General features: G+C 56.6%; 90 protein-coding genes (2 of these 90 cut by a window edge). 28 read left to right on the forward strand and 62 right to left on the reverse strand.

Features of this window, described 5'->3' with window-relative positions:
- Together RISK_RS01865 and RISK_RS01870 are read left to right on the forward strand one after the other, a co-directional pair.
- Positions 1 to 861, forward strand: the 3' portion of a protein-coding gene (locus RISK_RS01865) for a prenyltransferase/squalene oxidase repeat-containing protein (protein WP_047812546.1). Its footprint begins 324 nt before the window's first position; 861 of the gene's 1,185 nt are visible here — the last part of the coding sequence; its start codon lies beyond the left edge, outside the window; it ends in the stop codon at positions 859 to 861.
- Between the two features lie 109 nt (positions 862 to 970).
- Positions 971 to 1,627 (forward strand): hypothetical protein, encoded by a 657-nt coding sequence (locus RISK_RS01870; protein ID WP_047812704.1) that lies wholly within the window; start codon positions 971 to 973, stop codon positions 1,625 to 1,627.
- A gap of 2 nt (positions 1,628 to 1,629) precedes the next feature.
- Here the strand turns inward: RISK_RS01870 and RISK_RS01875 are convergent, their stop codons facing one another.
- The 9 genes from RISK_RS01875 to RISK_RS01915 form a co-directional block, all read right to left on the reverse strand.
- Entirely contained in the window at positions 1,630 to 2,346 is a 717-nt protein-coding gene (locus tag RISK_RS01875; RefSeq protein ID WP_047812547.1) for a flavodoxin domain-containing protein, read from the reverse strand.
- Entirely contained in the window at positions 2,343 to 3,149 is an 807-nt protein-coding gene (locus RISK_RS01880; RefSeq protein WP_047812548.1) for a DUF4198 domain-containing protein, read from the reverse strand. Before RISK_RS01880 ends, RISK_RS01875 begins: the two co-directional genes overlap by 4 nt.
- Before the next feature lie 26 nt (positions 3,150 to 3,175).
- Complete coding sequence (locus RISK_RS01885; RefSeq protein WP_047812549.1) at positions 3,176 to 3,703, reverse strand: DUF2271 domain-containing protein; 528 nt, start codon at positions 3,701 to 3,703, stop codon at positions 3,176 to 3,178.
- Positions 3,704 to 3,739: 36 nt separating this feature from the next.
- Positions 3,740 to 4,396 (reverse strand): PepSY-associated TM helix domain-containing protein, encoded by a 657-nt coding sequence (locus tag RISK_RS01890; RefSeq protein WP_047812550.1) that lies wholly within the window; start codon positions 4,394 to 4,396, stop codon positions 3,740 to 3,742.
- Positions 4,397 to 4,421: 25 nt separating this feature from the next.
- Complete coding sequence (locus tag RISK_RS01895; RefSeq protein WP_449314162.1) at positions 4,422 to 5,498, reverse strand: DUF1559 family PulG-like putative transporter; 1,077 nt, start codon at positions 5,496 to 5,498, stop codon at positions 4,422 to 4,424.
- Positions 5,499 to 5,815: 317 nt separating this feature from the next.
- A complete protein-coding gene (locus tag RISK_RS01905; protein ID WP_236695949.1) occupies positions 5,816 to 6,604 on the reverse strand; it encodes an ABC transporter ATP-binding protein in 789 nt (262 codons plus the stop codon).
- Positions 6,605 to 6,700: 96 nt separating this feature from the next.
- Positions 6,701 to 6,865, reverse strand: coding sequence for a hypothetical protein (locus RISK_RS32070; RefSeq protein ID WP_160311388.1), 165 nt, complete (start codon positions 6,863 to 6,865; stop codon positions 6,701 to 6,703).
- A gap of 18 nt (positions 6,866 to 6,883) precedes the next feature.
- Positions 6,884 to 9,679, reverse strand: a complete 2,796-nt coding sequence (locus RISK_RS01910; protein ID WP_047812553.1) for an ABC transporter permease — start codon at positions 9,677 to 9,679, stop codon at positions 6,884 to 6,886.
- Positions 9,676 to 10,434: an ABC transporter ATP-binding protein gene (locus RISK_RS01915; RefSeq protein ID WP_047812554.1), complete on the reverse strand. Its 759-nt coding sequence runs from the start codon at positions 10,432 to 10,434 to the stop codon at positions 9,676 to 9,678. The genes RISK_RS01910 and RISK_RS01915 overlap by 4 nt, the downstream gene beginning before the upstream one ends.
- A 280-nt stretch (positions 10,435 to 10,714) precedes the next feature.
- On the opposite strand from RISK_RS01915, the gene RISK_RS01925 reads away from it, so the two are divergent.
- Complete coding sequence (locus RISK_RS01925; protein ID WP_047812556.1) at positions 10,715 to 13,627, forward strand: ABC transporter permease; 2,913 nt, start codon at positions 10,715 to 10,717, stop codon at positions 13,625 to 13,627.
- Between the two features lie 44 nt (positions 13,628 to 13,671).
- On the opposite strand, the gene RISK_RS01930 is transcribed toward RISK_RS01925, so the two are convergent.
- Together RISK_RS01930 and RISK_RS01935 are read right to left on the reverse strand one after the other, a co-directional pair.
- A complete protein-coding gene (locus RISK_RS01930; protein ID WP_047812557.1) occupies positions 13,672 to 15,084 on the reverse strand; it encodes a sigma-54-dependent transcriptional regulator in 1,413 nt (470 codons plus the stop codon).
- A gap of 5 nt (positions 15,085 to 15,089) precedes the next feature.
- Entirely contained in the window at positions 15,090 to 16,499 is a 1,410-nt protein-coding gene (locus RISK_RS01935) for a sensor histidine kinase (protein ID WP_236695950.1), read from the reverse strand.
- 224 nt (positions 16,500 to 16,723) lie between these two features.
- On the opposite strand from RISK_RS01935, the gene RISK_RS01945 reads away from it, so the two are divergent.
- The 3 genes from RISK_RS01945 (at position 16,724) to RISK_RS32880 (ending at position 18,830) form a co-directional block, all read left to right on the forward strand.
- Complete coding sequence (locus RISK_RS01945; RefSeq protein ID WP_047812559.1) at positions 16,724 to 17,743, forward strand: DUF1559 family PulG-like putative transporter; 1,020 nt, start codon at positions 16,724 to 16,726, stop codon at positions 17,741 to 17,743.
- 494 nt (positions 17,744 to 18,237) lie between these two features.
- Positions 18,238 to 18,600, forward strand: coding sequence for a hypothetical protein (locus RISK_RS32875; RefSeq protein WP_236695951.1), 363 nt, complete (start codon positions 18,238 to 18,240; stop codon positions 18,598 to 18,600).
- Positions 18,591 to 18,830, forward strand: coding sequence for a hypothetical protein (locus RISK_RS32880; protein WP_236695952.1), 240 nt, complete (start codon positions 18,591 to 18,593; stop codon positions 18,828 to 18,830). The genes RISK_RS32875 and RISK_RS32880 overlap by 10 nt, the downstream gene beginning before the upstream one ends.
- Before the next feature lie 156 nt (positions 18,831 to 18,986).
- Here RISK_RS32880 and ppk2 read toward each other — a convergent pair whose 3' ends face one another.
- From ppk2 to RISK_RS02010, 11 genes are all read right to left on the reverse strand, one after another.
- Positions 18,987 to 19,898: a polyphosphate kinase 2 gene (ppk2, locus tag RISK_RS01955; RefSeq protein ID WP_047812561.1), complete on the reverse strand. Its 912-nt coding sequence runs from the start codon at positions 19,896 to 19,898 to the stop codon at positions 18,987 to 18,989.
- 7 nt (positions 19,899 to 19,905) lie between these two features.
- A complete protein-coding gene (locus RISK_RS01960) occupies positions 19,906 to 20,127 on the reverse strand; it encodes a hypothetical protein (RefSeq protein WP_047812562.1) in 222 nt (73 codons plus the stop codon).
- A gap of 10 nt (positions 20,128 to 20,137) precedes the next feature.
- Positions 20,138 to 21,298: a Na/Pi symporter gene (locus RISK_RS01965; RefSeq protein ID WP_047812707.1), complete on the reverse strand. Its 1,161-nt coding sequence runs from the start codon at positions 21,296 to 21,298 to the stop codon at positions 20,138 to 20,140.
- Between the two features lie 509 nt (positions 21,299 to 21,807).
- The gene (locus RISK_RS01970) at positions 21,808 to 22,827 is read right to left on the reverse strand and encodes a nucleoside hydrolase (RefSeq protein ID WP_047812563.1); all 1,020 of its coding nucleotides are present in this window, start codon (positions 22,825 to 22,827) and stop codon (positions 21,808 to 21,810) included.
- Between the two features lie 234 nt (positions 22,828 to 23,061).
- Positions 23,062 to 23,688: a DUF3124 domain-containing protein gene (locus RISK_RS01975; RefSeq protein WP_047812708.1), complete on the reverse strand. Its 627-nt coding sequence runs from the start codon at positions 23,686 to 23,688 to the stop codon at positions 23,062 to 23,064.
- A 96-nt stretch (positions 23,689 to 23,784) separates the two neighbouring features.
- On the reverse strand, positions 23,785 to 26,091 hold the full coding sequence (locus RISK_RS01980) for a SulP family inorganic anion transporter (RefSeq protein ID WP_047812709.1): 2,307 nt from the start codon (positions 26,089 to 26,091) through the stop codon (positions 23,785 to 23,787).
- Positions 26,092 to 26,774: 683 nt separating this feature from the next.
- Positions 26,775 to 28,499 (reverse strand): potassium/proton antiporter, encoded by a 1,725-nt coding sequence (locus tag RISK_RS01990; protein ID WP_047812564.1) that lies wholly within the window; start codon positions 28,497 to 28,499, stop codon positions 26,775 to 26,777.
- Positions 28,500 to 28,712: 213 nt separating this feature from the next.
- The gene (locus tag RISK_RS01995; protein WP_047812565.1) at positions 28,713 to 31,871 is read right to left on the reverse strand and encodes an efflux RND transporter permease subunit; all 3,159 of its coding nucleotides are present in this window, start codon (positions 31,869 to 31,871) and stop codon (positions 28,713 to 28,715) included.
- Complete coding sequence (locus tag RISK_RS02000) at positions 31,868 to 33,268, reverse strand: efflux RND transporter periplasmic adaptor subunit (protein ID WP_047812566.1); 1,401 nt, start codon at positions 33,266 to 33,268, stop codon at positions 31,868 to 31,870. The genes RISK_RS01995 and RISK_RS02000 overlap by 4 nt, the downstream gene beginning before the upstream one ends.
- 102 nt (positions 33,269 to 33,370) lie before the next feature.
- Positions 33,371 to 33,844 (reverse strand): MarR family winged helix-turn-helix transcriptional regulator, encoded by a 474-nt coding sequence (locus RISK_RS02005; RefSeq protein WP_047812567.1) that lies wholly within the window; start codon positions 33,842 to 33,844, stop codon positions 33,371 to 33,373.
- Positions 33,845 to 34,033: 189 nt separating this feature from the next.
- Positions 34,034 to 34,459, reverse strand: coding sequence for an RrF2 family transcriptional regulator (locus RISK_RS02010; RefSeq protein WP_047812568.1), 426 nt, complete (start codon positions 34,457 to 34,459; stop codon positions 34,034 to 34,036).
- Between the two features lie 303 nt (positions 34,460 to 34,762).
- Here RISK_RS02010 and RISK_RS02015 point away from each other — a divergent pair, with 303 nt between their 5' ends.
- Complete coding sequence (locus RISK_RS02015) at positions 34,763 to 35,257, forward strand: hypothetical protein (protein ID WP_047812569.1); 495 nt, start codon at positions 34,763 to 34,765, stop codon at positions 35,255 to 35,257.
- On the opposite strand, the gene RISK_RS02020 is transcribed toward RISK_RS02015, so the two are convergent.
- Positions 35,248 to 35,523: a hypothetical protein gene (locus RISK_RS02020; protein WP_047812570.1), complete on the reverse strand. Its 276-nt coding sequence runs from the start codon at positions 35,521 to 35,523 to the stop codon at positions 35,248 to 35,250. The genes RISK_RS02015 and RISK_RS02020 overlap by 10 nt on opposite strands.
- 24 nt (positions 35,524 to 35,547) lie before the next feature.
- Between RISK_RS02020 and RISK_RS02025 the strand changes: the two genes are divergently transcribed.
- Entirely contained in the window at positions 35,548 to 38,457 is a 2,910-nt protein-coding gene (locus tag RISK_RS02025) for a multiheme c-type cytochrome (RefSeq protein WP_047812571.1), read from the forward strand.
- A complete protein-coding gene (locus RISK_RS02030) occupies positions 38,447 to 40,294 on the forward strand; it encodes a CRTAC1 family protein (protein WP_047812711.1) in 1,848 nt (615 codons plus the stop codon). Before RISK_RS02025 ends, RISK_RS02030 begins: the two co-directional genes overlap by 11 nt.
- 116 nt (positions 40,295 to 40,410) lie before the next feature.
- On the opposite strand, the gene RISK_RS02035 is transcribed toward RISK_RS02030, so the two are convergent.
- From RISK_RS02035 to RISK_RS02045, 3 genes are read right to left on the reverse strand one after another with little or no spacing between them, the layout of a single operon-like run.
- Positions 40,411 to 41,547, reverse strand: a complete 1,137-nt coding sequence (locus RISK_RS02035) for a response regulator (RefSeq protein ID WP_047812712.1) — start codon at positions 41,545 to 41,547, stop codon at positions 40,411 to 40,413.
- Between the two features lie 48 nt (positions 41,548 to 41,595).
- Positions 41,596 to 43,905, reverse strand: coding sequence for a PAS domain-containing sensor histidine kinase (locus RISK_RS02040; RefSeq protein WP_047812572.1), 2,310 nt, complete (start codon positions 43,903 to 43,905; stop codon positions 41,596 to 41,598).
- A gap of 18 nt (positions 43,906 to 43,923) precedes the next feature.
- Positions 43,924 to 44,580, reverse strand: a complete 657-nt coding sequence (locus RISK_RS02045; RefSeq protein WP_053061021.1) for a thioredoxin domain-containing protein — start codon at positions 44,578 to 44,580, stop codon at positions 43,924 to 43,926.
- A gap of 353 nt (positions 44,581 to 44,933) precedes the next feature.
- Between RISK_RS02045 and RISK_RS02050 the strand changes: the two genes are divergently transcribed.
- Positions 44,934 to 46,136 carry a threonine/serine exporter family protein gene (locus tag RISK_RS02050; RefSeq protein ID WP_047812713.1) on the forward strand — a complete coding sequence of 401 codons (1,203 nt, stop codon included), beginning with the start codon at positions 44,934 to 44,936 and terminating at the stop codon, positions 46,134 to 46,136.
- Between the two features lie 148 nt (positions 46,137 to 46,284).
- On the opposite strand, the gene mntR is transcribed toward RISK_RS02050, so the two are convergent.
- Positions 46,285 to 46,698, reverse strand: coding sequence for a manganese-binding transcriptional regulator MntR (gene mntR / locus RISK_RS02055; RefSeq protein ID WP_047812573.1), 414 nt, complete (start codon positions 46,696 to 46,698; stop codon positions 46,285 to 46,287).
- Positions 46,699 to 47,016: 318 nt separating this feature from the next.
- Between mntR and RISK_RS02060 the strand changes: the two genes are divergently transcribed.
- From RISK_RS02060 to RISK_RS02070, 3 genes are all read left to right on the forward strand, one after another.
- Positions 47,017 to 48,099, forward strand: coding sequence for a DUF1559 domain-containing protein (locus tag RISK_RS02060; RefSeq protein ID WP_047812574.1), 1,083 nt, complete (start codon positions 47,017 to 47,019; stop codon positions 48,097 to 48,099).
- Positions 48,099 to 48,449: a hypothetical protein gene (locus tag RISK_RS02065; RefSeq protein WP_047812575.1), complete on the forward strand. Its 351-nt coding sequence runs from the start codon at positions 48,099 to 48,101 to the stop codon at positions 48,447 to 48,449. The genes RISK_RS02060 and RISK_RS02065 overlap by 1 nt, the downstream gene beginning before the upstream one ends.
- A gap of 325 nt (positions 48,450 to 48,774) precedes the next feature.
- Positions 48,775 to 49,452, forward strand: coding sequence for a DUF4142 domain-containing protein (locus RISK_RS02070; RefSeq protein WP_047812714.1), 678 nt, complete (start codon positions 48,775 to 48,777; stop codon positions 49,450 to 49,452).
- A gap of 404 nt (positions 49,453 to 49,856) precedes the next feature.
- On the opposite strand, the gene RISK_RS02075 is transcribed toward RISK_RS02070, so the two are convergent.
- The 3 genes from RISK_RS02075 to RISK_RS02085 form a co-directional block, all read right to left on the reverse strand.
- Positions 49,857 to 50,195 carry a tRNA-binding protein gene (locus RISK_RS02075; RefSeq protein ID WP_047812576.1) on the reverse strand — a complete coding sequence of 113 codons (339 nt, stop codon included), beginning with the start codon at positions 50,193 to 50,195 and terminating at the stop codon, positions 49,857 to 49,859.
- Between the two features lie 809 nt (positions 50,196 to 51,004).
- Complete coding sequence (locus RISK_RS02080; RefSeq protein ID WP_047812577.1) at positions 51,005 to 52,162, reverse strand: dipeptide epimerase; 1,158 nt, start codon at positions 52,160 to 52,162, stop codon at positions 51,005 to 51,007.
- The gene (locus tag RISK_RS02085) at positions 52,159 to 53,358 is read right to left on the reverse strand and encodes a C40 family peptidase (RefSeq protein ID WP_047812578.1); all 1,200 of its coding nucleotides are present in this window, start codon (positions 53,356 to 53,358) and stop codon (positions 52,159 to 52,161) included. Before RISK_RS02085 ends, RISK_RS02080 begins: the two co-directional genes overlap by 4 nt.
- Positions 53,359 to 53,755: 397 nt before the next feature.
- Here RISK_RS02085 and RISK_RS02090 point away from each other — a divergent pair, with 397 nt between their 5' ends.
- A complete protein-coding gene (locus RISK_RS02090; RefSeq protein ID WP_047812579.1) occupies positions 53,756 to 54,217 on the forward strand; it encodes a DUF1569 domain-containing protein in 462 nt (153 codons plus the stop codon).
- A gap of 223 nt (positions 54,218 to 54,440) precedes the next feature.
- Here the strand turns inward: RISK_RS02090 and RISK_RS02095 are convergent, their stop codons facing one another.
- The gene (locus RISK_RS02095; RefSeq protein WP_047812580.1) at positions 54,441 to 55,904 is read right to left on the reverse strand and encodes an arylsulfatase; all 1,464 of its coding nucleotides are present in this window, start codon (positions 55,902 to 55,904) and stop codon (positions 54,441 to 54,443) included.
- Positions 55,905 to 56,069: 165 nt separating this feature from the next.
- A complete protein-coding gene (locus RISK_RS02100) occupies positions 56,070 to 57,581 on the reverse strand; it encodes a sulfatase (protein WP_047812715.1) in 1,512 nt (503 codons plus the stop codon).
- 532 nt (positions 57,582 to 58,113) lie between these two features.
- Between RISK_RS02100 and RISK_RS02105 the strand changes: the two genes are divergently transcribed.
- The 9 genes from RISK_RS02105 to RISK_RS02145 all read left to right on the forward strand — a co-directional run bounded on the left by RISK_RS02105 (position 58,114) and on the right by RISK_RS02145 (position 71,894).
- Positions 58,114 to 60,255, forward strand: coding sequence for a peroxidase family protein (locus RISK_RS02105; RefSeq protein WP_047812716.1), 2,142 nt, complete (start codon positions 58,114 to 58,116; stop codon positions 60,253 to 60,255).
- A 306-nt stretch (positions 60,256 to 60,561) separates the two neighbouring features.
- Positions 60,562 to 62,280 (forward strand): matrixin family metalloprotease, encoded by a 1,719-nt coding sequence (locus RISK_RS02110; protein ID WP_047812581.1) that lies wholly within the window; start codon positions 60,562 to 60,564, stop codon positions 62,278 to 62,280.
- 113 nt (positions 62,281 to 62,393) lie between these two features.
- Entirely contained in the window at positions 62,394 to 63,071 is a 678-nt protein-coding gene (locus RISK_RS02115) for a sigma-70 family RNA polymerase sigma factor (protein ID WP_047812582.1), read from the forward strand.
- Positions 63,071 to 65,740, forward strand: a complete 2,670-nt coding sequence (locus tag RISK_RS02120; RefSeq protein ID WP_047812583.1) for a serine/threonine-protein kinase — start codon at positions 63,071 to 63,073, stop codon at positions 65,738 to 65,740. The genes RISK_RS02115 and RISK_RS02120 overlap by 1 nt, the downstream gene beginning before the upstream one ends.
- Complete coding sequence (locus RISK_RS02125; RefSeq protein ID WP_047812584.1) at positions 65,727 to 67,175, forward strand: hypothetical protein; 1,449 nt, start codon at positions 65,727 to 65,729, stop codon at positions 67,173 to 67,175. The genes RISK_RS02120 and RISK_RS02125 overlap by 14 nt, the downstream gene beginning before the upstream one ends.
- A gap of 147 nt (positions 67,176 to 67,322) precedes the next feature.
- Positions 67,323 to 68,759 carry a PQQ-binding-like beta-propeller repeat protein gene (locus tag RISK_RS02130; protein WP_047812717.1) on the forward strand — a complete coding sequence of 479 codons (1,437 nt, stop codon included), beginning with the start codon at positions 67,323 to 67,325 and terminating at the stop codon, positions 68,757 to 68,759.
- Positions 68,760 to 68,874: 115 nt separating this feature from the next.
- Complete coding sequence (locus tag RISK_RS02135) at positions 68,875 to 69,723, forward strand: dienelactone hydrolase family protein (protein WP_047812585.1); 849 nt, start codon at positions 68,875 to 68,877, stop codon at positions 69,721 to 69,723.
- Positions 69,724 to 69,906: 183 nt separating this feature from the next.
- Positions 69,907 to 70,551 (forward strand): low molecular weight phosphatase family protein, encoded by a 645-nt coding sequence (locus RISK_RS02140; RefSeq protein WP_047812586.1) that lies wholly within the window; start codon positions 69,907 to 69,909, stop codon positions 70,549 to 70,551.
- Between the two features lie 185 nt (positions 70,552 to 70,736).
- Positions 70,737 to 71,894 (forward strand): alkene reductase, encoded by a 1,158-nt coding sequence (locus tag RISK_RS02145; RefSeq protein WP_047812718.1) that lies wholly within the window; start codon positions 70,737 to 70,739, stop codon positions 71,892 to 71,894.
- 162 nt (positions 71,895 to 72,056) lie between these two features.
- On the opposite strand, the gene RISK_RS02150 is transcribed toward RISK_RS02145, so the two are convergent.
- The 9 genes from RISK_RS02150 to RISK_RS02190 form a co-directional block, all read right to left on the reverse strand.
- On the reverse strand, positions 72,057 to 75,164 hold the full coding sequence (locus RISK_RS02150) for an efflux RND transporter permease subunit (protein WP_047812587.1): 3,108 nt from the start codon (positions 75,162 to 75,164) through the stop codon (positions 72,057 to 72,059).
- Positions 75,161 to 76,417: an efflux RND transporter periplasmic adaptor subunit gene (locus RISK_RS02155; RefSeq protein WP_047812588.1), complete on the reverse strand. Its 1,257-nt coding sequence runs from the start codon at positions 76,415 to 76,417 to the stop codon at positions 75,161 to 75,163. The genes RISK_RS02150 and RISK_RS02155 overlap by 4 nt, the downstream gene beginning before the upstream one ends.
- Positions 76,410 to 77,837 (reverse strand): TolC family protein, encoded by a 1,428-nt coding sequence (locus tag RISK_RS02160; RefSeq protein ID WP_047812589.1) that lies wholly within the window; start codon positions 77,835 to 77,837, stop codon positions 76,410 to 76,412. Before RISK_RS02160 ends, RISK_RS02155 begins: the two co-directional genes overlap by 8 nt.
- Before the next feature lie 76 nt (positions 77,838 to 77,913).
- Positions 77,914 to 78,957 (reverse strand): prenyltransferase/squalene oxidase repeat-containing protein, encoded by a 1,044-nt coding sequence (locus RISK_RS02165; protein ID WP_047812590.1) that lies wholly within the window; start codon positions 78,955 to 78,957, stop codon positions 77,914 to 77,916.
- Positions 78,958 to 79,087: 130 nt separating this feature from the next.
- Positions 79,088 to 79,438, reverse strand: a complete 351-nt coding sequence (gene arsC, locus RISK_RS02170) for an arsenate reductase (glutaredoxin) (protein ID WP_047812719.1) — start codon at positions 79,436 to 79,438, stop codon at positions 79,088 to 79,090.
- Between the two features lie 214 nt (positions 79,439 to 79,652).
- Positions 79,653 to 81,479 carry an NPCBM/NEW2 domain-containing protein gene (locus RISK_RS02175; protein ID WP_102017498.1) on the reverse strand — a complete coding sequence of 609 codons (1,827 nt, stop codon included), beginning with the start codon at positions 81,477 to 81,479 and terminating at the stop codon, positions 79,653 to 79,655.
- A 116-nt stretch (positions 81,480 to 81,595) separates the two neighbouring features.
- A complete protein-coding gene (locus RISK_RS02180) occupies positions 81,596 to 83,158 on the reverse strand; it encodes an ammonia-forming cytochrome c nitrite reductase subunit c552 (RefSeq protein ID WP_047812591.1) in 1,563 nt (520 codons plus the stop codon).
- Between the two features lie 82 nt (positions 83,159 to 83,240).
- Positions 83,241 to 83,777, reverse strand: coding sequence for a cytochrome c nitrite reductase small subunit (gene nrfH, locus RISK_RS02185; RefSeq protein ID WP_047812592.1), 537 nt, complete (start codon positions 83,775 to 83,777; stop codon positions 83,241 to 83,243).
- Between the two features lie 164 nt (positions 83,778 to 83,941).
- On the reverse strand, positions 83,942 to 84,424 hold the full coding sequence (locus RISK_RS02190; RefSeq protein ID WP_047812593.1) for a rhodanese-like domain-containing protein: 483 nt from the start codon (positions 84,422 to 84,424) through the stop codon (positions 83,942 to 83,944).
- A gap of 146 nt (positions 84,425 to 84,570) precedes the next feature.
- Between RISK_RS02190 and RISK_RS02195 the strand changes: the two genes are divergently transcribed.
- Positions 84,571 to 85,386 carry a MerR family transcriptional regulator gene (locus RISK_RS02195; protein WP_236695958.1) on the forward strand — a complete coding sequence of 272 codons (816 nt, stop codon included), beginning with the start codon at positions 84,571 to 84,573 and terminating at the stop codon, positions 85,384 to 85,386.
- A 44-nt stretch (positions 85,387 to 85,430) separates the two neighbouring features.
- Entirely contained in the window at positions 85,431 to 85,823 is a 393-nt protein-coding gene (locus RISK_RS02200; RefSeq protein ID WP_047812595.1) for a CoA-binding protein, read from the forward strand.
- A 52-nt stretch (positions 85,824 to 85,875) separates the two neighbouring features.
- On the opposite strand, the gene RISK_RS02205 is transcribed toward RISK_RS02200, so the two are convergent.
- On the reverse strand, positions 85,876 to 87,270 hold the full coding sequence (locus tag RISK_RS02205) for an MBL fold metallo-hydrolase (protein WP_083434742.1): 1,395 nt from the start codon (positions 87,268 to 87,270) through the stop codon (positions 85,876 to 85,878).
- 123 nt (positions 87,271 to 87,393) lie between these two features.
- Complete coding sequence (locus RISK_RS02210; protein ID WP_047812720.1) at positions 87,394 to 87,855, reverse strand: beta-lactamase hydrolase domain-containing protein; 462 nt, start codon at positions 87,853 to 87,855, stop codon at positions 87,394 to 87,396.
- A 305-nt stretch (positions 87,856 to 88,160) separates the two neighbouring features.
- On the opposite strand from RISK_RS02210, the gene RISK_RS02215 reads away from it, so the two are divergent.
- Positions 88,161 to 89,120 (forward strand): universal stress protein, encoded by a 960-nt coding sequence (locus RISK_RS02215; protein WP_236695959.1) that lies wholly within the window; start codon positions 88,161 to 88,163, stop codon positions 89,118 to 89,120.
- 178 nt (positions 89,121 to 89,298) lie between these two features.
- Here the strand turns inward: RISK_RS02215 and RISK_RS02220 are convergent, their stop codons facing one another.
- The 9 genes from RISK_RS02220 to RISK_RS02275 all read right to left on the reverse strand — a co-directional run bounded on the left by RISK_RS02220 (position 89,299) and on the right by RISK_RS02275 (position 98,274).
- The gene (locus RISK_RS02220; RefSeq protein ID WP_047812597.1) at positions 89,299 to 90,246 is read right to left on the reverse strand and encodes a universal stress protein; all 948 of its coding nucleotides are present in this window, start codon (positions 90,244 to 90,246) and stop codon (positions 89,299 to 89,301) included.
- Between the two features lie 985 nt (positions 90,247 to 91,231).
- Positions 91,232 to 91,723 carry a DUF6714 family protein gene (locus tag RISK_RS02235; RefSeq protein WP_236695960.1) on the reverse strand — a complete coding sequence of 164 codons (492 nt, stop codon included), beginning with the start codon at positions 91,721 to 91,723 and terminating at the stop codon, positions 91,232 to 91,234.
- Between the two features lie 405 nt (positions 91,724 to 92,128).
- Positions 92,129 to 93,217 (reverse strand): hypothetical protein, encoded by a 1,089-nt coding sequence (locus RISK_RS02240; protein ID WP_047812601.1) that lies wholly within the window; start codon positions 93,215 to 93,217, stop codon positions 92,129 to 92,131.
- A 99-nt stretch (positions 93,218 to 93,316) separates the two neighbouring features.
- On the reverse strand, positions 93,317 to 93,475 hold the full coding sequence (locus RISK_RS32075) for a hypothetical protein (RefSeq protein ID WP_160311389.1): 159 nt from the start codon (positions 93,473 to 93,475) through the stop codon (positions 93,317 to 93,319).
- 56 nt (positions 93,476 to 93,531) lie between these two features.
- Positions 93,532 to 93,909: a hypothetical protein gene (locus RISK_RS02250; protein WP_047812603.1), complete on the reverse strand. Its 378-nt coding sequence runs from the start codon at positions 93,907 to 93,909 to the stop codon at positions 93,532 to 93,534.
- A gap of 146 nt (positions 93,910 to 94,055) precedes the next feature.
- On the reverse strand, positions 94,056 to 94,601 hold the full coding sequence (locus tag RISK_RS02255; RefSeq protein WP_047812604.1) for a hypothetical protein: 546 nt from the start codon (positions 94,599 to 94,601) through the stop codon (positions 94,056 to 94,058).
- A gap of 136 nt (positions 94,602 to 94,737) precedes the next feature.
- A complete protein-coding gene (locus RISK_RS02260; RefSeq protein ID WP_047812605.1) occupies positions 94,738 to 95,382 on the reverse strand; it encodes a hypothetical protein in 645 nt (214 codons plus the stop codon).
- Positions 95,383 to 95,908: 526 nt separating this feature from the next.
- Positions 95,909 to 96,820 (reverse strand): universal stress protein, encoded by a 912-nt coding sequence (locus RISK_RS02270; protein WP_047812607.1) that lies wholly within the window; start codon positions 96,818 to 96,820, stop codon positions 95,909 to 95,911.
- Positions 96,817 to 98,274: a sigma-54-dependent transcriptional regulator gene (locus tag RISK_RS02275; protein ID WP_047812608.1), complete on the reverse strand. Its 1,458-nt coding sequence runs from the start codon at positions 98,272 to 98,274 to the stop codon at positions 96,817 to 96,819. The genes RISK_RS02270 and RISK_RS02275 overlap by 4 nt, the downstream gene beginning before the upstream one ends.
- A gap of 460 nt (positions 98,275 to 98,734) precedes the next feature.
- Here RISK_RS02275 and RISK_RS02280 point away from each other — a divergent pair, with 460 nt between their 5' ends.
- Positions 98,735 to 100,207, forward strand: coding sequence for an ATP-binding protein (locus tag RISK_RS02280; protein WP_047812722.1), 1,473 nt, complete (start codon positions 98,735 to 98,737; stop codon positions 100,205 to 100,207).
- A 163-nt stretch (positions 100,208 to 100,370) separates the two neighbouring features.
- Here RISK_RS02280 and RISK_RS02285 read toward each other — a convergent pair whose 3' ends face one another.
- The 4 genes from RISK_RS02285 to RISK_RS02300 all read right to left on the reverse strand — a co-directional run bounded on the left by RISK_RS02285 (position 100,371) and on the right by RISK_RS02300 (position 103,682).
- Positions 100,371 to 100,709 (reverse strand): zinc ribbon domain-containing protein YjdM, encoded by a 339-nt coding sequence (locus tag RISK_RS02285; RefSeq protein ID WP_047812609.1) that lies wholly within the window; start codon positions 100,707 to 100,709, stop codon positions 100,371 to 100,373.
- A 166-nt stretch (positions 100,710 to 100,875) separates the two neighbouring features.
- Positions 100,876 to 101,316, reverse strand: a complete 441-nt coding sequence (locus tag RISK_RS02290) for a response regulator (protein ID WP_083434743.1) — start codon at positions 101,314 to 101,316, stop codon at positions 100,876 to 100,878.
- Positions 101,317 to 101,451: 135 nt separating this feature from the next.
- Complete coding sequence (locus RISK_RS02295; RefSeq protein ID WP_236695961.1) at positions 101,452 to 103,110, reverse strand: sensor histidine kinase; 1,659 nt, start codon at positions 103,108 to 103,110, stop codon at positions 101,452 to 101,454.
- A 200-nt stretch (positions 103,111 to 103,310) separates the two neighbouring features.
- Complete coding sequence (locus RISK_RS02300; protein ID WP_047812610.1) at positions 103,311 to 103,682, reverse strand: hypothetical protein; 372 nt, start codon at positions 103,680 to 103,682, stop codon at positions 103,311 to 103,313.
- Between the two features lie 149 nt (positions 103,683 to 103,831).
- On the opposite strand from RISK_RS02300, the gene RISK_RS02305 reads away from it, so the two are divergent.
- Positions 103,832 to 104,311, forward strand: a complete 480-nt coding sequence (locus RISK_RS02305) for a bacterioferritin (protein ID WP_047812725.1) — start codon at positions 103,832 to 103,834, stop codon at positions 104,309 to 104,311.
- Here RISK_RS02305 and RISK_RS02310 read toward each other — a convergent pair.
- The 6 genes from RISK_RS02310 to RISK_RS02335 all read right to left on the reverse strand — a co-directional run.
- A complete protein-coding gene (locus RISK_RS02310; RefSeq protein ID WP_150122466.1) occupies positions 104,272 to 104,535 on the reverse strand; it encodes a hypothetical protein in 264 nt (87 codons plus the stop codon). The genes RISK_RS02305 and RISK_RS02310 overlap by 40 nt on opposite strands.
- Positions 104,536 to 104,627: 92 nt before the next feature.
- Positions 104,628 to 109,178, reverse strand: coding sequence for a patatin-like phospholipase domain-containing protein (locus RISK_RS02315; RefSeq protein WP_047812612.1), 4,551 nt, complete (start codon positions 109,176 to 109,178; stop codon positions 104,628 to 104,630).
- An 82-nt stretch (positions 109,179 to 109,260) separates the two neighbouring features.
- A complete protein-coding gene (locus tag RISK_RS02320) occupies positions 109,261 to 110,376 on the reverse strand; it encodes a hypothetical protein (RefSeq protein ID WP_053061022.1) in 1,116 nt (371 codons plus the stop codon).
- Positions 110,373 to 112,982 carry a hypothetical protein gene (locus RISK_RS02325; protein WP_047812613.1) on the reverse strand — a complete coding sequence of 870 codons (2,610 nt, stop codon included), beginning with the start codon at positions 112,980 to 112,982 and terminating at the stop codon, positions 110,373 to 110,375. Before RISK_RS02325 ends, RISK_RS02320 begins: the two co-directional genes overlap by 4 nt.
- Complete coding sequence (locus RISK_RS02330) at positions 112,979 to 115,198, reverse strand: GMC family oxidoreductase (protein WP_053061023.1); 2,220 nt, start codon at positions 115,196 to 115,198, stop codon at positions 112,979 to 112,981. The genes RISK_RS02325 and RISK_RS02330 overlap by 4 nt, the downstream gene beginning before the upstream one ends.
- A 14-nt stretch (positions 115,199 to 115,212) precedes the next feature.
- Positions 115,213 to 115,343, reverse strand: partial view of a hypothetical protein gene (locus tag RISK_RS02335; RefSeq protein WP_047812614.1) — the final stretch only. The gene runs 2,938 nt beyond the window's last position; 131 of the gene's 3,069 nt are visible here — the last part of the coding sequence; its start codon lies beyond the right edge, outside the window; the stop codon is at positions 115,213 to 115,215.

Genomic DNA, 115,343 nt, shown 5'->3' on the forward strand with positions numbered 1-115,343 from the left:
GCCGAGGGATTGAAGGCACTCGAAGGCTACGTCAAACCAGACGGCGGCATCTATGGCAACGGGCGTCTGAAAAACTACGAGACTTGTGTCGCGATGGTGTGCTTCGCCGAAGCCAACAAGACCGGCAAGTACAACGAGATTCTGAAGCGAGCCAAAGGGTTCGTGACCGGAATCCAATACGGCGCTGGAGCCCGTGACCCATCCGACCCCTGGTACGGCGGCGTCGGCTACAGCGGTGCTGGACGACCTGATTTGTCGAACACCGCGTACATGATCGAAGCCTTGCGCGCCGTGGAAACTCCGGCCAGTGACCCTGCGATTCAAAGTGCGTTGGTGTTCATTTCGCGATGCCAGAACTTGGACAGCGAGTTCAACGACACGCAGTTTGCTAACAAGGTCGATGACGGCGGGTTCTACTACGAAATCCCGACGACCAAGATTGACCCGAGCACGTCGGAAGAACGCTTCACCCCCAACGGCGGACTACGCAGTTATGGCTCGATGGGATACACGGGGCTCAAGAGCATGATTTTCGCCGGTCTGACCAAGGAGGATCCTCGTGTCAAAGCGGCTCAACAGTGGATCCAGGATCACTACAGCGTCGAAAAGAATCCCGGCATGGGAACCGCCGGTCTGTATTACTACTACCACACCTTCGCGGCCGCACTCGATGCAGCAGGACTAAAAACCGTTGCCGATTCCGATGGCGTAGAACATGACTGGAAGGCCGATTTAGTCGCTGAGCTAGCGGAACGTCAAAACGAAGATGGGTCGTGGAGCAATGACAACCAGCGGTGGTTCGAAAACGACAAGAACCTTGCGACCAGCTTCGCGTTGATGGCGTTGGGGCACTGCCGGTGACTTTCCGTTGAAGCAAAGCTTACTGACGAATCGATTGCAATCGAAAGAGACGGTCCCCGTGGGAAAACCATCACAATGGCTGTGGGGGATCCAGGTCGCGGCATTCAGCATGCTTGTGATTTGGGCAGCCGTGGATCCTTCATTTGAGCCCTTGGTCCACGGCAATTGGTTTTCGAGCGGATGGATGTCAGCCAATCCAATTCGCTGTGTGGGGATCGTTCTGATTGCGATCCTGGCCGTGGGAAGCCTGCTGGGGTGGATGGTGCAATTCTTTGCGAGGTCGTCGTCGATGATTCATCGTCGATCCTTGGCGCAGTTGTTGGCGGTGGCAACGTTGGCCGCGTTTTGGTGTGCACTCGCGATCCACCTGGATACGATCGCTTGGCAAGGCAAACGGGCGAGATTTGCCTGGCGTGTTCAGGAACTCGAACGCATCGCGGCGCCTCTACGTGAGCAGTGGCCGCAGCGCGATGGTGAACTGCCTGCGATCGGACCGTTCATGGCGTATCCCTTTGGACGCCCGACCACATTGGTTCTGTTGCAAGCACCTCCCGTGGCCAAACGGTCGGTGTATGTCAGCGCGATCGAGTCTCAGAACGGTGCGATCAAGCTGCAGCTGACTGGAACCGACGGGGGTGATTGGGCGGAGTGGCACCCGCGACAGAGTCGGCCGAGTTCATTTGTGGGGGGATTGTCCGACCCGCACGAATTGGAGGATGCGACTTCGATTGGTCACGGTTGGTACTTGGTTCGCTACCGAAGCTGAACTCACAGACTCGGTTGAGGAGTGCCGGCAAACTCTTCGACGAGAGCTTGCCAGTCTGACAATGCCATGGGATCGGCATCATCGACGTCGATCCGATCGTCGGTGGCCTTTGCGCCGCATTGTTGCAACCAGGCGTCGATTTGCCGGCCAAAGGCGCAGTATTCGTCGTAGCTGCTGTCACCGAGTGCCAGCACCGCGTAGCTCAGAGTGGACAAGTCATGCTGAGTGGACATCACGTCTTCGGCGAACTCGCAGGCGTGAGCGGGCGGTTCACCCTCCCCTGCGGTGCTTGCCAAAAGGAATGCTTGTCGAGTCGTTTGCAAGCGTTCCACCGAAATCGAATCAAGCGGCAGCAGTTCAGCGAACTTGCCTGCCCCACGAAGCAATTCCAAGGTCTGTTGAGCAAGTTCCTCAGCGAACCCGGTTTCACTGGCGTAGATCACCAGCACGGGATCGTCGTCGAAGCTCCTGGACGGAACTTCAGGGAGCACCTGACTGCAAGTCATCGGCGTTGCTTTCACTGGCATGGTCTTGAGGGCTGAGCTCCCTCGAAACGACCAAACGCACAGCAAGCCATAGGCGGCAAGCGAACCTGCCGCCGCCCACCAACGAGAGGCACTCGGTGGTGCGATCCACCAAGTGCCTTCCGTCCAATGTGCCAAACCCCAGGCGGCGAAGACAAGTGCCGCGAGGAAAATGGTGTTGACCTTCGAGATCATTGAGGCAGGACTTCGAATGTGCCCGCGTAGCTCATCCGGCGACCGGAAGCATTTTCGATCTTGGTCTCGTCGTCTTGATGACTGGTTTCGATCCAGTGCATGCCCGGTTCGGCCCAAGTGATTTGAAACTCGCCCTCTTCGTTGGTCGTGACATTGAGTTCCTCTTGCGAATTGCGGTATCGGGTTCCGCCTTGGATCACAACGATTTCCATGTCCTTCTGAGGTTGGCCGTTGACCAAGAAACGGAAGGTTGCCGTTTCGCCCGCATACAAGTCGTTGGGATGCGTGACAGGGATCAGCTCGATGCCTTTTCCAACTGGCTGCAACGCTTCTTGTGACGGTGCACCATTGGTGACGAACGTTTCGACCCGTCCGAAGCTTTCAGTGATGCGAAGGTTGTCTGCGTCGGCGGGAACTTCACTTGCGATGGCATCAGCGCTTCCACGCCAACGACGTCGTTCGCCGTTTTCCTCCCAGCTTGCAAAGGCCCCATCGTTGACGACTGCAACGCGATAGGTGCCACGTTGGGTCAGGGGCAGATCGAACACGCTGCGGTACTTTCCGGTGGATTGGTTCTGGGCTTCCGCTTCGGTTCCATCAGGAGCGGTGATGACCAGATTGTCCAGTCGCAATGGAAAGTGGTTGAAGTAGAACAAGTCATTGGAGACAGCCGCGTCGACGGTCAGCCAGGGCTCGGGGCCCGAGAAAACGGTTTGGGATGGCAGCAACCAAACCTTGTGCGCGTAGGATGCGCTTGGAACGGCAGCGAGCAAAAAGACAAACGAAAGAAGCAAGCGGTTCATGATTGATCTCGTGTAGCGAGGAAGGGTTACTTGGTGGGGGGAATGACAAACGTGATTTCGCCGAGTTCTTCTTTGCCGGCGGCCTTCAGCTTTTGAGTCGTCTTGGAAGGCCATTCAAACGGCAGTTCCAACACTTCGCGGCCGCCGACTTCGCGTGAAGCCTCGACCATCAGGCTGTACTTGCCCGCGGGCAACTTTGAAAAACGTTGGTTGGCATCGTTGAACATCAGCTCGTGCTTGCCGGCTGGGCGTGTCGCGCTCGAGACGCCGTCCACGGGCATTTGCAAGGAACGTCCGGAGCGACGCCACCATTGACGCAGGTCCGGCAGCCACTTGGTGCCTTCGCCTTCGCCCGATTTGGTCAGTTGGTACCAAACGGCCAAGTTTGCGACGCACTTTCGGTTTTCGTCTTGGATCCAGATCGCGACGTAAGGCCGGTGGTATTCCGAAACGTTCAACCGTGGGATTTCGACGGTGGCTTGCCAGTCTTCAGCGGTTGCTTGGCAAACGCCGAGCAATGTGATGCCGAGCATCAACGCAATTCGGTTCAGCATGGAAAGAAGGTCGTGTTTCAAAGGGAAGGAAAGTGTTCAGTGAATCAACAAAACAGCAAGCAGGAAGGGAAGGAACAATCCCAGGCCAACCAGTGGCCAAGTCATTTTTCGACGTCGAGCGTGTTCCACCAACAACAGCAAACCCGTGAGACAGAACACCAAGGTGGCAATTGCGAAAAGATCCAAAAACCATTTCCAGGCTGCCCCGGTGTTGCGCCCTTTGTGCAAATCGTTGAAGTAAGAAATCCAACCTCGCTTGGTTGATTCAAATTCGAACTCACCAATTTCACGATCGATGGCCAGCCACGCGTCGGAACCGGGACCGGGCATCGAAAGGTAGACTTCCTCTTCCGACCAATCCGCTTCTCGGCTTCCGATTGATTTGCCGGTTTGCTTGGTCAACCACTCGGCCAATTCAGGCGGCAAGGCGGCTGACTCTTCCTCTGTCGAATTCGCGAGCAAGGTCACAAGCTCTGGCGGCAAATCATCGATGACCGATTCGCGTTGCGGGTCAGTTTCGATTTGGGAAGCATGGTTCAGCGTGATGCCGGTGATCGCAAACCCCAACATCCCGATCAAGCAAACGGCCGAGCTGGTCCAGTGCCACAACACGACCATCCGCAAAGCGGCGGATGAGAATCCGGGCTTTCGGATGGTGGGCGTCGCAGACGTTTCGGCGGGAGGGGTGCTCATCAAGGTGTTGAATGCGGTCGAGGAATCAGTGGGACGAAATGGTCTCGACCTCGCGTCCCATTCGGGTCCAGCTGGCGTGCCAGACTTGCAAGTCGATCGAGTCGGTCACGGTTTGCACACTGCCGTCGGCCAAAGCGACTTTGACCAATCCCGTGTGGTTGCTGCGAGCGGCGGTGATCTTGGACGAACCGCGAACCAAGTCGGGGATGTTGCTGTTGGGTGACAAGCGGCCGTTGATGATCGGGCCGTTGGGAACGGTGCCTCGCAACCAATAGTGATTGCGGTCGCCATTCCAACTGGTGATGTAAGGCTGAACGTTCGCGATGTCGCCTGTGTCCGCGAGATTGGCGACTGCGGTGGTGACTTCGGATGACCCCGCGCGGGAAAATTGTGGGTCCATGGTGGGAGTCGGGGTGGCTGAATCCAGCCCGCCACCGATCAGAGTTTCTGCAAACACGATGGTGTGACTGGTGCCGTCCAAGATGTCGCGGAACTTGACCTTCGCATCGGTCCAGCACAGCCCGTCGGGTTCGCCGACGCTGGGGTGATAGACCCCGTCCAGTCCACTGCCTTGGTTCATCGCGTAGCTGGTGCCTGCAATCGGAATGCTGGCGCCCGATGGCATTGTCAGCATATGCACTTCCCCATTGATATCGCTGGGGCACTCGTAGGTCGGGACCCGAGTGCCAGCCGCTTCTTGCAAGCCTGCGGGCAAATCTGCGAGAGCGGGGTGACCCATGTAGATGTCGAAATCAATCAGATCTTGCAGTTGAGCTTGCTCAAGAAACGGCAAGATCTTGGCAAACGGTGAGTAGTCACTCGGGTATCCGCCGGTCCAACTGTAGCCGTTGTTGGGGAAGGCGCCGTTGTACGTCGATGCGTAGTTGTGAAGGCCCAGCCCAAGCTGCTTGAGGTTGTTGCTGCACTGCATCGAGCGGGCGGCTTCGCGAGCGGCTTGAACCGCGGGCAACAGCAAGCCAACCAGGACGCCGATGATCGCGATGACCACCAACAACTCCACCAGGGTGAAACCTTTGTGGCGAGCGGCGGGACGCGAGGAGCCAGCTTGATTCGTCTCGATAGAGATCGGTTCAAGGGGCATCGAAGAAGGAACGAAATGCGAACGGGACATTGGAAACTCCTGCCAAAAGGCACACATGGGACGGATCTACTTCAGCGGATCACATCTCACCACGGTGGTGAGATGGATCAAGAAGCGAAACGAACGTGGCTGGCTGGAGGGCATGAACCCGTTGCTGGCTGCGTCGACGAATCTACTATTGCGAGTCAGTCGCAATATGGTGCTGATTGATCCGGGTGGTTACAAGGGGGAAAACGGGAAGCGGGGGTGAGTTTTGAGCTTTTCAAAGCAATGCACGCGTTCCACAGTGGGAACAAGCGATGCCGTGGCAATTTGAATCAGGTCGATAGGGGCACTTCCTGGGCATCGCTTGAGACGATTTGCTGGTACCTGGCGGCGAGCGACTGAGCGTTTGTGCACTCTTTTGTCAGAAATTGGTTCACGATCTGGCCGTCTTTCAGGACGACGACGCTGTCCGCCCAGATCGCAACGCTGGGCTCGTGCGTGACCATCACAATGGTCCGTTGTTGTTGATCGCAGAGGTTTCGCAGCAGCTTGCAGATCGAATCACCGGTCACAGAATCCAGGCTTCCGGTGGGTTCGTCAGCGAAAACGATGGCCGGGTTGGTGATCAGCGAACGTGCGATCGCGACACGTTGCTGCTCGCCACCACTGAGTGCATCGGGACGATGGTGCAGGCGGTCTTCGATTCCCAATTGCAGCGCAAGTTCCTGCAGATCGGAATCGTTGGCCAAGCTCTCTCCTGCAGCGTAGAGCGGGAACAGAATGTTGTCCCTGGCTGAGAGCGATGGCACGAGGTTGAACGCTTGAAACACCAATCCGATCCGCCGCCGACGAAAGCAGGTGAGTTCATAGTCCGACAGCTCAGCGATGTTTTGCCCTTCAATCAGAACGGAGCCCGTTGTGGGGCGAGTCAGCCCGCTCATCAAGTGCAGCAAGGTGCTCTTTCCCGACCCACTGGCTCCCATGACGGCGACGAAGGATCCCGCTTCGACATTGAGGCTGACATCACGCAGCGCATCAACAGAGCGACTTCCCTGGCGATACGTTTTGGAGATGGACTGGACCGTTGCGGTGGTCGGACGAACCGTTTCAGAAAAAGACATCAGTGGCGTGATCGGTGGCATCAGGGACGGCGGCAAGAGGTGCTGAAACGAGAATCACCACTTCGATAAGCACGGGCCGTGCCACACTCATTGCGATCATTGATTGACGACGGGAGGGATCACGTTGAAACCAACGATTGACGGGATGCTTTGCGTTCGGGGGCTCAATCCAATCGGGATCGCGCGCGAGGCGTTGCAGACGCCATCGGCGAAATTGCCGTCGCCAGTGACCGAAATTCCATCGAGCTTGACGATGATCATGGGGCGTCCACAAGCGGCTCAACTGAAGTCGTTTCCGGATTGGAGCAGATCCATCGGTCGCGATTTACCGATCGAGATGGCGGGCCAAGCGGCGATGCCAATCCCGAGTAGCAGCACCAACAAAAAGCCACCCATGATCGGCAGCCACGGGATCACGAGCGGTGGATGCAGTCCGCCAAAAAAGCTCATGGACTGAGCCATCCCACTGCCGCACCATCCGCTCAAGACGCCAAAACCAAGACTGAGCACGCCGGCAACGAACGCAATCAGCAACCCTTCGACCAAGATCGCGCGGGTGAGGTCCGAACTGGTGAAGCCGATTGATCGCAACACGCCAAATTCCCATCGTCGCGATCGAACGGACGCCAGCATCACGTTCAGCACACCCAGGCAAGAGATCAGCAGCGAAACCAATGGGATGTAACTGATGACCCAAATCCATCGCCGCGCCGTGATGTCCAAGTGATCTCGGATACCCTGCACGGGAACCACTTTGGCGAGGTCGAGATCGGTGGGGGCTCTGGGCGGTGCTTCCGAATCAAACGATTCATCGACGATGGATTGCCGGACCAGGTTGCTCGCGAAGGCTTGGATGCTGTCAACATCGGCATTCTCACTCGCGTAGGAGAACCACACGTGTGACGCGGTTGGCAAGTTGAAGTCGGACGCCACGGATTCGTAATCCGCGATGACCAGAGCGGCGGCGCGGTGCGTTCGAGTTCGCAGGCCCGTCAGTTTCGTTTGCCAATGCCATCCGGGAAGTTGGACGACGCCTACGATCATGTATTGGACTTGGTTGTCGGCGTTCCGCGGTGGAGAAACGGAGATGGAATCGCCCATTTGGAGTCCTGTTTCATCGACGAAATGATCGGGGACGATGCAGGCACCGCCTTGCTGCATTTGCTGCACGGCGTCGCGAGGGTTGCCCGCAACCCATTCCAATTGCAGCAGCGGATGCTCTCCAACCAGGGCTCGTTCGGGATCCAGTCCGATCATCACCACGTTGTCCTGGCGAATGACGGAGGGGCGTTCGGCGCTCCCGGTGAGATCTTCGACCAACCGAGGCTGTTCCACCACCATCGGCAGGCAACGCTGGGGATCCACATCGGGATGGTTGGCAAGTTTTCGTGCTTCCTCCGGAGCAAGTCCCGGATTCAACATCACGATGGCGTCGGGCGTCCATTTTCCTGGGATGAAGGATTCCAACATGGTGAATCCCCAAACCTGGATCCCGACAAACAACCCCAGACCAAACGCCATGGCAATCGCGGCGCCGACGGTTCGCCAGAGGTGGCTGGTGATCTGGCTGGCCAGCAGCTTGGGATCGATCCGAAACCATCGGGCGAAGGTCGGGCCGACGTGACGATCGACCCAAACCACAATCGAGGGAGCGATCACGAAGAAGCCAATGCTGGAACAGAGAAAACCGATTCCCATCGCCAAACCCACGCTGCTTTCGCTGGGCGGGAAGACAAACGTCAGCACGGGATTGATTGCAATCAACATGATTCCCGCCACCAATCGCAGCCAACCGGGACGCTGCGAGATCTGTGTTTGATGAAGGGGGGCGACGGCATCCAGCGGTTTGACGCGAGTGCTTCGATAGGCAGGCAGCAGCGACGCGAGGAAGGCCCCGCCCAAGGACGCGAGCACCGCGAGATTCAGGTTGCGGCCGCCGAGCATGATGCCATGGTGCAGCAAATCGCCAAACAAACCTTCCACGATTTGCAGCAGTCCCCACCCGACAACGATGCCAGCGACCAATCCCAGCGCACCGAGCACCAACCCTTCGACCACGATCAGGGAAAGGATTTGCCATTTGGTGAAAGCGATCGCTCGCAGGACGGCGTATTGCCGGGTTCGTTCGGTCACGCCCATGCTGAGCGAGCAAAACGTCACCAGCATCGCAACCAACATGGCCACGCCGGTGGCGGCGTAGGATTGCAGTTTGACGTGCTCGGCCTCGGACGCTTGGTCGAGTGCTTCTTCGATTTCGTAGGCTTCTTGAAACTGAAGGGGCGTTTCATAACGGCTCAACCGCGTCGCCCATCCAAATCGAAACTTCGTGATGTCGGCTTGGTCTTGGACGGAGACACCGAGCAAGCTGATTTGAAACGGCTCGCCGAGAATGTCTTCCGCCGATTCGACGTTGATGAACGCTTCCCCAAAGCTTGGCGTCAGCATGGGGATCGATCCCACGCCCAACTTGGGAGTGGGAGGTGCATCGAGCAGGCCGACGATCTCGAACGCCAGCATGTCTTGCCCGTCGGCTCCGGGACGTGGTCGTTCGACCGTCAGCCAGTCGCCGAGATGCAACTGACGACGTTCCGCCACGTCAGCTCGCAAGACGACTTGTGGCGAACTGGCGTCAGAAGCGATCCAAGTTCCTTCCGACAGATCGAAGGGAGCTTCTGGCGCATCCGTGGCCATGAACATCAGGCTGGGCAGCAATCCGCGTGGACCGTCTCCGGGGCCCGGGGAGGTCGATTGAACCGCGGGCGGCAGGTTTGAGTTTTCAATGGCGATGCGTTTCGCCCACATTGGATCGACTGCGGTGACGGCGGGGTCTTCGCGTAGTGGTTGCAAGACATCGGGCGTCACGAAATCGTTTTCATCTCCGCTGATGGGAGCGATGGCCAGTTCGTAGCGGCCCAGAGCCAGGTTGCTGAACTCGTCGTACGTTTTGTGCAGCGCTTCGTAGCTGCTGGAAACCCAGATCACCATGCAAACGGCCGCGGCGATGGCGACCGTGGTCAGTGCTGTGCGAGTGGTGCGTTCGCGAAGAAACGCCAAGGCGAGCCGAATGACTTTCAATGCACCGCCTCCGCACCGAGTGATTCTTGGTAGCGATTCGCGATGATCTGCGGGTCTCGTGTGCCCAACGTTTCAAACTCGGCCAGGTTGGTGCCGTCCTTCATGACCACCACGCGGTCCGCCCACATCGCGACGTGGGGTTCGTGGGTCACGACCACGACGCTGCGTTGTTCTTCATCGACGAGGCCGCGAAGAAGCTGACAAATCTGAGTGCCGGTGACCGAATCCAAACTGCCGGTGGGCTCGTCGGCCAGCAGGATGGCTGGGTCGCAAATCAGGGCTCTCGCAATCGCGATGCGTTGTTGCTCGCCGCCGGAAAGAGCCATGGGGCGATGCGAACGTCGCTCGCTCATCCCAAGCCGGTCGAGCAGGCGTTCGACGCGATCGTCCAAGTTGCCAGAGTCGGTTGCTGGGAGGCGAACGTTCTCCTCCGCGGTCAAAGCCGGGATCAAGTTGTAGGCTTGGAAGACGATTCCCAAGTTCTTTTGCCGGAACTTGGTGAGCGCGACGTCGCCCAACTGCGAGAGATCTTGCCCGGACACAACCACCTGTCCCGAGTCGACTTGGATCAGGCCCGCCATCGCATGCAGCAGCGTGCTTTTACCCGATCCCGACGCACCCATGATCGCCACGAATTCGCCTGGTTGGACGGTCAGGTTCACCCCATCCAACGCGTGCACCGTGGAAGTGCCTTGGCAATAGGTCTTGCAAACTTGATCGATTTGCAGCGGCGTGGCAGAGGTGATGGAAGGCACGGGAAGGATGACTCCTCAAGGCGTGAATGACGAAGTTCTGCGTCGACAGAATTGGGACCGAGCGCATGGATCGACGACGTCGAATTGACCAGGCGAACGGACGTGGCGTTGGGACTCAAGGCGGCGATGGAGAATGCGTCGCCGTTGGCGAAATTTTCATCAGTCTCAAGAAGCGAATGCCTTCGGAAACTCCTGTTTCGCGAGAGGACCGACATTGGTCCGGTGATTGCAATTGCCGGACCTTCCACCTTGGTCCATTCCCCTTGTTGCTGCCGCGTTCATGAATTCACTTCGCTTTTTGATCCAGTTCGTTGGTGCACAGATGCGACTGAATCCGGGGCGTGCATTCATCACCATGTTGGGGATCATTGCTTCGACCTGTGCCGTGGTTTGGGTGGTCAGCGGTTACGACGCACTTGTGTCTCAGTTTGACGAGAACAGCGAAAAGTACCTGGGTCGCTACGACCTGCTCATCATGCCCAAGCCCGGGCCACCCGGATCCGAGGCCCCACCGATTCAGTCTGCCTTGGTCGATGAGTTGAAGCACGACGCGGGAGTGCTGGAAGTCAATCCGGTCAGCCAATCGAGGGTCACGGTCATTCCCGTCGGCAAATTTGTGGAGGACAAGAAGTCATCGCTCGACTTCGTGGTGGGGGCCCGTCCACCGGTGAACGGTGCGCCACCTCTGGATCCAACCTTGGTCAGCACTCCCGCGATCGAACCACCTTACGAATTGTTGCAAGGACGCTGGCTGAGTGAGGACAGCGAGGCCAACGAAATTGTCATTGGCGAGTTGGTTGCGGAAGAGAAAACCCTGTCGGTCGGCGATGACCTGAAGCTGATTTCGTTGGCCAATGAGGTTTCGTTGAAAGTCGTGGGGATCGTCGAGCAAGCCCCGCAGGCACCCTCGTTGTCGTCGCGAGGGCGTGGGGGACCACCGTCTGGGAAGCGAAACGAGAGGCCGAAACAAGCCAAGCCGGAATCCAACGACTCAAGGAGCGAAACGAATCAAGCGGTGCTTGGAATGCCCAAGAATTTTACGGAAGGCATTGCCGCCAACGCAGTCTATGTGCGTCCGACGTTGGCGGAGAGGATCAACGGCTACGTTTCGAAACCTCAGGTGTTACAAATTGCGATTCGTGACACGGTCACCATCCAGCAGTTTCGCGAAGCCTGGGAAGAGCGTCTGACCAGCGGGCGTCCCGCGATGCAGTTGATCGACTTCGAAGCCGTGCGAGCGGGGATGGAGTCGACTCGATCCGTGTCAGGCCAGCGATCCCAAGCTTGGGCTGCGACCGGGATGGCGACGCTGGCGGCGATCTTCATCATCTTTTCAACACTCAGCATGGGTGTCAGTGAACGCACTCGCGAATTCGCGATGTTGCGAGCGGTCGCGCTCACTCGGGGGCAAATCGCCACGATCATCGCGGTCGAAAGCGTCTTGCTTGCGGTGGTCGGTTGGGTCGGTGGATTGCTAGCGGGATATGCGATGTTGGTCGTTGGCAGTCACTTCGTGCCGGGATGGTTTGGGACGGATGCGGTCTTGGGCTGGGGCTGCATCGTGTTGTCGGGAGTGACGGTGTTGGTCGGTGGACTGGGCGCTGCGATTGTTCCCGCTTGGCGAGCCACCCGCATTGAACCGCTGGAAGCGATGACATCCAAACTTTCGACACCCGGCATTCGGTCTTGGGTGGTCTTGGGATTGATCGGATTGTTGTTTTCCGCACTGACACCGCTGCTGGTTTTCGCGATTCCGATGTCGGATGGATGGCGAGCGTGGTCGTATGGCTTCTTGACTTATCCCACGTTGTTGCTGGGCATGATTGGTTTGGCACCCGCGGTTGTCGTGGGGACTGAATTCGCGATCGGTCCTTGGGTGACTCGTTCGTTGGGGCTGGACAACCGGATGATGAAAACCCAATTGTCGACCAATCTGTGGCGGACGGTGGGAGCCACGTTGGCCTTGTCAATCGGGCTAGGGCTTTTTGCTTCGACACAGATCTGGGGATATTCCATGTTGAAACCGTTCACCCCGGGAAGTTGGCTTCCCGATGCGTTGGTCGCCTTCCATCCGGTCGGATTGGATGATGAGGGCATCGATGATGTTCGAAAGGTCTCCGGGGTCCGCTCTGATCGCGTGATGCCGATGGCGGTTGAGCAAGCCCGGTTTGACTGGGGCGATGCCGACCAACCTTCCCGGGTGCAACGCGACAATGCGGTCTTGTTTGGGATCGATCCGGCGATGGCGTTTGCGGATGAGAATCCGTTCTTAACCTTTGGGTTCGTGGAGGGCGATCGAGTTTCTGCGATCGATGCCTTGCAATCCGGCGGTTCGTGTTTGGTCTCCGAAGACTTTCAGATGAGCACGGGACTCAGCGTCGGTGACGAGTTGAGCTTCACGCCGCCGGCCGCCGAAGGTGAGCGAGTGACGTATCGCATCGCTGGTGTTGTGTCGCTGCCCGGTTGGCACTGGGTGACGAAGTTCTCGGGTGTGAGGCGACACTTTGTCCGGACCGCCACGGTGGTGTTGGCAGGTCGCGATGACGTGCAGCGAGACTTTCATCTTCATCGAACGGAATTCGTTTGGATGGACTTGGAAGACGATGCGGACTTGTCGACGATGGAAGCGGATTTGCAATCGATCGCCGAACAAAAGTCAGGAGAGACCTTTGTGGCAAGCGGTTTGGGAAGCGTGAAGGCGTACCGTCCGTTTGCTCGAATGACCGCCTCGGAGAATGTCCGCAAAGCAATCAAAATTCGAGCCGACGACATGATTTGGGGAATGAGCTATCTGCCGTTGATCACGCTCGCGATCATGTCGCTGGCCATCGCCAACACGGTCATCGCGTCGGTGCGGTCGAGGACGTGGGAGTTTGGCGTCATGCGGTCGATCGGTGTGACTCGTGGGCAGCTTGTGCGGTTGGTCCTTGCCGAAACGATCTTGATTGCGGCCGGTGCCTGTGTGCTGAGTCTGATCTTTGGATTGATTGCGGGCTGGTGCGGTGTCGGGATGGCTCAGTACGTCGGTTGGTTTGCCGGACCGCCAAACTTCATCATCCCGTGGGCACACTTGTCAATTGGATTTGCGATGACGATCGGTCTGTGTTTGCTAGCCGGTTTGTGGCCTGTCGTGCGAATCGGTCGAGCCGAACCGCTCGGGTTGCTACAAGCCGGACGTGGCGGCCAAGGATGAACGGGTTGCTTCGCCCTGTCGTTGTTTCGCATCAATGAGTTCATTCACTGGTCGTCGATGCCGTAGGCCTTCATCCGATCGCGAAGCGTGCCGCGGTGGATGCCCAGCATCTCCGCGGCCTTGGCCCGGTTGCCTCCTGTGTGCTGCATCACCGTTCGAAGCAAAGTGGGTTCCGTTGCCGCCAGGAAATCGCTGTGGAGCGTCACCGAGTCAGGGTTGGCCTCGATCGCGTTCTCGGACCAGACTCGAATGGATTTTTCCATGGCGAGAACGGGGGATGTCGTTTGTGTTTCCCGTCCGGGTTTGGGGGCAGGGAAATCATCAATCGTGAGTTTGCGGCCTCGGCTGACCACAGCGGCGTGTCCCACCGCATTCTTCAGTTCACGGATGTTGCCGTGCCAAGGGCGTGAATGAAGTTGTTCCAGCAGCTCCTCGTCCACCGCGGAATCGATGTCCGCGTACTTCATCGCGGAGAGGAAATGGCGGCAAAGCGGGCCAATGTCTTCCACGCGATCTCGCAGCGGCGGAAGATGAATTTGCACGCCGGTCAGGCGATGAAACAGGTCTTCGCGAAAAGCGTTGGTGGCGACGTCTTCGTGCAGGTCGCTGTTCGTGGCAGCAAGAATGCGAACGTTGGCGGTTCGTGGTTTCACGTCTCCAACGCGGCAGTACTCGCCTTGTTCGAGCACTCGCAGCAATTTGACTTGCGTGCCCAGTGGCAGGTCACCGATTTCGTCGAGCAACACGGTGCCGCCTTCCGCGCGTTCGAACAATCCGGCACGGTCGTCGCTGGCGCCCGTGAACGCTCCTTTGACGTGGCCAAACAGTTCGCTTTCGATCAGATCGGGATTGAGTGCAACCGGGGCAATGGGAATGTAGGGCCCGTCGGCGCGGCGACTGTGACGGTGAATCGCGGCCGCGACGAGTTCCTTTCCTGTGCCGGTTTCGCCCGTGATCAGCACGGACAGATCGCTGTCGGCGACCAAGGCAATCTGCCGAAAGACTTGCTGCATCGCGGGCGACGTGCCGACCAGCACCGACGGATCGATGTCCATCGGCTGAGTCGCGGCCGGGGCCGTCCGGCGCGACGATTTTTGCAGTGCGGTGCGGCAGGTCCGCAGGGCGTCCTCCAGTTTGAATGGTTTGGTCAGGTAGTCCGTGGCTCCATTCTTGACCGCTGCCACGGCGGTTTCTAAGTCACCAAAGGCGGTGATGATGATGACGGGAGCATTGTTGGTCGCTTCCAGGAACTTGGGCAACGCCGTGATGCCGTCTTCCTTGGGGAGACGCACGTCCAAGATCACCATCGAGATATTGTTCTGGCTTGCCAGCCGCAGGCCTTCTTCGGCGCTGGATCCGGTGATGACCTCATGCCCTTCGCTGGTGAGCATCTTTTCCAACGCCCAGCAAATGGACGGTTCGTCATCGACAACGAGGATGGTTTGTGCTGTGGTCATTTCAATCACTGTGGTTCGTCTGGTTGGGCGCGCGTTCGAAGCAATTGCGTGTCCAGCTCGAAAATGGTTCTTTCGTTCTCGCGTCGCCATCGCACCGATCCACCCAAGTACTCGGCGGAACGTTGAACAACGGGAAGCCCCAATCCCATGCCTTCGGGTTTGGAAGTCACGAAGGGCTCGAAGAGAGTGCCAGCCACTTGCTCGGGAACTCCGGCACCATTGTCAGAGACGGTGACTCGAAGGATGTTCTCGCCCAGTTGTTGCAGCGAGACGTCCACTTCGTCACCCGCCTGAATCGCGTTGTGGATCAGGTTGGTCACGGCCGCCACCCAGGTCGGGCCGTCTTGGATTCGCCGTTGCCCAAGGTCATCGTCCAGATCCCACCGCATATTCACTCGCAAATGTTTCGCAATGGGAGAAAGGCTGGTACGGACATCGTCGAAGCAGGTAGTCACATCGGTCGGCCGATCTTTGTCCTGGCGTCCGGAGGCAACCAGGAGCAGCCGACGAACGTAATCTTCGGACAACTCAATTTGATGGATGGCGACTCGGATGCCTTCGTCATCGGTGGCTTGGCATTCTTGAGCGTGCAGTTCGACCGCCATCCGGGCGCCGGTCAAGCTGTTTCTCAATTGATGCGCCATCCCGCCGGCGATTTGGTGCAGCAGCTTTTGGCTTTGCTGGCGGTTGATCTGGTTCCAGAGTTGTTTGAGTTGCTGGGCCATCGAATCAACGGCGCCACCGAGTCGCCCAATCTCGTCAGGGACATCGTCCGAAACCGTCGAGTCAAAGTCGCCGTTGGCCACCGCTTCGACGCGTCGTTGCAGCTTGCTGATGCGGCGGACCAATCGTGACGTCAGCCAAAACGTCAACGAACTGAGGGCCACAATCGTTGACAATCCAGTTGCCAGCGGAAGGATCGCGGCTTGTCGACGATTGGCGTTGAACTGTTCGTCTTCAAACAGAACCGCAACCGCAGCAACTCGGTCTTGGCGGAGCTGGCTGCCAACGGTCTGAAAGGCGAACAATCGAAAGCCGATTCCATCGTCGTTGGGAATGATCGAGGCCGGCAGAGGTCGCTGATTTTGAAGGTGTTCGCGAAAAGACGTTTTGGCGGTTTCGTCCAGTTGCAGCGTGGAGGACGTAACCAGACCACTGGCACTCAATCCAATCAATTGTGTCCGGGTCAGATCCGCGAGAGATTCCAGGACGATCGAGTTGAGCGGGAAGTTGGAATCCGACAACGTCGACTGAATCGCCGAAAAACGCTGCTCCAGATCTTTCATCGCCCGCTGGGTGCCCAGCCAATACGAGGCAATTGCCACCAACACCGCGGCCATCAGCGCGGTGGCGATGATCGGCGTGAGCAGGCGAAGTCGCAGCGAACGGAGAGGAGGAGATGTCACAGGACTCATTCTATCTGGATGTCCGAGATGGAAAATTCGCCGCCAGTGGCGAAAGACCCGCCGCGGCATTGGCTGAAACGAGGCACTCGGATCATCATGGGGAAGCTTTTAGCTCTTTTTGTGATTGGCACAGCGAGTGCATTTGCAAACTCAGTTCTGAACCTGCTTGACCCGCACATATTCGCCATTCGGGGGCCTCTGGGATGAGGCTCTCTCCACGAAGGAATCGCTCGATGATAAATCGTTCCGCAGCTCGCTCCGCTTTTACATTGGTGGAATTGTTGGTGGTCATTGCGATCATCGGGGTGTTGGTTGGGTTGCTGCTACCAGCCGTGCAATCCGCTCGGGAAGCGGCTCGTCGGATGCAGTGCAGCAACAATCTGAAGCAGATCGCGCTGTCCGTCCACAACTACCAGAGTGCCTACAAGCGGTTTCCTCCATCGGCTTTGGTCGATTTGAGCGTGACTTCGACCGGCAACAATGGATCTTGGGGAGTCCATGGGCGGATTTTGCCGTTTCTGGAACAGGGCAATGTTTATGAGAACATCGATCTCTCGTTGGCTTGGGACAACCAAGTTTCCATCGACGGTCTGAAGATTCCAACCTACGCCTGTCCGAGTGATCCGGGAACGGATCAAGAACGCACGTTCAGCGATGGCCGGCCGACCCTGTATCCAACCACCTACGGATTCAATTTTGGCCGATGGTTTGTATTCGACCCCACGACTCAGAAAGCTGGTGACGGGATGTTCGCTCCCAACCAGTTTTACAGTTTTCGAGATTGCTTGGATGGTAGCAGTCACACGTTGCTCACCGGCGAAGTGAAAGCTTGGACGCCCTATCAACGCAACGGTGGTCCCTCGGACACGGCGATTCCGATCAACCAAGAGCAAGCGGAATGGATCGTCGCCAGCGGGGCCCAGTTCAAGGACACTGGTCACACCGAATGGCCTGACGGTCGCTGTCATCACACTGGATTCACGGTGACGTTGCCGCCCAACAGCGACGTGAAATTTGAGACCGGCGGGCAAGTGTACGAACAGATGGATTTCAGTTCGTGGCAAGAGGGCAAGGACGGTCAAAGCGGAAGTCCGACCTACGCCATGATCACGTCTCGCAGTCATCACGTCGGATTGGTGAATGTCGCCAAGGTTGACGGGAGTGTCACTTCCGTCACCGAGTCGGTGGAGCTCTCGATCTGGCACGCATTGGGAACTCGAGCCGGCCGCGAGGTCATCCAGGGCGAGTATTGAGATTGCTTTGGAACGCTCGAGCTCAAATCTTCCGGGGAATGACGGGCAGCCAAACCAGCCAGTCGCGGCGTTTCGTCTCAAAATCAAAGTTTTGTTTGGCGGTTGTTGAGAGGAGTCGCAACTGACTCTTTAGCAGCATGTGATCGAGAGTTTGATCGCAGTCCTGCGACTTAACCCCACACCACTGGAGGCCTCTGCGATGAAGGCATTGACCCAATTTTCGTTTGTTGTTTTGACGTGTGCTGGCATGTGTACCGCGGTCGCCCAGCCTCCTGGTGAGCGGGAGGGCCGTGATGCGGGACGTCCCGGTGCTGAGCGATCGAGACGCTCTCCAATTGATCGCGTGATGCGATTGGACAAAGACGAAGACGGCAAACTGACCATTGAAGAAGTCGGTGATTCGCAGTTGAAACCTCTGTTCACACGAGCGGACAAAGACGAAGACGGCGTTGTGACTCGTGAGGAACTGGAGTCGATGATGAGTCGTCGTCAACGTGGCGATGGTGATCGTGGCCCCCGCGGTGAAGGTGACCGTGGCCCTCGGGGCGAAGGTGACCGTGGACCGCGTGGTGAAGGAGAACGTGGACCGCGTGGTGAAGGTCGTGGCCGGGAAGACGGTCCTCGACGAGGCCCCATGGATGCTGATGGCGATCGCGGACCTCGTGGTGAGGGCGATCGCGGCCCGCGTGGAGGAGGCGATCGTGGACCCCGCGGCGAGGGAGAGCATGGACACGGACCGGGACAAGGTGCCGGAGGACCACCGCGCGACGGCGATACGCAAGGTCATCGTGGACCGGGCGGACCTCCTGAAATCGGCAAAGTGTTGCCGTCGTTCGTACAAGATCACATGGGCCTGAATGACGAACAACGCGAAGCGATCGCCAAATTGCAAGCCAAGGTGGACGCGGAGCTCAAGGGGATTTTGAGCGAAGAGCAATTGCAAGCCATGCGTCGTGGTCCCGAGCAATCGCCCGAAGGGCGTGAGCATCATCGAGGCGATCATTCCGATGGTGCCGAGCGTCCTGCACGCCCAGACCGACCCGAGCGTGCTGACCGCCCAGAACGTGCTGATCGACCAGAACGCTAAGCGTCACTGCAACTGACACGGGGTGGAGTTCATCTCCGATCTGCTCGAATCGATTTCACCAGAAGTCGGTTCGAGCTGGCTTCGTTTGATGCAACGTGATCGAAGAGGCCATTCTGACGGTCGCGGATGGTTCAACTCTCCAGCAGCCATGCCAGATCAATAAACCATCGGCACGATGACTTCTTGAGGGATCTCGTTGCGTTTGTATTCGTCGCTGTGCAATCGATCCGGTAGTTCCACCGAGTCTTGGGCCACTTCGCCGTAGGGAATCTGGGACAGCAGGTGATGGATGCAGTTCAACCTGGCTCGCTTTTTGTCGTTGCCTTCGACGACCCACCATGGCGCTTCGGAGATATGGGATCGTTCCAGCATCACTTCCTTGGCCTTGGTGTACTGTTCCCATCGACGACGAGATTCCAGGTCCATCGGACTGAGCTTCCATTGCTTCAAAGGATCATTGATCCGGCATTGGAAACGGAATTCTTGCTCATCGTCGGTGATCGAGAACCAATATTTCAGCAGGATCGTTCCGGAAGCGACGATCATTCGTTCGAATTCGGGGACGGTTTGGAAGAATTGCTCGTACTCTTGGTCCGTGCAAAAACCCATCACGCGTTCGACTCCCGCACGGTTGTACCAACTGCGATCGAACAGCACGATTTCACCGCCGGCGGGAAGGTGCGGTGTGTAACGCTGAAAGTACCACTGCGTCTTTTCACGTTCGTTGGGAGCTGGCAAGGCAACGACGCGGCACACTCGTGGATTCAAACGCTGGGTGATGCGTTTGATCGCCCCGCCTTTTCCGGCCGCGTCACGGCCTTCGAACAGCACCGCAATTTTGACTTGGTTGGCGACCACCCATTCCTGCAGTTTGACCAGTTCCAGTTGCAATTGAAGCAAGTTGCGAAAGTACTCGTGACGCCCGATTTGCTCGTTGCCATCAGGCCGCGGTTCGGTGGCGCGTTCCATCAACGCATCGCCGATCTCGGCTTCGATTTCTTCGTCAATCGAATCCAGGATGTCGTCGCGAATTCGGTCGTAATCCGTGGGGAGATTTTGTTCGGTCACTGAGCTGTTATTCCTTGCGATATTCTTCAACCAAGAACGCCAAGAATTCGCGAATCGATCGCAGGGAGAACTCGGCACTCTTCATGTGTTTTTCGAGGCCCTCGATTTCGATTTCTTGTTCGGCCTCTTCACGACGCTGCATTTCTGCTTTGAGTTGATCCAGTGTCGATTCGGTGTCCTCAATCAGGTTGCGAACGGTTTGTGTCGAGTAGTGTTTGAATTCAGTCACAGGGTTCCTTTCAAAGAATGCTGGAGATGCCCAGGCAAAGTCCGGGAATGAGGAAGAACACTCCAACGATGTACGCCAGCGCGATCAACTTGTTTTCGGACGCGGTTGCCCCCAACCATTCAGCCGCACGGACCGGCAGGAATCGCAGGAACGGGATGCCATAGATCACCACGACTCCGAGGACGTTGTACGTCAAGTGAATGAACGCGATTTGCAACGCGGCCGCTTGGTTGCCATCGACCGCGGTGGCGGCAAGCAGGGCAGTGATGCAGGTGCCGATGTTGGCACCCAGCGTGAACGGGTAGATCTGTTTCAATCCAAACGCACCCGAGCCAGCCAGCGGTACCATCAACGAGGTGGTCGTCGAAGAAGATTGAACCAAAACGGTGACCAGGGTTCCCGATGCGATCCCTGAAAGTGGGCCTTTGCCAATGGCAGCGTGCATGATGTCCTTGGCTCGACCAACCATCAATTGCTTGAGCAGTTTGCCGACGTAGTGAATGGTTAGAAAAATCAGCACGATGCCCGCGAAGATGAGGGTCAATCCTCCCAGTCCGTCGGAAAGATTTTCAACCAAGTGTTTGGCACTGTTCACGACCGGAGCGGTGGAGGCTTTGACAAAGTTCATTCCCTTCATCGACGCATCTTCGACCACAAAGAACCCTGCCAGCAGGCTGCCAATTTTCTCGAGCAGACCAAACATCATCTCCAGCGGCAAGAAAATCACCACGGAGAGCAGGTTGAAGAAGTCGTGCACGGTCGCCGCAGCGAAGGCCCGGGCAAACTCCTTTTTCTGGCGAACGTGGCCGAGCGACACGATCGTGTTGGTGATGGAGGTGCCTATGTTGGCCCCCATGACCATCGGCACCGCAACGGAGACCGGTAACCCGCCCGCAACCAAACCCACGATGATGGAGGTCACTGTGGAAGAGGATTGGATCAACGCGGTGGCGACCGTTCCAACGACCAGGCCAGCAAAGGGGTTGGTCGCAAACCCGAACATCTCTTCCGCTTCATCTCCAGTCGCGGTCTTGAAACCGGTGCCGATCAATCCCACCGCGCAGATCAAAAAATAGACCAGGACTGCGACGGAGATCCATTGAAGGATAGGTGAGTGGCTGCCCGTCGTGGGCATTTCCTCTGACACCGCTTCTTCCAGAGCGTGTTCCAACACGCTCTCGTTGGATAGACTCATGGGGGAACCGTGTGGTGTGCGGAGCGATCGCTCGAGGGAAAAGAAAGCCCCTTTTTGATTCGGGATCCGCTCTGTCGAATGCGGTTGGTTGAGGGCTGAGTAGGTTATGAGAGGCCCATTCAAATCGATCAAGCGTCCCTGGCAAGTGTGTCCGTATCGACACAATTCGTGAACGATTGCGTATGAGCCTGTTTTGCCGGCCAATCATGAGCCTGCACGCTCTTCCGTCACCAAACTTCAGGCGGAAGTTCACGGAAAATTCATGGGCAAGTTCGTGATTTTGCGCTGTGAAATGCGCCGGCGATGCAGCAAACCCAGGCGTTGTCGGAGCGAGAGTTTTTGACGTTTGCCAGCGGCGTGTGGCCCTTCGCACGGGGCTCACGTCCGCGAAATGCCCCCGCGGTTCTCCGCAATCGGAGCGTTGGTGGGAGCCAAAGACCGGAGAATCAGATCGCGGCAGTTGGAGTTTGGCGAAACTCGGTTGGTCACTTCGGTGCGACCACCATCAGGTCTTCGATGGTGCGAGCCAGTTGCTTGGGCGAGGTTGCGATTTTGACGTAGGAGTGAGTTGCTGATTGAGCGCCCGGTGATTCTTGTGTCCAAGAGGTGATGCCGCGATCGTCAATCTCAACTCGCCCATTTGGGATGATTTGCCAGACCTTGGGTTCCGCACCACGAACGGCAAAGAGTGCGGCCGCTTGATCGTAGCTCGGTTTGCCGGCGTCGATTGACATCTTGTTGCCAGGCATCGGACGCAGTTCATACGCGCGGCGAACAGGGTTGGTTTGGGGAGTGGATTTGAGTCTGGCACCGGTCACCAGCTGTTTGCCCACTTCGAAACCGTGCCAGATGATTTCGCCCGGCCAATGCTCCGCCACCAGTCGGGCTGCTTCGACATGAGTGGCAATGTTGGCTTCGCGCCGGTTGGATTGCGGGAAATGACCTCCCATCACGACCAAGCTTTTGACTTTGGTGCGAATCAGTTCGGGTTCCTCGCGAATCAATACAGCGAGATTGGAAAACGCTCCAACACTGCAAATTGTGATGCTGCGATCCGCTGCCGTTCTCAGGGCCTGTCGATACACGTCGAGCGCGTCAGCAGCCTCCGAATCAGGGAGCATGTCGTGGTCGAAGTCGTCTCGCAGCGCCGTTGTGTAGGGGCTGGTACGTTGAAATGCCGTCGGCCCCGTTTTGTCGGTGCCGATCGGGATATCACCTCGGCCGTAGTACGTGTTGATCGCGTCGACGGCAGCGGCGGAAGCGTTTGTCAGATCGCGACGATTGGTGACCACAGCCAGGAGTTCGCACTCGCCGCGATCAGCCAAGGCATGCAACAGTGCGAGTGCTCCTGCGTCGTCGCAGTCGCCCGACATGTCTGTGTCCAGGATTAGCTTGACGGGGGGCTGATTCGCCGATGGCTCTGTTGCGGAGACGGGGGAAAGGGAGGCGGAAATCGCCAGCATGACGAGGCAGAAGGACAGCAATCTGTGCAAGCGAAGCTTCATGGATGATCTCGACGTTTGGGCCCATCACGAGCAACCAGTTCGGGTGGTGGATGGGGAGGTGGGACGAAACGCGGTGGAATTAAACGTGAGCACGGAGGCGGTGCTTGTCCGAATCACTGGTTTCGTTGAGTGGTGGGAAGGGAGACATCATCTTAGGCGAAGCAACCACTCAGTGAAGAAGCCCAGACGATCGAGACGGCAGGCAGCTTCCATCTTTTCGTCTAGCAAAGGATGTCATTCCTCCGATTCTGTCGCCCCTTGAGTGGCCGGCAAGTTCCCGCTGATTGCGACGGCCGAGGCGGTGAATGAGATGCCTTGTGTGTTGCTCGTATCGACCATCACGGTCTCCACAATCGGTTGGTTGACCTCGGTCCCCGCCTGCCATTCAACCAGGAAGCTGGCGCCGCTGCCTCCCGTTTTGTCATCGCGTTGGATGACAAATTCGGTGGCTGCGAGTGGGGCGAGCTGCAATGGTTTCTGCAGCAACGATCGAATCTCTTTTCCGCTGGTGTCGTAGTACCGGACGGATGTGATCACGATCTCATTGTCAACGTCGGTGTTGCGAACGTTCAGCGTGACCGTCAGCAGATACGGATCACCCTTTTGGTGATAAACGTGCGAGTACGCGGGAACATAGAGCCGCTGGCCCGTGACAGGGTGCCACGGCATCGTGTCCAGTTCGCGTCTGGCTTCGTCGCGAACGCTGGGGGATTGAAGAGGCAGGTTCTCTTCGATCGAGCGAAAGCGAAACTCGATGAAAATCACCAGCAACACAATCGGAACAATCACGAACAGAAACGTGAGCAGCTTGAGGTGCCGCGAGATCTGTTCGGCGCGTTCTTCACTGAAGGGAGTCGGCATGAGTTGGCGCATGGGTGGGATGAATGGGCGTGAACGTGGAGTTCACGCCCAGATTCTTCTCACGAGCAGGTCGCGTGACGACCTTCGCGAGAAACGTTACCCAGCCACTTCTGCCGGAGGACCCGACGCTGACTCGGATGCAAGTTCTGAACCGCCGTCCCCGAGGAACTTGGTGTGGCCGGTCTTCACATCATACAACGCACCGATCACCTTCACACGTCCGTCTTGCACTGCTTCGCGAATGATGCGGCTTCTTTTCAGAATTTCCTCGACGGTGTGAATGACGTTGGCTTCGGCAACCTTGTCGACGTATTGCTCCATCGCTTCCGCGGATAGATTTTCGACCGCTTCGGCGGAGTCACTGGGGACGCAGGGTGCGATCTCATCGACGATTGACTGCAAATGCTGGCAACCCGTCGCTGCTTCGGCGCCTTGGTTGGCGGCGATCAGTTCGACGGAAGAAGTCACTGCTCCACAACGCGTGTGTCCCAGGACAGCGACCAGCTTCACTCCGGCAACGCCGACGGCGTATTCGAGGCTGCCCAGTGATTTGGTGCCAACGATATTCCCGGCCACTCGCACACTGAAAATGTCCCCCACACCGAGGTCGAAGACCAACTCCGTTGGCACCCGCGAATCGATGCAGCTCAGGACGGCCGCCAGTGGGCTTTGTCCCGCCGCGGTCGCATTGACCTGTCGTCCTAAGTCGCGGTTCAATCGCGTGCCGTCGGCAAAGCGACGGTTTCCGTTTCGAAGAATCTTGATGACTTGGTCGGAGGTGACTTTTTCTTGCAGTTCACGCGATGTGAATTCGGCGAATTCTTTGACGTCGCTGAGTTGATACTTCTGCCGGAAGCCAGCCAGGTTGACCGAAATGTCTCGGGGCGGGGCCACGTTGTCTTTGAAGTCTCGAATCAGGCTCAACACATCGGGATCGATGTAATCGGAGCGAGAGGCGTCGATCACAAGTTTGCTGCCGGGACTCGTTTCGTTGAGGACTCGGTCCAAGGCGGCGCGGTTGAGAAAGCTGACTTGGTTGGAGAGCTCAATGTGAGTGACATCGCCATCGACTTGCGTTTCCACAATGCGCCGAATTGGTCGACGCAGGTTGCTGTTGAGAATGAACAAAATGCTGATTCCCAAGCCGATCAGAATTCCGACCAACAAGTCCGTCATGACAATCGCAACGACGGTGACGATGAACGGTATGAATTGATAACGACCTTCCTTCCACATCTGCTTGAAAATGGTGGGGCTGGCCAATTTGAAACCCGTCACCAACAGGATCGCCGCCAATGCGGACAGCGGGATTTTGTTCATCAAAGTCGGCAAGAAAGCAACGCTGATCAAGATCAGCGCTCCGTGGAAGATCGCCGACATTTTCGTTTTGGAACCAGCACCGACGTTGACCGAACCACGAACGACGACCGAGGTGACGGGAAGCCCACCTATCAAACCGCAGACCATGTTGCCGCACCCCTGTGCGATCAATTCGCGGCTTGGTGGTGAGTTGCGTTTCGCTTTGTCGAGCTTGTCGACCGCTTCCAAGTTCAGCAATGTCTCCAGGGACGCGACCACCGCAATCGTGACAGCGGCGATGTAAATTGCCGGGTCAAACGTTCGGCTGAAGTCGGGCATCCGGAGGAAACCGACGAACTCAGAAAAGCTTTGTGCGATCGGGATCTGTACCAAGTGTGATCCGCTGACCAACCAGTCTGGGCCGATGTTGGTGAATCCCAAGTTGATCAGGACTCCCACGGCAACCACGATCAACGGGGCGGGAACCAGGGACTTCTTGAGGGCAGGGATACGTTCCCAGATCAACAGAATGGCAATCGACAAAAGCCCGATCACCATTGCCCCGACGTGAATCTCACCAGCGAAGATGGTCAGCAGCTCAGAGAACGTGTTTTCCTGGTCAGGTTGGATGAACGACATGTCCCCTTCTGGGTCGGTGTCGTGGCCGAAGATGTGAGGGATCTGCTTCAAGATCAGAATCACACCAATTGCGACCAACAGTCCTTTGATGACGCTGGAGGGGAAAAACGCCGAGAGGGCACCGCCTCGAGCGATCCCAAAACCGATCTGGATGAGGCCGGCAATCAGCACGGCCAACAGAAAGGCTTCGAAGGATCCCAGCAAGGTGATTTGCGCAGCAACGATGGCGGTCAATCCCGCCGCGGGACCACTGACGCTGGTGTGCGATCCACTGATGACGGCGACCACCAGGCCCCCGACAATGCCTGACAGCAATCCGGAAAAGAGGTCTGCACCGGAGGCCAGGGCGATTCCCAGGCAGAGTGGGAGGGCGACCAGAAAGACCACCAAACCCGCGACGAGGTCTTGGGCAATGGAACTGGGGGAATACAGACTGGTCGGTTTGGGAACTTCGGATGTCGACATGGAGAATCCTTCGCAAAACGAAACGTCGTGATGCAAGTGAAAGAGCGGGATCAAAACTGTCGAACTCGAGCGCTGCACCTGCGCAGCGTTGGATCACTTCAGTCAGTGCGGAACGCATCCACGGACAAACAGTTTGTGATCAGGCATGCCAAGTGAACCGTCCTGGGAACAATCGTTCCGGTGGAGGGTGCTTCGCAAGAGTTCAAAGACGAAACGGTTGGACGTACCGGTGGCCTAGCACCGCATCGGTGCGAGCAGTCCGTTGGCGATTCGATGACCGTCAATTGCTGAAAGAAGGGGGCGCGTTTGCGGAACCAGGTTCCGGCCCGACAGGAGCTCTCGAGGGAGGACAAATCCGCCCTGAGGCGACCGAAGTTGTTGGACACGTCGGTGCGGAGAGCACGGGACGCGTTCTTCGATTTCTTCCGTTTCGGTTTGTCGACCGTTCCCCAGCAGCGAGCGGGAAACGGTGGTGGAGATCCCCAGCGTCGGGAATGCAAGCAAAAACAGCATGATGAATGACATCATGCGGCTGCCGCGACCCAGATCGAAGTGACGTGGAGAAATATTCAAACTGCAGTTTGGATTGGTTGAGATTGAATGAGAGAGGAGCTTGGAGGCTCTCTCAAGAGGTGGTTTTATTCTAGTGGCAAGGCGGATGCCGACAAGGACGAATCGGTCGTTCACTCCGGTTCTGGAAGGATCGACATTCCTACGTACTGAACCTTTCCATCGGACGATAATTCTCGTAAATGAAGCACAATTTTGTCAATTTGGACCGCGGCGCCAATCTTCATTTTGTCTTTTTTAAGATGCAGTCGGACCAACTCATCCATGGTGAGGTCCCCGTCGTCGGCCAGTTTTAGCTCGTAAAACTGCTCCAATTCACGAACTTTGATCGAGCCTCGCAGCGGAAATTCGAGTTCCGGCGGGAGGTCGGTGGTGTGGGCACGCGTGGGGGCAAAAACACGGTCGACCATCGCACGAATGCTTGGCCGTAGCACGACAACCACGTGATCCCCCGGTTTCAACTGCGATCGACCTTGTGGCAGCACCGTTTGCTCGTCGCGAACAATCAACGCAATGACCACTCCATCGGGCAGCGCCAAGTCTTTGATCAAGCAACCCGATGCCCGTGAATCCTGTTCGATGAAGTAGTCGACAATGTCCCCGTCCACGTTTTGAAGCGAGCTGATCTCAAGCGTCACCGGCGTCTTTTGATGCTTGGGCACTTCCAATTTCAAAACGCGCGCGACCGCGGGGAGGGTCCAGCCCTGCACAAGTGCCGAAACCAAAACGACGAAGAAAACGGTGTCGAAGATGATCGAGGCGGCAGGAAGTCCCGCCATCATTGGGAACGTGGCCAGAGTGATGGGCACCGCGCCTTTGAGTCCGACCCAAGACAGAAACGTCAACTCGCGAGTCGAGAATCGAAATGGCATCCCGCACAAAAACACGGCGATGGGCCGGGCCACAAAAATCAACACCGAGGCGATCAAAATCGCCGGGACGGTGACGTTCCACAGGCGACTGGGAAAGGACAAAATGCCAAGAGCCGTGAACATCAGGATCTGGCACATCCACGCCAATGCGTCGTGGAACAAGACGATGCCTCGAAGGAAAACAGGCCTTCGATTGCCAATCACAACGCCGGTGAGGTAAACGGCCAAGAACCCGCTGCCACCCAGTTCGGAGGCCATGCCGAATGAGAACAGGCCCAATGCAGTGGCCATCACGGGATACAAACCCGCCGCTTCCAATCGGATGTTCTGCAGCAACCAGGCACCGACCCAGCCCACCGCGAGACCCATGCCGGTGCCGACGACGGCTTGATTCAGGAACAACGTGACCAGGCCAAACCCAAGCGGCGTCTGTCCGGTCAGGACCTCAATCAAACCGACGGTCAAGAAGATCGCCATGGGGTCGTTGGAGCCGCTTTCGACTTCCAAGGTGTTCGCCAACCTGGGGCGGATATGAACGCCACCTCCGCGAAGCACCGAAAACACGACCGAAGCGTCGGTCGAGCCCACAATGCTGCCGAGCAGCAACCCCTGCGTCCAACTCAGGCCCAGGATCCAAGATGCAGCCAATCCGGTGATCCCGGCCGTTACCACCACCCCCACCGTGGCCAACAAAGAGGCGGGCTTCCAGGCTGATTGAAAGGCCGCGTAGGGCGTTCCGATCCCGCCATTGAACAGAATCAAGCACAGCGCGGCGGTGGCAAAACCATGGGCCAGCGTGTAGTTCTCAAATTCGATTCCCCCGATGCCTTCGGATCCCGCCAGCATTCCGATGGCTAAGAAAACCACCAGCACGGGGACACCCATTCTCGCCGAAAATTTGTTCGACGCGATTCCTAGTAACAGCAAACTCCCGGCGAGCAGGATGAGAGTTTCAATGCTGAACATGATTGGATCAGAAAGAGGAAGGAAGGATGATCGGAAGTCGTCGGTTGGGTTCCTACCGGACGTTCAGTCTAGGGAACCAAACGAAAACCCGGAAAGCCCGCGGAGCACTGCCAAGGAACTTAGCAGTGTCGACGCGAGCTGTCCGGATTCTTTTTCACTTCCGATGCAAACCAGACACTTGGAGAAGAAATCTGGCTCCTTCATGCCAACGGATCAAGTGCCTTCCGGTGTTGTTTCTGGCTCGGTGCGTTTCGCGAAACGTCGCAGCAAAACATAGAACACAGGCGTCAAAAACAAACCAAAGATCGTGACTCCCAACATGCCTGCGAACACAGCGGTTCCCAGCACGCGTCGCATTTCGAATCCTGCACCCGTGGCAACCAACAACGGCACCACACCCAGGATGAACGAAAATGCCGTCATCAGAATCGGACGCAACCGCAACCGGCAAGCCGCGATGGCAGCATCAAATCGGTTCTTGCCAGCGTCCTCTTCCGCTTTGGCAAATTCGACGATCAAAATCGCGTTCTTACACGCCAGACCGATCAACACGATGAAACCGATCTGTGTCAGAACGTTGTTGTCCATCCCACGGAACCAAACGCCGGTCAGGGCGAACAGCAGACACAGCGGCACAATCAAGATGATGGCCAGCGGCAGCAACCAACTTTCGTATTGTGCGGCGAGAGCCAAGAACACGAACAAGACCGCCAGCGGGAACAGGAAGACAATCGTGTTGCCTGCTTGTTTCTCCTGGAAGGCGATCTCGGTCCATTCATAGCCAAAACCGGGTGGCAGATTCAGATCGGCCAATTGTTCCATCGTCGCCAGAGATTGCCCGGTGCTGAAACCAGGAACGGTGGTTCCGTTGAGGTCGGCAGCAGGAAACAGGTTGAATCGGACCAATCGGTCCGGGCCAGCGGTCTTGGTGATGTTGACGACCGAGCCCAGTGCCACGGAGGCTCCTCGATCGCTACGAGTCCGAATCCGGGAAATGTCGGCCGCCTCATCGCGAAACTTGGGTTCCGCTTGCGCGGTGACCCGGTAGGTACGGCCGAGGAAGTTGAAATCGTTGATGTACACCGATCCCAAGTAGACCTGCAACGCTTCGAAGACTCGGTTGACGGGGATATCCAGCATCTGTGCTTTGGTCCGGTCCACGTCCGCGTAGACTTGTGGGACATCCATTCGCAGGTTCGAGAACACTTGCGTGACGCCAGGTTGTTGGTTGGCTTCGGCAAGCATTGTCTGGGCGACTTGGTTGAGTGAATCCAGTCCCGCACCGCTGCGGTCTTGGACATACATCTTGAAACCTCCCCCACGCCCAATCCCACGAATCGGGGGTGGCGGAATGATCAAGATCTGAGCTTCGTTGATGGCCGCCACTTCACGCCGCATGTCCGCCACGATTGCATTGACCCCACGCCCTCGTTTGGCTCGTTCCTTGGCGTCTTCCAACGGCAAGAATGTCACCGCCGCGTTGGGTTTGATCGAGAACGTGGCCCCGGAAAGACCGGCGATTCCGACGGCATGCTTCACCCCGTCGATCTGCTTTCCAATCTCCGCCACTCGCCGAGTCACCCGGTCGGTTCGGGCCAGCGACGCACCGTCGGGCAAGTTGATCGCAACGATCACGTAGCCCTGGTCCTGGTCCGGAATGAAACCAGTCGGTACCAGGCTGAAACTGAACCCGGTGAGAACCAACAGGCCCGCGTACAGCACCAGTGCGAAACCGGTCCTCTTGATCAAACTGCCAACGATCGATGCGTAGATGTTGCTGGTCGCATCAAACGTTCGATTGAACAACCGAAAGAACCAGCCGAACAGGAAGTCAATCATTTTTCCCATTCGATTCTTCGGCGCGTCTTTCGGACGCAGCAACAACGCACACAACGCTGGGCTGAGCGTCAACGAAACGAAGGTGGAAATCGCGGTGGAGATCGAGATCGTCAACGCGAATTGTTGGTAGAACTTGCCACTGATCCCGGGCACAAACACCGTGGGCACAAACACCGCGATCAACACCAATGTCGTGGCAATCAGGGCGGACCCGACCTCGTCCATTGCCTTGTGAGTGGCCTGCCGTGCGGTCATGCCCTCGGCAATCAATCGCTCGACATTCTCGACCACCACAATCGCGTCATCGACCACAATCCCAATCGCCAGGACCAATCCAAACAGGGACAAGGTATTCAGCGTCACCCCCAGGAACTGCATCACGGCGAAGGTGCCGATCAAAGAAATCGGAATCGCGATCACGGGGATGATGGTTGGACGCCAGCCATGCAAGAATAGAAACACGGTCAAGACGACGAAAATCGTTGTGATGAAGAGCGTTTCAAACACTTCGGAAATCGAATCCTCGACATAGTCGGTCGGGTTGTAGGCGACCTCGAACCCGATCCCCTGAGGGAATTCCTCGCTCATTTCGTTCATGATGCGTTTGACTTCCGCCGCGGTTTCAACCGCGTTGGTGCCGGGACGCTGATAGACCAGCACTGCGACGGCGGGTTTGCCATCGAGATAGCTCAATCGCGAATAGTCTTGAGCTCCCAGTTCAATGCGGGCCACATCGCGAAGTCGCGTGATGCGTCCGTCGTCGCCTCGTTTGACAATGATGTCGCCAAACTCATCTTCGCGAATCAGGCGTCCTTGCGTGGTGACGTTGAGCTGAAAATCACCGGTGTCATCGGTCGGTGGTTGGCCGATCACACCGGCCGCGACTTGAATGTTCTGGGCTTGGATGGCATTGACGATTTCACCCGCGGTCAAATCGACGTGGGTCATCTTTTCGATGTCCAGCCAAATGCGCATGGCGTATTCGTTGCCGCCGGCGATTCGGATTTCGCCGACTCCATTCAATCGCATCAATGCATCGCGAACTCGTAGAAACGCGTAGTTGCTGATGTACAGCTGATCGCGACTGCCGTCGGGCGAGTTCAGGTGAACCACCATCAGCATGTCTGGGATTTGTTTGGTCGTCGTCACGCCGATTTGGCGGACTTGATCAGGCAAACGAGACTCTGCAATCGCGACTCGGTTCTGCACCAACACCTGGGCATCATCGAGGTCCGTGCCCAATTTGAACGTCACTGTCAACTGCATGGTTCCGTCCGAGCTGGACGACGATTCCATGTACAGCATGTCATCGACGCCGTTCATCTCTTGTTCGATCGGCGTCGCCACGGTGTCAGCGATGACTTCCGGGGTTGCCCCGGGATAACTGGCTCGAACCAAAATGGTCGGCGGCGCGACGCTGGGATACTGCGACACCGGGAGCGTGAAATACACGATCCCACCGACCAGCACGATCAGGAATGACAGCACCGAGGCAAAAATCGGGCGTTCAATGAAGAAGTGTGGGAACTTCATCGTGTCACCTCCGTCTTGCGATCCGCGATGGGGACGGCGGTGGGGGCGGGCGAAATCCATTCTTCTTTGGGAACGGGGAGATACTCGTCAGGCAATCCGTCTTCGACGACCTCGATCGTCCCGTCGATGGTGTTCACCTCGGCATCGGGACGCGACTGCATCAGGCCTTGGATCACCAGCAATTCGGTGCCGTCCAAGCCCTCTCGAATGACTCGCAGACCATCGATGATGGGGCCGCTCGTGATTGTTCGTCGCTGAATCACACCATCGACGACCACGTACACGTACTGAGACGATTGATCGGTGCCAATCGCCGAATCAGGGATCAACACCGCATCGTGCGGAGCACTGCCGGGGATCCGAATGCGAGCGAACATGCCGGGCAGCAACAGTTCATCTTCGTTGGCAAACACGCTTCGGGCACGCATGCTGGCTGTGTCGACATCAAACCGGTTGTCAACGAAGTCCATGTGTCCTTGGTGCAGGAAACCCTCTTCATCCATCAAACCGAGGTACACGGGGTTCTTGGCCACACGCGAGCTTTCGCGTTCACCCGATTTGGCCAGGCGGGAATACTTCAGCACGTCTTGTTCGGTGGCGTCAAACACACAGTAGATCGGCTGCACCGAAGCGATGGTTGTCAGCAACGAAGAGGTCGCCGTTCCACCCGCGATCAAGTTGCCTTCGGTCACGTACTTGCGACTGATGCGTCCAGTGATCGGCGCACGGATACGAGTGTATTGAAGATTCAGTTCAGCCGTGTCAACGCCAGCCTTGGCGACTTCGATTTCCGCTTGCGCGGTGGCGATCGCGGCTTCGCTTGAGTTGAGGCTGGCGCGGACGCCTTCGATGTCTGCCTTGGCTTTGAGGAACTCTGCTTCACGGTCATCGAGTTCGTCTTGGGAAGAGGCGTTGCGTTCCACCAAACGCTGCGTTCGTTTGTAACGAACATCAGCGAGGTTCAGCTGAGCTTCGGATTGCAACAGGTTCGCGCGGGCGACTTCCGTCATCGCCTTGGCTTGTTTCAGTAGCGATTCCGATTGTTGAAGTTTGGCTTGTGCCGCCGCCAATTCTGCTTCGTAGGGGCGTGGGTCGACGATGAACAGGAGATCGTTTTTCTCAACGATTTGTCCCTCGTCAAAGTGGACCGATTGCAAGTATCCGTCCACTCGTGCGCGGACCTCCACCAAATCAACCGCTTCCATCCGGCCGGTGTAGGCGTCCCATTCAACGATCTTCTTCGAGATCGGTTGGGCCACGGTCACGGTCGGCTTGGGCATTGCGGGAGGACCGCTCGGGGCATTGCCACACCCAGTGACAGCGAGCAACATCCCACCGATGCCAGCTCCCAGAGCAAGCTTCCCAAGGAAGTTGAGGTTGTGATGAGGAGGAGTCATGATTCAGAGGGGTCCAGAAACGGGAGGGTGATTCGGGGGGGGCGTGGCGTCTCCACGCAGGCGGGGCGGAGCGACCAAGGTGAATGGGGGGGGCGACCGAAGTCAGTCGTCAACGTGTGAGATCGATTCGCGAGTTTGATTGAGCAATTGCAAAAGCTGGCTTTTGTCCGCCTTGCTGAGCTGCTTCAGCATTCGATCTTCCATCTCTTTCAAGGGCTGCATGGTGTCGTCCACCAGTTGTTTGCCTTTCGGGGTGATCGTCACATGCACCACCCGGCGATCTTCTGTGCAGCGGTTCCGCTCAACCAGCTTTTGTGAGCAAAGGTGGTCCACCAGCGATGTGACCGCGGGCACAACCTGGATCATTTGTTCGCCAATCTCGCCGCAGGTCAGCGGGCGTTCTGCCAATGCGAGACTGCGTAGGATGTTGAAGCGTGAGAGCGTCAATCCATGCTCGCGGAACAGTCGCGAAAATCGGTTCTCAAGTTGGTCACCGATACGGAGGAAATTCAGCAAAACCTCTTGGTCCAAGCAGCGAAACGGTTGAGGGCGATTCAGTTCGTGCTGCAGGCTCATCGCGACTTCCTCAAACGGACTTCGTTTCACTGCTGAATAGGTTATTAGTGAAATATCTTTTGTCGAGTATTTTCCGCCGAGAAAATCGAGGGGGGCGGAAGTTCGCGAAAGGTCCGGTTTGCGGGCGGTGGACGTCCGCAGCAGGGGGCGCGTGTTCCGATGGGTCTGGGTTTGCTCAACCAACCCGGCTCATTCGGTCTTGAGTTGATCCAATTGGCCACGCGTGGGGACGACGTCCGCGAGTGTGACGCTGTTCAGATAGTCCATTTGGATGCGTTCGGCGTTGGCCAGCACGCCACTGAGTTTGCAGAACGAATGGATCACGCAACTGTGGTCGGATCCAACACAGGGCAGGAGATGCGTGTCGTTTTCAATCGTTTCGATGATCTGGCCCACGGTAACGTCTTCCGGTCGAACGGCCAGTTCAATCCCACCGCCGACTCCGCGGATGCTTCGGACGTAGCCTTCTCGCGCGAGCAAGTTGACCACTTTGGCGACATGGTTGACTGAGATATTAAAAAGCGAGGCCACCCCCGCGACGTTGGCCCGAGTGTCTCTCGTGGCCAAGTACATCAGCGTTCGCAACGCGTAGTCAGTTTGGGTCGTCAGTTTCATGTCAATCCAGAGTAAGTCTCGCAGGTGCAATCATCGTAGCAAACTTCGGGATTTTGCGTCCTTCAGAAGCAAGCTTGGACGGGCTTGGGAGGAGCGACGCCGAGACGGCAATCGCTCTTCCTGCTCGCGGGTTTCGGAGGGGGAGAGGTGCCCCCGAGACCGCTGCGGGGAAAGTAGCTCCCCTTGTTTGATTGACTTGGGGGGTGAGTCCGCCTAGGCTCGTAGGGGTGCCAGCCTCTGCTCTTGGTCGAGCGTTGCTTTTCTTGAGGTGGCAGACTCTCCGTTGGACCGACTGAAGAATCGATGTCGCGTGTTCTCTTTCCATTCGTAGTCGCCGTTTTACTGGCGGGCGTTTCGACGCCACGTTCAGTCGAGGCGAGTTGCGGGGATTGGTTGCAGCACTCCGGCAGCACTTCCATCGTCGCTGCTCAGCCGTCATCGATGCGAATCAGCGAAGGTGGAAACAGCGAATCGGGAACGCAGCAGAATCGCCATCTTGAGATGGCCCAACAAGGTTTGCCCAGTCAGAGACTGCCCAGTCGAGGGCTGCCCAGCCAATCGGTGCCAGCCAAACCGTGTGATGGCCCGTTGTGTGGCCAACTACCAGTGCTTCCGATTCCTGCGCCGATGATTCCTGTTGCTGAACGTCCGCATCACGATGCGGTTTGGAAGGCGGGGGCGGAGAGCGTTCGCTTGGGCGAGTTCCTTTGCCGATCGCAGGAAGACTCGATGGATGTCCAACCGGGATTCTCGCTCGGGATCGATCGCCCGCCGCAGATGACATTGTCTCAGGCTTGAGCAAGTCGTTTCCACACCCTGGTCTGCACGCCTCGATTGTCATTCATCGTCTTGGTCGATGATCCACATGCGGGCGCAGCACCAATCACACAGTTCGCCTCTGGCGTTGTGTCAACGTTGCGGAAGAGGTCTTGCTCGAAGTCATCGCCTGCGCCAATTCGTTTGCGCTGGCGAACGAAGGGTCCCGATTGAAAGTGCTCCGCTTTCATTCGATTGATGCACCCCATCCGATGTTCTCGGTGGCGGGTGCGCACCTCGTCTGTCATCTGACCGTTTCTTGGAATCGACTCATGTCATCTGTTGCACAACCCGGTGCGGCCGTGCCGAAGCCGCGAAAAAAGTATGTTCGCGCGGTTGGTCCGCGGCTCAAAAAACTGCTCTACGCCATCTTCGTTCTGTTCGCATTGCTGTTGGCCAACTCGGGATATCTGGCGACGTTCACGTTCCTCGAGTGGTTTCGGGATCAGACGTACCAGGACTACTTTTATCAATACATGTTCCTGGCTCACTTGGTGATGGGACTGCTGTTGGTTCTGCCGGTCGTCATCTTTGGGTTCATCCACATGTGGAACACCAAGGATCGTCGCAACCGGCGGGCGGTCCGGATTGGGTACGCTCTGTTCGCGGTCAGCTTGGGGATCCTCGCGACGGGAATTTTGTTGGTTCGGATCGGTGGGTTTGATTTGAAACAACCATTGGCACGCAACACCGTGTATTGGTTGCACGTCGCGTTTCCGCTCGCTTCGATTTGGCTGTATTGGCTGCACCGCTTAGCCGGACCGCGCATCAAGTGGCGAATCGGAATGAGCTTTGGCGGGGTCGCGGTGGCGTCCATCGCCGCCATGGTGATCTTGCAGATGCAGGATCCTCGGCAGTGGAATGCGGTGGGACCCGACTCAGGCACGCAGTACTTCGAACCTTCCTTGGCGCGGACGTCGAGCGGTAACTTCATTCCCTCCGATGCATTGATGAACGATGAATACTGTTTGAAGTGTCATGCCGACATTCACAAAGATTGGCAGGACAGCGTTCACCGGTTCAGTTCTTTCAACAATGCACCCTACTTTGCCAGTGTCAGCGAAACACGAGCGAAGTCGCTCGAGCGGGACGGATCGGTTCAGGCCTCACGATGGTGTGCGGGTTGCCACGATCCCGTGCCCTTCTTTTCGGGGGCATTTGACGATCCCAACTTTGACATGACCAATCACTCAACTGCCAAAGCGGGGATCACGTGCACGGTTTGTCATGCGATCACAAACGTGAACAGCGTGCGAGGCAACGCCGACTACACGATTGAAGAACCACTGCACTATCCGTTTGCCAACAGCGACAACGCGGCGCTGCAGTGGATCAACAATCAATTGGTGAAGGCGAAACCTTCGTTTCACAAGAAAACGTTCTTGAAACCGTTTCACAAAACGGCGGAGTTCTGTTCGACGTGCCACAAGGTGCACTTGCCAGAAGCGTTGACCGGTTACAAAGAATTTTTGCGTGGCCAAAACCACTACGACCCGTATTTGTTCAGTGGCGTGTCCGGGCACGGTGCAAGGAGTTTTTACTACCCGCCCAAGGCGGTCGACAACTGCAACAAGTGTCACATGCCCTTGGTGGCATCCAATGACTTTGGCGCGAAAAAGTTTGACGGCGCCGAGGAGCTGAGTGTGCACGATCACATGTTCCCCTCGGCGAACACCGGGATCGCCTGGCTGCGTGATCGAGAGGACGTTATTGAGGCGCATCAAGAGTATTTGCAGGACGTGATGCGTGTCGACATCTTTGGTGTTCGGGAAGGTGGTGAGATCGATGGCGAATTGATCGCGCCCCTGCGTCCAGAGGTGCCCGCACTGAAACGGGGTGAAAAGTATCTGCTGGAAACGGTGGTTCGGACGATGAAAATGGGGCACCTGTTTTCGCAGGGGACCGTGGACAGCAACGAAATTTGGTTGGAAGTCAAAGTCACCAGCGGCGATCGATTGATCGGTCACAGCGGTTGGGTCAATGAAAACAGACACAATGAAGTCGATCCGTGGTCGCACTTCATCAACGTGTTCATGCTGGACAAGGATGGCAACCGAATCAATCGGCGAAATGCCGAAGACATCTTCACGCCGCTTTACAATCACCAAATCCCACCGGGGGCTGGGCAGACAGTTCACTACGAACTGAATGTGCCCGACGATGTGAGCGAACCGATTCAGGTGGAGTTGAAGTTGCTGTATCGAAAGTTCGACACGGAGTACATGGACTTCGTGGCCAGGGTCAATGAAGAACATGGGATTCAAATTCGCGGGCACATTCCCGGTCAGCACTACACCAATGAGTTGCCGATCACGACGATGGCGGTCGACACGATGGTGTTCCCTGTCGAAGGGTTGGACGATGCCGTTGAAAATTCACCGCGGGACATTCCAACCTGGCAGCGTTGGAACGACTACGGCATCGGTTTGCTACTGAAGGGCAAGGCGGAACTTCGTCAGGCCGAAGGCGCTTTCCGTGAAGTGGAGGCGTTGGATCGATACGACGGCCCGCTGAACTTGGCTCGCGTCCTGAACACGGAAGGTCGGCTGGATGAAGCGGTCGAGGCCTTGCAGCGCGCCGATGGGTATCGCGAGACCGAAGGTTTTCCACGCTGGACGTGGGCGTGGTTGTCAGGCGTCATCAACTCGCAACAGGGACGCTTGGAAGAGGCCGAACAAAACCTTCGAAGCGTGCTGGAAGACAGCACGGAAGACATGCAGCGTCGCGGCTTTGATTTCAGTTTGGATATTGAAGTGATCAACCAACTGGGTCGCACTTTGTTCGATCTGGGCAACACTCGCGAACGTCAACGTCGGACTGACGAGAGTCAGGCCTATTTCGAAGAGTCGGTCAGGCAGTATCAAAAGACGCTGCAGATCGATCCTGAAAACGTTTCCGCTCATCACAATTTGCAATTGCTCTATGAGCGTCTCGGCGATCAAGAGTCGGCAGAGAAACATCGGAAACTGCACCAAATCTACAAGCCGGATGACAACGCCCAAGGGCGTGCGATTCGTCTGGCCCGAGAAAAGTATCCCGCTGCCAACCACGCGGCCGAAGCGGTCGTGAAGTATTCCTTGCATCGGGAATTGCCAACGGAAACCCCACCGCCCGAAACCCCAACGGACCATTCCGCTGCGGTCACCAGCCCTGCCCCCGAAGGAGATGATGATGTCGAGTGATCCGCAGTCAAACGAAGTGGATGAAAGTGAATTGCGTGATGAAGCCGATATCGGTCGCGCGATGCGGGGGTCGTTGATCGCGTTGGTGGCAATCGTGCTGGTCGGCGGCATCGCCGCCTATCTTCTGACGCGTCCCAAGCCGGCGCCGCCGGTGCGCGAATCTCAGTTGGCGAGCGTTGCCATTCGAGAACAACCCAAGGTGGTGCTTCCAAAAACCCCGTTCAAAGACATCACTGAAGAGGCGGGGATTTCGTTTGTGCACAACAACGGCGCGACCGGAGACAAGTTGCTGCCTGAAACGATGGGGGGAGGGAGCGCGTTCCTCGATTTTGACAACGACGGGGATCAGGATCTGTTGTTGATCAACTCCATGGATTGGCCCTGGGATGAACCCAGTGGTCGGGGGAACACATCGGGACTGTACCGAAATGAGGGTGGCACCTTTGTGGATGTGACGCAGGGATCCGGATTGGATGTCGAGATGTATGGCATGGGGTGTGCCGTTGGCGACTTCGATCAAGACGGGTTGGTGGATGTGTTCATTTCGGCGGTCGGGAAGAATCGCTTGTTTCGGAACCTTGGTGAGGGGAAATTCGAAGACCTCACCGAGTCCGCGGGTGTGAGCGGCGCGGAAGATCGCTGGAGCACCAGTTCGGGCTGGTTTGACTATGACAACGACGGCGATCTGGATCTGTTTGTGTGCAACTACGTCGTTTGGAGTCGCGAATACGATGAGTCGCAGGGGTTTCAACTCGTCGGTGGCGGACGGGCCTATGGGCGACCGCAAAATTTCGAAGGCACGTTCTCATACCTGTATCGCAACGAAGGGGACGGGAAGTTCACGGACGTTTCCGAAGCGGCTGGCATTCAGGTTCGAAATGTTTCCACCGACGTGCCACAGTCGAAGTCGCTGGGTTTGGCACTTTGTGATTTCGACCAGGACGGCTACATGGATGTGGTGGTCGCCAACGACACGGTCCAAAACTGTTTGCTTCGAAACAGTGGTGACGGGAAATTTTCGGAGATGGGCGCGATTTGTGGGATCGCATTTGATTCCACCGGCAACGCTCGCGGGGCGATGGGGATCGATGTGACATCCTTTCGTGAGCGATCCAGCATGGCGGTTGCGATCGGGAACTTTTCCAATGAAATGACGGCGTTGTATGTGACCAAAGCCGGGCGAATGCAGTTCTACGACGAAGCGGTCTCGACCGGACTCGGTCCCAGCACGCGGTTGTTGCTGACGTTTGGTTTGGCCTATGTCGACTATGACCTGGACGGTCGCTTGGATCTGTTTTGTGCCAACGGCCACTTGGAAGAAGACATCAATCGGGTGCAGCCGAGCCAGCACTACGAGCAGCCACCGCAGATGTTTTGGAACGCGGGACCCGAGTATGAGACGGAGTTTCTTCCTGTCGGTGCGGAGCAGTTGGGCAACGATTTTGTTGTGCCGATGGTTGGTCGCGGCGCATCGTATGCCGACATTGATTTGGATGGCGACTTGGACTTGCTGATCACGTCGGTGGGGCGTTCACCACGGTTGTTGCGCAACGATCAAGCAACCGGTCACCATTGGCTGCGACTGAAATTGGTGGGCGACGGGGTGAAGTGCAATCGCGATGCGATTGGGGCTTGGGTGGAGGTCACGGTCGGCGACGAGGTGCTGGCCAAACAGGTGATGCCGACGCGAAGCTATCTCACTCAGGTGGAGTTGCCGTTGACGTTTGGGCTGGGGCAGCACGAGGCTGTTCAGAACGTGACGGTGCGGTGGCCAGATGGCGAGAAGATTGAGTTGGGGCCGATGAAGGTCGACCAGGTGCACGAGATCACTCGGTGAAGGTTGCAAGCCAATGTTGAGCGTGGTGCTGGTCCAGTGAAGCGGTCAAACACACTTGAATTGCGACGGGACAGACGTCGAAAGAATCGGGCGTGAGAGAATTGGATCCTCGTGATCTAGGTCCCCGCCATTTCGGGCGATCGTTTGGCTGGGATTTCGACCGCGACTGTTTCCAGACCGATCAGATTGCGGAGACGTGTGACCATCGGCGGCGATAGCTTGCGTCCGGATGCAATGAGCAGCAGGCCGTTCGGCATTCGAACGTCTTCTGCGACCATCATGCCTGTCAACAGTTCAGATGTTGAAATGCTTTCGATCGTCGGTTTAGGCTGTGCATCGGTAGCATGACGAACATGTTCACTGAAGTTTTGGTCAAGGTCTGGGAATCGATCTTCAATTTCAGTTAAGGCGACATCACCGGTTTCGCCTCGACGTTTCAGCATGCTTTGGTAGTAGCTGAGTAAGATCGATTGAGCAATTTTGTCGTCATCATTGGTGCACTGCTTGGTCGTGATCTCGGTGCTTCCCATTCGATCCAGCAAATCAGAGATCGGTTCCAGTCGTGGGATTTGTTTGATCAATTGGCTGGAAATGGAGAAGACTTCTTTCACGATCTTGCGATGTTCGTCCGACGTGATGGACGCTTTGGCCAAGGTTTCTCGTTGGTCGAGGTTCAGCAGTGGAATGCCTGCGACCATCAAGCGAGAGGTCAACGGCACACGCCAATCGGTGTCCGCGTTGCATTCGGTGAGCATCTCTTTCGCTGATTTCAGGATGTCGTCGGTGTCGACCAACGGATCGTCAACGTATTCAATGATTTCCACCAGGACACTGATCGCACCTGAAAAAGTCTTCTTGAGCAATTCTTCTTTGCTCGTGATCAAGTCGTGTTGTTTGATTCCGGCATTGATGGCCGCTTTGATGTCGCTCATTTGGCAAGGTTTGTTCAGGAACCGAAAGACTTGCCCGTCGTTGACCGCGTCCATCGCGGTGGTGAGGTCCTGGTTTCCTGTGAGCATCAGGTACACGCTGTTGGGCGAGATCTCACGCGCCTTTTGGATGACTTCGATGCCTTCCATTCCTGGCATCCGCATGTCGACCATGACAACGGAGAAGGTTTCGGAATTCTTGATGCAGGCCAAAGCCTCTTGACCGGATTCGCAGGTGGTGACCTCGAAGTCAAAGGACAGGTTTCGCTTGAGTGTGTTCAGCAAGCTGTAGTCGTCGTCGACGAGTAGGATTCGTTCATTCATCGGGTTGTTCGCCGGTTGAATCAAGTGTTTAGGTGGTTGTCAGGGAGATCAAGTCAGAACCGGAACACGACAGGTGTCCGGGCGTTCTTTGTCGGAGTCGTCTGCAATGGACTGGCTGGCGTCCATTGGGAGCGTCACGATGAAGGAGCTTCCGACGTTGGGTTCGGATTCCACATGAACCGTGCCATTGTGTTTCGAGGAGACAATGTTGTATGTCAGCGAGAGTCCCATCCCGGTGCCCTTGCCGACCTCTTTGGTGGTGAAGAACTGGTTGAAAACTTTGGAACGGACATCCGCTGACATTCCGGTTCCGTTGTCGCTCACGCGAATTTCAACTTGGTTGTCGTTTTGCACTGAGTTGACTCGGATCTTGCCTTCGAGTTCAGGCTCACTTGCCTTGCGTTCTGCGATGGCGTCCGCCGCGTTGACGATCAAGTTGATGAAGACTTGGCTGAGTTCTGCCCCGAAGGCAGGGATTGGCGGTAGGTCGTGTGACAAATCCAGTTCCAATTCAGCAACATATTTGTATCGGTTGCGGCTGATGATTGCCGCTTGCTGAATCAGAGTGTTCACATCGGTGTCGTTCATCTCTTGCCGGCCTGGATGCGACATGGCTTTCATCGCTCGGACAATCTCGATCACACGAATCACCGCTTGTGATGCTTCTTCGATGGCATCCGGCGTCTGTTCTCGCAACACGTCGTAGCGATGCTGCTTGGTCAACGATTCGAGTTGTGATTGAGCATCGACCGCATTCAACGAAGGGCTTTTGAGCAATTCGAACAATCCGTCGGTGAACTGGAAGAGACGCTCATAGCTCATGGTCAGGAATTCCACGTTCCCGCTGACACATTGCATGGGGGTGTTGATTTCGTGAGCGATCCCAGCGGCGAGTTGGCCCATGGATTCCAGTTTCTGGGCTTGCGCCAATTGGCGTTCCATGGCTTGCGTGTCACTCAGGTCTGTCGCGAAAGCAACGAACACGGGCCGAGTTTCAAACGTCGACCGGTGAATGTCCACGTGTACTGGAAATGCGGTGCCGTCCTTCCTCACGTGAGCCGAGTTGAACGCGCATCGTTCGCTTGGGTCTGCCATGGCCACGGTGATCCGTTGACGCAGTTCATGGTTTGAGATGCCTTGGAGGAAGTCCTGCGGGGAGCAGTTGCCCAGTTGGTCGCGTTCCAGGCCGATGCTCCGCAGGAATCCGCGGTTGGCTTCCACCAGGCGCAATGTCTCCGCATCGAAAATGTAGAGCTCATTGGGCGATTCTTGAATCAAATTGGCAAGCGATTTGCCACGCGACTCGGCATGTTTCAGGTCGGTGATGTCGAGGAAACTTCCTAATGTTCCAAAGCAGTTGTTTTGATGGTCGTGAAGCGAGGTGGCGCCCGCTAGAACCGTTCTGGATTCCCCGGCAAAGTTCTGCAAGATCTCTTCGATGTTGACAAGTTCCACATTCTCATCCGGTGAATCGCAGAAGCTGGACAATCGGTTGTGCGCTTGGTCGTTCGAAGGGATGATGTCATTCATTCGTTTGCCAACGATGTCTTGGGGCGACTTCAGTCCAACGAACTCGCTGAATATTTCGTTGCAACCCAAGAAGGTTCCGTTGATGTCACGCCAGAAGACGGCGGCGGGAATGCGCTGCAGAATGGTGTCCTGAATGTGGCGTTGTTGCTCGATCTCTGACGTCCGACTGCGAACACGTTCTTCCAGCAAGTCACGTTGTTGAGTGAGCGAGGACTGAAGTTTGGCCAGTTCCCAGAGAGAGAGCCTGTTTTGACGAACTCCCAGGATCAAGAAAATCGTCTCAAAGACAATCCAACCGGCGTGTTCCAAAGCACGAAGGGGCGATGGCGAGAGAACGCCAAACACGGACTCAGGCCAGAACAGGCTGCGGACCAGATGGTCCAGGCTGATCACGGAGACTGCCGGCAGGAACACCCAGGGATCTTTGTAAAACGCCAGGAAGGCGAGTGAGCCAAAGATATGGAAATGGGACTCGATCCGGCCGCCCATCAAGTGGATCAGCAAGGCAGAGAATTGCATTTGCGCGACGGCCATGATCATCCGCGTCATGCGCTGGCCAGGGAAATTGATGGCGAGAAACACCGGGAAGATGGTGAGCAGTCCGCCGCCAACGATGGAACTCCAGACATGCACGTGGACGAGTTGTTGGGACCCAATCCAGGTGTACGGCGAAATCCAAACGGCGCAGCCTATTGCAAACGCCCATTGCAGAGCGAGAACCACAGCCAATGCGCGGTCCGCACTGATTTGCCGTGATTGCAAATGCTCCGCAAAGAGGATCTGCGCACTCTTTGGAAGAGGTGCCGTTTCGAGTTCGTTTTCTGACATGACTATCCGGCTCGAGGACTACAGCCGACAACCGAAAACCGGTGTCGAAGTGAGAGGCGGTGTTTGGCCTCGAAGCAACATGGAAATGGAGCGCACGCCAAGGTTGTCACCTTCGTGATTCCGAGAAGCGGTGATCCCGCCATGAAAACGGGGTTTGCCATGAGGGTCGAAAACGACCACCGCGCCCGACGTCTTCATGCCCAACTCCATCGCCGCCTTCCCTGCCTCATCCGCTTGAATGGAAGCGTGAGGGATGCGCGAGAGACGGGAGGTGATTTTTCCGTCCATCCAATCGCTGTTGGTGTCGGCGGGATGGTAGACCAGGAATCGGCAGGTCAGTTGGTTGTCAACCTGACGGAGCAGGCGTTGCAGTTCATTGACCGATGCCACCGTGCAGGGGCATTTCGGATGAACGGCCATCACCAATTCCCAGTCGGAAGAGTTGGTTGATCGCGAGACGCTGGTCGGATGTTCGACGGGTCCGGTGGCAGGCGGCGGTTCGGAGGGACCCGCCGTGTTGCCGTAAGCAATCAACGCGAAGAAGAGACCCGCCAGAAGGCAGCCCCAAAGAACTGCGACTCGAATCAGGAACGGCGGGATCTTTCTGGTCGTTGGATGGACCGCTTGCAGGTCCACGCTCTGGACGGAACCAGAGCGGGTTTTTCGATGTAACATGTCACGTGCCCCGCGAGCAATGTTGGATTAGTAGTGTTGTTGCCTTGATTCCTCAAGGCTGTCAAACGCTACATCGGAATCGTGATGCAGACCTGGAGAATGAGAATTCGGGGATGAGAAAGACGCTGCCTCGCCTGGGGGAGCAATGACCTTGGCGGTTGAATCGAATGTGCGGCCGGTGCGGGATTGGAGGGGCTGGGGAGACTGGTTCGCAAGCTCGATCCTATTCAGACCGCCGATGGCCTGTTTTAATGCCGTGCTTGCAAGGCCCCCTTCCTGTTTGGGGTGCTCCGTTGCCAATCACCTCTTTCAGGCCTGAAGCGTTGTCACGAGTTTCTTCCGTCGAGCTCATCATGGAACTTGCGAGGAGCTTGCACGCCTGCGGTTCACCGGCGTACGAGTTGGACTTGGAAATGGAGCAGGTGGCAGCCTCGTTGGGGCATGAGGCGAGCTTCTTTTCGACGCCAACGGCCCTGTTTGTGACCTTCGGTGGCAGCGAGACTCGGTTGTTGCGTGTCTATCCAAGCGACACCAATCTGGGGCGGTACGCCGCACTGTTTGAGTTGCAACGTGCGATTCAGGAAGACCAGTTGGAGGTCACGGAAGCTTGGGATCAATTGGCCCTCATCAACGAAATGCAGGATGGGTACGGACCAGCGGTTCAGATTGCCTCGCAAGGCGGAGTCGCTGCGTGTATCAGCGTTCTGGTGGGAGGCGACGAGACAGTCGTGCTTGCTGCGGGCGTCATTGGGTTGATCGTCGGGTGCGTGGTGGTGTGGATGAATCACGTGCGACATCAGGCGCACTTGATCAACGTGGTCGCGGGGTTTGTGGCCAGTTCGATTGCCTGTGGCATTCAGGCCTTCACCGGCGCGGGCAACTTTGAGATCACGTCTTTGGCCGCTTTGATTCTGCTCGTTCCTGGATTGCATCTGACGATCAGCATCAATGAATTGGCAACGCAGAACTTGGCTTCGGGGTCGGCTCGGTTTGCCGGTGCGATGACCACGCTGCTGACGATCGTGTTTGGCGTCTCGATGGGCTACGGTCTGGTCAAAGCATTTCGGCCGGTGCCTTCTTCGTTGCCTTTGCATTCACCCGATTTGTTGGCGTCGGCGCTGGTTCTGGTGCCGATCGGGTTGTGCGTTGCTGTGACGTTTCGGGCGCGTTATCGCGACATCCCTTGGTTGCTCGCATCGACCTTGGTGGGTTATGGCGCATTGCGTTTGGCGGGAACCACCTTTGGGCCCTTTGCTTCGGTTGGGATTGCCTCCTTTGTGGCCAGTGTGACCAGCCACTTTGCATCCAATCGATTGGGGATCCCCACGGCGGTGATGTTGCTACCAGCGCTGCTGCTTTTGGTTCCCGGTAGTCTGGGATTCTCGGGTTTCTCGCAGATCATGGTCCAAGAGGACCTGCCCAGTGGCATTCGACTGACCGCGACGATGATGTTGACCGCCGTCTCGATCGTGGCCGGGTTGCTGCTCACCGACGTTGTGGTTTCGCGTTCGGAAAAGCCATCGCCCGAGTCGGCAGAGCAGAGTTCGGAGAACTGAGAGCAGGGGTGCAGCACGTGCCTAAGCAGGTCGGCAGGAATGATCGGGCATCATCATGTGAGCCGTTTGGGCGTTCGCCCCGGTTGTACGTGGGAGCAACGACGCTTACCGAAACAGTCCAAATGCCGAAAGACTCCTGCCGACCTGCTTAGTTCGCCTCCGGAAGCCCTTCTTTCAGGATTCGTTTCATTGCCCGGAGCGTTTCGTCGCTGACGTGGTGCTCCATTCCTTCGCTGTCCACCGTCGCGGTCGCTTCACTGACGCCGAGTCGCAGTAGAAACGATCGAACGACTTCATGCCGGTTGCGAGCCTTGGTTGCCATCCGCTTGCCCTGCGGGGTCAGCGTGATGGGTTGATAGGGTTCGGTCATGACCAACCCATCGCGTTGCAGACGACTGATCGTGTTGTTCACCGTCGCGTGCGTGACGTCGAAGTGACGCACCAAATCGACGGCGCGGCAGATTCCGTTTTCCGAAATGGCTTCCGCGATGGCTTCGACATAGTCCTCCGCCACTTCGCTGGCGTGATCGGATCGAGTGCGGTGATGCGATTGAGAAGGCAAATTGGGCCTCTTGAGACCGTGCAGCTGCAATGGGGGGAGTTCGTCCGCATTCTAGCATCGGAATCTGGGGCAGAAACCCACTTGCTTTCGCAATCGCCCGTTGATAGCCTCTGCTAAGAATGTTAGCACGAGCTAACAAGAGAAGGGAGGCTGGAAGAGCATCCGGCCGGAAACGGCGGTGCTCTCTGCCGGGGCTTTTTCGTTTTTTTTTTGGCTTAAAACTTAGTGTTGGCTAAGTTTGTGTTTGGGAGAGATTGGATGAGACGGGTTTCGTTGAGATGGAATGCAGTGAATCGTCGTGACGCTCGCGAGCGGGGGATGTTTCGGGCGCCGCGATGGAGGTCGGGGTTCACGCTGGTGGAACTGTTGGTCGTGATCGCCATCATTGGTGTTTTGGTGGGGCTGTTGCTGCCGGCAGTTCAAGCCGCTCGGGAAGCAGCGCGGCAGATGTCGTGCAGCAACAACCTTCGTCAGGTTGGCTTGGCGGCCCAGAACTACCATTCCGCGTATCAGCGATTCCCGGCCGGTTACGTTTCGTTTTCAACCAGTTCTGGTGTGGCTCCCACGTCGGTCGCGATGGATCCGGTGACTTGGGACGCGGGGCCCGGTTGGGGATGGGGAACGGGGTTGCTGCCATTCTTAGAAGCCACGGCTTTGTCAGATCAGTTGCGAATGGACGAACCGATCTGGTCGTTGGCAAATGAGGCCGCCATCGGATCGCGGGTTCCCACCTTTTTGTGTCCCAGTGCCGCAGGGGGTGACGCGGCGTTTGATGTGCAGGACGGCGCTGGCAATCCGTTGCAAATTGGCGGTCGGGGCATCCAGCTCGGCCGCAGTCACTACGTTGCCAGTCACGGGCAAGAGAGTTGCTGGGGCGAGTGTGGGTCTGCCGCGACGGGAATTGTCTTCACCAACATTTACACTTCGGAAACGAAGACGATCGTGATTGATGGAGACGCAGGGCGTGTCGCCGATGGTCCGTTCTATCGCAACTCGAGAACTCGATTCCGAGACGTCTTGGATGGGACCAGCAACACGATCTTCTTTGGCGAGCACACTTCCTCGCTGAGCGACAAGACTTGGGTGGGCGTTGTGCCGGGGGCGTTCACGCATCCTCGTTATGAATCACCCGAAAACGGTCCCGATGCCGCGGCGACACTCACGTTGGTCCATGCCGGGCCTTCCGGCGGCGAACTGGACATCACGGGGTATCCGATCATTCACCCCGTGAATTTCCCGACGTACCACGTGGGGCAAATGGTGTCGGATCACCCGGGCGGAGGCATGGTCGCTTTCGGGGACGGATCGGTTCGCTTCATCAGTGATTTTGTGGATCTGTTTCTCTGGGCTGAAATGTCCAGCATGAACGAGAGCGAAGTCATCGATTGGGAGAAACTCTAATGGCGAGTGCGAAAGCGGTTCCCAGTGAAAAGCGAACTGCATGGATCAAGTGGGCGTGTTCGGCGGTCGTTGTTCTCGGACTGTTGTTGTTCTTCTATCCTCGCGAGAAAGTCGAACTGAACGACCAGGGGTACGACGCCTCGGTGGCGCTCTATCGAATTTGCAATCAGAAAGATGGGACATCTCTTCAGAAGGTCGCCGATCAAATCGTTCAGTGGCGAAGTGATGGAACGCTTTCCGAGCAATCCCACTCGTCGCTTCAGCGGGTCATCGAGTTGGCCAGCGCGGGCGACTGGAGGCAAGCCAGTCGAGAGTGCCGGCAAATGATGGAGGATCAGGTGCAAAGGTGATGCAAGCCAGGTTTTGAGATCCTGGCACGAGCTTGCCAAGGCGAGATGGCATCTTCGTGAAGTGGTCGCCAAGCGTTCGGGCGATGTGTTCCGGGGTGGCTGGTTTTCGACCGACGGTGTCGACACGTCGAGGAGAGAACGTTGGATCACGGGTGTGTTTTGTTGCTGATTCGAAGGGAATTGATTGGCTCGATGAAGGAGGAGCGAAATTTGGGCGAAACGGTGGAACAGAGACCACGCACTGGAACACAAGATGCAGACATCTTCGACAGCCTGAGTTCCCTTTGTGCTCAGGACATTCCCCGAAACTTGTATGGAGATCCAGATGATGAAATTGCGATTCACTGTTGCTGCCGCTGCACTCACCGTGTTGACCGGACTGCCCGTTGCCAACGCCCAGCAAGGAGCCAATGGGGGTTCGATTCTGGATGGTCAACTTCAAACCCCGCAGAACCAAGCCGACTCGGGCCGCTATGAAGCACGGCGAACGACCACCGACAGTCGCCAACAGCAGCCCACCGTCACGCAAGCGATTGTGCAGAAGCTGCAAAAAGCCAATGAGAATGAGATCGAGTTGGCGAAGATGGCGATGCAGAAAACGGATCACGACGAACTGAAACAGTTGACTCAAACAATCGTCCGCGATCACGAAGCACTCAATCAAAAGCTGCAGCAATTCAGCAGCCAGCATCAAGGCAATTCACAGGGCCAGCGGGTGCCCGCCCAGCTTTGCCAAATCGCGGACCAAGCCTGTGACAACGCGATGAAGATGACCAAGGACATGCTGACCAACTACGAAGGTCAGGACTTTCAGATGGCGTTCCTCGGGCAGCAATGCGTGGCTCACACAATGATGTTGGCGGAACTGAAGGCGATTGAAAGCACCGGTCCGCAGGAATTGCAACCAATCGCTCAAGAGGCCATTTCGAAGATCGAAAAGCATCTTGAGAAAGCCAAGCAATTGGCAAAGAAACTGGAGGACGACGAAAAACAACGGTCATAGTTGTTGGGCTGCCAAGCTTGTGTTGTGGCGATGCATTCTCATCAGCGCCGGGACATGGTCGCGGCGCTGGTTTGGACGTTAGCCTGGGCTGCGAAATGTTCGGTCTTGATAGCGTTTTGGGCTGCCCAGGTTTTGTTCCTCGACTTTGCCCCAACGGGGCAGCCCTACGCCAGCCCAGGGCAACGCCCTGGGTTGCGGCTTCCGTGTCAACGCCAAGCATTCAGCAGGCCAGCGTTAGGACCACGTGAACAACAAGTGACGTAGCGGAAGGGCGCAAGCCCTCCGGTTCCTCACCGGGCGACTTGCGCCACACCGCTAATATCGTCACTTGTTGTTCACGCGTTGCTTAGCCCCGGTTGTATGTGAGAGTCGTGGCTCCTGCTGACCTGCGAAGGGTTGAACGCTCAGCCGAGTTTGACGCCGTTTGGCATTGGTTTGTCTGGGACCGCGAGAATCACGGATCCATCATCGCGGTACAGACCCGTGAGCAGAAACTCAGACATGATCGGCCCGATCTGCTTGGGCGGGAAATTGACCACGCCGAGGATCTGGCGACCGATCAGTTCTTCTTTGGTGTAGTGCACCGTGATCTGGGCACTGGTTCGCTTTAGCCCCAAGTCCTCGCCGAAGTCGACCGTGATCTTGTATGCGGGCTTGCGAGCCTCTGGAAAGTCCTCGACCAGCGTGATCGTGCCAACTCGGACGTCAACGTTTTCGAATTCTTGCCAAGTGATGAGAGACATGGTGTGTTTGTTGGAATGGTGTGGTCGGACGACGTCCTTTCTTCATCCCGGGAGGGATGTCAGATGGTAGCCGGGGGTTGCTGTGTAGCAGCATACCCCCGGAAAACGAGCCCCAGAAAAACTCTCCATCCCGCCGTGGCCATAGGCCACGGCGGGATGGAGAGGGGCGACGCGGATGACATGTCCGTCGGTGACGCTATCACTTACCGACGGCTACTCTCTGATATCCCTGCCGGGATGAAAACTTGCGCAACAACCCAAACATCGAGCAGTCCAGGCGAACGCCCTGCTGGCAATGCTCTCCGCTCTGGTTCGGTGATCATCGAGCCTTGGTGAAATATGTTATCTGAATGACGTGGGATCTCAAGGTTCCTTGATTCCCACCCGTTAGCGAACGATGGTGCCCGGCACCATCCGACGATCCCAACCTGTAGCTCGGTGGTCCCCCACCGAGACGATCTCCTAAAAGATCCCCGTCCCCTTTAGGCGGCCGTCGGAGAACCGACCCAGTTGGGTCTCCTGAACGTGGGAAACCCTCGTCCATTCAAGATCTGTCATCAGTCTTTCGTTGGGAACGGAAACGAAAAAGGAGGTGCCTGATTTGGCTTTGTGACCAGGCGATCAATGATCCGAGGAGGATCGCATTCCATTGAAGGAAACAGATTGCAACGCTTGGCCAATTGAGCGAGTGATAGGTCTCAAAATCCGATAATGGAAGGTACCTCCAGAACTTCTGCCTGAGGATTTGTTTGTCAATTGTCACCATCTGTTCCATTGTCAATGCAGCCCATTATCAATGCAGCCCAGTGTCATGCCGTTCTCTTTCGGATGCCAATTCCAGGCAAGTCGTTCAACGTCAACTTGCCATTGATGACTTGGACTCCTTCGTAGAGATCGTTGCTGATCAGAAGGTTGCCATCCAGATCGGCCCAGTCGACCAGCGGCGATAGCTGGGCGGCGGCGGAGACGGCGCACGAGGTTTCGGTCATGCATCCCATCATCACCTTCATGTCCAGCGCTCGGGCCACGGTGATCATCTTTTGAGCCTCCCGCAAACCGGTGCTCTTCATCAGTTTGATGTTGATTCCGGAGTACACGCCTTGAAAGTCGGCCACATCACCGAGGCGTTGAAAGGCTTCGTCGGCGATGATCGGAAGGGGGCTTTTGGCGGTCAACCAAGCCAAGTCGTCGACCGCCGTTTTCGGAAGCGGTTGCTCCACAAACTCCACACCCTGTTCGGCCAACCAGTGCGTCATGTCCAGTGCCTGGTGCTTGTCGGTCCAGCCTTGGTTCACGTCGACATAGATCGGCACATCGGTCACCGACCGAACGGTCTCGATCATTTCGCGATCGTTGCCTCCGCCCAGTTTGACTTTCAAGACTTTGAAGCGAGCGGCCTCTTCCGTCTTCATCTTCACCACCTCGGGTGTGTCGATGCCAATCGTGAACGAGGTGACGGGCGTGTTCGCGGGATTGATGCCCCACAGCTTGTGAAGTGGTTGGTCGACCAGTTTCCCAATCAGGTCGTGCAGCGCGATGTCGACGCAGGCTTTCGCGGCGCGGTTGTCTTCGTCGATGGAGTCCACGTAGGGGAGGATTTCGTCGAGCAGAAATGGGTCGTTGAACTGATCCAGTTTGACCTTGCTCAGAAACTGCATCACCGATTTCTGTGACTCACCCAGGTAAGGCGGCAGGGAGGCTTCTCCGTAAGCGGTGTGCCCTTCGTATTGGATTTCAGTCAGGACGACGGGGGTGGTGTCGCGTGAGTTTCCGGCGACGGTGAAGGTGTGTTTGAGCTGCAGTTCATAGGGGCGGAAGCTCAGCTTCATTTTCCCGTTTCGAATTAAATCGGTCGCCGAGCTGGGGGCTGTGGAGGCTTCCTGTGCTGTGCCAACGGTTGTTGGCAATGCGGTCGCCAGGGCACTGGCTCCCAAGCCTTTGAGAAGGGCTCTTCTTCCTCGATTCATTCCGTGCTCCTGATGATTTCGTTGTAAAAGTCGTTCTTGGGGATGGGAAGGAAGCCCTTGGGATCTTCGCCGATGATCCTGACCGCTCGGACGAAGATCGCGGGATAGCTTTCGATGAAGTTGGGTTGGGCGCTGTCCATGCTGTTGATGCTCACCCGTTCTCGGTAGCCCGCTGAATGGATGAATTCCCCTTCGCCGATGTACATGGCAACATGGGTGACACGCTCTTCCGTTTCGGGCGTTGCTTTTCTGCCAAAGAACAGAAGGTCCCCCGGTTCCAAGTCGTCCGAGACAAAGTCGGTTGTCACTTCCCTGCCAATGTTGGCTTGCATGTTGGAATCTCTGGGCAATTGGATTCCGTTCATGAAGTACACGTTGCAGATCAGTCCGCTGCAGTCGATGTTCTTCGCTGACATGCCTCCCCATAGGTAGGGAATGCCATGGAATTTGAGAGCTGTTTGGACCAGGTTTTCTTGCAGGGTTGCTTGAAAGAAGATCGCATCAGCCGGACGCAGATGGCGACTGTCCACCCAACCGAGGCGTCCATCGGGATAGCGGATCTGGGTGAACCCCGATTGCTCCGAGACTTTCCGCACGATGTTTCCGACCACCAGATCAGTCATCGGCATCGAGGTCACATCTGGGGTGCTGTAGGCCAGTCCGGACTGAGCGGTGTAGATGACCTTTTCTGCGTCCCGGTAGGTCTTCAGTTCTTTCGGAGCGATGCGATGCACTTCGGCTGAATTGACCCAGCCAAGGTATCCATCGGGAACTTGGATCAGACACTTTCCTCGCTCTGTCTTGAGAACTCGAATCGGAGTTCCCAGCAGGGCCTGCGTGACCAGTTCGGTTTTGCTGCTGGGGTCGCGTCGCAAGTGGATCACGGAATTGTTCACCAAGGCGTTGACCAGCGTTCCGGTTCCATCTTTGGGGAGCAGCACCAATTGGTTGTCCACCGAGGGAAACTGTGTCTCAAGGGCTTGCTGCACCGCGGCATGAGTTTTTTGGCTGGACAGGTTCCCTTGGACCTGCCAATGGCCTTCAGCTTTTTGAACCTGGACCTCCCACAGTTGGATTCGCGAATCAGGTGCATGCGTCTGACGCAGGGAATCCAGGAGCTCATTCAGTTCCGAATGAGTGGGCGTCGTCGGGACGGCGAACGTGCAAGCAAGCAAAAGCGGCAGGAGCAGGGTCATCGAAGTTCTTCCGCGAGCTGAGTGGCAGAGCAATTCACATCACGTCGAAGTCTTGGTCCACTTCTTGGGACGGCAAGGCAGATGGAACACGGCGATTGTACGTCAAAGCGGTGTTTGTTTTTCGGGGAGCGGTTCTTCAGTCGGCAAAACGAGAGGCCGCGTTCATCGAAAGGATCCGTAATGGGGGAGTGGGCGTTCTAAATGCACGAGGTTGGGAGGATCCTGTTCCGTCATGGTTGTTTGGTGAATTTCGCTGCGGCCCAGTGTTTCGCTGCGGCCCAGTGTCGCGTGGAGCCATTTTGACGTCGCGGGTCACCGGCGAGGTTCGTCGCATGGATAGATTGGAAGGCGAGCCATTCTCGTCTGCCTTCCTCCCTGCTCTTCTCTCGGCGAAACGATGTCAAAGATCTCCAAGCGTTCTCTGGACTTCCAAACGGGTGACGAAGTCATCGCTGAAATCAATCGATTGCAAGCGGAGGGTTACACGCAGAGCAAGAACTGGAACCTCACCCAGATTTGTGAGCACCTGAACGTCATCATGACCGGTGGCATGGAAGGGTTTGGCTTTCGTCTGCCAAAGGTTCTTCGTGCCACGGTGCTCAAATGGATTTTCGGCCGAATCCTGCGGCAGCGAAGAATGGCCAGTGCCCCAACGCTGGATCGATTGAAACCCAAGTCGCCGGATGGTCCGGACGACTCAAAGGTGATCGAGGAATGCATCGCCACCATTCGGCGGGCGAGTGCGTTTGAAGGGTCGATGGAAGAGTACCCGTTTCTGGATGGCCTGACGCCCGAGCAGTGGCGTCAGTTCATGTGGATTCACGCGGCGCATCACCTTGGGTTTCTGGAACCCAAGTGAAGCTTCGTCGATGGCTCAAGTACAACCCAGGGCGTTGCCCTGGGCTGGCATAGGGCTGCCCCGTTGGGGCGAAGTTGAGGAACAAAACCTGCGCAGCCCAAAGCGGTGTCAAAACCAAAGATTTCGCAGCCCAGGCTAACGCTCAAGCGGTTCACATGAAAAATCGAAGACCGACTGGATCAATCGCCCGTTCGCGTCGCTCCGCTAAGAAGCGAGAAGTTGCTTAGCGTTTAGGAGCTTTCCCGCTGACTTGCCAGTTGGGGTGCGGCACGTGAGCTTCGTCCATCAACGTTTCCAATTGCTTGACGATCTCGGGATGGTCGCTCGCCAAATTGGTTGATTCGCCGATGTCCGCTTTCAAATCAAATAGCTGGGTCGGGCCGGTCATCCAGGGTTGGCGAATCGCTTTCCAGTTCCCGCGTCGAACCGCTTGTCGGCCACCCTGTTCGTAGAATTCCCAGTACAGGTACTCGTGTGGTTGTTGGGCTTCCGGTTGGCCAACGATGGTTGGTGCGAAGCTGATGGAATCCGTGTCTTCGGGGAAATCCGTCCCCGCGAGCTCCGCAGTGGTCGCCATCAAGTCACCGAAGTAGCCGACGTGATCGGAGACCGTTCCCGGTGGAGTGGTGCCAGGCCAGCGAACGATCAGCGGGACACGAATGCCGCCTTCGGTCAGGGCTCGCTTCATACCCCGGAGAGGGCCACTTGGACCGAATCGTTTGGGATCGTGGCCGCCTTCATTGTGCGGGCCGTTGTCGCTGGAGAACATGACGACGGTCTGCTCGTCGATTTGCAGTTCTTGGAGCAGATCGAGGATGCGACCAACGTCCGAGTCCATGCGAGTGATCATCGCGGCTTGGCCCTTGTCTTGGTCGCTCCAGTCTCTGTCGGCGTAGATGCCGAGGTCAGGGACTTCTTGTCCGTTGCCGGTCATCCCCGTTGCTTCGTTGTTCGCATGCGGGATCGTGAGCGACAGGTACAGGAAGAACGGTTCTTGTGCTTTTTCACGAATGAAACCCATCGCTTCATTCGCGATCAGGTCGTGGGAGTAATCGACTCGTTTGGTCGCCCGTCCGCCGGTGAATCCACCGTAGGATCGGTCACGTCGCTGGACCTCGTTTCGCAAAGCGACTTTGGATTCATTTCGCCAGAGGAACTCGGGGTAGTAGTTGTGTGCGTGGACTTGGTTCAAGTAGCCGTAGAAGTGATCGAAACCTTGTTTGCGTGGCAAGCCTTGGCGACCACCCAGGGCTTCATCGCCAAGTCCCCATTTTCCGCACAGGGCGGTGGAGTAGCCGGCGGACTGGAGCACTTCCGCCACGGTCACGTCCTCGTCGCGGAGCGATTGCTTGGACATGTCCGATCCGCCCGCGTTGCCGCGAACGTGGGTGTGTCCCATGTGCATTCCGGTCATCAGGACGCTGCGTGAAGGTGCACAGACGGTGTTGCCGGCATAGAAGTCCGTGAACCGCATGCCTTCGGCTGCCATCTGATCCAGGCGAGGCGTTTGGATCAGTTCTTGGCCGTAGCAACCCAGGTCACCGTAGCCGAGATCATCGGCCAGAATGAAAACAATGTTGGGCCGTTTGGCGTCCGCCGAGGAACTGGACGGCGATGTCGCCAAACCAAGCAGGAAGAGCGACGTTAGAACAGCGAAGGAAGGTCGAAGGACAGAAGCCAGTCGCATGAAGGTTTCTCGGGCGAGGTGGGGATGTTGGGGGCAGCGATCCTGAAGATCAGCCGCTCGCATTCTAGTCGCCCACGCAGAGCCAGTGAGAGCGATCTGCGCCGACGACTTTTGAAAACACACCGATTTTGGCGGCAGGGACCGCCCGAATTCAGCGGTTCCGATTCAGCGATCTCTTGCCGCGGGGGCCGGGTATTTCTCCAAGACGATCGACAATTGCTTGACCACTTCAGGGAGATCCACGGCCAGATTCTTGGTCTCGAGTGGATCGGTTTGGTAGTCATAGAGTTCGAGGGCGGGGACGTCGTCTCCACCGATCGTTTTCCACTGCACCAAGCGATGGCGTTCGGTCCGAATCGCTCGGCCCAGTTTGCGTTTGGGGAAAACGTGGTAGGCGTGTTCACGAACTCGTGCGGAAGGGTTCTGGAGGACCGGGACCAAGCTGACTCCGTCGATCGGTTGGGGGCCCGTTGGTGCAGGCAGGCCCGCGAGTTCGCTCAACGTTGGAAAGAGATCCACGCTTTCGGTCAATTGCTTGGTGGAGGTGCCCGGCTGAGTGACACCCGGCGCGGTGATCAAGATCGGAATCCGGTTGGCTTGTTCGTAGTTGGTGTGTTTGGTCCAAATGCCGAGGTCACCGAGATGAAAGCCATGATCGCCCCAAAGCACCACGATCGTGTTCTCGGAAAGTTCCAAGCGATCGAGTTCGGAGACCACTTTGCCGATTTGGGCGTCGACGTAACTGACGCTCGCGTAGTAGCCGTGAATCAAATTGCGTTTGAGATCGTCGCTGAATTCTGCTTTGGGTTGTGTGGGGACAGGTTTGTAGTTGGAGATTTCGCCGCCGCGTTTGCCGGCGACCTGCGGTGCATCGACGGGCAACGCTTCGTGTTCAGGCATCGGCAGCGAAGCTGGGTCGTAGAGATCCCAGTACTTCTGAGGGGCACTGAATGGCAGGTGGGGACGAGCGAAGCCGGCGGCGATGAAGAATGGCGTGCCTTCGGTTTGTCGGCGTTGCTTTGCCGCTTGCAGCCGTTGAATCGTTTCCGCTGCGACGCGACCGTCGGCGTAGTCTTCGTCCTTTGCTTCGGGCGATTCATACGCGGCTCCGCGAGGAAGTGATTTGATTTGGTCCAGCATCTGATTGGTGAAGTAGGCCTCTTCGCGGGTCAGTTGCCCACCATCGGTGCTGTCCGGTTCCAGGTACTCGATGACTTTTTCTTTGAAGTGGGGAACCGAGAACGACTCTGGGTCGCCATGGTTGCCGTGTCCAATGTGAAAGATCTTGCCCAGAGACTCGGTCCGGTAGCCACCGTGTTTGGCAAAGTGCTGTGGCATCGTGACCGCCTCGGGGATGATCTGACGCAGTTGGCTGCCCAGGCCGTACAGGCCAGTTGAGGTGGAGTGTGAACCCAGCATCAAGGTGAAACGCGATGGCGCGCAGACGGCTTGGTTGCAGTACGCCATGTCGAATCGCATCCCGCGACCTGCCAGCGAATCGATGTGTGGTGTTTTCGCGATCGTGTCGCCGTAGCATCCCAGGGCAGGCTTCAGGTCATCGACCAAGATCAGCAATACGTTGGGCCGTTCTTTCGCCTGGGCAACGGAATTGGGTGCGAGCAAACAACAGGCGGTGAGCGTCAGCAACGTGACGATCGTTTGGATTTTTGACGGCATTGGGATGAGGGGATTCGCGTGGGGAGGGGGAGGGGCGAAACGCTTGATTGAACGGTTCAGACGATCGGATTGTCGATCGATGGTTTGGGGGGTCTTTCGATTGGTTGTCATCGCGGCGAAAGCGACATCGTATCTCAGTTGTGAACCAAAGTTTCACAGGAGATCGATAGGTCGTTGACGCCATTCGTGGAGCCATTTTGCACCAGATCTTCGCGAATGGCAACTTTGGAGTTGGTTTCGGTCTTCGGGCAACTTCTTTCCAAAGATCAATCGGAGGTTGCTACAGCGTCAAGAAGTTCTCAGCAACCAATTGACGAGATGGATGGGGAATTGATGTCGATTAGAAATTTTGTCGAGAGAACGCGGTGGCTTGTCGTTCAAATAGGTGGGGGCGTCTCGCTTGGACTACGATTGGGACGTTTCGCCTCCCACCATCGCTTCGAGTTTTCTCACAGCAACCTTCATTGTCGGCTTTCGTTTGGCCGATGGAAGCGTTGTCTCGATTGTCATCGCCAACGTTGTCGCACATCTCATGTTGTTCCGGTTGAAACGCACGATGAAGCATCCTGGCCGCAAGCGGCGTCGATTGCGAGGCGAACCGTTGGAAGCTCGACAGCTGATGGCAGCTGATTTCGGTGGGTACCGTCACAACATCTATGACGCGGAAGACGTCAACGATGACGGTCGTGTTTCAGCCATCGACGCGTTGTTGATCATCAATGCGATGACCAACGAGATCTCGCGTGATGAAAACATGTTCACCGATGTCAACGGTGATGATCGACGCAGTGCTTTGGACGCGCTGCGGGTGATCAATCGAATTGAACGCGGCGATGGATTTCCAGTTGATACCGATGCCGACGAGGAACTGAACCCGCCGCTTCCGGAGACGCCGTCTGAGGTTCGTTCGATCGATGGTACCGGAAACAATCCTAACGATCACTTTTGGGGCAGCGTTGGGCAACGTTTGATACGCATGGCGCCGGCTGCTTATAGCGATGGGATTTCAAAGCTGGCGGGAGCGGACCGACCCAGCGCACGCGAAGTCAGCAATGTGTTGTCGGCAATGAACACCAGTCAGGTGCTCAATGATCGTGGGCTCTCTGCTTTTGTTTACGTGTGGGGGCAATTCATCGATCATGATTTAGGGTTGAGCGAAAGCGACGAGCACGGAGAGGCCATCGACATCGCTGTGCCAGAAGGAGATCTCTGGTTCGATCCGACGGGTTCTGGTGAAGCGGTGATTCCGATGAGGCGAACGCCGATTGCGGAAGGAACGGGAACATCGATCGACAATCCAGCTCAACAGTTCAATCAAATCACGGCCTTCATCGATGGCTCGATGGTTTACGGGAGTGATGCGGCAACCGCAGAAGGTCTGAGGACGTTTGTGGGTGGTCGAATGGCGATCTCCGACGACGGACTGCTTCCTTTGGACGAGAGCGGAATGGTGATCGCCGGCGATGTTCGGGCCAGTGAAAATGTCGGCTTGACGGCGATCCAGACGCTGTTTGTCCGGGAACACAATCGCTTGGCCGACGAAATCTTCGCCACGGACCCCGAAGCAGCCGATGAAGAAATTTACCAGCGAGCCCGGTTGGTCGTGACCAGCTTGATTCAATCGATCACTTACAACGAGTTCCTGCCGGCACTTTTGGGCGAGCACGCGATTGCGGCTTATCAGGGCTACGATGCGTCGGTGAATCCTGGGATCGCGAATGAGTTTTCGACCGCCGCGTTTCGGCTCGGTCACAGCACGCTCCGTGATCAAGTGGGATTCATGTCCAATGACGGACGTGAGAGCCAAGACGAGATGGATTTGAAAGACGCGTTCTTTCACGCGTCGATGTTGGAAGAGACCGGAATCGATTCCCTGTTGAAGTTCGACGCGTCCGTGCAGGCTCAGGAAGTGGATTTGGTCGTGGTCGATTCGTTGCGGAACTTCTTGTTCGGGCCTCCGGGTGCGGGCGGGTTGGATCTCATTGCCATGAACATCCAGCGTGGCCGCGACCATGGCTTGAGCGATTACAACGCGACCCGGGAAGCATACGGTTTGAGTCGAGTGGAATCGTTTGGGCAAATCACCAGCGATGTGGAACTGCAGCAAAAGTTGGCTTCGCTGTACGGCAATGTTGACAACATCGATCTTTGGGTTGGCTTGATGGCCGAAGATCACCAACGCGATGCCTCGGTTGGCGAGCTGACTGGCAAGGTCATTGCCGATCAATTCCAGCGGGCTCGCGACGGCGATCGATTCTTCTATCAAAGCGTGTTGACTGACTCAGAGATTGAGTCGATTGAGCGTTCCACTTTGGCAGACCTGATCGAACGCAACACGAGTGTGGAGGGGCTGCAAGAAAACGTCTTCTTCATGCAAGTGGAACTTCGCGGGCGAGTCATTTTGGCCAGCTCCATTCCGCCGACGACCATGCCGGGCGATTTGCGTGAGGACGAGATTCGAGGTGTGCCGGGAGTGGCGATCGAGTTGATTGGCGCGAGCGGCGAACTCGTTGATTCCACGGTGTCAGATCGATACGGGAATTATCGCTTTCGAGCGTTGGACGAGACAGGTGATTACCAGGTTCGTTTGTCGGATTCCAGCGACGCGATCGATGTTCTCGTCGCTCACGGTGCCGAAAGAATTCGCGGTCTGGATTTTATCGTCCTCGCCTGAGAGTTCGGCACTGGAAATGCCGCTGAGCGGCGACGGGTGAGCAAAGCGACGCACCACTTGCCGTCGCTCTGCGACTTTTGTCACGCTGATTTGGGACATGTCGGAGTGGTGGGATTGGCCGCGGAAAACGGGTGTTTCCATAAAAATGGCGTGGGGATGTGACGTGGCGGGCAGGATGGTGCCCTTTCTTTGTGGCCCATCAGATGAACGCGTGGTCGGAGCCCGGTTCGTGATGGGTTGGGCTGGCGATTGGAACGATCGCAGGTGCCTCCCCTGTCCCTTTTCTATTTGCAGTGCTTGTCCGATATGATTCAGCGGAAGAAACAAACACGTCGTCTCGCGATCCAGTCTCTGGAAACACGCCGAGTGCTTGCCGCCAGTTTGGGCTGGGATGGTCCGGGACTGGGCAGTGCCGCCCTGACCTACACGATTTCGGGATCGCCGAGTTCCCTGACGCAGGAAGAAACCGACGCAGCGATCGAAACGGCATTCGATGCTTGGGCCAGCGTGGCGGACATCGAGTTCACGGAAGTCGACCAACTGGGACTGAGTGATTCGATTGATATCTCGTTCGAGAACTTGGACGGAGGAGCCGGCACGCTCGCCCAGGCGTATTTTCCCGACGACGTGAACCCGGCTCGGTTGGCAGGTGACATCCAATTTGATCTGTCGGAAAACTGGGAAGTTGGCAATTCACTTGGAAACGCCGCGTTTGATTTGGTTTGGGTGGCGGTGCACGAAATTGGTCATTCGTTGGGGCTGGATCACACCGATGCCTCTGGAAGTGTTTTGGCACCGTTCGTTTCCGCCAATCAATCGTTCACCCAACTGGATGAGGATGACGCGATTGCGATCACGCAGTTGTACGCGGCGGCGGATACCGCGGCGGACGAGACCGAAGAGGAATCGGAAACGGCGGACGATGTTGAAGTGCCCGCTGACACCGAAACGATGGATGCCGACGACGATCCGGTCTCGGAGGATCCCACGACGGAGGATCCTGGAAGCAATGACAACGGCGAAACGGAGACGGAGGCCGATGAGCATCGGAGCCGGTGGTTTGCTTGGAATCGTTGGTACCGAAACAGTTTTCGGCAACGGTTCAGTGGACGTTTGGAGGTGGAGCTGAATTCTTACAACTACGTCAATCCGACGGACGTCAACGAGGACAACAGCACCACTGCGTTGGATGCTTTGATGGTGATCAACCAGCTCAATCAAACTTCCGATGGCGAATCCAGCGAGGTGGCGACCGACGGGTTGTGTGATGTCAACGGCGACGGAACGGTGACTTCCTTGGACGCTTTGTTGGTCATCAATGCGATGAACGACGCCGACGTTGAAAGTTTGGTCTCCGAAACAGAGGCGGGGGAAGCGGAAGAATCAGAGAGCGACGTGGAATCGGATACCTCGGATGACACGGAAGTCATCGTGGATGAAGAAGATGATTCGACCATTGATGAGGGTGGTTTGGTCGACGAGCCGACATCCATGGAGGAGGAAGATTGCAATCATGGTTCGCATGAATTTCAGCATGGACCGCACGGTTCGTTCCCAGTCGGTTTGGTTGACGGAGACGTGGAGGCGTTGATGGAGCGATGGGACACGGACGGTGACCAGTTGTTGTCGGAAGCAGAGGTTCCTGAGCGACTGTGGGAAAAGTGGGCCGAGTTGGACACCGATGCGGATGCGGATGGTTTGCTCACGACGGAAGAGCTCGCCGCAACATTCTTGACTGTTCGAGAAGAAAGATTTCTGTCCAAAGACGCCGATGGCGATGGCTTGATCACCGAGACCGAGGTTCGCGATCAACTCTGGGCGAAACTGTCCGTGGCCGACGGGGACGCGGATGGGGGTGTTTCGTTCGCTGAGTGGGAAGCCTATCGAGAGGAATCCGCGATCGCAGAGGAATCCGCGATCGCAGAGGACGAATCCGGGCTGTCGCAGTTCGCTCGTGTCGACGCCGCATTCAGGGAGGTGGGGAGGTCTACCCCTCGTGCCCGTTTTACTGGTTTTCGTCGCTGAATCAGTGATTCTCAAAGAAATTGCAAAACGGACTGGCGGTTTTCTGTTTGCCCCGCAACTAGTTCCTTGCGAACGATGATGCGAAGTCAGACTACTCTTCAGAAGGCAATGCGATGGTCGCCACAGACTCCTCTTGGACGGCACGCGAAAATGAATCCAGTGACCGAGAAGGCTGGGGCAATGACCTCGGGTTCATTGAGTTGCTGGATCATGCGCGGGCTGGTGACCGGGATGCTCTCGGGCGATTGCTTCAGTGGTACGCGAATTACCTGACGATTCTAGCCAGCACCCAGTTGGATCGCCGGTTGCGCAAACGCGTCAATCCGTCGGATATCGTTCAAGAGGCGATGTTGGAAGCGCACCAAGACTTCGGCGATTTTCGTGGGACCAGCCAAGGCGAGTTGCTGTGTTGGTTGCGAACGATCTTGATTCACACGTTGCATCGCAGTTTCAAGCGTCACGTTCAAGTTCAGAAGCGAGACATTCGTCGCGAAGTCTCTTTGGAAGCGGTCAGCAATCGATTGGAGGAATCCGCCTGCAATTGGGCGGGGATTTTAGCAGGCAATGAACCCTCGCCGAGTGCACCCATGCGTGCTCGAGAAGGAGCCGTGGAATTGTCCAATCAGCTCAGCAAGCTCAAACCGCATTACCGCGAAGTGATCGTTCTGCGCGTGCTGCAAGGGCTTTCGTTTGATGAGATTGCGGAGCGGATGGATCGCAAGTGCGGGGCTGTTCGGATGCTTTGGCTGCGTGCATTGGAAAGTTTCAAGGCGTCCGAGGGGCAGCTTTGATGGTCGCTTTCCAGCATTCGGAGGCGGATTCACTTTCGGCGGATCCTTCGCTGCTGCGCGGGTTGAACGAAGAGCAACAATCACGGCTGACCAAGTTGCTGGATGAGTATTTGGTTGCGTTGGAAAACGGCGAGAGTTTGGATGCGGATGAAATTGTCCAGCAAAATCCCGACTTAGGATCGGTCTTTCACGCGTACCTTGAAAAACTGCGTGCGCTCTACGGTGTCGCGGCGGGCATGCAGGCCACGCTCGATGCGCCGTCTGTTCCTCTTCCCACGAACAAGCAACTTGGCGACTTCCTTTTGCACCAAGAAATTGGTCGCGGTGGGATGGGAGTTGTCTACGAGGCCAGCCAGCAGTCGCTTGATCGACGCGTCGCGATCAAGTTGCTGCCGCTGGCTTCCATGTTGGACTCTCACCAGATCGCAAGGTTCAAGAACGAAGCTCATGCGGCTGGTCTGTTGCAGCACCCGCACATTGTTCCGATTCACAGTGTCGGTAGTCATCAAGGCGTCCATTACTACGCGATGCAGTTCATTGACGGAATTGCTTTGGATGCATGGGTGCGAGAACGCCGTGAAGAGAAGATGGCTGAAGAGATCGGCAATGGATCGGTAGCGTCGTCCGGTGAAACTCGCACTGAGTCGGCGGAGCAGAAGCGAGACGCTTGGAAACAAGTGATCCAGTGGGGGATCGACATCGCCGATGCGTTGCATGTTGCACATGAGAACGGCGTGGTGCATCGCGACGTGAAGCCTTCCAATTTGATGCTCGATCGATCTGGCAAAATTTGGGTCACCGATTTTGGATTGGCCCGTTGCCAGACGGAGATGTCGCTAACCCGATCCGGTGATGTGATTGGGACGATGCGGTACATGAGTCCCGAACAGGCTCGTGGGCAATCGGCTTTGATTGATGGACGAGCCGATGAGTATTCCTTGGCTGCGACGTTGTACGAATGTCTGACGCTGCGGTACGCTCATGAAGGAGACGACGCGGCAACGATTCTGAAGCGAATCGACAATGAGGAGGTGATCCCCTTGCATCTGTTGCGGCCCGATTTGCCTCGTGATTTGGGGACGGTCATCGCGAAAGCCATGTCGAAGAATCGCGAAGATCGATATGAAACTGCGAATGAGTTTGCCGATGACATGAAGCGGGTGCTGCGAGGCGAACCCACGATCGCCCGACCACCGTCCATCGCGGATCGGTTGGTTCGGCTGGCCTCCAAACATCGTCGTGTTGCGTTGGCAGCCGCTTTGATTGTGACGCTGGGTTTGGTCGGTTCCGCCATTGCCAATGCCAAGTTGGCGACTGCAAAGCAGGCGTCGGACGAAAATGCATTGCGGGCCACTCGGGGCGAGTTGCTGGCGCGAGGGGCCTTGGATCGGATGGGGACGCGCATCGCCGAGTTGCTGGTTGATATTCCCGCAGCGGACTCGGTACGCCGTTTGTTGTTGTTGGAAATGTTGGACTACTACGAACGGTTCGCCGCGGAAGTCAAAGACGATCCAACGCTTCGAGAGGATTTTGCGATGACACTCGCGAAAGCGGGGGCGTTGCAGTCGGAACTTGGCGACAGCGAGCAGGCGATCAAAGAGCTCAAACGCAGTGAATCGATTTACGCGGCGTTGGCGGAGGACGCTAGGCTCAATGATCCCGTGCGGTTGCACTGGTCGACTTGTCAGAACAACTTGGCACAGGCCTTGGTTCGGGCAGGAAAACTCGAAGACGCTGCTCGCTACTTCGTGCGAGCGATGACGACCCAGCAGACGCTGACTGATCGAGGCGATTCGTTTCCTTCGCAACGAGAGGCGGAGGTGTCGCTCGCGACCACTTTGAACAACATGGGTTTGTTGTTGATGCGAACGGACGCGACGTCCGAGGCCGAAAAGCATTTTGTCAGAGCGATCGAGCGACTTCAGCCTTTGTTGAATGAGTCGGTCTCGGAAGCTGAACGTTTGCCGGGATCGAAGGCTGATCCCGTTCCACAGAAGCTTGCGGCGGTGCAGTCCAACTTGGCCGGCTTGTTAACCGAATCGGATCCTGAAAGAGCAATTCAGCATGCGGGCCAGGCACTCGATTCGCAATTGAAATTTTTGCAGTCAGACCCCGGTGATGCGAAGGTTGCTGGGCAGACGATCGTGACACTGAACACGCTCGGTGCCGCACAGTCAGCAACGGGACGCCACACCCAGGCAATCAAGACGTTTGAACAAGCGATTGAGATTGGCAGCCAAGTGGTTGTTCGTTGGCCGAATCATCCCAATTATCGACGGGATCTCGCCTTGAGTTTCAATCACCTGGGTTTGACTCAGTCGAAGAGGGGGGCTCTGCAAGAGGCTCGCAAGGCGTTTGAAAAGGCATTGGAAACAGGCCAGTCGCTGGCGGTCCAATTCCCGGAGGATGCTGAGACTCAGAGCATGCTCGGCGGGGTTTGGAATAACTACGGTTTCTTGCAGCAGCAACTGGGGGAGACGGAATCCGCCGCCCGAGCGTATTCTCAAGCAATCAAGCTTCAATCCGTCGCCGTTTCGGTTGCTCCCGAAGTTGCGCGTTACAATGACTACCTGCGAAAGCATCAGGCCAATCATCAAAAAGTGATGGCATCCAATGGAAATTCGCGGCGTCAAGAAGAGCCACAAGGATTGACCCATGAAGCCAACTGAAGACTCACGAATTTTACTGCTTGAACAACTGGAATCACGTTCTTTGTTGGCGGGTGGGATTCTTGCTCATTCAGATGCAGGGGGTGGCTCGCAGGAACTCGATCGCTCGCAAATCGATCGAGCCATTCCGGCATTGCAACGAACGGTTGCATCGATCCAGGCCAGCGGCTCACGTGACGGTTCGGGGATTCAGACACTCGATGCACGTGGACAAGGTTCGGGTTCCGTCCGACCGATCGAAGGCTTTTCGTCCAACTCTCATCCCGGGTCATCGTCGGATCAACGTGGCGGTTTGGGCCAGCGTGATGCTCGACAAAGCAATTCAGGACTGCAAAGTCTTGGGAATGAATCGCGAAACAACCAATCACGGAGTGATTTGAACCGGAGCGGTTCGTTGCAGTCGAGTTCCCTGACCTCCGCGGATCGTTCGCTGGCCAGTGATAGTGTTCAGCCGATTCAGTCCAGCACCGTTGTGGTGGTGGTTCAGTTCGTGACCACTTCGCCACGACCTGACAACAGTGTGAGTGTTGACAGTGTGCTGAGTGGAGGAAGCGGGCGGTCATCGGTCGGTCAAGGGACCGTGTTGGTGCGCGCGAACTCCAGTGCAGCACCTTCCGAGCAAAGCGTTGCCGGTGGAAGCGATGGGTTGAAGGCGGCTGCATCGGATGCTGTCACGGCAGACAGTGGGCCAGTGCAACAAGATCAATCGACCGTGGAAGGCGCCGTCGACGCGACCGCAGTCGCTGCCGCAACGACGACGTATGAACGGACGAACTCAACCACAGAAGGTTCGCGAATCGATCTTGCCGACTCCTCTGCCTCAAGTGCTGCGAGCGATGTGGATGGCGGCACGATCGATTGGTTGCCGCGAGTGTCCAGCGACGATGTGTCGTTGGATTCGTCTCAAGCAGATGATTCGTGGGAATTGGACGAAGAAACACTCGAGCATCTGCGTGAGGTGGCTCGGGCTGCATCGGATAAGGATGCAGACGACGTTGAAGCGACTGCGGCTCGTGATGCCGGTGAATCGTCGCTGCTCGAAGGTCACTCCGTCGATGATGCTCTGGCAACTTGGTTTGGTTCACCGACCGGGTTGGTCGATGGAATTCGATTCCAAGGCACGTTGCCAACCGTCGTTCCGACGCTGTCGCCGGGAATGGTGGACATTGCGTTGGACGCAACGGTCGGAGTCCATCGAACCGTGGGGTTGATGGCGTCGTCCGAAACGGTGTCCAGGCCAGTCGCGGTGGACGAAGTTCGGGACGCGGTCTTGGCGGCAATCGCGTTTGAAACCGACGTCTTGGCTCAGCCTGCACTCGATTCTCGGCCGCTTCGTTTGTCTGGGTTGGCGTATCCAGGAGCGGCGATCGTCGCGGGGGCTCTGGCGTTGAATGCTCGTCGTCGCCGAGATGAAATGTTGCTGACCAGCCGTTAAGGAATGGTGACGTGGCGACCGGGAGTGGTGGTCGTCGTGTATCTTGGGGGAGCACGGAACCCAGGCAGACTTTCTGGGTTGAATGCTTGATTGGGCGCGTTCTGGACGTTCCCTGCGATTCCCCACCGGCATTTTGGAGCTGGAATTTTGCGACACTCGACCTTTTTTTGTGGTTTGGCACTGTTGGCATGCTGTACTCCAAACGCCATTTCGTCCGCGACGGGCAATGATGTGAACCGCGATTGGCCTCAGTGGCGAGGTCCTGATTCGTCGGGCGCCGCTCTGGAATCCAATCCGCCGACGACTTGGAGTGAGTCGGAAAACATTCTCTGGAAAATTGACGTTCCTGGCGTCGGAAGCAGCACGCCAATCGTTCTCGGTGATCGGGTGTACGTCAGCACGGCCGTGAAAACCGAGCGGATGGTGGAAGGTGCTGGTTCCAGCGAAGCACCCGCCGAGGCGTCGCAGGAAGCCGCTCCGCCACGCGGGAACCGACGCGCTGGAGGCGGACGTCCGGAAGGTGGACGCGGGGGACCGGAACGCGGCGGGCGAGGTCGCGGCGGCCGAGGTGGTGAGGCGAAGCCGACGAACTATCACGATTTCATGGTGATTGCTTACGACCGCACCGACGGCAAAGAAATCTGGCGGACATCGTTGACGCAAGAGGTGCCTCACGAAGCCGGTCACAACACCAACACGCTGGCATCGGCTTCGCCCATCACGGATGGCGAAAAATTGTACATGTCGTTTGGGTCGCGAGGTGTTTTCTGTTTGGACCTCGATGGCAAGCAGTTGTGGAGTGTCGACTTGGGCCAGATGCAAACTCGCAATCAATTTGGCGAAGGCAGTTCGCCTGCCGTCCACAACAGCACCTTGGTTGTGCCCTGGGATCATGAAGGCGAATCCTTCATCGTCGCCTTGGACGCCGCGACCGGAGACGAAAAATGGCGTCAAAGTCGCGATGAACAAACGACTTGGTCGACGCCACTGATCACCGAGTACGAAGGCCGCACACAGGTCATCACCAATGGTTCCAAGCGAGTCCGCAGCTATGACTTGGCGACCGGAGAACTGATTTGGGAATGTGGCGGGCAGGCTGGTAACCCGATCCCCTCCCCCGTTCGTTTTGAAGACAATGTCATCGTGATGACCGGCTTTCGTGGTTACGCGATTTATTCGATTCCACTGAGTGCCAAGGGCGACATCACCGACAGCGACGTGATCACTTGGATCGAAGAAGATGCGGCTCCCTATGTGCCTTCGCCGGTGCTTTACAAAGGTCAGCTGTACTTCGTGAAGGCCAACAACGGTGTTTTGGTTTCTCGCCAGGCGAAGACGGGAGAATTGGTGATCGACCAAACTCGTCTGCCAGACATCGCATCGGTTTATGCCTCGCCGGTTGCCGCGGCGGATCGCGTGTACTTCACCGGTCGTGATGGAACCACTCTGGTATTGCGCCATGGCAATGAGTTGGAAGCCATTGCCACCAACAAGTTGGATGACGAAATCGATGCGTCGGCAGCGATCGTCGGCGACCAGATCTTTCTGCGTGGCAAGTCACATTTGTACTGCATTGGCGAGTAGCAGTTGACGTGTCACAGTTCGTGAGTCGTCTGGATGTGGCTGGCGAACGATAGTGTCACTCCGGATTTGTTTCTCAAGCCCCTTCCACGTACCCCCTCAAAAGGTTGAGTTCAGAATGTGTGACCAGGATCATTTCGAAGAAGATCTGAAGAAGTATTCGCGTCGTGATATCGGAACCTTGGCCGCGGCTGGAATTGGTGCTGCCATGATGCTTCCCAAAGTCGCCGACGCGGCGGAAGTCAGCGGACGCGACGTTGAGATCGAAACGCCGGACGGCAAGTGTGACGCTTACTTCGTGGCTCCTTCCTCGGGATCGCATGCGGCTGTTTTGATCTGGCCGGACATCTTTGGTTTGCGTCCTGCCTTTCGTCAAATGGGAAAACGCTTGGCCGAATCGGGGTACAGCGTGTTGGTGGTCAATCCGTTTTATCGCCAACAAAAAGCTCCGACGGCCGCCAATGGGGCCAACACGTCGATCGCAGAGGTGCGGCCTTTGGCTCGCTCTCTGACCCCGGAAACGCACACCACCGATGCGCAAGCGTTTGTGGCTTGGTTGGACAAGCAAGCCCAGGTCGACACGGGCAAACCGATTGGCACAACGGGCTATTGCATGGGTGGGCCAATCGTCTTTCGAACCGCCGCTGCGGTTCCCGATCGCATCGGTGCGGCAGCGACGTTCCATGGTGGCGGATTGGTGTCCGACGGGGACGACAGCCCGCATCGGTTGATTCCAAAGATGAAAGCGGACTTTCTGATCGCGGTTGCGGAGAACGATGACCAACGCGATCCGGAAGCGAAAACCGTGCTGAAGGAATCGTTTGAAGAGGCCAATCTCGCAGCTGAGATCGAAGTCTACCCTGCGGGGCACGGTTGGTGCCCTCCCGACACGCGAGTTCACAATCCAGAGCAAGCTGAGAAAGCTTGGAGCCGGATGCTCGCGTTGTTCGAGAAGGCCTTGGCCTGAGGCAGCATTCGCAGGCAATGGCTGGGCTTGATAACTGGGCCTGATAACTGGGAGGCGACGGTCTGGTTGACGTCAGGATTGGGACGCAATATCGTTGATCGTCGTTGGACGATTGCCATCTGTCACGATTTGGTTGTGGCGACCGTCCTTTGAATGTGTACCGGTTTTCGCCTGCCCTTGAGAGTGTCCATGAGTGAGCTGCGCACCATTGGTTTGTTCCCATCCTTGGATGCCTTTGTTCAACAACGTCGCACTGAGACGGACCAGATCCCCGAGGATCGCAAGGGCGATCTGAAGCAATTGGCTGGGTACATTCGCGACGAAGTTCAGAAGTTGGAACGGGTGCAATTGACCTTCATTTGCACCCACAATTCACGCCGCAGTCATTTGACCCAAATTTGGGCCAAGGTGGCCGCTGATCTGTTCGGGCTGGAGAACGTTCAAACGTTCTCTGGCGGCACCGAAGCGACGGCGATGAATCCTCGTGTGGTGGAGTCTTTAAAACGGACGGGGTTTCAGGTGGACGTCCAAACCGAGGATGAGAGCAATCCGACTTACGCCGTTCGCTATGCAGACCACAGCGAACCGTTGCTGTGCTTTTCGAAGGTTTACAACGAGTCGCCCAATCCGACCGCTCAATTTGCGGCGGTGATGACGTGTTCGAGCGCGGATCAGGCTTGCCCGTACGTCCCGGGATGCGACCTGAGGTTGCCGATCCGCTACGAGGATCCCAAGGTCTCCGATGACACGCCGGAAGAAGCTGAAATTTACGACGGACGCTCTCAGCAGATCGCCCGGGAAATGCTTTACGCCATGTCGTTGATTTGAGTCGTTGCACCGTCCGATCTTGGTGTCGGTCGTTCTTTGGGATGCTGGCGTGGCGTCGGTGGAGGCATGTGGTTTGCGGGGCATCACCGTAGCCGGACATCTACAGTGCGACGCCCCGAGAGGTGGCGACCCATTCAGATGGACCGAACCGCTCGATTGAAACCAACCCCAACGGCTCGCAGAAGATGAACACCCCCAGTTCCAACGCATCCCAGTCCGCCTTGTTTCAGCCCCTTGAAATGGGCGGGCTGACTCTACCCAATCGCATCGTGATGGCACCCCTGACGCGAGCTCGCGCCGGGGTGGAACGGATGGCCAACGAGATGATGGCTGAGTACTACACCCAGCGAGCGTCGGCTGGTTTGATCATCAGCGAAGCCACCGTGGTTTCGGAGCAAGGCATTGGATGGCCTCAGTCACCGGGCATCTACACCGATGAAATGGCGGAACGATGGAAGCTCGTGGTCGATTCGGTTCATCGTGCGGGTGGCCGAATCTTCTTGCAGTTGTGGCACACTGGACGCGCTTCGCACAGTGATTTCCATGACGGTGAGTTGCCGGTGGCACCCTCGGCGATCGCGATCGAAGGCGACGGCGTGCACACTCCCTCAGGGAAGAAACCGTACGAGGTCCCGCGTGCTCTCGAAACCAGCGAATTGCCGGGCATTGTGGAGGACTATCGCCAAGCGGCCGAACGTGCGAAGTCAGCTGGGTTCGATGGCGTCGAAGTCCACTCTGCCAATGGGTACCTGTTGGACGAGTTTTTGCAGTCAAAATCCAATCGACGCGACGACCAGTACGGCGGAAGCATTGAGAATCGATATCGGTTGCTTGGCGAAGTGGTTGATGCCGTCACCAGTGTATGGCCCAGCGATCGAGTGGGTGTTCGCTTGGCACCCAATGGGTCATTCAACGACATGGGATCGCCAGAGTACGTCGAGCAGTTCACCTATGTGGCTCGTCAACTCGACGGGTATGGGCTGGCCTACTTGCACGTGATGGATGGCACCGGATTTGGTTTCCATGAACTTGGTCCCGCGATGACGCTGGCTGATTTTCGAAAGGTCTTCAGCGGTACGTTGATGGGCAACGTGGGCTACACCCGAGAGTCCGCGGAAGAGGCCATCGTGGACGGAGCAGCGGATCTGATTGCGTTCGGCCGGCCGTTCATCAGCAATCCTGACCTCGTCGAACGTTTCGCCAACGGTTGGCCTTTGGCTGAAACAGCCGACATGTCGGTTTGGTATTCGCACGACGCGCATGGCTACACGGACTTCCCAACCTATGAAGCTGCCGCGCCTGAGGACGCTGTCAAAGTACCGACAGCCTGCAACGCGGAATGAGCCGGAAATTTGGGTGGAACCCCGGGCGGCATTTGGCATTCGCCGAGTGAAGGTGGCTTTGTGGCGCGCTCTGGCAATGACTTTTCCTCGAAAGTCCAGCTTGATCTGCCGGAGCAGCGCCGAAGCGGCTTGATCCGGCCTACCTGCTGGACATCACGGCGGTCATTCCGTTTCCGACACGAACATCTCCTGGATGTCTTCCAGGATCAAATACAGGCACGGTACCAGCACGAGAATGATCCCGGTGGCGAAGAGGATTCCGAAGCCCAGAGAGATTGCCATGGGAATGATGTACTGGGCCTGCAGGGAGTCCTCGAAGATCAACGGCATCAGTCCGCCGAAGGTCGTCAACGTGGTCAGCATGATTGGGCGGAAACGACGCAGTCCGGCTTGTGAGATCGCGTCGAAGGCGGACTGGCCTTTTCGGTGTCGATTGGCGTAGTCGATCATGATCAGTGAGTCATTGATCACCACACCCGACAGGGCAATCACGCCCATCAAACTGACCAGTGACAAGTCATATCCCAGCATGATGTGACCGATGATCGCCCCCACCACACCAAACGGGATCGCGACCAAGACGATGAGCGGTTGCACATAACCTCGGAAAGCAATCGCAAGCAACGAATAGATCACGGCGAGAGCCAATCCGAACGATCCCCACAGTGACGCCGTGGCTTGCCGCATTTCGGCGTCGCTGCCTTCGAAGCTCCACGTGATGCCAGGGAAGTCTTCACGGAGCCGGGGGAGTTCTGAGGCTCGCAGGGCTTCGATGACTTGGGTGGCAGCACGCTTGGGTTCGACATCCATCGAGACATTGATGGCGCGTCGCCCATCGCGACGATTGATGGATCGAAAGGCGAGTGTCTCTTCGACATCAGCCACATCGAGCAAGGGAACTTCAGCGCCGCTTGGAGTGCGGATGATCAGATCTTCAAGGTTGTGAACGTCCTCGCGTTGTTCTTCGGGAAGTTTGACGCGAACTTCGGTTTCGTTGGTCCCTCGGATCAGGCGCAGTGCCAATGATCCGAAGAAGGCACCTCGCAATTGTTCGCCAAGTTCTTCGTCGGTCAGACCGAGTGAACGCCCCTCAGGGCGCAAGTGGAAATCGTATTGGGTTTTGCCCTTGTTGTAGTTGTCGCTGACATCCTTGGCGTTGGCGTACAGTTGGACTCGATCGACGAACGCCGTGGCCGCTTTTTCCAGCACTTCGATGTCGCTGTGACTGAGGTCAATGCTGATGTCACGGCGGTGACCACCTGGGCCACTCTCCGCTTCGAACGTGACTTGGTTCACACCGGGCAAATCACCGATGTGTTCTCGCCACAGTTCGATGACTTGGTTGGCGGTCATGTCACGCTGGTCTGGTGGCTTCAACACGATTTCCACGTCGATGAAACTTTGCCCGCGGACATTGGTTTTGATGCCTTCGGCGACCTCATACAGGTTGTGTTCATCAAACATTCGGATGCTGGCCTGGGTCACCGTGTCAGCGATTTTCGCGGCCTGGGCCTGAGTCGTGCCAACCGGCATTCGCACGCCGGCTTCGATTTCATCGGCCGACACCTCGGGCATCAGAATCAACCCCATGTGTGCGCTGGTCGCATAGCCACCGATGACCACAAACAATGCCAAGGCAAGCGAAGCGGTGACGTATCGATGCCGAAGGCTGACGACCAGGATGGGACGATAAAAGAATTCAACCAACCGGTTGAACGCTTGGCTGAATCGCTGTTGGGCATGATGCAATCGGCCGCCAATTCCGTTGCGTTTGCGATCTGCGTCGCGAGCGTGGGCCAAGTGAGCAGGAAGAATGAACAGGGATTCAACCAACGACAGCGACAGCACGATGATCACGACGACCGGCAGTGGGCCCCAGAACTTGCCCGTCTCGCCGGGGATGAATAGCAGCGGGACAAATGCGACGATGTTCGTCAGGATGCTGAAAGTGACCGGGCCGGCGACCTCTTGGGTGCCTTGAACGGCGGCCGCCTCGTGATCCTGGAGTGTCTGTCGTTTTTCGTAAACGTTTTCTCCCACCACCACGGCATCATCGACGACGATGCCCAAGACGACCAGGAAACCGAACAGCGAAATCATGTTGATGCTGACACCGGCGGCCGGCAGTAGCAGCACGCCGCCGATGAATGAGATGGCCATGCCTGTCATCACCCAGAATGCCAAGCGGAATTCTAGGAACAGCGACAGAATCACCAGCACAATCACAACCGCCATCGCAGCGTTCTCTGCGACCAGCATCAATCGCCGACGGAACTCTTCGGCGTTGTTGCTGTCGATTCGCCACTTCACACCAGGTGGAAGCGCGGATTCAAATTCTGCCATCGTCTCGTGGACCGCTTCCGCCACATCGATGGGAGACTGCGAACCGACACGAAAGATATCGAGTTCAACCGACGGCGTTTGGCTGAACTGAGAGTGGAATCCAACGTCTTCGAATCCGTCGCGAATTGTGGCAATGTCGCCCAGAGTCACCATCGGGCCATCGCGTCCGGAGACGATTTCAATGCCAGCGAACTCTTCCGCCCATTGCTTGCGAGCTTTGACGCGGAGCAGGATTTCACCCGCGGTGGTCTGCACTGATCCCGCCGCCACGTCTTGGCTGGATTCGCGAATGACCTGAGCCACGTCAGGCAGCGTCAGTCCGTATTCGCGCAGGCGTTGCCGCGGGATTTCGACATGGGTCACATACGCCGGAACGCGGCGCAGTTCGACTTGCGTGATTTGTTCTTTGGATTGCAGTTGATCGCGAAGTTGTTCGGCCAGCTTTCGAAGGGCCCAAATATCGATGGGGCCATAGATCGCCACCTGCATCACTTCTTGTTGGCGTGATTGCAGGCGGACCTCGGGTTGTTCGATTTGATCCGGGAAGGTGCGGATTCGACTGACCGCTTGGTCGACATCCTGCAGAACCTTCATGCGGTTCTCGCCGGCGACCAATTCGATCAGGACTTCCCCCCGTCCCTCCCGAGCTTCGCTGGTGAGTTCACGAATCCCTTCGACGCCGCGAACGGCTTCTTCGATTGGACGCAGAATCCCCTGCTCGACTTCCTCGGGAGCGGCCCCTGGGTAGCCGACGGTCACTTCGACGATGTCGAGTTGGAACTGCGGGAAGACCTCCTTCTGGATCGCGAAGGCAGACCAGATCCCACCACCGAGCAACAGCAGCATCAGCAGGTTGGCTGCAATCGCATTGCGAGCCATCCAGGCGATCGGGCCACCCTCCGGAACCATTTTCGACAACGAGGTCACTCGGTTGCCCTCTCAGTTTCGTCAGAGTCCACGTTCGGGTCGGCTTCCTCAGTCGTGATCTTCCGCAGTCCAACTCCATTGGCCACGGTTGCCAGGGTCGTGATCACGATGTCTTCGCCCGCTTCGATCCCGTCGCGAATGTAGGCGTACTCTGCATCCCGAAAGACAACCTGCGTTTCCCGAATCTCGAGTTGTTCGTCTTTCATGACCCAGACGGTGTCTTGATTGCGAACGTAGTCGCGTGGCAATCGCACGACGTCTTGGATTTCGCGGCCTTCGATTTGGGTTTCGATCAACGTGTCGAGAATCAATGGCGGCGCCTTGGATTCACGACCGAGTGGATCCGGCACGGTGATCAGAACGCGGGCCAGGCGTGTTTGTTGATCGAGAGTGCCAATCAGCCGGGCGACCCGCCCTTCTCGCTCGACGCCTGGACCCCAGGCATCTGGGTGTCGAAGGATGACTTTGGAACCTTCGATCGAAACGTCATCCTCCGCTGTCTCGGGGAATTGAACCCAACGCAGAGTCCGCACCGGAACAGCGGCCATGATCCAGTATTCGTCCAGACCAATCAGGCGGCCGAGTTCGTCCCCGGGACCAACTTGTGAACCGATGTTGACCGAACGGGAAAGAACATGAGCGTCGAAGGGAGCGGTGACCTCCGTCCGATCAAGATCCAATTGGGCGCGTTCCATCGCGGCCTTGGCTGCGGCCATCTCCGCTTTGATGGAAGCGATTTGTGGCTCACGCAACACCAAGCCTCGGTTGGTGTCGTCAATGGTGCCCTCGAGCATTTCCAGCTCTTTCACGGCCAACCGCTGGCGAGCCTGTTCGATTTCCCACAAGGCATCTTTCTGCAGCAATTCACTGTTGCTGATCGAGATTGCATTTTCGAAATCGGCTGGATCGATCCGCAGCAGGCGCTCGCCTTGACGAACCATGCCGCCGGGAATGAATTCCGGGGAAAGTTCGATGACTTGTCCGCTGACGCGCGGGCTGACGGTGATGTCCTGGGCGGGTTCGACCGTTCCAAGCACCACCACTTGAGGTGAATAATTGCCTCGTTCCGCTGGGATGGTTTCCACCAAAGCCGCCGATTTTCGGGTGGCATTGATCTGCTGGGCGGTGGGTTCGGTTCGGTTGATCACGAACACCGCAGCGGCGGACGCTCCCAAAATGGCCAAGCAGGTGATGATGGTTCCTAGGATGCGAAGCCAGCGCCACTGAGGTCGCTGTTTCGACGCATCATTCATCGACAACGGTCTCCGGAATGATTTCCACGGTGGATTCCAATAATTCAAAGTCTTGCGAACGGGTGTCAAAATCGCCGGCCAACGCCAAGTACAGCGAGACGCGAATGAGCACCAAGTCTAGTTGAGCGGAAAGCAGTTCGCGCTGCAATCTTTGCTGGGCGGTGATCGCACTGAGCACATCCAGGTAAGTCGCGTCGCTGATCAAGTACTGCTCACGCAATTGCTCGGATGATTGGCGAGCCAGTTCGACCTGATTTACCAGGTGTTCAATGCGTTCGAGTTGGTACCGTTCCTGGGCCAGTGCGTCTTCCACCTCGCTGAAAGCGTTCAGCATGGTTTGCCCATAAATATTGAATAGTTCGCGTTTCACCGCCGCATTTCGGTCGACTTCGGCTCGACGTTGCCCACCGTCGAACAGAGGGGCGATCATTTGTGCACCAATCGAAACAAACCAATCGCGGAACACAGTCTCGGGGGATTCCGACACATTCAGCAGAGAGCCGGTGAGGTTGATCCGCGGGTACTGGGCACTGATCGCGGATGCGAGGTCTCGATCGGCGGCACGGAAAGCCAGGTAATCGCGTCGAACATCCGGACGGCGTTTCAGCAATTCCGACGGCAGGCCCGTGGACGGTAGTGGTGGCAGGGCCGGCAGATCGGACCCGGGGTCGTATTCCGCGGCTTGAGGCATTTCGCCGAGCAGGACAGCGAGTTGATGTTCCAGGACTTCGATCCGGACCTTTTCCACTACCGTTTGTTCCAGCGTGGCTTCGACCAGTTGGCGTTGCCGCAGCACATCGGGGCTGCGAATCAGTCCCGAGGCGAAACGAGCTTCCTGCAGTGCCAGTCCCATTTCGTTGTTGTCGAGTTGTTCGTTGAGCAATTCGATCTGAGCGTGGCCTTCGATCAGCGAGAACCACGTCCGAGCGATCTCAGCCGACAGTGTCAGCGCGATTGCCTGGTAGTCTTCTCGCGTGGCAGACGTCCGCAAGCGTTCCGCGTCGACACGAGATTCGATTTCGCCCCACAAGTCGACTTGGTACCCCGCGTCCAATCCCCAGATGAAACTGGAGCGATCACTGCCCGGACCCATGGTGCTGCCATAGTCCGCAATGCCATTCAAGTCGGGCCACAGATCCGAGGCTTCGCGTCGTGTCACAGCCCGTGCCGCATGCAATCGTTGCAGTGCCGCCGCGAGAGTGAAGTTGCCTTGCAACGCGACTTCGATTTCGGCGTTGAGTGTCGGGTCGTTGAAACTGGTCCACCAGCGGTCTGGTTGAACCACTTCACCTTCTGCGGAAAACGGAGGCGGCGTTTGAGATTGAAACGTCCAGGTGTTGTCTGGGTTGGCGCAGCCCGCACCGACCAGCAGCAACGCAATCAGCCACCGGGCGGGTAGGAACCTCGCTAATCGAACCATAGACATGAAAGTGGAACTACCGGATTCGGTGCTCCGAAATCCAGGCCAATCCAGGTCTTGTTACAGGCCTCCAGCCTCATTTGTCCTGTTTCACGACGGTCGACAAGGCGATCACCGCCCAGGCACTTCCCCAGTCGTCTGCCGTTGGGGTGGTCGCACCCTTCGCGGAAGCCTTGGTGCCCGGCACTTTCCAGCGTCCGTTGGCTTCCTGTGTCGTGACCAGGTACTTGGCGGCGTGCTCCAGAGCGTTTGAGTCCGCGCCCGAGATTGCCAGGGCATGCAGGGCGTATCCGGTGCCCAGAGCATCACTGCCCTCGTTTAACTTCCAGCCCCAGCCACCATCGTCGTTTTGGTGCTTCAGCAATTTCGCTTGCCATCGCTGCGTCGCGGTTTGAGTCGGGGGCTGATCGGTCAAATGAGGTTCCATCTGATGAGCGAGCAACAGTCGAGTGGCCAAGTACTCCGCTGACTTCGGCTGTTCGATGGAATCGATGAAATGAACCGCCGTGGCAGGATCAAACTCGACCGGTTCACGCATCAAGGCGAGAGCGGTCCAAGCGGTCGTTGTCGCGGTGGTCTCATCGGTCGGTCGCCGCTGGGCGGGGAGTTGCCCGCAGGCTCGCCACGATCCGTCTTCCGATTGTTCCTTGAGTAACTTTTGGGCAAAGCGTGCTCGCCAGTCTTTCTCACCGAGGGCTGATTGGCCTGGGGGGGCAGATGCCCGGGGCATCGCCAACAAGAGCTGCGTCATCGTGTCGATGTTGGACGCCATGGTCGCGGAGTGATCCACGTCGGCTTTCTGTGCCGGTTTGACGAAGTTGACCACATCGGTCGACCATCGTCCCCAATGGGCAAGGTTGCTGAGACGAACGGGGACGCCTGATTGTCGGGCAGCTTGGTGACTCCAGATCAGCGTGGGGACTTGGTGGCAGGAAACACAGCCACGTCTTTCGATCCAGCGTTCACCGGCCTGTTCGACATGCTGCAATCCCTTTTGGATCGTTCGCGTGGTGTCCGGAAAGGGGGGCGTGTCTTGCGAGTATGCAGACTGGCCGTTCTGGATCGCACCACCAGCCCCAAGCAACACACCCAACGCAGCAACGCGGAAAAGAGGATTCATCGGAGCGACTCGCAGATGGGAATGGACGCGGGGGCCAACCATCCTATCGCGACCGAGTGAGGCACGCTGAAGAAGTTCATCGGATCACGGTGGAGATTGACCGGACAACTCGTTTGCAATCGGACCCCGATCAGGCGTCGAGAATCTCAACAATGTTTTCAGTGGGACGACCGATCGCTGCTTGGCCGTTGTGGATCACGATCGGACGCTCGATCAATTTGGGATGCTCCACCATGGTCGCGATCCATTGTTGGTCGGTCAGCGTTTGTTCACCCAGGTTCAATTCTTTGAAGAGGGGTTCCTTTTTGCGAACCAAGGCTTCCGCTGGGATGCCCAGCAGCTTCACGATCTCGATGAGTTTCTTCTTGCTCGGCGGTGTGTCCAAGTATTGGATGACTTCCGGTTCGATGCCGTGTTCTTCGAGTAGCTGCAGAGCTTGACGAGACTTGGTGCAACGTGGGTTGTGGTAGATCGTGGTCATGCGGTGGACGAGAGAGGAGTGGAAAGCGATGCCAGTGAAATCGAAACGAGCTGGAGGAATATCAGAAACGCTGAGTTGAGATCGTTCAATCCCGGTTGGCGAGCACTGGCTTTCTTCTGCCTGGCCACAAGTCCCACCGGCAACCACTGCTTTTGAGATCACAAGCTCTTGTGGGAACTGTCAGACATACAGAATTCACAATCGCGAATGGGAATCATCGAGTGAGCAGCGGTTCGATCCAGACGCCCCAATCGCCACCGGTGCCGTTGCCTCCATCGGTCACTTTCAGCGTGAGAGTTTGGATTTGGCTTACATCCAGGTCAAACGTCTTGCCTTCGCCCGCGGTCACGCGAGTGGCTTTCCAAAGTGATTTTCCATCACCAAGGATCTCAAAGTCGACTTGCCCAAACAGGTTGCCTTGAATACCACAGCGACCGCGAAAGCGTTTCCACTTCTTTTCGATCGGATAGGCATGTTTCGCGGGTGCATGGGCGTAGATTCCATGCGCAAAGTAGTCGCCACCCAGCGACAGCAAACGCTGTTTGTCTGGGACGGAATTGTAAGTTGGCCGCAGCCAACCCACCTCGGCGGTTTGTGGGCGAATCGTTGAGAGCCAAACGGAGTTTGTGTCCGAAGGAACCTGATTTGCATCGATTGAAATCGCTGGTTCAAGCGTCTGAAAACGATCCAGCACACGTTGGCCAATTTCCATGAGGTCAGGATCCGAGCTAGCGATCTCACTGAGTCTCGCCTTGGCGTTGTCGACCGTTCCGGTTTGCAACTCATCCATCACTGGTTTCAGTTCCAACTCCAGTCTTGCGACGGACAGATCGGGGCTGCCATCGGCGTTGACGCTGTACCGAAGGGAACGTGTGCTTGTCGTCCCGTTGATGTGGCACGACACAAGCCGCAGTTCGCCGGACGTTTTGGGACGAAGGGGGCCGCTGTGCAGTGCGAATTTTCCGTTCGGATCGGGAACCGCGGACGCGGTGGTGGCGTCGTAGTCACCGCCTCCATCGGGATCGAAGTAAGCAACCACTGCATGGGCTGGGAGGGTGCCGCTGACCTGTCCGGCGACTTGAACCGAACGTCGAGGTCCAGCCGAAACGAGCAAGTGTTTGAAGTCAGTCGCTGGGCGGTCGTGGATGGACCGGGGGACCTGTCGGTTGAAGACTGGATGAGCAGCCAATCGCAGCGCATGAGTTTGCGTTAGAAACGTCCCCTTGCCTTCGCCACGCAATTGTTGGGCATAGGTTCGATTGCCCGCTCCCATCAGTGCCGTCCCGCGTTCGGCTTCATCGGGACGTTGGCGACAATGCGGCAGCGAAAGAGCGTGACCCAGTTCATGGATCACGCCTCCAATGAAGATGGAGTTGTGGCGACCGATGGTGATGCGTCCGTACTCACCATCTCGGATCGGGGTTGGGTCACGAAAACGACGAGGATCGAGAATCTCAGAATCGCATTGCCAGGCAGTTCCCGACAAGTGATTTCCACCGCCGTAGTAAGGGCTGTGATGTGAGATCTTGCTGGCGACCGGATCGTAATCCATCAAGTTGCAAAACAGCAGCAACACCGAGGCGTCGGCATCGATCCCGCGTTGGCGCAACACCGGGATCACTTCCTCTCGAATTCGTCGACCATCGGGTTTGTCGTAGTCGGTCTCTTCGCCCACCACATCAATGATGTCGACTTGTCCACGTTGGTTCCGCAGCACATGCATCGACCGATTGGCAAAGCCATGCCGTTTCAGTTCACGCTCGTAGAACCCGGCGGTTTCCTCCACGATTCGGCGGATGCGAGAGCTGTGATTGGCCGCGGGAGGACGGTCGCGAGGGGTGAAGTACACGACGACAACGCGGCCGGGCGAATCAATTGGATCCGCTTTGACCGCCTGACCGATCCGTTTGCGAGCCATGGTGATTGACGGTGCCGAGGCCTGCATCCGAACGATGGCAGGCGACTGGCCTGCACATTCATGGATGTCCCCTGTGATCGCAGCCACGATCCCAATCAAAACGAACAGCGTGGAGGGCTTCATGGGCGAGGATTACGCTCTGCTTCCGGAGGGAGATCAATGGTCGGCGGGCATCAAGAAAGACCATGATCTACCACGCAGGGCAGGCTCATCAAGGGGCGAAAGCCTCGCCAAGAGCATCAATCGCCATCAGGGGTTTCTGAATCTTCCGGTTCTGGATCGGAGGACTCGGAAGCTGGCAAACCGAGCCGATACGCTTTCACAATCGCTTGCCGGCTGTAGTCGATCGATTCGCCCAGGATTCGTGCGGACTCTTGGCTGGCGTGGAATCCCTTGCTGTTTTCGCTGGCGATGTAGTCCAGACGCCACATCGCTTTGCGTTGCAAATCGCGAATGGGTTTGAGTTGTTCTTCGGTCGCGCCGGCTTCTTGGATTTCGATGATCGCGTCCAGCATTTCTGTCATCGCACTGGCCGCGCGGTCGATGAGGGCTCGTGTTCGGTCTTGGATCACATCGACACGAGCTTTGATCTCAGCCTCGGGAACCTTGTGGCAGGTTTGGCAAGCCTTGTTGATGTTCATCATGGGGCTGCGAACCCAGTGGCTGCTGACCTTGGTGGCGCCGACCTTTTCGTAGGGCATGTGGCAATCACTGCAGCTGACACCGGCTCGGGCGTGAATGCCTTGGCTCCAGAGTTCGAACTCCGGGTGTTGGGCTTTGTAGACTTTTGTGCCGGTCGTTTTGTGGACGTAGTCGTAGAACTCGCCGCCATCAGGGAACGTGGTGGCGTCCCATTCCGCCTCGAGGTTCTCCATCTTCAGGCCGTTGCTCCAGGGGTAGGTCAACGTCATCTTGTTCGCACAGTAGTACTCCACGTGGCACTGGCCGCAGACGAATGATCGCATCTCTTGGCGAGTCGCCATGGTGTTCGGATCGTAGACGCCTTGCTTGCCGCCATCTCGCCAGGCCTGGACGCTGGGGAGGTGTGGGACCTCGGCGTCGCTTTTGGCGAGTTTGTCGATGCCCAAGATGAATCCGGGGCGAGTGACTCGTATCGCCATGGTTTCAGGTTCGTGGCAGTCCACGCAAGAAACAGGATGGGCACCGCCGATGTGAGGATCGCCGCTGGCGTCAAATCCATCAGGTGTTTGGTCAATTTCAGCGTGCACTTCTTCGTACTTCTTGGTGCTGACCGCACGGAAACCGGCCAAGACCGCTTCCTGTTGAAAACCATCGGCCAGGGATTTCGCGTCCGTCGGTTTGCCCTGTTCTTCCAGTCCAATGCGTCGGTACGTGGCGGCGATGGACGCGTGGCAATGCAAGCAAGCACCGGATTGCTGAACGTCGGTCACTCGCTTGGTGACTTCTTGGTCGGCCAACATGTGAGCGTGACCGCGTGCTTCGCGATAATCGATGCTGAAGGCATAGCCGGCGAACAATCGTTTCAGCCAGGGGGACTCTTCCAGTTTGCTGGGTGGGAGAGCGTGGTTGCCGCCGAAGTCGGTGTAGTCGTCGTCAACGGTTTTCAGGTAGTCCTCGTATTGCTGCGGGAAGTTCAGACCCCAAGGTTCTGGGTCCGTGCTGATTTCTGTGACCTCCACCACTCGGGTGAAGGGCACCCGGGCTTCCTGTTTGCGTTCGAAAATGTTGACCAGCAACGCGACAACGCCAAACGTTGCGAAAGCGGTCAGTGCGGTCAATAGAATCAGCCATCCGAAGCTGCGTGGTTGCTGATCGGACATGACAAACCTTTGCGAACGAAGATTGAAAGAAGAGGTCGAATAGAAAGAACGTCAAAGAACGAGGTTGATACCGAAAGCGGTGTCAACGCGGATGCATCCAGTCCACTTTGCCGTGGGCGGCGTGGCCGACGTCGGCATGACAGTGGACGCAGTTCTGCATGTCACCCTGCGGGGTCGCTGGCAGCAACGCATGCACAAAATCACGGTGACAGTCCACACAGGTGCTCTGAGTGACTCGGCGGTTGCGTGGTTTGATTTCAATCGGATCGGAGTAGCCACCCATGGTGAATGCCAACGAGTGGAAAAATCCGTTGTCACCTTTGACGATCCATTTGCCGATTTTGTCATGCGGCAGGTGGCAGTCATTGCAAACGGCAACATGGTGGTGAGAACTCTGCTGCCAGGAATCAAAGTGCGATTGCATCACGTGACAATTGACGCAGGTTTCAGGATTGTTGCTCAGGTAACTGGCGCCTTTGCCGTAACCGAAAGTGAACGTGCCGATACCGGCGAGCAGTCCCAGGGCGACGCAGAAGAGCATCGCGATTCTGGGGAACCGTTTCTTTCCAACATTCGTGCTTGGCGTCGGTTCCGATGGATCGCCGGTGGCAGATCGCATGATGATCCATTCCTTTTGCGTGATCCAAGCAGGGCGGATGCTGACTCGCTTGGTGAGCCGAAATGTAGCAGTTTCGCGGGAGCGGGAAACAGCTCATGAGTCAATATTTGCGTGCAAACGCGCAACTTGAACCAAGCCTCTCGAGCGATGTTCACCTGGTGTGCTCATTCGCTCGCTTTGGATGCTGGGGTGTGCTGACTCGTCGCACTTTCATAACCAGACGGTGCACTGAGGAACCGATTGTGTGTGTGAACACGTTGCGTCGGCGTGCCATCGGCTGCGACGAGTTCGCCGCCGGATTCGCACCATCCCAAGATCCCCGAGCGGTAGTTGCGTGCCTTCATCCCGCGTCGCAAACAACGCTGAGCGAAGATCCAGCTGCGGCCGCCGATGGTGCACGAGGCAACCACGGTTCGATTTTCGAACTCTTTCTCCCGTGACCGGAATTCGTCGTCGGAGATGGAGCCAGGAATATGAGACACACTCCTCTCGGGTTCCGATCGAACGTCGACGAGCACGATCGTTGGATCGTTCTGTTCCAATCGTCTCGCTAGCTCCTCTGTTGAAATGTCTTCCACGCGATTCCAACCGAGGACGGGTGCGATCCGGTTGAGCCAGAGGACAAACTGTTGCGACAACCAAATCATGCATGATTCCTAACGAGGCGAATCGCCAACCAAACGGGAGTGGGCAAGGGGATACATTGTCGGTTGATCGAGGATCTGGAAAAACCAGAAAATCTCTGAGTTTGGCGTTTGACTCTCCCTTTGGAGGAGGCCGTAGGATGGCGGGAATGTTCAGCATAGGCGAATTTTCGAAGATGACCGGACTGACGATCAAGTCCCTCCGGTTTTATCACGAGCAAGGCGTTTTGACGCCATGTCGCGTCGAAGTGGGAAGCGGGTACCGCTACTACTCGGAAACGCAGGTCGACACGGCACGGGTGATTGCGCAGCTTCGTGAACTGGGATTCTCTGTCGCTGACGTTCGTGAAATACTGAGCAACCACAGTGACGATGCCGACATGGTCGAACGTTTGAGATTGCAGCGAAATGCAATCAAAGAGCGGATCAAGAAGGATCGCGACATTGCAGGGTTGCTCGATCAAATCATTGTCCATGAAACCGAGGCAACCCGAACGATGAACCAGACCAGCTACGCCGTCGAGGAGAAGAACGTCGACCCGTGTTTGATCGCGAGCATTCGCATGCAGGGGGCCTACCGCGAATGCGGCAAAGGATTCGCGAAAATTGGACGTCGAATGGGACGTTTCATCCATGGCAAACCCATGTTGTTGCACCACGACACCGAATACAAAGAAGATGACGCCGACTTCGAGGCTTGCATGCCGGTGAAGAAAGGTGAATCAAGCGACGAGATCATCGTCCGAGAACTGCCTGGCGGACGAGCCCTGTCGTTGATGCATCTAGGACCGTATGAGGAGATCGGTCGGTCCTACGAAAAGATCATGAAGCACGCGAAAACGCAGTCGTTGGACTATCACGTTCCCACGCGAGAGATCTATCACAAAGGGCCCGGCATGATTTTCAAAGGGAATCCGAAGAAGTACCTCACCGAGATTGTGTTCCTGATCTCGAGCGGCGCTTGATGGATGTCCGATCAGCTCACTGACCTATCACCCGAAGACCAACCATGAACGATGCCATCGCTGCGTTTCTCTCCGTACCAACCTTTGCTGTTGCGGGAGCTTCCGCTCGCCAGCACAAGTACGGAAACAAGGTCTTCCGAGCTCTGATTGGATCGGGGCGGATCGCGTACCCTCTCAATCCGATCACGGAGGAAATCGAGGGGCATCAGGCGTACCCGCGGATCCAGGATTTGCCGACGGTGCCGGAGGCCGTTTCGATCATCACTCCGCCGGAGGTGACTCGCAAAGTGGTCGCTGACGCGATCGAAGCGGGGGTGCGTCACCTGTGGATGCAGCCCGGTGCGGAGGACGACGAAGCCAGCCATGCGGCTCGCGAAGCCGGGCTCACCGTGATCGACGACGGCAGTTGCATCTTGGTGCTGCTCGCTCGCGAATGACGTGCGCGTCGCAGGGGTTTGGGGGGGCAGCATGGACGGTCGACGTTGCAGGCTAGTTCTCGATCGAGTAGCCCGCGTTTTTCCAGGCACTCATGCTGCCGGGAACGTTGTGGACACGCTGAAATCCGTTCCGTTCCAAAACACTCGCGGCAATGCTCGCCCGATACCCACTGCCGCAGTAGACCGCGACTGGATCATCGCGGTTCAAATCCAACTCGCCGTTGACACCGTCTCTCATCTCGGCGACGTAGTGGTGCTTCGCTCCTGGGATTCGGTTGGATTGGAATTCAGAAGGCGAACGAACGTCCAGGATCTGAAATTCGCTCGGACGTTTCTTCAGATCGTGAACGGTGAGCTGGGGAGTCATCGAAAGTGGGAGGCCAGCATTGTCCCAGGCCTTCATGCCGCCGACGAGATAGCCTGCGAAACGACGCAACCCAACGATTGCGAAGTGCCAAGAGACCCAGTCCAATCGAGTGTCATCCTCAACAACCAGCAAGATCGGCCGATCGTAGTCGAGCATGTCGCCGGCCCAGACCGACAATTCAGGTCGATCACCTAAGTTCATCGCACCGTCAATGTGGCCTCCTCCGAACGCAAGCATTTGACGTGTGTCGACCAGTTGTGCTTCACCGGACTGGATCGCCTGTTGAAATTGTTTGGGAGGCAGGCCTGGAACAACGGGGGCACTGCCAATCAATTGGGGCCCCTTCGCATTGATCTTTTTGAGGATCGGATAGTGATGAGGAACCGGAGGGGCGCCCTCGCTGACAAACTCTGCGAATTCATCGAAGTCCTGATGCTGCAAGAACGCATTGTGTTTGCGTTCCTGGCCGATGGTCGTCATCGGCCGCTCACCGATGTTGGCTCCACACGCGGAGCCCGCACCATGGCACGGGTAAACGATGACGTGATCGGCGAGACTCAGGTAGTAGTCGCGGAGCGTCGAGAACAGTTGCTGGGTGAGTTTGTCGGTTTCCTCGGATCCCAACAAATCGGGGCGACCGGCGGATCCGACAAACAACGAGTCACCGCTGAGCACGCCCCATGGATCACTCGGTGAATCCGAATCAGCCAGCTCATAGGAGAGGTGTTCTGGAGTGTGCCCCGGGGTATGCCGAGCCGTGAGCGTGGTGGATTCAAAGCCAAACGAATCTCCGTCATGAACTTTCTGAACATCGAATTCATAGCTGGCATCGCCTTCACCGCTCGCGAAAATTTTCGCGTTGCCGAGTCTGGACTGAAGCTCACGCGATCCACTCATGAAGTCCGCGTGAATGTGAGTCTCGTAGATATGCGTGATCGCGACGCCGTGCTGGCGGCTGAGACGGATGTAGGATTCCACGTTGGGTTGAGGGTCGATGACCGCGGCGATTCCCGTGCTGTCGTCACCGACCAGGTAGGACAGTTGTGCAATTCCCTCGGTTTGAATCGTCTCAAAGATCATGGTCATCAGACACACCTGAATGTCAGGGAAAGGTTGTCGGAGGAGGCGGCCCAGCGAGGTTCGTCTCTGAACGTCGCTGGACTCGGCAGTAGCGAATGAACCACCGCTGGAGTTCCGAGAGGGTCAGTTCGCGGTTGCTTGGGTTCGGGAGTCGACGTATTGCTTCACGAACTGCTCCAGTTCGGGCTTGTCACACTCGAACCCCATTTCCTTCGCTTGCTCGAGTGCTTGGTCGCCCGAGATACCCTGCTCCACCGCGGTGTGCATCATCATCATCGCCCCGGCCCGCTTGCCGCTTTTGCAGTGGGCCAAGACCGGCTTGGGAAGCGACTGGTACTGCTCTCGGAATTGGTCCACCGTCTGTTCGTCCATTCCATCCATCGAGACTGGGACGTGCAGGTACTTCAATCCGGCCGATCGTACGACTTCACCTTCCGCGTCCGGGGCCAAAGGCTGTTCCTCTTCTCCGGCGGTGCGGAAGTTGATGACGGATTGAAAGCCCTCCTCCGGCAATTGCTTCAATTCGTTTTCGCTGGGCTGGGCTCCAACGGTGAGTTGATCGTTGAATTTCATTCGATTCGACATGGTTGATTCCTTGTGCGGGGATTGGGTGGGGTGCAAGCTCGAAAAACGAGCCGCGGATTCTGCCTGGAGTCGACGCAACTGGCATTCCAGATCCGGCCGTGAAAAGGCCCTCGGATGCGTGGTGAATGAGCTTTGGCCGCGGGAAACGGGGCCAGAGCGTGATGGAGAGACTGTGCTTTTTGCTGTCTCACTTGTGTGACCATCAGCGCACATCGGGGCGATTGTTTCGCGAAATTCCAGTTTGAACGCTTTGGCACCAAGATTGCGATTTTGGTGGCTGGGTCACCGCTACCAGCGATCGGGCGATGCCATTGGTCAATTGGGATCGCATTTCATTTCTAGGAGTCGAAGTCATGCGCAATGTTTTGCTAGCCATTGATGGGTCGAAGCCATCGGAAGAAACGGCGAAATTTGTTGCTCGCCTTCCCCATTTTGATCCTGTTGATCTGACCGTGGTTTCGGTGGTGCACCGGCGGTTTGTTCACGCCAGCTATTCAACCAACGAGTTGATTGAAAAGGCCTACGAACAGGACCGTGCGAACGCCATGAAGAGCCTGGAGCGAGTGGCGCTCCTGTTTGAGGGTGCCAACGTGCAGGTGAAGACGGAACTGCTCGAAGGGGTGGTCGGTGAGTCAATTGTTGAAAAGGCCAAGGAGATCAAAGCCGATTTGGTGGTGGTGGGAGCGACGGGGCACTCCCAGATCAGCCGCATGTTGCTGGGAAGTATCAGCGACTTCGTGGCAACCCACGCACCTTGCAGTGTGTTGGTGGTTCGTCCAGAAGGGTTGCCAGCGAATGGGGAGCCGCTGAAGGTTTGCCTGGGATACGAGGGCACCGGTCCCTGCCAAGCTGCGCTCGAAGAGCTGATGGAAAGCCCTTGGCGAGGTCAGACCGAATTGAACGTGGTTCTGGTGGCGGCTTGTCTGAATGAAGTGTACGCCGACTCGAACTGCGTTGAGCACTACAAAAAGGAATTGGCCGGCGCGAAAGAGCAGCTGGAAGAGGTGTCGGATCATGTGACCACCCACTTCCTGGAAGACGTTCACTACGGCGAAGCCATCACTCGATTCGTGGAAACACACGGGATCAATCTGGTTGTCTTAGGTGAAACGCCTCGTTCGCAGTTCAGCCGATTCTTGTTAGGAAGCACTTCGCAGTACGTGCTGCGTCATGTGCCCTGCAGTGTGTGGATCACTCGGAATCGAATGATCGAAGGTCTGAAGCACAAACGTGTGGAATCCAGTTCCAAAACAGCACTCAGCTGAATGGCGGAGGATGGACGAAGCGTTCCTACGAAAGTGCCTGTCGTTCACTCGACGGGCACTTTTTGTTTGAACTTTGTGGACTGAAAATGGGCCTTTGCAGGCTCGGTGAACGAGCCTGCTCAGCGGCCAGGCATGGCACACCGAACAGGCGATGGTTGGATCTCGCTGAGTGACGGGCTCAGGTGCCGGTCATGGATTGCTCAGCAATCTGACGGTGAGCTTGGACGCGATCTTCTTTGTCGCGAACGATCAGCACGCTGCAGTCTGCATGGCGAAGCACGTAACGTGAGGTGCTGCCCAAAAACACGCGGGTGAGCAACCCACTGTCGCTGTCGCCCGTCACGGCCAAGTCGCAACCATGCCGCCGCGAATATTCAACCAAGGCTTCGCCAACGTGGTCGGCTTCGACCAAGTGTGTCTCCGTGTTCAGGCTCAGGGCCTGCAGTTTGGTTTCAAAATTCAAGATCTGAGTTTGAGCTTGTTCGTACTGCGACTCCCAAATTTCCGAAGCGTGCCGACGCAGGTCCTGTCGATAAAACGTGAACCGATCCAAGATGCGAACCAGGTGGATCTCAACGTTGGGACGGACTTTGAGTTCTTTCAGCCACAACAGCATGCGTTCGTCTTCCGGGTGTCCCGAAAGCGCCAGCATGATTTTCTGCAATCCTGGTTCCACGCTGGCTTCTTTGGGGGAACGCACGACCAGGGCACTGGTGTCGGCGTGAGTTGCCACGTAATCCGAAACACTGCCCAGCAAGACTCGTTCGATGGCCGAGTGACCAATGGCACCCAGCACGATCAGGTCGGCGTTGGACTGTTCGGCGACGTCCAGCAAGGAAGAGGTCGGGGGCCCAATTGGCACGTGGGTGTGCACCGAATGGACGTGATCTTGGGACTCCAAGTCCTTTGCCAGAATTGAAATCGCTTCTCGGTTGCGGTCGGTTTCAATGTCCAAGAACGCGCCGAAGTCCAAGGGCATCGCCATCGATCCAGTGTCAACCATCATGGGCGGAGCGACGACCGAAACCAAATCGAAATCAACGGGTTTTCGAAACGGCAGGTGAGATGCAAATTCGACAGCCCGCTGTGCGTAAGTCGAAGAATCAACAGCCAGTAGAATTCGCATCGTTCAGTTCCCAGAAAGAGAGTGTCCAGTTGGTATGACATCGCGAGGGTTCAGGACGATCCGGCTCGCAATGTTCGGGTCAGAGTTGCAACCTTCAGGCCATCGGGAAAATCAAGGAAACGGAACGAAATGTGTGACAGGATGGCACGCTTGCCAGGCGATCGCTGTGTCCCCGGGCTGTCCAAACGCACACAACCTCGAGAGCTCGTGCTCCGCCACGGACGGCTGCCTCAACCATCGTGATCGGATGCAGAAACGATTGCGAGTGAACGAGGTCAGTTGCACCTCGGAGGTCTTTCCCAAGAGCCGATCGATGACGTCGTCTTGAATATTGGAAGATGCCAGTCGGATGACGAATTGTGATCTATCCGCTGGTCAGACGTGAAAAAGGCTCCACGTTTGGATTCACGGGGTCGGGCCGTAAAAAGTTTGATCTGTCAAAACGCGTGATGCCCGACTTCCGAGCAATCCATCGGCTATTCGACCGTAGTGTCGTGCCAGGAGTGGCCGCAATGAACGCACATCCGGGCCAACGGCGTACGGCATAGTCGTTGGCAATTCCTACAGTAGTTCAGGAAGATTTGATCCAGCTCACGCTTCAATGCATTTTCACGCACCTCCTGCCTGCCCCTGACGAAACCTAAGTCAAAAATTCTTTCCGCCTCAGGATCCGCCGGCAATCCTCTGCGTTCAATCAATTGAAGTCGAAGACCTGGACTCGAACTATGATCGGATTTGAATTTCAGGTTCAGCGCAGAGACAGCGTTCTGCTCGACCTCCGTTAGCAGTCCGTGATAGTGCTCGATGACGTAATTTGAGAGGGGATCTCGGGTCAAATCCTCCAGAGTGATGTCCATGCCTGTGCCTGGCGATCGTTGCCTGAGTCTTGGTTTTTGGATCGAACGATATGGATCACGTCGTCGCCGCGAACGACTGACCACTTCAATAAACTCAGCTCGGCGACTCACGTGCATCCGCTGGTTCATCAGTATTGTGTGCTTAGTCTTCGAGCGACCGACCGAATTGCCTCTGCAACACTTCGTCGATGCCACCGGTCCGTTTTCTGCTCCCAGTGTAGCAGGATGTCGCGAATCAACACCGTTTGCCGTTGGTTCAGTAGTGCAAACTGCTCGTCTGCTCCCGACAGATGGAAAAGCACGGCACGAGAGATCTCGGGACAGTCGTCAGGATTATCCAATGGCAAGATTGTGACAAAGCACGGAGGCAAATAGAACCGCATTCCCAATGCATCCACAAAGCACAGTGCGCCAGCATCGACGTGACGCTTCAGATGGTCCGTACCGACAAGACGACGCCAATCGGTGAGTTCGTCCTGGGTTCGCGCTTCCTTGCGTTCGGTCATGGTGCCATAGTTGTCCATGACGATGGCCTCACGAAGAGATATCCCGCCTTCAAGAAGAGAGGTGCGGTCAAACATCTCTTCGGTGCGGCGTATTAGGTCAGTCGAAGAATTCATCCGTCTGCCTGACGGATAACGAATTGCGATCGATGGAGGCACAGGAGGTGCATGGATAGATCGTGCGTTGAACTTTGTCGCCGCACTGGGTTGGTCGGGGACGCGAATCAGGACGTCTGGTTCGCTAGAAAGAGTCTACCAGATACGATTCTTGGAATGCCCGGGACGCGGCAAGGCCGGGCAGGGACAGTTGAGCCAACTGCGAGCCAACTGGGGACAGAGCACTTTTCCGGGGTGCCTCGAAGAGATCGTGTTTCAAGTTGGCTTGTGGTTGCCTGCATGGAGAGCGGTTCCGGAGCGTCGCCAGCTGTTGAGCCCGTTCGCTCTGATCCGTTTCGGCTGCAGCGCCACTAGACCATCAGGCCAATCGGTGGCCGAACGGCAAAAGTCGAGCGTGAGGGGCGGCTAAGCGGTCGTCATCAACTCGCGTGCGCGACGTCGCAAGTGATACCGTCGCTGCGTCCGGTGACTGCGTATCGAATCAACGCTCTCGGGACGCCCGGCAACATTGCCGAACAGCTGGCCAAAGTTGCCCGCCAGTTCACACCAAACCGTCCCGTCCAGACCCAAACGCTTCAACACCGCCGCAACGGAAGCCGGCGTCGTGCCCCCTTTGCCTGGGATCGACTGACGGGCCGTCCAGTCCAGCAGTTCCAGGTAATCCACCAACGACATTGCCAGGAACCCCTTTTCGCTACAGCGATCACGAAGCGGCGACGGGTCAGGGCCGATTGGATCGGACGCTTCGTCGATGGTGAGCGGAGACAGGAACGCATCGGGACGGTTGGTTTGCCGATCCGGCCCTTCCTTCAGTGCTTGGGTGGCGTCCTGCGCCTGGGCAACGTCCTGCTGAGCTGCTTCGATCCGACGCTGCACCGACGTGTGATCGCTGGTTTCGAGCGTCTGGGCCATGGCTGCCCGAATCAAGTTCAAATCCACGTAGGCTGAGCACGCCAGCAAACTGGCTTCATCCACCAACCGTGTCGCTTTGTAGCGATCTTGAAAGAACCGGCCGCTCTCGTCTTCCTCGGCGTTGGCCCGCATCGAGACCCGCTGGCACAGCAACCGCATCCACCAACTCAGGCTGGACAGCCGTTGGCGAATCTCGGCCAGCTTCACTGGGCAGCCAGCAATGGCACGAATTTCTGGCTTGGTCGGCTCAGCCGGGCTGCCGTCGGGCTTGCGGTTGTGGGGACAGATTCGGCACCAGCGAGCGGCCACTTCCTCGTCACTCCAGGACGCCACGACATCGGGACGCGTACGAAGAATCAGGTGAAAGTGATTTGAGAGGATCGCGAAGCCCAGCAAGTCGATCCCAAACTCAGCCGCGAATTGGTGCAGCAAGTCTTCGATCCAAACCTTTCGATGATCGAAGTTCTTGCCGGAGACGGAATCATCGCCCAACAGGAAACAGCGGCGACAGGTGCGGTTCCAAACATGGGCCACCGCCACCTCATCGGGATCAAACACTTCACAGCGGGCAAGACGAACCATCGACGCAACCTCACAAAGAAGAAACCAGCGTCAAACTCCATCCAATCGTTATTTGTGTGTCCATCCCGAAAGTCAACCCGCGAAAAGGTGCTCTGTCCCTCAGCGTTGCATGTACCAAAGCAGCGTATCTCCGGCGTCCCATGCAGCGTAAGCCTCTGGGATGTGCCACCAGACGTAGACGACACGCCCAACGAACGAGGAAGCGACCAGAAGGACCGCCATCCCAACGATCAACCATGGCCGTTTGAGAATGGTCATGCAACGGAATCTTCGTCCGACGAACATCACCGGTCGCCGCGGGAGATCTTCCATTGTTAAAACGCTTGGCTCGGCGACTCGGGTGGTTCATTGGCGATTGCATCAGGGACGGGACGTTGAATCGGTGACACATTTGCAGCGTAGACTCGAACGTTGCTGAGCCTCTGAACCCACTGTTCCTCAAACAATCCATCGTGGTCGCGGTCAAACGAGACGATTGCATACTCGCGTTTCTGTTCGAATCGTGTGTCAATTCTACCGTCTGCGTTGCGATCTGAATACTGAATCGGACCTTGATCGAGCGTCGTCCAGTCTCGTCGCCATGTGGCCACGCCATCAATCTGTTCGCTTGCCCAACCGCTGACGTTGTCGTGGTACTGAATCCGTAGATTCGGGCCTCGCATCAGGTACATCGCGATCGAGCTCAAAAGCACGAGAGCAAGCCACGCGATTATGGAAAATCGTGCATTCATTTCTGAGGTCTAGCAAAATCTTCCGTCCAACGAACGTCGGACATCACGGGGCACGGAGAGTTGATGTTCCATTCTAGCAAGCGCCGCACGCCGTCCTCCCTCGCATCTCATGGTTCGTCGCGGTTTTCTGAGGCTCTTGATCGGCTCACTGAATTGAATAGCATAGAATCGATCTTGCTGCGAATCTCCTCTTCTTTGTCCAGTACGATCACGGCGTTCTCCAAATCTTGCTCTGCGACAAGGTCTTCCTTCTGAATCTGCAATTCATCTATCGCGTCAAATAGCTTGGCCAGTTCGATAGAACCTGGGATGTATCGGGCGGCGATTTCGCGATCATCGTCAGCTAGATAGCCACGTTGACGCATTGCTTCCGCTATGTCGTCAAAGCACGGGCAATCCATCGATATCTTTAATACGTCGTACTCTAGGTCGACGTTGCGAACGAATTTCTCGGGGGAATAAAAGATCGTGATTTTCAGTGGGCTGGGGCGAAACAGCTTCCAAACCAGGTTGCCGACGAATGAACGCGGTTGCGTTAGGGGCAATGTGATCCGCACAGTGTCGTCGACAGTACCGGCATCAAGGTCGCGGTGGCGGAGCAATTCCGCAATCGACTGCGCGTCCCATCTGTCGTCGGTCGGAACGTGAAACATCGGGACACTTTCCTCGTCGACGAACGGTTACATTAACCGGGTGGCGACGGTTGACGTTGATTTCAAAAACCGGCATGTTCGCCACTCCGGTTCAATGTTTTGTTATCCGTCGAGTATCAAGTTTGGAGGTTGGACGTCATGTATTGTGATTGATATGGTAAATGCGTCCGGCGTGAAGGTCTACAATGAACAAATCAATATTGCCCGGATAATCTCCCGGATCATATTTGAAGCATGAGTAAAATGTTCCGTTCCGAGTTATCGAAGAACGAATATTGTCGAAGTGTTCCGTAAGACCTGTTGCCTTGCTTTCGTCGTAGGACGAGAGCGCGAAAGAGAGATCCTCAGAGAATGCCGGGTCCAGCGGAGCCTCACGCCAATGTTTGGTTTCCCAATGATCGCGGTATGTTGGCCTTTTGGGAAAATCGGCAAACAGGCGACCGTCGGGAGCCTGAAGTCGCGAACGTACGGAATCCGGAAGTTTATACACTTCAAATGAGTAGCCATCGCCATTGAACGAACGTTCGGAATTGTACTCGAAGACTGGAGGCCCGAGAACGACCGAGGCATCGTAAACGTTGTTCAGGTACGAGCGGTATCCTGCGTGGTCGATCAATCGTGTGACCAACAGGAGCGCCGCGAAAAGCAAGACCGGAGCGGCAATCTGAATGCCCAGACTACGCCAGCGTTTTTTTGCAGCAGAGACGATCAACCAGGGGATACACCCGAGGACGCCCACGGCGACTGCAATCAACCAGATGAAAATCGACGTGTCACTCATGGTTTAGTCGGGTAACTTGTTTCTCAGCCGTCGGACCGACTGAGAATAGGTGTTTCAGGAGTGTTTTCGCAGGTTCTTCGGTGAGAACAAGTCGGGTGCTTTGACTCCGCGGAGACTTGTTCTCAGCGGGGGCTCCCCCCGTTGGGATGCGTCCAGTTTGTCGGATTCGCCGGGGGGATGCAATCCAATTCAGCGGATTCGCTTGGGGAGAACAAGCCAGTGAGCCAGGCTGGCTTCGCGGTTGGTCGGACGGACTCGGCAGTGGTGTGGATCGGAACGAAGATCAGCGTGGGGCCATCCGCAGGGGAAGCCCCCTCACCCTTGCCCTCTCCCCCGAAACGCGTTTCGGGGGAGAGGGGGCGTCGGCTTGCTGGCGCGGCGCCGTTGGGTTGGGAAGTGGAGCAATCGATTCCCGACGCCGACTCTCTTGAACCCCTTCCGGGATCAAAACGGCATGACAAAGGAAGGATGCCGCGGGCGTGGCAAGGAGCTTCTCGCAAGTGAACCGTTGTTTTCCGACCGTTCCTTAGCGAGCAACGAGGACTGATTGAGAGGCGTGTCGGAGGACGAAGCGACTGACGCTTCCCAGCATGACACGCTCGATCAGGGATTCGTCTTGGTCGCCGACGATGATCAAATCGCATTGGTGTGAGTCGGCGTAGTCGACGATGGTTTGCCCCACGTGAGCGGACTCCACCAGCATCGGTTGAACTTTCATGCCCAAGGATTCCAAATGAGGTCGTGTGGATTCCATCAGCTTCCACGCGGCCGAGCGAACCTCTTCCATGTAGGCAGAGACCTTCTTCAGCAAATGAAGTTCGTATTCCGGGTGCGTTTCCATCACGTGCAACAGGTGAACCTCGCATCCAGGCTGCAATTGCAGCGACTCGATCCAGCCAGGCAAACTGGAGTCGGGGGCGGCATTGCTGATGGCGACCACCACGCGCGAAAACATGCCTTCGGTTGTGTCCAGCGGCGGATCAACGGGGCGATGAATCAGGCACGTGCACGGGGCGCGGTTGGCCACATAGTCGGAAGTGCTTCCCAGCATGATTCTTGCAATCGCGGAGTGCCCAACCGACCCCAGCACGATCCAGTCCGCCGAAATCTGTTCCGCCAATTCCAGCAATCCGCGGCCGGCGTTTCCTTGCGTGACCAGTGACTGGCAAGAGGCGAAGTGGGAGCCAAATTCTTGAATCAGTTTGTTCAGGTGCGCCTGCTCGGCTTTGATTTGAGAATCGATGACTTCTTGGGGGATCCAAGACAGGTCGGCTTCATCGACTTGGTACAGCGAGGGTTCTGGGAGAACGGTGGCCAGCGAAACCTCGCATGCTTTCGAAACTCGCGACAGTGCCAAAGCTTCCAATGCGTTGCGGGCCGGCGGCGAAGAATCCATTCCGACCAGCGTATTCAAGGGAGCCTGTTTGGGTTCGCTCATATGATTTCTTCCGAGGGCAAGTTTTGTTCGAAGCGTTCGAGCAAACGATACAGTTTACGGCGATGAATTCCTAAGTGCCGAGCCGCTTTCGCTTTGTTTCCACCGAGTTGTTCGAGAACCTTGAGCACGTGGGCTTTGACAAGGTCGTCCACTTTGAGGTTGCTGTCGCCGAGCGCGAGATGGGGGGCCGTTTTGGTTGGCAAGCCATTGGCGAAAGCCTCGTTGGCAGTCGCGCCCGATTGGTTCGTTTCTCGAACGATCCGGTTGGGTGAGGTGTGTGCGGCAGTCGATCGGGCGATTGGGTGAAGGAGTTCCCGCGGCAAGTCCTCCATCGTGATCCTTTGATCGTTGCCCAAAATCGTCGCACGTTCAATGACATTGATCAGCTGGCGAACGTTTCCAGGCCAGTGGTACTGAATCAGCGTTTTGTGAGCTTCTGGGTCCACGGACCATTCCGGCGGTAGGAAGTGCTGGAGGAGTTGATCGATGTCACCTTCACGCTCCCGCAGCGGAGGCAATCTCAGCGTCAAAACATTGATTCGGTAGAAGAGGTCTTCTCGAAAATGTCCGTCTTTGACTTCTTCGGTCAGGTCTCGATTGGTCGCGGCGATCAAGCGAACCTTCACCTTGCGTTCGCGGTGGCAGCCGATCCGGCGGAGGGACCCGTCTTCCAGCACCCGCAGCAATTTGGGTTGCAATTCGGGCGGCAATTCGCCGACCTCGTCGATGAACAGCGTCCCGCCATCGGCGATTTCGAACAGCCCCGGTTTGTCGGCGGTTGCTCCGGTAAAGGATCCCTTTTGATGACCAAACAGTTCACTTTCGACCAGCTGCTGTGGCAAGGCGGCGCAGTTGACGGTCACAAAAGGTTGGTCCGATAGATCGCTTTGTTGTTGGACGGCGCGAGCCACCACTTCTTTGCCTGTTCCACTTTCTCCCTCGATCAGCACCGGTTTGCGAGTCGGTGCAACTTTCGAAATCATCCGTGTGAGTTCCTTCATCGCCGCAGACTTGCCAATCAACCTGGGGGATGGACGACTTCGCGTCACGATGGCTTTGAGTTGTTGGTTCTCTTTTCGGAGTTGCCCTCTTTGGCGGGCAAGTTGCACGCGATGTTCCAAATCAGCCAGTGAGCATGGCTTGGTCAAAAAGTCGCAGGCGCCCATCTGCATCGCTTGCACACAGGCTTCGATGGTTCCTTTGCCCGTCAAGAAAAGGACTTCGACATCCAAGGCTTCCTCTTGGACGCGCTGCATCAATTCCAATCCGCTCATCCCCGGCATGTCGATGTCAAACACAGCCACGTCAAAATCTTCGCGGTCGAGCAAGGCCATCGCTTCGGCACCGCTCGCCGCCAATCGGACCCTGTGCCCCATCCGCTCCATGAACTTGCCACAACTGCGCCGATAGTCATCTTCGTCATCGACGAGTAGCAATTGAATGGTTTGGCTCATGGCGTGGTTCAGGCAATCAAGTTTTGGTCGGGAATCTGGGCTGGACCACCTCCTTCTGCGATCTTTGTTCCAGTGTCAGAATCACGGTGAATCAGCCCTCCAGGGGTTGCGAGTGTGCGGCTGGGGGCACTTGGTGTGCGGTATGGCACGAGCGACGTGTTCAGGGAGGGACGCCAGCGAATACGGTGATGGAAAATGGGGCGATGCGATCACTGCAGGCGTGGCTTTTTTCGGTCGCTCAGATCGCTGCTTCGCCATGGCACATCGTTCGCGTTTGGTCATTCGCGTTTTGCTGGGCGTTGGCTTTCGCCTTGGCCAAATGCCGCTCGTGCCCAAGCAGGCAACCCTCGCTGCTTGCTTCAGTCTCCCACTCGTCACTTCCGCTTTTCACTTCCGATCAGCGAACAGCAGCCACTTCGCCTCCTGGGCGAACCGTTGCCATTCGTGGTCCAGGATTCACATGCGTGTTCTCAATCACATTCTTGTTATCGAAGACGATGCAGACTCAGCAGAGTCGCTGTCCGACGTGTTGTCCGTTGGCGGATTTGACGTCACCACCACGGGATCCGTCCACGAGGCCTTGGAGGCTCTTGGCAAACAGCGGTTCGGATTGATCTTGACGGACCGACGACTGCCCGACGGGCTGATTGAAGATCGTTTGCAGGAGTTGTTGGTGGCGAGTGCGAAGACACCTGTCATTGTGGTGACCGGGTACAGTGATCTGCAGGCAGCAATCGATGCTTTTCGGCAGGGGATTTCGGACTACGTGATCAAACCGATCATTCCGGAGGACCTCATTGCAACAGCCCGGCGGATTCTTGACCGACGAATTTTGGAGCAACAATTTCAAAAGGAGCATGCCTTTGCGGAGCGGCTTCAGGCGACCGCCGAAGCTGTCATTTTGGTGCTGGATTTTGATGGTCAGGTGATTCACTTCAACCGTTTTTTGACCGAATTGACGGGCTGGTCTCAGGAGGAATTGATTGGCGAGAACTGGTTGGAGAAATGTGTTTTTCCCGAGGACATTCAGCGGGTCGGACAACTCTTTGAAACGACGGTGAGACTGGGGGCGTCTCGCGGGTTCACCAATCGAATTCACTGCAAGAACGGCGAGGCTCGTGAAATTCGTTGGTCGAATTCCAAGCTGCAGGATGACGATGGAAGGGCTCAGTTCATTTTGTCGATCGGCATCGATGTTTCCGATCTGAGCGAAGCGAATCAGCGAGTCGTTCGTGCGGAGCGTTTGGCAGCGATTGGAGAAACCGTCGCGGCTTTGGCTCACGAAAGTCGCAATGCGATTCAGCGGATCAAAGCGGCCTCCGAAGTCTTGGCCATGAATGTCCACGGCAACGCAGACTCGGAAGAAGAAGTGACCGCGATCCAACGAGCCGCATCAGATCTCGCAACACTGCTGGAAAGTGTACGAGCCTATGCGGCACCCATTCAGACTGAATTGGAGAGTGTTGATCTGAGAGATGTTTGGCGTCGGGCTTGGCGCGATCTGGAATCCAAGCGAGAGCACCGGGACGCAGAGTTGATGGAGGAGATGTCGAATTGCGAGCACCTCGCGGTCGTGGATGTCTGTCGGATGGAGCAGGTTTTTCGCAATCTGTTTCTCAACGCATTGGAGGCGACGGAAGACCCCGTCCGGGTTGAAATTCATTGTGAGTGCACCAGCGATCAAGTCTGCCTGAGTGTCTCGGACAATGGTCCGGGCCTCAATCAAGAGCAGGCCACGCACCTGTTCGAACCTTTCTACACAACGAAACCCACCGGGACTGGATTGGGGATGCCGATCTGCCAACGCATCATCGAAGCTCACGGGGGCACGGTCACCGCGCTCACTCAGGCGTCAGGAACCAGGATTCAAATTTGCATGCCGCGAGAAACGGCAGAGACCCCATCGGCGATCCGGGAAGTCACGCTCACGTGAACGGTGACTTCCGTTCCAGCGAACGTGTTTTTGGGGGCACGGTGATCGGCGCTGCGAGCTGACCTTGGATCCAAACTGGTTTTCGCGGGCGACTTGCCCACGTTCGCTGAAGGAGGGAACGCTGCCACCGAGTTTCAAACGGTGCAGATGCCGAGCGGCGCGCTCAGGCCTTGCGGACAAATTCCGACTTCAGTCCCATGGCACCGATCCCATCGATTTTGCAGTCGATGTCGTGATCGCCATCGACCAGGCGAATGTTTTTGACCTTGGTGCCCACTTTGACGGTCTGACCAGCGCCTTTGACTTTCAAGTCTTTGATCACAACCACGGTGTCGCCGTTTTCGAGTGCGTTCCCGTTGGCATCGCGAACGATGTCTGCTTCCGCAGCGGCCTCGGCATCCGCTTGCGACCATTCATGGCCGCAGCTTGGGCAGACCAGCAAAATGCCGTCTTCGTAGGTGAAAGTGCCCTCGCATTCAGGGCAGTTCGGCAGGTCACTCATCTTTGTGAATTGGGTTTGTAGGATCGGACAACGGCGAAGACCCATTGTTGCAAAATGAGCGGTGGCGCGTAGTGGGCCCCCTTTTTAGGTGACCTTGGCCATTCAAATCCTCTTCGATGCGTCATCCGTTGACCTGCACTTCCGACACTGAGTAACCCCGCCTGTTCTACTTCGACGGCAGTTTGACCACGTTCGCCCAGAAGTGCTGGACGCTCTGAATGACGTCAAAGAACTGAACCAGATCGACCGGTTTGACGATGTAATTGTTGGCGGCCAAGCCGTACGATTCGTCGATGTCACAATCATGGCTGGATGTTGTCAGGACCACGACCGGGATGGATTTGAGTTTGTCGTCGGAACGGATTTCTTTCAGTGCGGCTCTCCCGTCCATGCGGGGCATATTGAGATCCAGCAGAATGAGATCAGGGCGCACTGCCTCTTTGTATTTGCCTTCCTTTCGAAGGAACTGGAGGACTTCTTCTCCATCCCAAACGTGGTGAATGTTGCTGCGGAGTTCGCCTTGCTGCAGAGCATCGATGGTCAGTTCCGCATCGGTTTCGCTGTCTTCGGCCAAGAGGATGTCGATGGGCTTTCCTTGATTCAACATGTGGAGGTTTTGCATTGGAAGTGGAGTGCTAGCAGGTACGCAGGTGTCATCGGGTCGGTGAGCCGCCTGGCGTTCGCCACGGTTCCCACGCACAACCGGGGCGAACGCCCAAACGGCTCACGGGATTCAACCCAATCATTCCTGCCCACCTGCTTGGATGTTGTTGGGTTGGATGTTGTTGGGAAGAGAAATTCGGAAGGAAGTTCCTACGCCCTCTTCGGAGACCAGCGAGATGGTGCCGTGGTGGCGTTCGACGATTCGTTTGCACAGGGCCAAGCCAATGCCTGTGCCCGGAATTTGTTCTCGGCGGTGAAGGCGTTTGAAAAGTTCAAAAACCTGGTCGTGGTGCTTTTCTGCAATCCCGATCCCTTGGTCAGTGACTGTGATCAGGTGCTGCGATTGATCGGTCTGGCAGTCGATCGCGATCTTTGCTGTTTCGCCTGGTTTGCGGAATTTGATCGCATTGCCAATCAAGTTTTGAAACAGTTCTGCCAAGAAACCTGCGTGGCCGTGAACGGTTCCCAGTTCCGCGACCAGGATTTCGGGAGAGGTGTCTTGGATCAATTGAGAAAGGTTTTGAAGGGCGGTGTCGACGCAGGGTTTGAGTTCGATTTCCGCGAATTCCAGTTCCGATTGCCCGACTCGAGACAGACTCAAAATATCGTCGATCAGTGCTTTCATGCGACCCACACCGGCGATGATGTGCTTGAGGTAGCCCTGGCCTTTTTCATCGAGCGAAGCGGCGTGCCGCTGTTGCAACAGTTGGCTGAATCCGGTGATCGCCCGCAGGGGTTCCTGCAAATCATGCGACGCGGCAGACGCAAACCGCTGAAGTTCGCGATTGCTCTCTTGCAGTTCCTGCTCGTACTTTTTTCTGTCTTCCACATTGAAGATGGTACCCGCGGTCCGGATTGGGCTTCCTGATCGGTCAAACAGCGTGTGAGCATGCACGCGATACCACTGACAATGCCCGTCTCGATGACGAATCCGCACATCGATGCTGAAGGGAACGCGGGAATCGAGTTGCGTGGTGAGATTCTCTAAGAACAAGGCGAGGTCGTCTGGATGAAGACGGTCGCGGATTGCATGGAAATTCTCAGCGAAGGATTGCCGGTCAGTGCCCTCGTAACCGAGCATTTGACGGAATTTGGGTCCGTACTGGACCTCGTCGGTTTGTCGATTCCAATTCCAAATGCCCCCACTTTCACCCAACAGCTGAATGTAGACCACCTGATTCTGCAGGTCTTTCAAATGTTGGCGGATACTCACCGCCGACAAGGTGATCGCGGTGCCGATTCCGAGAAGGATGTTGAGAAGCATCAGCGTTTGCGTGTGCTTTTCAAGTCGTTCGGCTTCGACGCGACAGGATTGATGAAGGGAATGCATGGTCGCCTCCAACTCGTTGAGAGTCGAAGTGTCGTTGAAACGAACAGCAGCATCGATTTCACGGGCCGTGGCATTGTTGTCCGCCATGGTGCGGACGACGATCAACTGCCCCGCGTATTGCGCGATCATGCGTGTGGTTTGTGGAAGCGGAGCACCTTGAATCGGGCCTTGATCAATCCGTTCCAATTCGCGAATCAGCCGGTTTGCATTCCTCGCGTTTTGGAGGGCTTTCTCGTAGTGCTCTGGCTCATCTGGGCGCAGCACGTAGTTCTTGAAGTTGTGGATCAGCCCTCCGTAACCGATCTCATGTTCAAGACGTTCGGTGGTGTCAGTCACTTTCGCCGCCAGCTCGTTGACGGCATGACGCTGTTGTTCAACCGAGATCATGTAAAAGCTGATGATCGACACGGTAGCAATGCAGAGGCCAATGCATAGAACGAGCGTGGATGTACGCATTGGATGGATTGCCGCGGGTTGTTTGTACCGAAACTTCTGCATTTTGTTGCGTGCCGCAAGCAAACGCAAGTGATGGCGTTGGCCGTGCATCTTGTTCGTTCATTGATCGGCGCCCCGAAGGGTTCCCGCGATGCTCATTCCCTCCACCTTTCTCAATGGATGGTGCGGCGTGTCAATTCGACGCAGCCGTGTTTGTCCTTGGTCACGACATGCGATGATGGCAACGGTTGTGCCACCACGCCGCCAAAGCGAGCTTCCGTGACAAGCACGGGCCGTCGGTGAATCAGGCAAATGACCGAGTAACAAATTTGAGCAGCCAGTTCTGGTTCTTCGGGGTAGTTGTAACAGAGGCCTCCAGAAGCACTTGTGTTTCCAAATGCCAAGCGACGCCCATCGCCATCTTCTGCGAGGCTCAGGCATTCGTTGCAAATGTGCCACGGGTAGCGAAGGAAGACGCGCTGTTTTTTTCCGCACACCGGGCAGTGATGATCGGGCAGTTCGTTCTTGGATGTCGGTGGTTCCATACGGGGATCTTGCTGGAAAAACGAATCTCGGTGGACCGAGACGTTTGGGTTGGTTGATGAGACGCTCGTTTGGTCATATTACATGGGTGGGGATCGAGTCTCCGACGACGCTTGATTTTGTTTTTTCGTAACACAATTTGAGAAGAATGATGAGTAAAACACAAACGATCGAGAACCTGCAAAAAGCGTTGGGCATGGAACTGACCGCGACCCACCAATACCAGTTGCATGCTTGTGTGCTGGACGATTGGGGAATGGGCCTGTTGGCGTCCAAGATGCGGGAAGAATTGCAAGAGGAGTTGGGGCACTCGGAAGACTTCCTGAACCGGATTTTGTTTCTGAACGGAAGCCCCAACGTGGCGATGCAGAAAACGCCTGTGCAGGCAAAGTCATTGAAAGAGATGTTTGAATCCGACTTGGCCGACGAAAAGGAAGCGATCGAGTTCTACACCACGGCGTCGATTCAAGCGAGCGAAGACCGTGACATCGGGACTCGCCAATTGTTCGAACGAATTGCGGTGGATGAAGAAGGTCACGCCGGTTGGTTGGAACTGCAGTTGGATTTGCTGGAGCGGATGGGGGAACCATCCTACATCGCCAAGCACATGCCAGCGAACTCGGACGAATAGAGTTGGTTGCATGCATCGATCAGGGAGTCGGCCGCCGGCAATGTTGCGACGCTCTCGTCGATGACCGAGGCGTTGTCCTGCCAATTTTCGACGCGAGCCAACTTGGACCGTCGATCTGCTGCGAGTGATTGGATCGTTGCTGTGGGAAGTTCACCCTCGACGGTCGCGTTGACGAACGTCATCTCGTCGTGGTAGCGAACGATGACATCGTCGTCGTAGGTCATGGCTGCTCCAATCACGAGTTGAGGAAGCGGAAGCGACAAATGTCGCTCCGCCAAAGTTCGCTGCGATCGCTGGAAAGCCTTCGTCGTCGCGGCTATTTCTTGGTTTGGGAGGGAGACTTGGCAGTGCTTGTCTCGGGGGCTTTGTCATCCGAAGAATCGCCCCACGATGTCTTGAACGATTCCAATTGTTTGGCGTTGAAGAATCCTGTGTACCACGATTTGGCCAGACCATTGCGGATGGCCTTCAAGCGGATTTCCTTCATGCCGATGTCAAGTTGGTGACGGATTTCAGCCGTGATCAGATCAAAGGTCTCAATGGATTGTGGGGTTTCATTTCCACGTTGCTCGAACATTCCGAGCAGGCCATCGGTTTGAAAGAGTCGTTGTGCAAAGGTGAAATCGCTGATCGTCTCGGCTTGCTTGGACTGCATTTCAAACTCTCGAGCCATTCGCCCCCACGCGGAACTCATGCACTGAGCAAAGGAGATGGTCGCGACGTGTTCGCCGCCTTGAAAGATGGACCGCTCCATTTCGATCAGTTCCGCGATCGTGCCATCCAGGTCCTTGAAGATCTGGTCAATGCTGGTGTGTCGGAATTGGACAGGGGCGACTTTGGCGATTTGATTTGCGATGCGATCACACAGGTCGATCAGCTTGTCTCGTCCACCGACTTGGAATGCTGCATTGGGTCTTCCGCGGTGGATTTCCTGGCAGGCAACCGCGATGCATGTCAGGTGGGCTGCCAAGTGAGCCTCGAGAGCGGTTCCTTTTCCTTGTCGCTCCCGAAGGGCTGTCCAAAGTGCCCCGCAGTAGGAATCCGCTTCCACACCGAGAGAATTGATGTCTTCGATGACGGCGGCCCGGTAGGCGCTTCGCAGATCCGGGTTGAGTTCGTAACGCTTCAACCAGTGATTCGATAGATCGTATTCCAATTCTTGTTCGGCAGAAAACTGCTGGATTTCCCACGGCAACGAGGGAAAAGCAATTTCTCCACCCGTCCAAACGGCTTCCCCGAAGATGTCGTCCTTGTTGTAAGTGATCTCCTGGTAACAGGCCAAGCGATAAGCGGTCAGCAGACGTTCGCCAACGATGCGAAAGAGTGGCTGCTGGGATGGAAGTTGCGTTCCCAATTGCGTGTCGGGGAACCCGTTCTTCAAAGTCTTGACAAAGCTCTCATACTTGGAGGCTTTGTCTTTTTTGCGATGCGACGTGGCCTGTTTCGGTGGGCTGGATTTTCTGGCAGTTGCTCCCTGTGGGGGAAGCTTGGAACGTTCATCGAACCACGGGTACAGTTCGCTGCAAAAACGTTTGCCGATGTGATAACCCAGTGCACGATAGGCGGCGACTTGTTTGTCGTTGTAGAACTGGTTCACCGTTGGTTCGTCGGGGAACGAGGGGAACAAGTTGCGGATGTTCTTGATCTCAATGGGGTCCGATGCGGTGATCGACATTTGGCAATAGACCAACATCCCTTCTTCTCGATTCGGCTCAGGGTACCGAACTCGCATGCAGATGAATGGTTGATGGACCAAGCGACTTTGGTCATCAATTTCGAGGCGGCCAAAGTCGATGGGTGCTTCGTGATCCAGGTCCAGGAACCGGATGCCCTGCTCGCTCTCAGCACGTTGGCACATCCGCGCCAGAGTCCCCAGGGAATCTCCACCAACATTGGCTCCGGCATCGCTGACGACGATCAATTCGCAACGCCGTCTCAGCAGTTCGCTCACCCCGAGATAGTCGACGTACCCTCCATCTGCGATGTAAAACGATTGGTTCTGGTTGAATTGGACTTCGTGATAGGTTTCAGGAAGAAAGGTGAGTGCTCGAATCCATCCCGGTGATCCGATGAAGAAACTCCAGCACTGACAGAACAGGGCGGTCGTGGCGAACACCAACGCGAGCGACCAACCAAATCCGATGTATTGCCAGTAAACCAAGCCAATCAGCAAGCACGCCAACAGTGTCTGCAGAGGCCAGCGATCCGAGGAGGGTTTGGTGTTCGCCTTCGTCCGATCGGTGCGGCAAACTCGTTGCCCAATCCCGGTGTTGAAAAAATCCAGAATGATGGTCAACCATCGGTTTTGAGACATCAGCGGAGTGATGGCAGCGCCCGAGAGGGTCACTGCGTCGGCGAGAGTGAGTGGTGGGGTTTTGGGATTGCGGCCAAAACTCAGTTGCTCACTGTCAAAGGGCTCCTCACCGTCTTCAAAGGAACCCGAGTAAAGGGGGCTGAAGACGAAGGGGCGTGCCGCAACCCGGTAGCTGCCGTTGCGTGACGAAGGCTTGAGTGCACCAGCCAGGATCAGTGGGTAGGGCAGCCCGTCTTCGTAGGGCTGCACTGATTTGAGGGGGTTCTCACCGTACTGAAGATCGGGGTTGTCGGTGGGGACGAGAAAGTTTGCTGTCAATTGCCGACGGTAGAAATGGAACACCGTGGCAACGCGGTGAGGGCCGAGTCCGCCGATCAAACCGACAAACAAAAGCAACGTCCATCCGATCAACCAACGTTGACGTGTGCGTTGATCGTGGGGAGGAACAACGAGGGTGCTTGCGACATCATGACGCTGAATCACCGCTGGATAGAGTCCTTCCAGCAAAAGCCGATTGACCACGGCGGGCTCAAGGAAGGCATCGTTCGGAGAGCCTTCCTCGGATGGTGCGGCGGGAGCGTCAAGGTTCAAACTGTGGAAATGTGTTGTCAGGCTTTTCCTTTGGCTGTCTGTGAGTTGGAGTGCGCTCGAAGTCAGGAACTGGTTGAGGTTGATGGACGAATTTTCCGCTGCTGCAGCCTCGCCGGTTGGGGGTGCGGTTTGGGGGGCTAGGCGAAGATTGATTCGGCTCAGTAGGAACTGAGTGAATTCGGGCTGGTCCAAAAATTGATTGAAGCCAATCAAGTACTTTTCTTGCCGGGCGCGTTTAAGCCTGTACGCCGCAATGATGTCATCGACCGTTTCGTAGACGCTCATGTTTGGCGTCGCTTCGTTTTTTACTTCCGACGTTGACTCAGACGATTTCGGTTTCGTGTCCGTGTCACTAGCGTCTTGCGATTCAGTGGAGGGAACCGAATTGGGAGGGGGACCTGCCGGTTGAGTACCCTCCTTCGAAATAGCCCGATCCGTGTTAGGATTTTCTGTGCCTTTGATCTTGTGCCCCATCACAACACACTGCCAATAGCCATAAGCGGCGGCGAGCAAACGTTTGGGAAGCAGCCAAGTTTCTGTTCCCGCCTGATAGACCGCAACCTTGTTCTCATCGCTGTCATCTTGACTCAGCTCCAAGAGACCTTGGACAGCGGGCGGAGAAGGTTCCGATAGATCGGATTCCTTGATCTTGTCGTTGCCGAAAAGGTTGAGTCGGGACTTGGCGACGGCGAGATGCCATCGACCTTTGGGCGCAATTTGGTCGGATCGAAAATCGACTTCGCGTTGAACTTTTGTCAGGTTGACTTTTTCGGAATCGAAGGTCTGCAGATTGATGTTTGATTCATTCGGATAGGTCGCACCAATGGCCTGCAGTCGTTTCCAGTCCTGGACGTCACCGACAACAAGATGCGGGTCACGGTACTCGGTGTAGTTGCTGATGTTTTCTCGGCCCATCCAGTGCACCATGGAGAACACCATGGTGATGATCACGAGCGTGGTCACGGCGTACTGGACATGCCGTTGCCAACCTTTGGCTTCGCCTCGTTCGGACCGAAACAGACGGTCTCTGCCCAAGAAGACGAGCACCTGGATCACGCCAGCGGTGATGGCAAAGTACTGGACGTATCGATTGAGATAGAGTGTGTTGGTGCCAGATTCGACAAACGACTTTCCATTGCCAAGGAAAATCGCGATGGATGTCAAAGCGGCGAATACTGCGGCGAGTAGCGTGGTGGCACGAAACCAACGATGGATCTTGATCAATCGTTGCCCATTGAGCTTTGAAGAGAAGCGGCAGACCGTCAGGATGAGTTCGCTCGTCACCAATAACAGGAGCACAAAGAGAGTGGGGAGAAAAGCAATCGTCAGTTCATCACCAAACTGGTTCAGCCCGAGTGAACTGGAGTAGATTTCACGGAACTGAATGTTGTCGAATGATCTCCAAAAGAGTGCGGCGACCGTCGAAATGACGCCGACAATCCCCAGGTAGAAAGCGAGCGAAAAGAAGAATGACCAGAGGTAGGCGGGGATGAATTCCAGGGGACGACTCAGGTACCCGCCGATGCCGGGAAGTCGATCGTTCGCGATTTTACCGGTGACGGGATCGCGTCCGAGGGCAGCTCGATCAGGGTCGTCGTGAAAACACTTCTCAGAGGTCTTGTCACTTTGAGCCATCAGGTGGCCAGCGATGTAGCCACCGCCTGACACACTGGCGAGATAGTCGACGTATCTCAGCAATCCACGATGAGACAACGCTTGCAAAAATCCATCGTTGAACAATGCCGAACGAATCCCACCGCCCGAAAGAGCCAATCCGGTGAGGTTCTTCGGTTCTTCTTTGAGGGATGCCTCTTGCCTGCTGGAGAAGGACGCATAAGCCTTTTGCCGGCGAGTTGCGATGCATTCCCATTCCTCTAATTGCCATTGTTTCGGCTTGGCGACTTCTTCGTTGAACGACGCAACGGCGTCTGTTGGATCTTTGTGCGCGTTTGAGCGATTCATTGGAAACTCCTAACCCAGAACGGAAGCATTTCATGTCCGCGGGAAATCAGTCGGCGAGAATGGATGGGGAGAGAACAGGTTGTCAGAGGAGGGGTGGCTTTGATCCACGGCGATGGCTTTTCCAAAGCAGGATCCATGGCAGCACAAACAGCACAGCGACGCTGGCACCGATCGAGGCCAGCAGAACGATGGTTCGAGTCCGCAGGTGTGGTTCTTCCGGTGGCATCGATTGGTCATTGGCGGATGCCAAGTAAGGGAAGTCCGGTTGGAATCCTTGTGGGTTGGTTGTTGGCCGGGGGAGATGGTCGGCATGGGCATCCGCCAACGAGACCTCGTACAGCAGGCAGTCGCCCTGTTCACAGCAGAGTTTGGCCACGTCATCCGTGAGCAGGCGACCGTTGGGATAGCCCGCCGGTCGCGTTCGGCTGTAGATCACGACATCGGGTGCGAAGTCGTAGTGTCGAATGGCGAAAAACGGCGACGCGAATGTCGACAAGACATCTTGAAGCACACCGGGGGCCTCATGCTGTTGACGAATCGCCGCGACATGTTGGCTGGGGTGCAGCGTGTTGAGGAAATTGAATCGGGGCAACATCGTTCGCAATGCCCTGCCAGCATGATCCACTTGTTTGCCGAATCGTTCGGTGGTCGCCCAGACGAGAAAATGCTTCGGATCACCGGGGAGTTGATCGAAGGGGATCTGTTGGACGATCGCCACCACGTTGGTGGATCGAAATCGATGGAAAACGAAGGGGTCGTCGTGAATGCCAACCTCGGCAGATGGCAGTTCAATGGAAGCGTGCTGGCCAACCAATCTGCGATTTTGCAGTTCGATGTCATCGGAGAGTTGATATCGGATTTCGAGGTCGGCCTCGATTTCGGTCGGGCTCAGGACGGTCCCGCCATATCGGTTGAGAGCGTCTTGCTCTGTGAACGTCAGAGCGGGATCCAGATCGAGATGCAGGATGTATCGAAGCGGTTCCAGAGGAAGAGTCTGGGGTGATTCCAGGCTGGGATGAGTGCACAGCACAATCACCAAATGGGCATTGGCCTCATCAGGGAATACGAACAACCCCGTGATGCCGGCCTCTGTGTGAGCGAGCCGAATGGGATCGGCGTGATCGCTCGCAGTTACCGTCTGGGGAAACAGGACCCAGAACAAAGCGAGAAACATGAACCGGTTGAAGTGCTGGCTCATGATCGATCATCCATCGAATGGAAAAGTTTGTCACCAATGTGTTCGCCCAGCTTGCGATAGCTTTCCCACTGGGGCTCATCAAAGAATTGATCGGCTGTCGATTCGTTTGGGAAATCCGGATGCTGGCCACGGTAGTTGCGGACATCCGTCGGCTCGTCGCCTGTGACGGTCGACTTGATGTACAGCATCCACGAACAATTTCGCCCATTCCAGGCTTCGCGATCCGTTGCTTGTTTGGAGGAACGTTGATCGATGGAGGGCGATCCATACCGAACCTTCAGCAAGGCAGCATGTTTTCCGGATGGATTTCCATCCACGGAGAGCAATTCGTCGAGCGTCCCGAGCATGCTGGCCGTTTCCATTGGCAAGCCCAAGGCCTGAGTCAGTTCCGATTGAAGTTGGGCGGGATCGGAGGAGATTTCTTCGATCTCTGCCGCGAAATCGATCCTCGCAATTCGGGTCAATTCGGCGAGCCCACTGGCGTTTTGCCGATGGTCTCTTCCCGCATCGCAAACGATCATCAGGGGAACTCGGCGACGAATGAGTTCGTAGGCACCGGTGTTCTCGAAGTGTCCCCCATCGGACAAGTAGAAATGTCGCCGCCAAGGGCCTGCGAATCGTCCCCGAAGTTCGCCGAGCAGCAAGGCTTGGGTCGCGAAGATTCGTAAGAAGAGGTTCTTGATCCAGGCGAAGATCCCAGCAGGAAACGGGACCAAGACGCGGTGTCCCGACCAGATCCCGCTGTCCCACCAGTACCCCAGTCGAAGGTTGGTCAAGGTCAACAACAAGGACTGGGCCGGGGAAGTCAGACGTCCCATTCCGGGGCTGACCGCGGCCCCAGAGATTGCCATCCATTGGCGGACGTTCAGCGATTCTGTTTTGGCTGCCTCTGTGACCTTGCTCCGCATCGGATGAATTTCATTGGCGTTGCCAATCGGTCGCAGTTCGCTGGTTCGGCAGCCGTTTTCGGTTGTCCAGAGTGAATGCCAGTGCCGGGACAGATTGGTGCCCGCTGGACCAACCGCCATGTTCTCAGCTTGGCGATCTCGCATTCCTCGCTGGCTGGCAATGTCAACGGTTTCATTGACGGACACGTTGATCAGATGCAGTGGGCCACCCGCTTCGTGCGGCGCGTATTCAATGAAGGGGCCGTCATCGCCCGAAATCACGTCGGTGACGCTGCCGCCGGCGGAGTGACGATGTCGTTCGGGATTCACCGCACCCAAAAAGACTCGGGCCAGCCGGGCAGCGTAAATCGTGAGCGGACCACTTCGATTGACAAACGGCAGGGATGTTTGCCGGCCAAGCAACCAACTGAGAAAGACAGCCCCGGCTGCCACCGCGATTCCCTGCCAAAGCGAATACCCGACTTCGAAGCTGATGTGTGAAATCAATGAAATGATCGACAGCGGAATCACCACGCCGACCAAGATCATCAAAACGGAGGAGAGGTAAGGGATTTGGAGGAATGACCGCAGGAGACCGCCACTGTCGGGATTGTTCGTGACGACGAAACTTGCCAACCAGCGTAGGATGGGCGCCAGGGCTAGCAACGCGACCGTGACACTGGAAAGTTGCAGCTGAATCACACCCCATGGTTGCTCTGACTGGAGCGTGGTGTGGGCCAGCCAAAACCCCAAGGAGTCAATCAAGGCCAGGACCAAAATCACGACCAGCGTCGTCGTCCAGAAAGCAAGTCGATAGGTCAATCGATTGCGCGCAATTGCAAGTCGAAAGCGACTGTTCGGATCTCCGTGACCTTCTTTTCGACGAATGTCGAACCACGTGAAAACGGACCATGCGATCGCGGCAATCACAACGATCAACGGCAGCGGTTGGCTCATTCCAACCAGTGCCGAGACCCCCACTAAAATCGACGCGACGAACACCGTTCCGACAAAACGTTCATGGTGGTCTTGGGAAACCAGCCAATAAGCTAGCGCCAGTGGCAGTGTCGCTAGCCAGAATGTCAGTTCGGCACTCACCCACCAAAGCGAAGTCTTCCACGGCAGAATGACGTCCGTGATCGGGGTGGCAAGGGCGGTGAAGTGTTGCAGACCAATGTCATGGGCGGTGCCGAGAAACCAGTACCCGATCGCGTTGAAGATCCCAAACAGCGCCAGCAGGAAAAGTCCCAAGACAACGTGCAAGGACAAGAAATTTCGCCAGAACGCGGCGAAGTTGAACATCGCTTCACCGAAGCCCGTCGGCGCCAAGTAGTTTGCGTAGCGTCGTAGCCAACTGATTGGCGGTGATTGGCAATTGGACAACCCGGCGGCCACTCGTCGTTGGGCTGCGCCGGGAACCTGGTGGTCGGCAAAGCGTCGGCACTGATCGAAGTAGCGGCCTAGAAAGGTCCCTGCATATCCACCTCCCGAGACGGTTGAAAGGATGTCCACATGTCGGAGCCAACCACAGCGCGCCATGGATTGAACGAGCCCCAAGCACAAGGAGGCGCTGCGGATACCGCCCCCTGAAAGTGCAACGCCAAGCGTGTCGCTTGGAAGCGACGAGGGGGCGGCTGAATCGGACGTGTCGCCGGTCGGTTCCACGCCCGGCAATTGCTTCAACCAAGGCAGGTCATTTGGGACGTGGTCATGAGTCATGATTGGGCTCCATCGTTTGGAGGAACGGAGGAATCAAGCCCTGCGACTTGGCGTCTGCGACGGATCAGTTCAGCCTCCTCCCGTTCGAATTCAATTGGGTAGGCACGGCGCGTCGCATGGGCCGTGGAGGATTCCAGCAGCGGAGCGTTGGGATCGGTGGCGAGTTTGTCTGGAAGCGGATGATCTTCGGTCAAAATGTCCGCTGCCTTTTCCGAGAGCATGTAGATATTCGTGACAATGAAGTAGCCTGGGATTTTGGGGAACACGCTGGCGTCAACGATCCGCAGGCCTTGAATCCCTCGGACTTTCAGGCGTGAGTCGACCACCGCATCGGTTTCATCATGGCTGCCCATTTTGCAAGTGCCGGCAGCGTGGTGTCCCCAGGCCGTGTGGCGGATCCATCGTCGAATATCGCCATCAAAACTGCTGAGGCCGGGAAGTTCGTAGGACTCGATGGCACCGCTCTTTTTTCCGTGCAGCAAGATTTCCTGAATCGTTTGCACTCCCTCGACGATCGCTTCGAGGTCCGCGTCAGTGCCGTCCAGAGCATCGTCATGGAGACCCGGGAAGGAGCGGAAATTGATGTCGGGGCGACGGCTGGGATTCCCATCGCGGAGTCGGACGTAACCGTCCTGATGATGCGTTCTGGCTTTCAGTACCACCCAGGTCAGCGAGCGTTTGTGCTTGGAGGCGGCGTCGGTGGGTGCCTTCTCTGGAACACGGGACGAGCCGATTGCCGGTGCGAGCGCCGAGGGCTTTGACCAACCAACCTGGTACCCAGGGAATCGTCCCGCGATTGCAAACATGAACAGATCAGGGGTGTGATCTTCTTTCTGCGACCGTTTGAACAACCCGATCACGCCACCGTTGGTCGCATAAAAGTTATCCTCGATCGGTTGGTCCCCACGTTTCCATGCTTGAAGCACCGAGTCGTTCTTGGCCGCTTCGCCCAAGGAGGTCAGCGAGAGTTCATCCAAGGTGCGGAAGCGATCGGTCAGAGTCGCGACGATGGGGACCTCATAGCGGTCCTGAAGATGACAGCCGACGCCGGGCAAATCATGGATCACTTCGATCTGATTCGTTTGAAGGTGATCCTGGGGGCCGATCCCTGAAAGCATCAGGAGTTGCGGGGAGTTGAACGTCCCACCGGAGAGAATCACTTCCCGGTTGCAGTAGATGGCTTGGGGCTGGCTGAAAGAGTCTGTCGGAATCTCGGAGTGGTTGGGATCCGCTTGGTAGGCATGGGCTTTCAGAACAACCTCGACGCCGATGGCTCTCGGGGTATCACCCGTGCGATCGAAGAGCAACCGGGACACCATCGCATCACCTACCAAGTGAAGGCGGTCGGGGTGCTCCTTGGCGGCATCCAGAAGACGTTCTCGCACGCCGCTGCGTCGACCGTCCAATCCGATCGCGGTTGGGATTTGAGTCAAACCCTCTTGGCTGTGCCGTATTGTTTTCCAGTGGTTGGGGTCGAGGCCGGGAAACGCACGTCCCTTGAGGACTGGCCGGATCCATTCCGCGATTTGATCGGTGCTCGAGTCGGCGCTTTGAGCTGCTGCAGACAGCACGGATCGAAAGAACTGTTTCTCTTTTTTCAAGAACCGCGTGCTGGCCATGGTTGTGTTCAACCAACCGGAGTGGCCATGACGTCCGTCTCGCCAGCCCCCGTGGAAACCGAGTGCGGATTTGAATTTTCCCCACCAGGATCTTGGTTGATCGTAGTGGCAGCATTCGATGCGTTCAAAATAGGCACGCATGGATTCGCCTCGCCACGACGGGTCCCCCGTGAGTTCTGCGATTTCGTCCCAGTCTTTCGGTGGCCCACAGATGGTGATCATGGCGTGGTGGATCGTGCACCCGCCAATGCCCTGGGCACGAGGGTAATAGATGCCACGTTCGTCCGCTTGTTCACCCAGGTGAACCTTGGGGTCGAGGCTGTGTTCCGGATCATGGTCATGGTGTTTGACGAAGTACCGCAGCGAATGCCGCGGGTCCTCGGTTGTTTCCGGATGCAACAGCGGAACCTCGGTGTTTTCCACTGTGGCATCGGGAGGCATTGGTGGTTTGACCGGTCCCATTTCCAACACGAGGACCTGGTACCCACGCTCGGCCAATCTCGCTGCCAGTGGACCGCCACCGGCGCCTCCTCCGACGACGATGAAGTCCAAGGGAGTCGCGTTGGGGTCTTGCCACAGGTCGTTGATCGAACTCATTCTTGGTTGCTCCGCTAAAAGGTTTTGATGAGCTCAATCAGGTCGTTTTTGTCCTGGTCCGTCAGGTCTCGAAGAAAGACAAAGTCATGTCCACGGTCCATCACGTAGTCGGGGCACTTGCTGATTGCGATCAGTTCTGGGGCGA

Origin of the sequence: Rhodopirellula islandica (assembly GCF_001027925.1) — a bacterium.
In the GTDB taxonomy this organism is placed as follows: Bacteria; Planctomycetota; Planctomycetia; order Pirellulales; family Pirellulaceae; genus Rhodopirellula; species Rhodopirellula islandica.

Bases quoted from the DNA above. Each gene is read 5' to 3' on its own strand.
- RISK_RS01870 (WP_047812704.1), top strand. From the start codon at position 971: ATGCTTGTGATTTGGGCAGCCGTGGATCCTTCATTTGAGCCCTTGGTC.
- RISK_RS01875 (WP_047812547.1), bottom strand. From the start codon at position 2,346: ATGATCTCGAAGGTCAACACCATTTTCCTCGCGGCACTTGTCTTCGCC.
- RISK_RS01880 (WP_047812548.1), bottom strand. From the start codon at position 3,149: ATGAACCGCTTGCTTCTTTCGTTTGTCTTTTTGCTCGCTGCCGTTCCA.
- RISK_RS01885 (WP_047812549.1), bottom strand. From the start codon at position 3,703: ATGCTGAACCGAATTGCGTTGATGCTCGGCATCACATTGCTCGGCGTT.
- RISK_RS01890 (WP_047812550.1), bottom strand. From the start codon at position 4,396: ATGAGCACCCCTCCCGCCGAAACGTCTGCGACGCCCACCATCCGAAAG.
- RISK_RS01895 (WP_449314162.1), bottom strand. From the start codon at position 5,498: ATGCCCCTTGAACCGATCTCTATCGAGACGAATCAAGCTGGCTCCTCG.
- RISK_RS01905 (WP_236695949.1), bottom strand. From the start codon at position 6,604: ATGTCTTTTTCTGAAACGGTTCGTCCGACCACCGCAACGGTCCAGTCC.
- RISK_RS32070 (WP_160311388.1), bottom strand. From the start codon at position 6,865: ATGATCATCGTCAAGCTCGATGGAATTTCGGTCACTGGCGACGGCAAT.
- RISK_RS01925 (WP_047812556.1), top strand. From the start codon at position 10,715: ATGAATTCACTTCGCTTTTTGATCCAGTTCGTTGGTGCACAGATGCGA.
- RISK_RS01930 (WP_047812557.1), bottom strand. From the start codon at position 15,084: ATGACCACAGCACAAACCATCCTCGTTGTCGATGACGAACCGTCCATT.
- RISK_RS01935 (WP_236695950.1), bottom strand. From the start codon at position 16,499: ATGAGTCCTGTGACATCTCCTCCTCTCCGTTCGCTGCGACTTCGCCTG.
- RISK_RS01945 (WP_047812559.1), top strand. From the start codon at position 16,724: ATGATAAATCGTTCCGCAGCTCGCTCCGCTTTTACATTGGTGGAATTG.
- RISK_RS32880 (WP_236695952.1), top strand. From the start codon at position 18,591: ATGGGCCTGAATGACGAACAACGCGAAGCGATCGCCAAATTGCAAGCC.
- RISK_RS01970 (WP_047812563.1), bottom strand. From the start codon at position 22,827: ATGAAGCTTCGCTTGCACAGATTGCTGTCCTTCTGCCTCGTCATGCTG.
- RISK_RS01975 (WP_047812708.1), bottom strand. From the start codon at position 23,688: ATGCCGACTCCCTTCAGTGAAGAACGCGCCGAACAGATCTCGCGGCAC.
- RISK_RS01980 (WP_047812709.1), bottom strand. From the start codon at position 26,091: ATGTCGACATCCGAAGTTCCCAAACCGACCAGTCTGTATTCCCCCAGT.
- RISK_RS01990 (WP_047812564.1), bottom strand. From the start codon at position 28,499: ATGTTCAGCATTGAAACTCTCATCCTGCTCGCCGGGAGTTTGCTGTTA.
- RISK_RS01995 (WP_047812565.1), bottom strand. From the start codon at position 31,871: ATGAAGTTCCCACACTTCTTCATTGAACGCCCGATTTTTGCCTCGGTG.
- RISK_RS02000 (WP_047812566.1), bottom strand. From the start codon at position 33,268: ATGACTCCTCCTCATCACAACCTCAACTTCCTTGGGAAGCTTGCTCTG.
- RISK_RS02005 (WP_047812567.1), bottom strand. From the start codon at position 33,844: ATGAGCCTGCAGCACGAACTGAATCGCCCTCAACCGTTTCGCTGCTTG.
- RISK_RS02010 (WP_047812568.1), bottom strand. From the start codon at position 34,459: ATGAAACTGACGACCCAAACTGACTACGCGTTGCGAACGCTGATGTAC.
- RISK_RS02015 (WP_047812569.1), top strand. From the start codon at position 34,763: ATGTCGCGTGTTCTCTTTCCATTCGTAGTCGCCGTTTTACTGGCGGGC.
- RISK_RS02020 (WP_047812570.1), bottom strand. From the start codon at position 35,523: ATGACAGACGAGGTGCGCACCCGCCACCGAGAACATCGGATGGGGTGC.
- RISK_RS02025 (WP_047812571.1), top strand. From the start codon at position 35,548: ATGTCATCTGTTGCACAACCCGGTGCGGCCGTGCCGAAGCCGCGAAAA.
- RISK_RS02030 (WP_047812711.1), top strand. From the start codon at position 38,447: ATGTCGAGTGATCCGCAGTCAAACGAAGTGGATGAAAGTGAATTGCGT.
- RISK_RS02035 (WP_047812712.1), bottom strand. From the start codon at position 41,547: ATGAATGAACGAATCCTACTCGTCGACGACGACTACAGCTTGCTGAAC.
- RISK_RS02040 (WP_047812572.1), bottom strand. From the start codon at position 43,905: ATGTCAGAAAACGAACTCGAAACGGCACCTCTTCCAAAGAGTGCGCAG.
- RISK_RS02045 (WP_053061021.1), bottom strand. From the start codon at position 44,580: ATGTTACATCGAAAAACCCGCTCTGGTTCCGTCCAGAGCGTGGACCTG.
- RISK_RS02050 (WP_047812713.1), top strand. From the start codon at position 44,934: ATGGAACTTGCGAGGAGCTTGCACGCCTGCGGTTCACCGGCGTACGAG.
- RISK_RS02060 (WP_047812574.1), top strand. From the start codon at position 47,017: ATGTTTCGGGCGCCGCGATGGAGGTCGGGGTTCACGCTGGTGGAACTG.
- RISK_RS02065 (WP_047812575.1), top strand. From the start codon at position 48,099: ATGGCGAGTGCGAAAGCGGTTCCCAGTGAAAAGCGAACTGCATGGATC.
- RISK_RS02070 (WP_047812714.1), top strand. From the start codon at position 48,775: ATGATGAAATTGCGATTCACTGTTGCTGCCGCTGCACTCACCGTGTTG.
- RISK_RS02075 (WP_047812576.1), bottom strand. From the start codon at position 50,195: ATGTCTCTCATCACTTGGCAAGAATTCGAAAACGTTGACGTCCGAGTT.
- RISK_RS02080 (WP_047812577.1), bottom strand. From the start codon at position 52,162: ATGAATCGAGGAAGAAGAGCCCTTCTCAAAGGCTTGGGAGCCAGTGCC.
- RISK_RS02085 (WP_047812578.1), bottom strand. From the start codon at position 53,358: ATGACCCTGCTCCTGCCGCTTTTGCTTGCTTGCACGTTCGCCGTCCCG.
- RISK_RS02090 (WP_047812579.1), top strand. From the start codon at position 53,756: ATGTCAAAGATCTCCAAGCGTTCTCTGGACTTCCAAACGGGTGACGAA.
- RISK_RS02095 (WP_047812580.1), bottom strand. From the start codon at position 55,904: ATGCGACTGGCTTCTGTCCTTCGACCTTCCTTCGCTGTTCTAACGTCG.
- RISK_RS02100 (WP_047812715.1), bottom strand. From the start codon at position 57,581: ATGCCGTCAAAAATCCAAACGATCGTCACGTTGCTGACGCTCACCGCC.
- RISK_RS02105 (WP_047812716.1), top strand. From the start codon at position 58,114: ATGTTGTTCCGGTTGAAACGCACGATGAAGCATCCTGGCCGCAAGCGG.
- RISK_RS02110 (WP_047812581.1), top strand. From the start codon at position 60,562: ATGATTCAGCGGAAGAAACAAACACGTCGTCTCGCGATCCAGTCTCTG.
- RISK_RS02115 (WP_047812582.1), top strand. From the start codon at position 62,394: ATGGTCGCCACAGACTCCTCTTGGACGGCACGCGAAAATGAATCCAGT.
- RISK_RS02120 (WP_047812583.1), top strand. From the start codon at position 63,071: ATGGTCGCTTTCCAGCATTCGGAGGCGGATTCACTTTCGGCGGATCCT.
- RISK_RS02125 (WP_047812584.1), top strand. From the start codon at position 65,727: ATGAAGCCAACTGAAGACTCACGAATTTTACTGCTTGAACAACTGGAA.
- RISK_RS02135 (WP_047812585.1), top strand. From the start codon at position 68,875: ATGTGTGACCAGGATCATTTCGAAGAAGATCTGAAGAAGTATTCGCGT.
- RISK_RS02145 (WP_047812718.1), top strand. From the start codon at position 70,737: ATGAACACCCCCAGTTCCAACGCATCCCAGTCCGCCTTGTTTCAGCCC.
- RISK_RS02155 (WP_047812588.1), bottom strand. From the start codon at position 76,417: ATGAATGATGCGTCGAAACAGCGACCTCAGTGGCGCTGGCTTCGCATC.
- RISK_RS02160 (WP_047812589.1), bottom strand. From the start codon at position 77,837: ATGGTTCGATTAGCGAGGTTCCTACCCGCCCGGTGGCTGATTGCGTTG.
- RISK_RS02165 (WP_047812590.1), bottom strand. From the start codon at position 78,957: ATGAATCCTCTTTTCCGCGTTGCTGCGTTGGGTGTGTTGCTTGGGGCT.
- arsC (WP_047812719.1), bottom strand. From the start codon at position 79,438: ATGACCACGATCTACCACAACCCACGTTGCACCAAGTCTCGTCAAGCT.
- RISK_RS02175 (WP_102017498.1), bottom strand. From the start codon at position 81,479: ATGAAGCCCTCCACGCTGTTCGTTTTGATTGGGATCGTGGCTGCGATC.
- RISK_RS02180 (WP_047812591.1), bottom strand. From the start codon at position 83,158: ATGTCCGATCAGCAACCACGCAGCTTCGGATGGCTGATTCTATTGACC.
- nrfH (WP_047812592.1), bottom strand. From the start codon at position 83,777: ATGCGATCTGCCACCGGCGATCCATCGGAACCGACGCCAAGCACGAAT.
- RISK_RS02190 (WP_047812593.1), bottom strand. From the start codon at position 84,424: ATGATTTGGTTGTCGCAACAGTTTGTCCTCTGGCTCAACCGGATCGCA.
- RISK_RS02195 (WP_236695958.1), top strand. From the start codon at position 84,571: ATGTTCAGCATAGGCGAATTTTCGAAGATGACCGGACTGACGATCAAG.
- RISK_RS02200 (WP_047812595.1), top strand. From the start codon at position 85,431: ATGAACGATGCCATCGCTGCGTTTCTCTCCGTACCAACCTTTGCTGTT.
- RISK_RS02205 (WP_083434742.1), bottom strand. From the start codon at position 87,270: ATGATCTTTGAGACGATTCAAACCGAGGGAATTGCACAACTGTCCTAC.
- RISK_RS02210 (WP_047812720.1), bottom strand. From the start codon at position 87,855: ATGTCGAATCGAATGAAATTCAACGATCAACTCACCGTTGGAGCCCAG.
- RISK_RS02215 (WP_236695959.1), top strand. From the start codon at position 88,161: ATGCCATTGGTCAATTGGGATCGCATTTCATTTCTAGGAGTCGAAGTC.
- RISK_RS02220 (WP_047812597.1), bottom strand. From the start codon at position 90,246: ATGCGAATTCTACTGGCTGTTGATTCTTCGACTTACGCACAGCGGGCT.
- RISK_RS02235 (WP_236695960.1), bottom strand. From the start codon at position 91,723: ATGAATTCTTCGACTGACCTAATACGCCGCACCGAAGAGATGTTTGAC.
- RISK_RS02240 (WP_047812601.1), bottom strand. From the start codon at position 93,217: ATGGTTCGTCTTGCCCGCTGTGAAGTGTTTGATCCCGATGAGGTGGCG.
- RISK_RS32075 (WP_160311389.1), bottom strand. From the start codon at position 93,475: ATGACCATTCTCAAACGGCCATGGTTGATCGTTGGGATGGCGGTCCTT.
- RISK_RS02255 (WP_047812604.1), bottom strand. From the start codon at position 94,601: ATGTTTCACGTTCCGACCGACGACAGATGGGACGCGCAGTCGATTGCG.
- RISK_RS02260 (WP_047812605.1), bottom strand. From the start codon at position 95,382: ATGAGTGACACGTCGATTTTCATCTGGTTGATTGCAGTCGCCGTGGGC.
- RISK_RS02270 (WP_047812607.1), bottom strand. From the start codon at position 96,820: ATGAGCGAACCCAAACAGGCTCCCTTGAATACGCTGGTCGGAATGGAT.
- RISK_RS02275 (WP_047812608.1), bottom strand. From the start codon at position 98,274: ATGAGCCAAACCATTCAATTGCTACTCGTCGATGACGAAGATGACTAT.
- RISK_RS02280 (WP_047812722.1), top strand. From the start codon at position 98,735: ATGCGTGTTCTCAATCACATTCTTGTTATCGAAGACGATGCAGACTCA.
- RISK_RS02285 (WP_047812609.1), bottom strand. From the start codon at position 100,709: ATGAGTGACCTGCCGAACTGCCCTGAATGCGAGGGCACTTTCACCTAC.
- RISK_RS02290 (WP_083434743.1), bottom strand. From the start codon at position 101,316: ATGTTGAATCAAGGAAAGCCCATCGACATCCTCTTGGCCGAAGACAGC.
- RISK_RS02300 (WP_047812610.1), bottom strand. From the start codon at position 103,682: ATGGAACCACCGACATCCAAGAACGAACTGCCCGATCATCACTGCCCG.
- RISK_RS02305 (WP_047812725.1), top strand. From the start codon at position 103,832: ATGAGTAAAACACAAACGATCGAGAACCTGCAAAAAGCGTTGGGCATG.
- RISK_RS02310 (WP_150122466.1), bottom strand. From the start codon at position 104,535: ATGACCTACGACGACGATGTCATCGTTCGCTACCACGACGAGATGACG.
- RISK_RS02315 (WP_047812612.1), bottom strand. From the start codon at position 109,178: ATGAATCGCTCAAACGCGCACAAAGATCCAACAGACGCCGTTGCGTCG.
- RISK_RS02320 (WP_053061022.1), bottom strand. From the start codon at position 110,376: ATGAGCCAGCACTTCAACCGGTTCATGTTTCTCGCTTTGTTCTGGGTC.
- RISK_RS02325 (WP_047812613.1), bottom strand. From the start codon at position 112,982: ATGACTCATGACCACGTCCCAAATGACCTGCCTTGGTTGAAGCAATTG.
- RISK_RS02330 (WP_053061023.1), bottom strand. From the start codon at position 115,198: ATGAGTTCGATCAACGACCTGTGGCAAGACCCCAACGCGACTCCCTTG.